We start from the raw sequence: 96,142 nt of genomic DNA on the forward strand, positions 1-96,142 counted from the left end.
CGATCAGCAGCTGCTTCATGCGTAGCGTTCCAGGGTGTCCTGCCGGTAGTACGCCCGCAGCAAGCCATACCATTCGGGCAGCGCCTGCTGCATGGGGATGGGGTCCACGAAGAAGTGCTCCGAGCTGACGGCGAAGAATTCCGCCTCGTCGGTGGCGGCGTACGGGTCCATCGGCAGTTGCCCATACCAGGCGTCCGCTTCCTCGCTTTCCGGGTCCACGTCGTGCGGGATGGCCGCCTCGACCGCGTCCAGCGCGGCGATGAAGCGGTCCAGGCTGTCGTCCAGCACCTGCCGCCAGACTTTCGGCTTCAGATCCGGGTGCGCCGCCAGCGACGGCATGCCGTCCGCAAAGCCCGAGCGCAGGTCCAGCTTGTGGGCGAATTCATGAATCACCACGTTGAAGCCGCCGTCGGACAACTGCGTGTCTTCCCAGGACAGCACCAGCGGGCCGCCTTCCCAGGCTTCGCCGGCTGCGTCCTCGATGTATTCGTGGACCACGCCGTCGTCGTCCTGGCGCGAACGGGGAATGCGGAAGCTGGCGGGGTACACGATGATCTCGTCCCAGCCCTCATACAGTTCGGGCGCCAGGTTCAGGATGGGCAGGCTGGCCTGCGCCGCGATGGACAGGCGCATGAAGTCCGAGACCTCCATGCCCTGCGCGCCATTGATGGTCTTGCTGGCCAGCAGCCAGGCCGACCGCGCCAGCAACTGGGCGGATTCGTCGGCGTTCAACGCCGCCAGGAAGGGGTGGGCATCCAGCACCTGCCGCCAGAGTTCGGGCGAGATCCGGGCCTGCATCTCGGCCACCTCTGAAGGGCGGGCGCCCCGGCCCTTGAGCCAGCGCAACATAAGCTTCGGTTCCTTCTACTTCTATATACCGGGAGACGGCGGGGCATTCAGTGTTAACAGACCCTAGTGCTAACAGGCCCTAGTGTAGAGTGTCGGGATATCAACCCGCTACGCACGACGCCCTTCATGTCCGCCCCGCCTGTTATCGACGCGCCTTCGCCTTTCGACGCTTCCTGGCGGCAGGAGGTAGGGGCGGGCCTGGACGCCGACGGCATGGCGCTGATTGACCAGGCGGTTGCCTGGGCCATCCCCCGTTTTGAAGGGCAACAGGCGCTGACGGGTGAACCGTTGGCCAGCCACGGCGCCGGCGTCGTCCGCATCCTGGCAGCCTTGCATACCGACGCCGCCACGCGCGCCGCAGCGCTGCTGGCCGCCTTGCCTACTGACTTGATGGCGCCCGCGCCGGCCTTGCGCAACGACCCCGTCGCCACGGCGTTCGGCGCCGAGGTCGCACGCCTGGTACAGGGTACCCGCGCGCTGCTGCGCCTGGGTGTGGTGGCCCGCCAGGCCAGCGATGCCGAGGCTGAAAGCGGCTCGCAAAAGGAAATGCAGCGCAAGATGCTGCTGGCGATGGCGGCCGACCTGCGCATCGTGCTGATGCGCCTGGCCTCCCGGCTGCGCACGCTACGCTGGCACGCCGAAAGCAAGGCTCCGTGCTCCATCGCCTTTGCGCGCGAAACGCTGGACCTGTACGCGCCGCTCGCCAACCGCTTGGGCATCTGGCAGATCAAATGGGAAATGGAAGACCTGGCCTTCCGCTTCCTGGAACCCGACCGCTACAAGCAGATCGCCCGCCTGCTGGAAGAAAAGCGCGTCGAGCGCGAGGCCTTCATCGCCGGCGCCATCGATCGCCTGCAGACCGCCTTGTCCAAATCCGGCATCGAGGCCGAGGTCAGCGGCCGGCCCAAGCACATCTACAGCATCTGGAACAAGATGCGCGTCAAGCGCCTGGACTTCGCCCAGATGTACGATCTGCGCGCCTTGCGCATCATCGTCGAGGACGTGCGCGCCTGCTATACGGCGCTGGGGCTGGTGCACGAGATGTGGACGCCGCTGTCCGACGAGTTCGACGATTACATTTCGCGGCCCAAGCCCAACGGCTATCGATCGCTGCATACGGTCGTGGCGGACGACGACGGCCGGCCGTTCGAAGTGCAGATCCGCACGCGTGAAATGCACCAGTTCGCCGAATACGGCATGGCTGCGCACTGGCGCTACAAGGAAGCCGGCGCCAAGGGCGGCCAAGTGGCGGCCTCCAGCGAATACGACCGGCAATTGGCGTGGATGCGCCAACTGCTGGCCTGGAACAGCGATGTCGAAGGCGGCGCCGAACCGGGCGCGGAAACCGCCAAGCCGGAAGCCGCCAAACCGGCCGCCGGCAAGTCCGGTCCGGGCAAGAACCGCAACGTGGTGACGGCGCCCGCGCATACCGATGAACGCATCTACGTGCTGACGCCGCAGGCGCGGGTGATCGAACTGCCCGCCGGCGCGACGCCGGTGGATTTCGCCTATCACCTGCACACCGACCTGGGCCACCGCTGCCGCGGCGCCCGTGTCGACGGCCAGATGGTGCCGCTGCAGACGCGGCTGTCCACGGGGCAGACCGTCGAGATCATTTCCGCCAAGTCGGGTGGACCGTCGCGTGACTGGCTCAACCCCCAGTTGGGGTTCCTGGCCAGCCCGCGGGCGCGCGCCAAGGTGCGCATGTGGTTTAACGCCATCGAGCTGCAGCAGCGCATCACCCAAGGGCAGGCGCTGGTCGAAAAGGAATTGCAGCGGCTGGGCAAGACGGCCGTCAACCTGGAGCAACTGGCGCAGAACCTGGGCTTTGCCCGCGCCGACGACCTGTACGTGGCGGCGGCCAAGGAAGAGTTCAGCCTGCGCCAGATCGACAGCGTATTCCAGCAACCGGGGCCGGCCGTCGAACCGCAACCGGCCGCGCTGCGCCACGCCAGTGCGGGCAGCGCCGAGAAAAGCGGCAAGAGCGGCGTGCTGGTGGTGGGAGTGGGGTCGCTGTTGACGCAGCTGGCGCGCTGCTGCCGCCCGGCGCCGCCGGACGCCATCGCCGGCTTCGTTACGCGGGGGCGCGGCGTGTCCATCCACCGCAGCGATTGCCACAGCTACCTGGCGCTGGCGGCGCGCGAACCCGAACGCGTGATCGAAGTGGCCTGGGGCGAGACCTCGGATACCTTCTATCCCGTGGACATCAGCGTGCGCGCGCACGACCGCTCGGGCCTGCTGCGCGACCTGTCCGAAGTCTTCGCGCGGCTGCGCTTGAATGTCGTGGGCGTGAATACGCAAAGCAAGCAGTCGCTGGCCCACATGGTGTTCACGGTGGAAGTGCGCGGGGGCGAATCGCTCGCCCGCGCGCTGGACGCCTTGGCCGAAGTGGCCGGCGTGTCCTCGGCGACGCGCCGTTAGGACGAAGCCCCCAGGGCCGGACGGCCGTGGGGGAGGTGGCCTTAGTGGTCCAGGTTCTCGTGCGCGCGTTCGCGCATGAAGAACGAGGCAATGAGACCCAGCGCTACGCCGAACATCACGTAGTAGGCGGGGGCCATCGGCGAACCCGTGGTCTTGATCAGCCAGGTCACGATGAACTGCGCGAAGCCGCCGAAGATCATCACCGCCACGTTATAGGCCAGCGACAGGCCCACGGAGCGCACGCGCGCCGGGAACAATTCCGCCATCACCGTGCTGAACACGCCGAAGAAGGCCGACACGAAGAAGCACACCACGATCTGCACCGTCAGCAGGCGGCCGATCGACGGCGCATCCGACAGCCAGTAGTACAACGGGTACAGCACGATCAGGTAACCGATCAGCGAACCGATCACCAGCGGACGGCGGCCGATGCGGTCCGACCAGGCGCCCATGAACGGGGTCATCAGCACCATCAGCGCCGCGCCGGCCATCTGCACCATGAATGTGTCTTTCATCGGCAGCTTCAGGATCTGCGTGGAGTACGTCACCAGATACGTGAAGGTAATGTAGATGGACACCGTCGCAGTCACGACCAGGCCCACGCCGATCATCGTTTCGCGCGTGTGGGTCTTGACCATCTGCACCAGGCTCAGGCGTTGCACTTCACCGCGCGCGGCGGCCTGGCGGTCTTCTTCCTGCATCTTCTTGAAGACTTCGGTTTCGTCGATGTTCTTGCGGATATAGATCGCGATGGGAACAATGACCAGGCCGAAGGCGAACGGAATGCGCCAAGCCCAGGCGGCGATCTGTTCCTGCGTGAAGAACTCGGTGATCAGCGTGCCGCAAGCCGCGCCGATCAAGAGCGCCAGCATCTGGCCGGCCATCTGCCACGATCCGTAGAAGCCGCGTTTGCCGTTGGGGGCCATTTCGATCAGCAGTGCGGTCGACGTGCCGAATTCACCGCCCGCCGAGAAGCCCTGCAAAAGGCGCGCGATCAGGATGAAGATCGGGGCCAGGATGCCGGCGGCGTGGTAAGTCGGGGCAACCGTGATCAGTGCGATCGACACGGCCATCAGCGAGGTCACCATCACCATCGCGGCCTTGCGGCCCTTCTTGTCGCCGTACATGCCCAGGATGATGCCGCCCACCGGGCGCATGAAGAAGCCGACGCCGAAGATCGCGGTCGTCATCAGGATGGCGTTCAGTTCGCTGCCGGGCAGGTTGGGGTCGGTCGGGAAGAACAGCTTGGCGATGATCGGCGTCATGAACGCGAACACCAGGAAGTCATACCATTCGAGGGCGTTGCCTATCACTGCGGCCACGATGTTGCGTGTGGGAACTGCTTTGTGCTGCACGGTTTCTCCTTGGGGGTATTTTCCAATCCGGGCGACATTCTAGGCGCTTAACCCGTGAGCGGTGGGTAAGGCCGTCCAAGACGCGGGCGCTTCCTGGCTTTACACTTGCCGTTTTCCCCCAAAAGAGAAGTGACATGAACGCGCGCACCTGGCTGGAAACGCTGGTGGGTTTCGATACCACCAGCCGCAATTCCAATCTTGCCCTGATCGAAACCGTCCGCGATTGGCTCCGCGGCCAGGGCGTCGATGCGTGGCTGGCGCACAATCCCGAGCGCACCAAGGCCAACCTGTTCGCCACTCTGCCTGCGCAGGACGGCAACCAGCAGGGCGGCATCGTCCTGTCGGGCCACACCGACGTGGTGCCCGTGGATGGCCAGGACTGGAGCACGGACCCGTTCAAACTCGTCGAGAAAGACGGGCTGCTCTATGGGCGCGGCAGCTGCGACATGAAGGGGTTCATTGCCGGTTCGCTGGCGCTGGTGCCGGAATTCCTGGCCATGCCGCGCAAGAAGCCGATTCACCTGGCGTTCTCCTATGACGAGGAAGTCGGCTGCGCCGGCGCGCCGTACATGCTGGCCGACCTGCTGGAACGCGGCATCCGCCCCGAGGGCTGCGTGGTGGGTGAACCCACCGGCATGCAGGTGGTCGTGGCCCACAAGGGCATCAATCTCTTCCGCTGCAAGGTGCACGGCAAGGCGGCGCACTCGTCCTTGACCCCGCGCGGCTGCAACGCCATCGAATACGCTGCCCGCCTGATCTGCCGCATCCGCGATCTGGCCGACAGCTTCAAGGCCAACGGCCCGTACGACCAGTTCTACGACGTGCCGTTCTCCACCATGACCACCAATCAGATCCGGGGCGGCATCGCGGTCAATACCATCCCCGAACTGTGCGAATTCACCTACGAATTCCGCAACCTGCCGGGCATGCAACCTGACGAGATCCAGGCCGAAGTCGAAAAATACGTGCGCGATGAGCTCTTGCCGCGCATGAAGGCTGAATTCGACGGCGCCAGCATCGAAATCGAAACCGGCGCGGCTGCCCCCGCCCTCGAAGCCTCGGAAGAAGCCGCCATCACCCAGCTGGTGCGCGCGCTGACCGAAGACCGCACCACCCGCAAGGTGGCCTACGGTACCGAAGCCGGCCTGTTCCAGGGCATCGGCATTCCCACGGTCGTCTGCGGCCCCGGCCACATCGAACAGGCCCACAAGCCCGACGAATACGTCGCCCTGGACCAGATGGCCTCGTGCGAGACGTTCCTGCGCCGCCTGGGCCAATCGCTCTAAGCGCCGTCGGGGTGCAGCCAGGGCAGGGGCTTCCCACCCTGGCCGCGCCCGGGTCAGGTAAAATGACGGGTTGCAAACCGGATTTGCGGCCGGCAGTGGTCTGCCGCGATACCGGGGGAGATGCTTGGTGAAACCTTACGACTTTCCGGATGCCAAGGGCCATTTCGGCCCTTATGGCGGTGTTTTCGTGGCGGAAACGCTGATGCACGCGCTCGACGAGCTGCGTGCCGCCTATGACCATTACCGTGTCGATCCCGCCTTCCTGGAAGAGTTCAACTACGAGCTCAAGCATTTCGTCGGCCGGCCCAGTCCGGTCTACCATGCCCGCCGCTGGTCGGACCTGTTGGGCGGCGCGCAGATCTGGTTCAAGCGCGAAGACCTGAACCACACCGGCGCGCACAAGGTGAACAACTGCATCGGCCAGGCGCTCCTGGCCAAGCGCATGGGCAAGCCGCGTGTCATCGCCGAAACCGGCGCCGGCCAGCACGGCGTGGCCACGGCCACGGTGGCGGCCCGCTACGGCATGGAATGCGTGGTGTACATGGGCAGCGAAGACATCCGCCGCCAGGCGTCGAACGTCTACCGCATGAAGCTGCTGGGCGCCACGGTGGTGCCGGTCACTTCCGGTTCGCGCACCCTGAAGGACGCGCTGAACGAAGCCATGCGCGACTGGGTCACCAACATCGAAAACACGTTCTACATCATCGGCACGGTAGCGGGTCCCGACCCCTATCCCCGCATGGTGCGCGACTTCCAGACCGTCATCGGCAACGAATGCCTGACACAGATGCCTGAAGCCATCGGCCGCCAGCCCGACTACGTCGTGGCGGCGGTGGGCGGCGGCTCGAACGCCATGGGTATCTTCCATCCCTACATCCCCTATGAAAACGTGCGCCTGATCGGCGTCGAAGCGGCGGGCGAGGGCATGGACAGCGGCAAGCACGCCGCATCGCTGGCCGCCGGCCAGGTGGGCGTGCTGCACGGCAACCGCACCTACGTCATGCAGAACGCCGATGGCCAGGTCCAGGAAACGCATTCCGTGTCCGCAGGTCTGGACTACCCCGGCGTCGGCCCCGAGCATGCCTGGCTGAAGGACACGGGCCGCGCGGAATATGCGGGGATCACCGACGATGAAGCCCTGAAGGCGTTCCACGACTGCTGCCGCATCGAAGGCATCATGCCTGCGCTGGAGTCGTCTCATGCCATCGCGCAAGCCGCGAAGATGGCCCCCACGCTGCCGCGCGACGCCGTCATCCTGGTCAACTTGTCGGGCCGTGGCGACAAAGACATGCATACCGTCGCCGAACGTGCCGGTATCGAGCTCTAACAAATGACAACTCGCACTGATCGCATCGCCGCCGCCTTTGCGCGCACCGCCGAATCCGGCCGTGCCGCGGCGCTGATTCCGTATATCGCGGCAGGCGACCCGTCGCCCGCCGCTACCGTTCCCCTGATGCACGCGCTGGTCGAGGCCGGCGCCGACGTGATCGAACTCGGCGTGCCGTTTTCGGATCCCATGGCCGACGGCCCGGTGATCCAGCGCGCCGCCGACCGCGCCATCGCGCAGGGCGTGGGCCTGACCCGCGTGCTGGAGCTGGTGGCTGAATTCCGCCAACGCGACACCACCACCCCCGTGGTGCTGATGGGTTACGCCAACCCGATCGAGCGCATGGGCCAGACGGCATTTGCCGTCAACGCCGAACGCGCGGGCGTGGACGGCGTGCTGGTCGTGGACTACCCGCCTGAAGAAGTCATCGAGTTCGCCGCGACCTTGGGTGAACATGGCATTGCCCCCATTTTCCTGCTGGCTCCCACCTCCACCGAGGCCCGGATCCAGGCCGTGGCGGAAGTGGCGCGCGGCTATGTGTATTACGTGTCGCTCAAGGGCGTCACGGGCTCGGGCTCGCTGAATACCGACGACGTCGCCGAACGTGTGGCCGTCATCCGCCGCCATGTGCGCAACATCCCGGTGGGTGTCGGCTTCGGCATCCGCGACGCGGAAAGCGCCCAACGCGTGGCGCGCGTGGCCGATGCGGTCGTCATCGGCAGCAAACTGATTGAAACGATGGAGCAGGCGGTGGCTGACGCCCCGGCTGCCCAGAAAACCGACGCTGCAGTCACCGCCGCCAGCGGCTGGCTGCGCACCATCCGGCTCGCGCTGGATCAAGTAAAACGAGAAAACGCGTCGGCCTGAACGGCGGGCGCGACCTCACACGGGATGAAATATCAATGAGCTGGATCGAAAAACTCCTGCCTCCTCGCATCAATAAGACCAGCGACAGCGGCGCCCGCCGCGTGCCCGAAGGCCTTTGGGTGAAATGCCCGTCGTGCGAATCGGTGCTGTACAGCGAAGACTTGGCGGCCAATCTGCATGTGTGCCCCAAGTGCGACCATCACATGCGCATCGGCGCCCGTGCCCGCATCGATTCGCTGCTGGACATGGAAGGCCGCGTCGAAATCGGCCAGACCACGCGTTCCGTGGACACGCTGAAGTTCAAGGACACCCGCAAGTACCCCGAGCGCCTGCAAGAGGCCGTCAAGCAAACCGGTGAAACCGATGCGCTGGTGGTCATGAGCGGCTCGATCCGCGGCGTGCCCGCGACGCTTGCCTGCTTTGAATTCGAATTCATGGGCGGGTCCATGGGCTCGGTGGTGGGCGAGCGCTTTGCGCGCGGCGCCCAGGCCGCCCTGGACAACAAGACGCCGTTCATCTGTGTGGCTGCCTCCGGCGGCGCGCGCATGCAGGAAAGCCTGCTGTCGCTGATGCAGATGGCCAAGACGAACGCCATGCTCACGCGCCTGTCGGCGGCGGGCCTGCCATTCATCAGCGTGCTTACCGACCCCACCATGGGCGGCGTGTCGGCCAGCTTCGCCTTCATGGGCGACGTGGTCATCGCCGAACCCAAGGCGCTGATCGGCTTTGCCGGCCCGCGCGTGATCGAACAGACCGTGCGCGAGAAGCTTCCTGAAGGCTTCCAGCGCGCCGAGTTCCTGCTGCAGAAGGGCGCCATCGACATGGTCATCGACCGCCGCCAGCTGCGCGAGGAAATCGCCCGCCTGCTGGCGCTGTTGACCAATCAGCCGGCGGACGTCGTCACCGCCGTCTAATCCGCCTTCGCCGCGTCAAAAAATGCCGTCGTCAGCCTGGTGCTGTCGGCGGCATTTTCGTTGTTGGCCAGCCGCATAATTGTTGTGCCGCAGGCCGGATCTTGTATCGGGTGTGACCACGTTTTTCGGAACAGTGTTTTCCACCTCGAATTGTTGCCATATTGCGACAATAGCCAAGCCATGCGGCCCGGATTTTGATATGTTGCCGGTTAGACCAGAATTCTACGGAGTTACCTATGCTGTCGACCAAGAAGAAAATGCTTACCTGCCTTATCGGTTTGGCGCTTGCCGGCGCCGCCACCGTGGCCAGCGCGCAATCGTCCGAGGGCACGCAAGGCGGGGTCAGTATGCATTACGGCATCGGCGACCACTATCAGCGCTTCACGCTGAACTACGAAACCCCTTCGGTCTGGACCTACCAGTTCGGTGGCAATTGGGGCCGTCTGGACCTGACGCCTGAACTTGGCGCGTCCTACTGGTGGGCGGACGGTTCGCGTTCGCCGGGCCATGTCTGGCAGTTGAACGCCATCCCGATGTTCCGGTGGTGGACAGGCGAACGCTTCTATCTGGAGGCTGGCATCGGCGCCACAGTGTTCTCCAGCACGCGCTTCGCCAATGAGAACATCAGTACCGCCTTCCAGTTCGGCGACCACGTCGGCATGGGCTTCCTCCTGACCCCGAACAACCGTATCGGCGTGCGCTATTCGCACTTCTCCAACGCCAGCATCAAGCGCCCGAACCCGGGGCTGGACATGGTCCAGCTGACGTATACCTACCAATTCTGAGCGCAGCTCAGCTGCAATCTTGAAGCCCTCGACCACGAGGGCTTTTTTTCGGCTTGTGGTCTTGCCGCTGCGGCTGGCACCGAGCGCGTCGGGGCGGCCTTAGGCAAAAAAAAGCCCCCATCATGCGATGGGGGCTTTTTGTCGCGCGAGCGGCTTAGTGGCGCGTTTCGACTTGAACCAGCGGTTCGTTCGAGACGGTCGCAACCGGCTTGCGCTCACGGCCCAGGCGGGTCGGCGTATGCGCGGCGGCGATGCGCAGCTGGGTCTGGGCGTGGCGGTCCGGATCGGTTTCCACCCACTTCAGGCCAGCGGCGTTCACCACGTCGTGCAAGGCTTGGGCCTTGGCCGTCGGGGCCGTTGCCGGCACCACGATCGGCTGTTGTGCGTCAGCCGGGGCGGCGGCCGGCGCGGCAGCGACCGGAGCGGCGGCTTCAACCACCGGCGCGGGGGCCGTCACGACGGGTTCCGCGGCAGCGGTTTCCACGGGGGCAACGACCTGCGCAGGTGCGGACACCTGGCTGGCGGGTTCCACGGCGACCGGCTGCGTCACTTCCGGGGCAGCCGTTTGCACGGGTTGGGCCACGGGAGCGGCTGCAGCTTGCACGGGTTCGGCCTTCGGGGTGTCTGCCTGTTGGGCTTCGACCACCTGGGCTTCGACCTGCGGGGCGGCCACTTGGGTTTGCACCGGTGCGGCTTCAACGACCTGGGCTTCCGTCACCTTGGTCTGGACGGCTTGCGTCTGAGCCGGGGTGGCCTGTTCGGCGGTCACCGGAGCGGCTTCTGCAACTTGGGCCGGGGCAGCCGGAGCAGCAGGAGCGGCTTGGGTCGCGACGCCTTCGGCTTGTTCGCCGGCGTCGTCATCCGAACCGTCTTCCAGTTGCTCGTCGCTGCCAGCCAAGCCTGCTTCGTCCGGGCTGCGGCGGCCACGGCGGCTGCGGCGGCGACGGCGCTTGCGTTCCGGATCGGCTGCGCCTTCGGCGCCTTCTGCCGTCGGGATGCCGTCAGCGGTCTGCTCGGCGGCGTCGGCCGCGTCCACAGTGGCTTCAGCAGCCGGCTTGGTGTCGGGCAGGGCGGTCGCGACGCTTTGCGCCAGCGCGGCCACCATGCTTTCCTGTTCGCTCATCGGCGCGTCGGACTGGCCTTCTTCACGGCGATTGCGGCCACGGCCACGGCGGCGGTTGCGGCCAGCGCCGGTGTCGTCGCCATTGGCCAGGTCAGCCTGGTCGGGGCGGTTGGAGGCCAGGGCTGCCTGTGCAGCCTGGTCGCCGCGCGGTTCGTTGCGGTTGCCGCGGTCGCCACGTTCCTGGCGCTCGCCGCGTTCGCCTTCGGGGCGACGGTTGCCACGCACGTGATGGCGGCCGCCTTCGCTGCCTTCAGCGCCTTCGGCACGCGATTCGCCGCGACGGTTGCGGTTGCGGTCCGAACCGTGGCGTTCGCCGCGGCGTTCCTGGCCGTCATGGCCGCTGCGGCCCTTGCCGCCACGGCCGGAGGCCGCGCGCTTGGCGCTGTCTTCCTGGGCGGCGGGGGCGGGCTTGGCGGTGTCGGCATTGCCGGTCAGCCAGCCGACCAGGCGCTTGAACAGGCCGCCGAGGCCACCTGCTGCGGCGGGCGCTGCGGGAGCGGCGACCGGGGCTGCGGGCGTCGAGACGGGAGCGGGCTGCGAGGGCGTGATGCCCTTGACCAGCGCTTCCGGACGGGCCTTGATCTCGCTTTCGCGCGGCTGCCAGGGCGCGTCCGTGGCCGGCGCTTCAACCAGCTCGAAGCTGGTCTTCAGTTCTTCCAGTCGCGGATCGTCGTGGCGCAGGCGCTCGATGTGGTGGTGCGGCGTTTCCAGATGCTTGTTGGGGATCAGCATCAGGTTGACCTTCAGGCGGGCTTCCATCTTGGTGATGTCGGCGCGCTTTTCGTTCAGAAGGTAGGTGGCAACGTCCACCGGCACCTGGGCGTGGACCGCCGCGGTGTTTTCCTTCATCGCTTCTTCTTGCAGCAGGCGCAGCACGTGCAGGGCGCTGGATTCGGCATCGCGGATCACGCCGGTGCCGTTGCAGCGCGGGCAGGTGATGTGCGAGCCTTCGTTCAGGGCCGGACGCAGGCGCTGGCGCGACAGTTCCATCAGGCCGAAGCGCGAGATCTTGCCCATTTGCACGCGGGCACGGTCGAAATGGAGGGCATCACGCAGGCGCTGTTCGACGGCGCGCTGGTTCTTGCTGTCTTCCATGTCGATGAAGTCGATGACGATCAGGCCGCCCAGGTCGCGCAAGCGCAACTGGCGGGCCACTTCGTCGGCCGCTTCGGAGTTCGTGCGCAGCGCGGTTTCCTCGATGTCGGCGCCGCGCGTGGAGCGGGCCGAGTTCACGTCGACGGAAACCAGCGCTTCGGTGTGGTCGATCACGATGGCGCCGCCCGAGGGCAGCGTCACGGTGCGCGAGTACGCCGTTTCGATCTGGTGTTCGATCTGGAAGCGCGAGAACAGCGGGATGTCGTCTCGGTAGCGTTTGACGCGCTGGACGTTGTCCGGCATCACCACGCTCATGAAGGCGGTGGCCTGGTCGGCGATCTCGTCGGTGTCGATCAGGATCTCGCCGATTTCGGGCGAGAAGTAATCGCGGATGGCCCGGATGACCAGGCTGGATTCCAGGTAGATCAGGATGGGCGCGGAGTTGTCGCGGGCAGCGCCGTCGATGGCGGTCCACAGCTGCAACAGGTAGGACAGGTCCCACTGGAGCTCTTCGACGTTGCGGCCGATGCCGGCCGTGCGGGCGATGATGCTCATGCCCTGGGGCAGCTCAAGCTGCTCCATCGTGTCGCGCAGTTCCTGACGGTCTTCGCCCTCGACGCGGCGCGAAACGCCACCGCCACGGGGGTTGTTGGGCATCAGCACCAGGTAGCGGCCAGCCAGCGAGATGAACGTGGTCAGGGCAGCGCCCTTGTTGCCGCGCTCTTCCTTTTCGACCTGAACGATCAGTTCCTGGCCTTCGCGCAGCGCATCCTGGATGCGGGCGCTACGAACATCTACACCTTCCTTGAAGAAGCTGCGGGCAACTTCCTTGAAGGGCAGAAAGCCGTGACGGTCTTCACCGTAGTTGACGAAGCAAGCTTCCAGGCCGGGTTCGATCCGGGTGATGACACCTTTGTAGATGTTGCCTTTGCGTTGTTCGCGGCCGGCAGTCTCGATGTCGAGGTCGATGAGTTTTTGCCCATCGACGATTGCGACGCGTAATTCTTCCTGATGCGTCGCATTGAACAGCATGCGCTTCATGAGAGGGTTTCTCCGTTGTCATGACGCGCCGATATCGGCGCGTGACCTCGGGTCACTCGGGCTGCGGCTGAAGCGGGCAAGAAATGCGGACCGTACCTGGGCGGCGCCCAGGCGTATCCGCCGCGGGTCAGGCGGGCACGTCGTGCCGTGGGGCACGGGGTTCTGTCAGCAGGAGGGTCAGCTTCACTGAATGTGGTTTGACGGAAAAATTGCTGTGAACGGCAGTTGCGGTCGGATTGGTTGCCTACACGCAGCTGGTGCTTTAAATATGCGACGATTCTTGCAGTGCTTCAGAGCCGCTTGCGGCATGCAACGGACCTGCTGGGACAGCGGGCAAAGTGAATGCCACACCACTATCCGGCAGGGCGCGGTTGCGCCGGCGACCAAGAGACCCAGGGGTTGAATGAGCAGGCAGTACAATGGCGGCCCGCGCGCTCGACGGAGTTGCGTATTTAAATTGCATCTCTACGCCAGGCGGCTAGTTCAGCCCCTTAAGGCTGTCCCGATTATATGTCGCTTTCCGCAATGCGCAAAGAAACTTCCTCCCCCATATCCCCCTCTAAAGCCCCCCCCGCCGTCCGAATGGTGGAGGTCGATGCCGAGCATGCCGGCCAGCGTCTGGATAACTACCTGATGCGCCTGTGCAAGGGCGTCCCCAAAACGCATATCTACAAAGCCATCCGCGGCGGCGAAGTGCGCGTAAATAAGGGACGCATTTCGGTCGACTATCGCATTGTCGAGGGCGATATTGTGCGCATCCCGCCCCTGCGCTTGCCGGATCCGGGCAAGCCCCGGCCGGTGCCCGGCGCGGAATTCCCGATCGTATTCGAGGACGACGCCTTGCTGGTCGTGGACAAGCCCGCCGGCGTGGCGGTGCACGGCGGCAGCGGCGTGTCGTTCGGCGTGATCGAACAATTGCGCGCCGCCCGGCCCGAGGCCAAGTTCCTGGAGCTGGTGCATCGGCTGGACCGCGAGACCTCGGGTCTGCTCATGGTGGCCAAGAAGCGCAGCGCGCTTTTGGCCCTGCATGCCATGCTGCGGGAAGGCAAGGGCGACAAGCACTATCTGGCCCTGGTCGAGGGAGATTGGGTCAACGATCGCCAGCACATCAAGCTGAGCTTGTCCAAGTGGACCACGCAATCGGGCGAGCGCCGGGTCAAGGTGGATCCCGACGGCCAGACGGCGCACACCATCATCACGCTCAAGCAGCGCTTTGGCGGCTACAGCCTGGTCGACGCCGAGCTGCGCACCGGGCGCACCCACCAGATCCGTGTGCACCTGGCCGCCAGCGGCTTTCCCATCGTGGGTGACGACAAATACGGCCATGACGACGTCCGGGCGGAATTCGCCCGCAACGGGTTCGGCCGGATGTTCCTGCACGCCCACCAGCTGACCCTGGCTCATCCGGTCACGGGCGAGCCCCTGACCCTTACCGCCGAACTGCCTCCCGCGTGCCGGCAAATACTGAAACAACTGGAGTCGGTCTGATTATGTCGTCGTATTCGCTGGTCGTGTTTGACTGGGATGGCACCTTGATGGATTCCACGCACAGCATCGTGGCGGCCATTCAGGGCGCTTGCCGCGATCTGGACCTGGCGGTGCCCTCGGCATCCGAAGCCAGCTGGGTGATTGGTCTGTCCCTGGAAAGCGCGCTGCGCCGCGCTGTGCCGGAACTGACGCAGGCGATGATGCCCCGGTTCCTGGAGCGCTATCGCACCCACTACCTGTTGCGCGACCCCGAGTTGCGTCTGTTTGACGGCATCCCGGAGCTGTTGGCCGAGTTGGCCGGGCAGAACGTGCGCCTGGCCGTCGCGACGGGCAAGAGCCGGGTCGGCCTGACCCGCGCGCTGGCCGCGACCGGCCTGGGCCCCTTGTTCGACGCCACCCGCACCGCGGACGAAACCTTCAGCAAGCCGCACCCGGCGATGCTGCACGAACTGATGCAGGAACTGGACGTCGAGCCGGGTCGAGTCGTGATGATCGGCGATACCTCGCACGACCTGCAGATGGCGGCCAACGCCGGCGTCCATGGCCTGGGCGTGACGTATGGCGCGCATACCCTAAAGGAACTGCAAGGTTGTGCGCCGCAGGCGGTGCTCGATAGCGTGCCGCTGGTGCGCGACTGGCTCTTGCCGCGGGTGTCCGCAAGCGCCTGATCCGGTGGCCGGCCGGGAACGTCCGGCCTCGGGGCGGGTCAATCTGGAAGTTCCCGTCCGCGGCGATGCTGCCGCGGAATATCATGGGATGGCGCAACGTCTATGGCATGCGCAGGGCGCGGCCATCACTGGCAGGCCCCAGACCGGAGAGACCACGATGCTGATACGCAAGCCCGCCGATATTGTTCCGTCCGAAATCACCGACGAGGCCGTCTGGCGCTCGCGGCGCGAATTGATGCTGCGCGCCGGGCTGACGGCCGCCGCCGTGGGTTTGCCGGGCTGGGCGACGCGCAGCGCCTTTGCCCAGGACGCCGGCGCCCTGACGGGCAAGCCCAATGCGTCGCTCAGCGTCATGGACAAGCAGACCTCGCTGGCCGATGTGACGTCCTACAACAACTACTACGAGTTCGGCGTCGATAAGGGCGATCCCGCCGCGAACGCCGGCAAGTTGCAGACGCGCCCCTGGACAGTCAGCGTCGAAGGCGAGGTCGCCCGCCCACGCACCTTCAGCATCGAGGAATTGCTCAAGCTCGCGCCGATGGAAGAGCGCGTCTATCGCCTGCGCTGCGTCGAGGGCTGGTCCATGGTGATCCCATGGGTGGGCTATTCGGTGTCTGAACTGCTGAAGCAGGTCGAGCCCACGGGCAACGCCAAATACGTGGAATTCGTGACGGCGGTGCAGCGCGAGAACATGCCGGGCGTGCGCGCCGCCATCCTCGACTGGCCCTACGTGGAAGGCCTGCGTATCGACGAGGCCATGAATCCGTTGGCGATGCTGGTGTTCGGCGTGTACGGCAAGGTCCTGCCCAACCAGAACGGAGCCCCACTGCGCCTGGCAGTGCCGTGGAAATATGGGTTCAAGTCGGCCAAGTCGATCGTCAAGATCCGGCTTGTGGAAAAGCTGCCGGTGTCGTCCTGGATCAAGGCGGCGCCCCAGGAGTACGGCTTCTATGCCAACGTGAACCCCAACGTCCCGCATCCGCGCTGGAGCCAGGCGACCGAACGCCGCATCGGCGAGGACGGCCTGTTCAGCCCCAAGCGCAAGACCTTGATGTTCAACGGCTATGGCGAACAGGTGGCATCGCTCTACCAGGGCATGGACCTGAAAGCCAACTACTGAGGCATCAATGCCTGAAGGCACTTCGCAACCCGCGGCTACCGCAGTCACGCGCAAGGCGTCCCTGTCCGCTCGGGCAGTCGGGCGGTTCAAGCCTGTCCTGTTCCTGCTGGGCCTGACGCCGTTCCTGCGGTGGATCTGGCTGGGGTTCAACAACGGCCTGACCGCGAACCCCGTGGAGTTCTTGACGCGCTCGTCCGGCACGTGGACGCTGGTTTGCCTGCTGATCACGCTGACGATCACGCCGCTGCGCCGCCTGACCGGGCAGCCCGCGCTGGTTCGCGTGCGCCGCATGTGCGGGCTGTTCGCATTTTTCTACGGGGCCATGCATTTCATGGCCTGGGTCTGGTGGGACCGCGGGCTGGATCCGGCGGCGATGCTGCAGGACATTGGTGAGCGCCCTTTCATCACGGTGGGGTTTGCCGCCTTTGTGCTGATGACGGCGCTGGCGGCCACCTCCACACAGTGGGCCATGCGCCGGCTGGGCAAGCGCTGGCAGCAACTGCACCGCGCCATCTACGCGATCGGACTGCTGGCAGTGCTGCACTATTGGTGGCACAAGGCCGGCAAGAACGACCTGGCGCAGCCGCTCCTGTATGCCTCGGTGCTGGCCCTGCTGCTGGGGTGGCGGATCGTGGCGTGGTGGCGCCGCCGCGCCTAGGGTTCGCCTAAGGCATTGCCAGCATGATCGCCGCGGTTTCCGCGTCCGGCTGGCCATCGTGCAGGGCGGGGCGATAGTGCATCTGGAAGGCCGCCAATGTGTTGATTGTTGCGCGGTCCAGGGCGCCATCCTGCGGGCAGGCATAGCCCAGCCGCAGCAATTGCTTCTGGAACCAGGCCACGTCCGGCACGCCCTCGGTTTGCAGGCGCGCCAGATGCTCGGTGGCGCCGGCCTCGTCGTACCAGCGGCCGATCCCCGCCGCAGCCAATGCTTTCCACGGGAAAAGCGGCCCAGGGTCCACTTTGCGCTGCGGGGCGATATCGCTGTGGCCCACCACGTTTTCGGGGGCGATCCCGTGGCGCTGGATGATGTCGCGCAGCAGGATCGTCAGCGCCCGCAGCTGGCGTTCGTTGTAGGGGTGCCAGAGCGGCTTGCCGTCCGGGCCGTCCGTCCAGCCGGGGTTGACGACTTCGATGCCGATGGACGTGCTGTTCATGGCGATGTTGCCGTACCAGGAACTGGCGCCGGCATGCCACGCGGCACGGTTTTCATCGACCAGGCGATAGGCGCGCCCGGCGTTGTTGATCAGATAGTGCGCGCTGACCTTGCCTTGGGACAGCAGCTTCATGGAGGTGGCGTCGTCGACCGAGGTGTAGTGCAGGACGACGCTGCGTACGCGGCTGGCCTGGCTGACGGCGGTGACGGAGGTGTCCAGGTCCAGTCCGGCGGGGCCGCGCGTGGCGCAGCCCGCCAGGACTGCCGTGGCCAGCAGTGTGGAGATCAAGCGGAACATGGGTCAGCGGGCCAGGTAGAGGAACAGCGTGGGCAGCTTGTCCAATTGGGGCGCCGGCAGCTTTTTCCAGTCGGTCACGGTGTGTGTCACGACCCATTCGTCGGCAGTCGTGACCGAGCGGGCCACGCACAGCTTGGTGTCGCCCTTCAGGCTGGCCAGCAAGGTGGCGAACATGGCGGCATTGCGGTACGGCGTTTCGATCAGCAACTGGGTCTGGTTGTGCTTGGCCGAATGCTGTTCCCAGGCGCGCAACTGCTTGGCGCGTTCGGCCGGGTCCACCGGCGCGTAGCCGTGGAAAGCGAAACGCTGCCCGTCCAGGCCGCTGGCCATCAGGCCCAGCAGGATGGAAGAAGGGCCCACCCAGGGTTTGACGGTGATGCCCAGGCGATGGGCGGCGTCCACGACCTTGGCGCCGGGGTCCGCAACGGCGGGGCAGCCCGCTTCGGAGACCAGCCCGATTTCCGCGCCTTTCCTGACCGGCTCCAGCCACGCCTTGATCTGACCGTCGTTGACCTTGTCGGTCAGCGTGTGGATGGTGATTTCCTGCAGCGGCCGGGTGGTGCCGATCAGCTTCAGGAAGGCGCGCGCTGTTTTGGCGTTCTCGGCGATGTAGGTGTCCAGCCGTCCAGCCAGCGCGCGCACGTCGGCGGGCAGCCAGCGCTCGGGCGGGGCCTCTCCCAGGCCGACGGGGATCAGGTGCAGGGCGCCGCCGCTCACGCGGAAGCTCCCGGCGCGTCCAGCGGATCCAGGCCGAACCGCGTCAGCATGCGCGTCAGCTCGATCAGCGGCAGCCCGATGATGGCGGTCGGGTCGTCGCTCTGGATGCTCTCCATCAGGGCGATGCCCAGGCTTTCCGCCTTGGCGCTGCCTGCGGTATCGTAGGGTTCCTCGGCACGCAGATAGGCCTCGATGGCGCGGTCCGACAGCTGGCGGAAATGGCAACGCGTGACGATGTCGGCTTTTTCCACCCGTTGGCCATCCGTCACCGCCAATGCGCTGTGGAATTCCACGATTTGCCCCGACAGGGCCCGCAATTGCGCCAGGGCGCGGGGGAAATCCCCCGGTTTGCCGATCGGCTGGCCGTCCACGGTGGCCACCTGATCCGACCCGATGACGAGGCTGCCGGGGTGCTTGTCCGCCACGGCCATGGCCTTGGCGACCGACAGGCGCAGGGCCAGCGCGGCAGGCGTTTCACCGGGGTGTGGCGTTTCGTCTACATCGGGGGAAATGGCCGTAAAGGGCAGGCGCAGGCGCGACAGCAGTTCTTTGCGGTAACGCGAGCTGGACGCGAGGATCAGGCTAGGCTTGGAAGGCATGCGATATTTGACGTTAAAGCGTAAGTCGCAGTATTATCTAACGTTTTGCGGGATTTTTGCAGTGAACGGGTACCCAAATTCGGGTCGCGTTCTGGTCACGGCATGCTGTTTGGTAAAGCCAGGTGGGTAAAGCCAGGTTGGCAAAGCCAGGTGGGCAACCCCAGGTTTGCAAACCCAAGGTGGCAAGTACGTGATCCATCGCAAAGACCCGCAGATGCAAAGGATTGATCATTAAGCGCATCGATGCATTCGCATTTGCCCATAGTGGCAAGGAAGCGCATGGCACCATACCTCTTGTGCGGTTTTCGCGCGCGGTTGAAGGGTTACCCGAACAACCGCTGGGCGATGCCGGGCTTGTGACTTGGTCCGTGCGCGGTGAGGTGGGCAAGTCTGGTCTGTTGCTTGGCCGGCCCCTCTTGCACGTTCACGTGCAGGCGAACCCGGTGCTGGTGTGCCAGCGGTGCAACGCGCCGTTCGTGTATCCGGTCGATAGCGAAGTCCTCTTGCAGCTGGTCAAGTCCGAAGCCGATCTCGACGATGGTTTTACCAACGGTGATTACACCGACGGTCATGCCGACGAGGACGATGAAGACGAAGAAGGAAATGGTTTTGTGTCCAACCAGCCTGAAAAGGTGGTCGGTTCACATCATTTTGATCTGCTGGCCCAGATCGAAGATGAGCTCATTCTGAGCGTTCCGTATGTGCCCAAGCATGAAGTATGCCCGGGCGCGCAGGCCAAAGTCAGCGAAGCTCTTGATGAGCCCGCTGTCAAGCGTCCGTCGCCGTTTGCGGTGCTGGAACAACTGAAGCACAAAGATTGAGATCAACATCGGGCCGCATCGCGTACAATGCGCCCCGTTTCTAGGAGTCATCATGGCCGTTCAACAAAACAAGAAGTCCCCCTCCAAGCGCGGTATGCACCGTTCGCATGATTTTCTGGTCAGCCCGTCGACGGCTATCGAACCGAACACCGGCGAAACGCACCTGCGTCACCACATCAGCCCCAACGGCTTTTACCGTGGCCGCAAGGTCCTGAAGACCAAGGCCGACGAATAAGGCCCCCGGGCCGAACTCGTACTCGGACCAATTCGGCTGAGCGCTGATACCTGGCACCCGTGATACGCATCGCCATAGACTGTATGGGCGGAGACTTCGGTCTGCCCGTCACGATTCCGGCTGCGATCGAGTTCGCCCGGCAATTTCCGGATACCCGGCTATTGCTGGTCGGGCTTCCCGACGCTATCGAAGCGGCGCTCTCCGAGCACCGCGGGGTAGCGCGCGATCGTATGGAAATCGTGGCGGCTTCTGAAGTCGTCACCATGGACGACCCGGTCGAGGTCGCCCTGCGCCGCAAAAAAGACTCCTCCATGCGCCTGGCCGCCCAGTCCGTCAAGGACGGGCGCGCTGACGCCTGCGTTTCCGCGGGCAACACCGGCGCGTGGATGGCCATTTCACGCTACGTGCTCAAAACGCTGGACGGTATCGACCGCCCCGCGATCGCCACGTCCATTCCGAACCAGACGGGCCGCGCCACCACGGTGCTGGACCTGGGTGCGAATGTGGACTGCTCGGCCGAGCACCTACTGCAATTCGCCATCATGGGCGCCGCGCTGTCGCAGGCGGTGGACCATCGTGAGAACCCCTCCGTGGGCTTGCTCAACATCGGCGAAGAAGTCATCAAGGGCAACGAAGTCGTCAAGGAAGCTGCAGAGCTCCTGCGCGGCAGCCCGTTGAATTTCTACGGCAACGTGGAAGGCAACGACATCTTCAAGGGCACGGTCGACGTCGTCGTCTGCGACGGTTTCGTCGGCAACGTCGTGCTCAAGTCCGTCGAGGGGCTGGCGAAGATGCTGTCCAGCATCATTCGCGAAGAGTTCAAACGCAACATCGTCACCCTGCTGGCCGGCGCCATCGCCAAGCCGGTGCTCAACCGTCTGCGCAATCGCGTCGACAACCGGCGCTATAACGGCGCCGCGTTGCTGGGCTTGCGTGGCGTGGTCATCAAGAGCCATGGTTCCGCGGATGTCTACGCCTACGGTTTTGCGTTGCAACGAGCTCGCGAAGCCGTAGTGAGTAAACTGCTGGAGCGCACCGCTCAGACGGTCGCTCAGATTACCAAGCGCGTTCAATCGGGCGAGGGCGCCGCAACGCCTTCGCGGAACGTGGCTGGGGACACCGCTTGATGGATACCGCAATGAAATATTCCGCAATCGCGGGCACCGGCAGCTTCCTGCCGGAACGCGTGGTTTCGAATGACGAATTGGCAGCGGAGCTGGCGACGCGCGATATCGCCACGTCCGATGAATGGATCGTTGAGCGCACGGGCATCCGTCAGCGCCATCTGGCCGAACGCGGCGTCACGACCAGCCAGCTGGCCACCGAGGCCTCGCGCCGCGCGCTGGCGGATGCCGGTGTCGACGCTTCCGAGATCGACCTGATCGTCGTGGCCACGTCCACGCCCGATTTCGTGTTTCCCAGCACGGCCTGCCTGGTGCAGGCGAACCTGGGCGCGAAGGGTTCGGCGGCGTTCGACGTGCAGGCCGTGTGCAGCGGCTTCGTCTACGCCCTGACCACCGCCGACAGCTTCATCCGCGCGGGCCGTGCTCGTTGCGCCCTGGTGATCGGTGCGGAAGTGTTTTCGCGCATCCTCGACTGGAACGACCGCAGCACCTGCGTGCTGTTCGGCGACGGTGCAGGCGCCGTGGTGTTGAAGGCGTCCGACGAGCCGGGCATCCTGGCTGCGCAACTGCATGCCGACGGCAGCCAGATGAAGATCCTGAGCGCTGCTGGCAACGTGGCCTACGGCGACGTGACGGGCGATCCGTTCCTGCGCATGGACGGCCAGGCTGTGTTCAAGCAGGCCGTGACCGTGCTGGACCGTTCGGCCCGCGACACCTGCGCCGAAGCCGGCGTGGCGCTCGCCGACGTCGATTGGCTGATCCCGCATCAGGCCAACGTGCGCATCCTGAACTTCCTGGCGCGCAAGCTTGCCGTGCCGGTCGAGAAAGTCGTCATTACCGTTGACAGCCACGCCAACACCTCCGCGGCCAGCGTGCCGCTGGCACTGGATGCCGCGCGCCGCGATGGCCGCGTCAAGCCGGGCCAGCTCATTCTGATGCAAGGTGTGGGCGGCGGATTCACCTGGGGCTCGGTACTCGCCCGCATGTAAGGGTGTGCCCGGGGCAGGGCGGCGCTTGCGCCGCCGCCGCCCGGAGAGCGCACCTGACATTCCACACAGACACTGAATCAATCCAACCGGTCAATCATGAAAATCGCATTTGTCTTCCCTGGCCAAGGTTCGCAAGCTGTCGGCATGCTGGATGCCTGGTCGGGCGTCGCTGCCGTCACGGATACCGTGGCGCAGGCCTCGCAAGCCCTGGGGCAGGATCTGGGCGCGCTGATCGCCCAAGGCCCGGTGGAACAACTCAACCTGACCACCAATACCCAACCGGCAATGCTGACTGCGGGCGTGGCGTTCTACGCCGCCTGGTGTGCCGCTGGCGGCCGCAAGCCCGACGTCGTGGCCGGCCACAGCCTGGGCGAATACGCCGCGCTGACCGCGGCCGGTTCGCTGGCGCTTGAAGACGCCGTGCGCCTGGTGCGCGTGCGCGCCGACGCCATGCAAGCTGCCGTGCCGGTGGGCACGGGCGCCATGGCCGCCATCCTGGGCCTGGACGACGATGCCGTGCGCGCCGCGTGTGCGCAAGCCGCCCAAGGCGACATCGTCGAAGCCGTGAATTTCAACGCGCCTGCGCAGGTCGTGATCGCGGGGCATAAGGCCGCCGTTGAGCGCGCCTGCGAACTGGCCAAGGCAGCGGGCGCCAAGCGCGCGCTGCTGCTGCCGGTGTCCGCGCCGTTCCACTCCAGCCTGCTCAAGCCTGCCGCTGACGTGCTGGCTGGCGCGCTGGCTGCTGTCACGGTCTCGGCGCCGCAGATCCCCGTGATCAACAACGTCGATGTGGCGTCGCCCACGGAACCCGGGGCAATCCGGGATGCGCTGGTGCGTCAGGCATGGCATCCTGTGCGTTGGGTGGAAACGCTGCGCGCGATGAAGGCGCAAGGCGTCACGCACATCATCGAGTGCGGCCCCGGCAAGGTGCTGGCGGGCCTCACCAAGCGTATCGACCCCGAACTTACCGGCCTGGCCATCACCGATCCCGCGTCGCTTGAAGCCGCGTTGGCCGCCGTTAACGGAAATTAAAGACATGGACAACTCGATCGAACTGCAGGGCAAGATCGCGCTGGTGACCGGCGCCACGCGCGGCATCGGCCGCGCCATCGCCCAGGAACTGGCTGCGCGAGGCGCAACCGTCGTGGGCACCGCCACGTCCGAATCGGGCGCAGCCGCCATCACCGAAGCCCTGGCGCCGTCTGGCGGCCGCGGCGTGGTGCTGAATGTGACCGACGCCGAAGCCTGCGATGCGTTGATCGACGCGTTGGGCAAGGAAGGCGGCGGTCCGCACATCCTCGTCAATAACGCCGGCATCACCCGCGATACGCTGGCCATGCGCATGAAGGACGACGACTGGTCCGCCGTGCTGGACACGAACCTGACGTCCGTGTTCCGCCTGTCGCGCGCGGTCCTGCGCAGCATGATGAAGGCCCGCTGGGGACGCATCATCAACGTCACGTCCGTCGTGGGTTCCAGCGGCAACGCCGGCCAGGCGAACTACGCGGCCGCCAAGGCGGGCGTGTCGGGCATGTCGCGCGCACTGGCCCGTGAGTTGGGCAGCCGCAACATCACCGTGAACTGCGTGGCGCCCGGCTTCATCGACACCGACATGACGCGCGCGCTGGCTGAAAGCCAGACCACGGCGCTGCTGCAGCAGATTCCGCTGGGCCGTTTGGGCTCGCCGGAAGACATCGCCCATGCGGTGGCCTTTTTGTCCGGGCCGCAAGCGGGTTACATTACCGGCACCACCCTGCACGTAAACGGCGGGATGTACATGCAATAAGTCACGAATTGCGCGCGGGCGGCCCAGGCCGCCGCGCCGCCGCCGGGCAACCAGCGAGGCTGCGCGCAGTTCATCCGGAAACGCCGCATACCGGTATTCCTGCGCCCCGATGGGCGACAGAACAAGTGCGCGGTGTTATTTTTGTCACGGCCAGGCGTTGCTTTCCTCTACGCTTGGCTATAATTCGCGGGATTTTTCCCAATTGGAGATCTGCATGGAAAGCATCGAACAGCGCGTCAAGAAGATCGTCGCTGAACAACTTGGCGTGAACGAAGCCGAGATCAAGAACGAATCCTCCTTCCTTGACGACCTCGGTGCCGATTCGCTCGACATGGTCGAACTGGTCATGGCGCTCGAAGACGAATTCGAGACCGAGATCCCCGACGAAGAGGCCGAAAAGATCACGACCGTGCAACAAGCGATTGACTACATCAATTCGCACGGTAAGCAGTAAGCTCAGCCTATATCCTTCCGGTTGCCCGACTTTCGGGGCCAACCGGGAAACGGGGCGGTTTCAGGAATTTGCCGTGTGGTCCGCGTGCGGGAAGGGCGTAGTAATGCCCGACCCGCTTTCGCGTGGGCCACACGCGCAGCGCATCCCGAAAACCGCCTTTCTTTTGTCTGTTTGAGGAGTCATCCGTGAAGCGACGTGTCGTCATCACCGGCCTTGGTATCGTTTCTCCCGTAGGGAACGACCTGACCACCGCTTGGGACAATATCGTCAACGGACGTTCTGGCATCAGCCGCATCACCCGTTTCGATCCCTCGGCCATCACCACGCACATTGCTGGCGAAGTCAAAGACTTCGACATCAGCACCTATGTCTCGTCCAAAGAAGCCCGCCAGATGGATACGTTTATCCATTACGGCCTGGCTGCCGGGATGCAGGCATGGCGCGATAGTGGCCTGGAAGTCACCGAAGCCAATGCCGAGCGCATCGGCGTGATCGTGGGCTCCGGTATCGGCGGTTTGCCGCGCATCGAGGAAACCCAGGTCGAATATCTGGCCAAGGGTCCGCGACGGATCTCGCCGTTCTTCGTGCCGGGTTCGCTGATCAACCTGATCTCCGGTCATTTGTCCATTGCCTACGGCATGAAGGGCCCCAGCTACGCCGTCGTCTCGGCCTGCACCACCGGCCTGCATTGCATCGGCGACGCAGCGCGCCTGATCGAATACGGCGATGCGGACGTCATGGTTGCCGGCGGCGCCGAATCGACGGTGTCCCCGCTGGGCATCGGCGGTTTTGCCGCCATGCGCGCCTTGTCGACCCGCAACGATGATCCTCAGACGGCTTCGCGTCCCTGGGACCGCGACCGCGACGGCTTCGTACTGGGCGAGGGCGCCGGCGTTCTCGTGCTGGAAGAATACGAGCATGCCAAGAAGCGCGGCGCGCGCATCTATGGCGAACTCGCAGGCTACGGCATGAGCTCGGACGCGCACCACATTACGGCCCCCGACAAGGACGGCCCGCGCCGCGGCGTGCTCAATGCGCTGCGCAACGGCGGCCTGAACGCGGATGACATCCAGTATGTCAACGCCCACGGTACGTCCACGCCCCTGGGCGACAAGAACGAAACCGATGCGCTGAAGCTGGCGTTCGGCGATCACGCCAAGAAGCTGGTGGTCAACTCGACCAAGTCCATGACCGGGCACTTGCTCGGCGCGGCCGGCGGCATCGAGGCCGTGTTCACCACCCTGGCCGTGTACAACCAGGTTTCGCCTCCCACGATCAACATCTTCAATCAAGATCCCGAATGTGATCTGGATTACTGCGCGAACGAAGCGCGGCAGATGAAGATCGAAGTGGGCCTGTCCAATTCGTTCGGCTTCGGCGGCACCAACGGCTCCATGGCCGTTCGCCGGGTCTGATTTGGAAGGCTCGGACGTAGGGCGCTGGTCGTTTCAGGTGCCTGCCGGGCAGCCGCCCGGCGTCCGCGCGCTTGGCGGCCTGGCGATCGCCGTGGCCGCGGCGTGCGCGCTGACGGCGGCGTCCTGGGGTGGCATGGCATGGGCGGCGGGCGCGGTGATCGCGCTGCTGCTTGTGCCGGCCGGGCTGTTACACTCGGCACGGAGCAGCCTGTCCCCGGTATCGGCAATACGTACGGCGACCGGGGCTGGCCGCTGGCAGGTATGCCGGCCGCAAGGCTGGCAAGACGCGATGCTGCTGAGCCAGCAACGCGGTCCCCGCTGGCTGACGCTCACTTTGCAGCCATTGCCCACCGGGAGTACGGCCTTCACCAATAGCACAATCACCCTCACCGTCTGGCAGCGGACGTTGCGACCTGAGTCCTGGCGGCGCCTGTGCCTGCTGACGGGCACGGCGCGGCGCGCACAGCCGGCGGCACGCCTGCAGGAGGCGTCATGAGCGAGCGCGAAGTCGACGCGGAGCTGGTCGCGCGCGTTCAACGGGGCGACAAGAAGGCCTTCGATCTGCTGGTGCTGAAGTACCAGCGCAAGATCCTGCGCCTGCTGGCCCGGATGATCCGCGACCCCTCGGAAATCGAGGACGTGGCTCAGGAGGCCTTCATCAAGGCCTACCGGGCCCTGCCTCAATTCCGGGGCGAGAGCGCGTTCTACACCTGGTTGTATCGTATCGCCATCAATACGGCGCGTAACTGGCTGGCCTCGCAGGGCCGCCGGCCCAGCGCGCCAAATGCGATAGAAACGGAAGACGGTGAAACTTTTAACGAAACCGACAACCTAACCGATATAAGCACGCCGGAGTCCATGGTTGCCAGCCGCGAAATCGCCGAGACGGTGAACGCGGCCATCGAGGAATTGCCCGAAGAGTTGCGCACCGCAATTGTCCTGCGTGAAATCGAAGGTATGAGTTACGAAGACATCGCCCAGAGCATGGATTGCCCGATCGGTACGGTGCGCTCCCGCATTTTTCGTGCGCGCGAGGCCATCGCGACCAAATTGCGTCCATTGCTTGGCACCGATGCCGAGCGTCGCTGGTAAGGAGTGGCAGTCATGCAAACCGCAGCCAAGTCCGTTGAAATCGCCGAATCCTCCTGGGAGGAATCGGTTTCCGCCTGGATGGACGGAGAAGATTCCGACGATATTCTTCCCAGTCTGTTGTCCAAGGAAGGACGTCAGACCTGGGACACCTATCATTTGATCGGTGATTCCCTCCGTAATGCCGATCTGGCATTGACGCCCAGCGCCGCCTTCCAGTCCCGACTGGCGCGCGCGCTGGACGCCGAACTGCCGATCGTGGCGGCGCCCCGGCGCCGTTCGCCGTTGCGCTACGGGCTGTCGGGCCTGGCCGTGGCCGCCGCCGTGGCGACCGTCGCCTGGGTGGCCCAGCCGTACCTGACGGGCACGCCGGCGACCGAAGTCCGCGTGCTGGCCGACGCCAGCGGCACGCCTGCCTCCGCCGATGATGCGGGCTTGCGCGACTACCTGGAGGCCCATCGCCAGATGGCCGGCCCCAGTGCGGTGCGCCAAGTCTCGTTCGACGTCGGAGCGGGGCGTTGATGGCACTGGTGTTACCGACACGTTGGCCGCGCGCTGCTTCCTGGCACGCGCATCGCACTGGCTGGTTCGCCGCCACGCTTCTGACCGCTTTCCTGGCCGCGCACGAACCCGCGCGTGCCGCAGACCCTGCGCCGGCAACGGACGACGTGGTCCAGTTGCTGTCGCGCATCCAGCAGGCCGCGCGCAAGCAGGACTACGCGGGCGTCTTCATGTATCAGCAGGGCGAGATGATCCAGTCTTCGCGCCTGGTGCACGTCCTGGACGGCACCGGCGAGCGCGAACGGCTGGAAATCCTTGATGGCCAGCCACGGGAATACCTGCGGCACAACGAAGACGTGCAGTGCCTGATCCCCGAGCGCAAGACCGTGCTGGTCGAGCGTCGCCGCGGCGACCGTTTCCCGGGCTTGCTGCTGGGCGATCCGGCGAATCTGGCCGAACACTACAAGATCAGCACCGAACCCGCGTTGCATCGGGTGGCGGGCCGCGAATGCCGGCTGATCACGATCGAACCCCTGGACAAGCTGCGTTACGGCTACCGCCTGTGCGCCGACGTGGAAACCAATCTGCTGCTGAAGGCCCAGACCTTGAACGCCGCCCGCGGCGTCGTCGAGCAGGTGTCGTTCACGTCGCTGCGGCTGGGCTCCGAAGTCGATCCTCAATTGCTGACGTCGCGCTGGAGCACGCGCGACTGGAAGGTGCTTGAGCCGACGATGGCGCCCGTGGATCTGTCGGCCCAGGGGTGGCGCATCCCGGCGCCCAAGGGCTTCAAGGTGATCATGCAGGTGGCGCGCTCGATGGGGCGCGGCGCAACGGTGAGCCAGATGGTGTTGTCCGACGGCCTGGCGGCCATCTCGGTCTTCATCGAGCCCTATGACAGCCAGCGCGGGCATCATCCCCCGCATGGCGCCGCGCAGCGCGGGTCGATTACCGTCTACGGAACGCGCATTGCGGACTTCTGGCTGACGGCCGTGGGCGAAGTGCCCGTGGCGACGCTGGAACAACTGGCGGAAGCGACAGAGTATGTGCCCGCCGCACCTGCGGCAGCAGCGCCGGCACCCGCGGCGGCCGGGTCCAAGTGATCCATGCCCCGGGGCGGCTAGCAGCAATTTCGGAGTAACTTATGAAAGCAATGACGGTGTCGAACGCTTATTTCCGGCGCTTTCTGACGGTTGTGGCGGCAAGCGTGATGATGTCCGCCGCGTATGTCCCCGCTTCGGCGGCGCAGACGCCCACCGTGGCGTTGCCCGACTTCACGGGCATTGTTGAAAAGGCTGACCCCGCGGTCGTGAACATCCGCACCACGGCCACCGTGCCGGTGCGTGGCCCCGGCCCTGGTGGCGGCGGCGGCGACCCCTACGAATTGTTCCGCTGGTTCTTCGGCCCCGACTTCCAGCCCCCGGGCCCGGGCGGCCAATCCCCGACCCCGCGTCAGCGCCCGCAGCCTTCGCAGCCCGAAGAGCGCACCGTGCCGCGTGGCGTGGGCTCGGGCTTCTTCATTTCGGAAGACGGCTTCATCCTGACCAACAACCACGTGGTGGTCGATGCGACGGACATCTACGTCACGTTGACCGACGGCCGCGAGTTCAAGGCCAAGGTCATCGGCACCGACGAGCGCACGGACGTGGCGCTGATCAAGATCGAAGCCAAGGAAATGATCCCGCTGGTCATCGGCGACCCCAAGAAGTTGAAGAAAGGGCAGTGGGTGCTGGCCATCGGTTCGCCGTTCGGCCTGGATTCCACCGTGACCTCCGGCATCGTCAGCGCGATTGGCCGCGATACGGGCGAATACCTGCCGTTCATCCAGACCGACGTGGCCGTGAACCCCGGCAACTCGGGCGGCCCGCTGATCAACCTGGACGGCGAAGTCGTGGGCATCAACTCCCAGATCATTTCCCGCAGCGGCGGCTTCATGGGCATTTCGCTGGCCATCCCGATCGATGAAGCGATGCGGGTGGTGGACCAGTTGCGCGCCACGGGCAAGGTGACCCGCGGCCGTGTCGGCGTGCAGATCGGCGAAGTGGGCAAGGACGTGGCCGAAGCCATCGGCCTGCCCAAGGCAGAAGGCGCGCTGGTCAGCAGCGTGGAAGCCGAAGGCCCTGCCGAGCAAGCGGGCGTGCAGCCGGGCGACGTGATCCTGAAGTTCAACAACGAGCCGATCAAGCGCTGGTCCGACCTGCCGCGCATCGTGGGCGAAACCAAGCCGGGCACGCGCGCCGACATGGAAGTGTGGCGCAAGGGCAAGAGCCTGACGCTGTCGGTCAAGGTCGGTGAAATCCCGACCGAGAAGGCCGCGGCGGCGGGCAAGAAGCCGGCTCCGGCGCCTGAAGTCACCAACGCGCTGGGCCTGGGCGTGGTGGATGTGCCCGCCGACGTGCAGAAAAAGCTGCGCATCAAGGGCGGCGTCCAGGTGAAGGTCGCCGAAGGCGCGGCCGCCAAGGCGGGCCTGCAGGAAGGCGACATTGTGTTGGCCTTGAACGACACTGACGTCACCGGCGCCAAGCAATTCGCCGAACTGGTGGGCAAGCTGGACAAGGCCCGTGCCGCAGGTTTGCTGGTCCGCCGCGGCGATCAGACGCAGTGGGTGGCGGTTCCGGCCTCGAAGTAAAGCCCTGAGTGGGGTGCTTTTTGCCCCGGGGTGGCCCGGCGGCAGAAAAAAAACCCCAAGACCAGCTAAAATGGCTGGTTGCCGCAAGAGGGGGCGCCTGGCGCCCCCTCGTTTTTGCCCGGGTTATTGGCCGACCAGCAGCCTACCAGCAGCCAACCAGCAGCCCACCGGCGGCCCGCAGCACCCCTCACGTCAGCCGTGCGTACTCCGGCGGCGGTGTCTTCCGGCCATGTGCCGAGTGTTCCGTCCCTTATAATTTCAAGCATGCAGCATATTCGCAACTTCTCCATCATTGCCCACATCGATCATGGCAAATCGACCCTGGCCGATCGCCTGATCCAGCGCTGCGGTGGATTGGCGGATCGCGAAATGTCGGCGCAGGTGCTCGATTCCATGGAAATCGAACGCGAGCGCGGCATCACCATCAAGGCCCAGACCGCTGCCCTGCATTACAAGGCGAAGGATGGAAAGACCTACAACCTGAACCTGATCGACACCCCGGGGCACGTGGACTTCTCGTATGAAGTCAGCCGCTCGCTGTCGGCATGCGAAGGCGCGCTGCTGGTGGTGGATGCCTCCCAGGGCGTGGAAGCGCAGACGGTCGCCAACTGCTACACCGCCATCGAGCTGGGCGTGGAAGTGGTGCCGGTGCTGAACAAGATGGACCTGCCGCAGGCCGATCCGGACGGCGCGCGCCAGGAAGTCGAAGACGTGATCGGCATCGACGCCTCCGAGGCCGTGCTGGCCAGCGCCAAGACGGGCATGGGCATCGACGAGATCCTGGAAACCATCGTGGCCCGCGTGCCGGCGCCCAAGGGCGATCCCGACGCGCCGCTGCAAGCGCTGGTCATCGACTCGTGGTTCGACAACTACGTGGGCGTCGTCATGCTGGTGCGCATCATCAATGGCGTGCTCAAGCCCAAGGACAAGATCCTGCTGATGGCCTCCGGCGCCACCCACTTGTGCGAGCAGACCGGCGTGTTCACGCCGAAGTCGCAGCAGCGTCCGCATCTGTCGGCGGGCGAGGTGGGCTTCATCATCGCTGGCATCAAGCAGCTGGAAGACGCCAAGGTGGGCGATACGGTCACGCTGGCCAACAAGCCTGCCGCCAGCGCGCTGCCCGGCTTCAAGGAAGTCAAGCCGCAGGTGTTCGCCGGCCTGTATCCGGTGGAAAGCTCCGAATACGACCAGCTGCGCGATTCGCTCGACAAGTTGAAGCTGAACGACGCGGCGCTGATGTTCGAACCGGAAGTCTCGCAGGCGCTGGGCTTCGGCTTCCGCTGCGGCTTCCTGGGTCTCTTGCACATGGAAATCGTGCAGGAACGCCTGGAGCGCGAATTCGACATGGACATCATCACCACCGCGCCGTCGGTGGTGTATGAAGTCGAGCAGCGCGATGGCTCCGTGATCACCGTGGAAAGCCCGTCGCGCATGCCCGAAGTGGGCAAGATCCAGGACATCCGCGAGCCCATCGTGAAGGTCACGCTGTTCATGCCGCAGGACTACGTCGGTCCGGTCATGACGCTGTGCAACAACAAGCGCGGCTCGCAGGTCAACATGAGCTATCACGGCCGCCAGGTCCACCTGGTGTACGAGATCCCGCTGGCCGAGATCGTGCTGGACTTCTTCGACAAGCTGAAGTCGGTGTCGCGCGGCTATGCCTCGATGGACTACGAGTTCCTGGAATACCGCTCGGCCGACGTGGTGCGCGTGGACCTGCTGATCAACAACGACCGCGTGGACGCGCTGGCCGTGATTGTCCACCGCAGCAATGCGCGCCATCGCGCCCGCGACGTCGTGACCCGCATGCGCGGACTGATCCCGCGCCAGATGTTCGACGTGGTCATCCAGGCTGCCATCGGCGCGGAAATCATCGCGCGTGAAAACGTGAAGGCATTGCGCAAGAACGTGCTGGCCAAGTGCTACGGCGGCGACATCTCGCGCAAGAAGAAGCTGCTGGAAAAGCAGAAGGCCGGCAAGAAGCGCATGAAGCAGGTGGGTAGCGTGGAAATTCCGCAGGAGGCGTTCCTGGCCATCCTGCAAGTGGAAGACAAGTAGAACCAAAAGAAGGCGGTTAGCTGATGAGTTGGAACTTTGCCCTGATCCTGTTTGTTCTGCTGGTCCTGACCGGCATTATCTGGGTGCTTGATCTGGCGGTGCTGCGACGGGGTCGCGAAGCCCGCGCGCAAGCGGCAATGGCGCAGTACGACGCGGCCCTGGTCGGAGACGCTCAGGAAGCCGAACGCCTGCGCCGCGAAGCCGGTGATGCCGCGCGGCGCGTGCCGTGGTGGATCGAGTACGCCGTCAGCTTCTTTCCCGTCATCCTGTTCGTCTTCATGCTGCGTTCGTTCGTGGTGGAGCCGTTCCGGATCCCGTCGGGTTCGATGCTGCCCACGCTGCAGTCCGGCGACCTGATCCTGGTGAACAAGTTCAGCTACGGCTTGCGCCTGCCCGTGATCGACAAAAAGGTCGTCGAGGTCGGCAAGCCGCAGCGCGGCGACGTTTTCGTGTTCCGCTACCCGGTGGATCCGGACGTGGACTACATCAAGCGCGTGGTCGGCCTGCCGGGCGACGAGATCGCCTACTTGGACAAAAAACTGTACGTGAACGGCGAATTGGTGCCGCATGTACGCGACGGCGACTATTTTGAGCCGGACCGTGTCTCGTATATCGCACAATATAAAGAGAAGTTGGGCGACGTTGAGCACAAAATCCTGCTTGATGAGAACAAGCCGCAGGATTATTCGCCGATGTGGCAATTTCCCAACCGGGAAAACTGCCAATACAGCCGCAATGGGGTACGCTGCAAAGTACCTGAAGGCAGTTATTTCGCCATGGGCGATAATCGGGACAACAGCGCAGACAGCCGATACTGGGGCTTCGTACCTGAATCCAATATCGTCGGACGCGCGTTCTTCATCTGGATGAATTTCAGCGATCTCAGCCGCATTGGCCGGTTCAACTGATTATGTCGCTAGCCACGCTAGAAAACCGCCTGGATCACCACTTCGGTGATCCAGCCTTGCTTGAACAGGCACTGACGCATCGCAGTCATGGTGCGCGCCATAACGAGCGATTGGAATTCCTTGGGGATTCCGTGCTGAACTTCGTCGTTGCGGCCATGCTGTTCGAGCGGTATTCCAAAATCGATGAAGGCGATCTGTCGCGGCTGCGGGCCAATCTGGTCAAGCAGGCCTCGCTGGCGGATATCGCGCAGCGCCTGGAACTGTCGCAATACCTGCGCCTGGGCGAAGGTGAATTGAAGAGCGGCGGATTCCGCCGGCCATCCATTCTTGCGGACACGGTCGAGGCGCTGTTCGGCGCCGTCTTCCTGGACGCGGGATTTGATGCCGCCCGTCGCGTGATCGTGCGCCAGTACCAGCCGGTACTGGCCTCGGTCGACCCCAAAACGCTGGGCAAGGACGCCAAGACCTTGCTGCAGGAATTCCTGCAAGGCCGCAAGCTGGCGCTGCCGTTGTACACGGTGGTGGCCACGCATGGCGCGGCCCACAGCCAGCAGTTCGAAGTCGAGTGTGCCATCCCGGCGCTCGAGATCAAGGTTATGGCGCCCGGCGCCAGCCGCCGCGCCGCCGAGCAATCGGCGGCCAAGCTGGCGTTGGAGGCCGCGTTGGCCATCAGCCCGGCGACCAAGGCTGCCCGCAAGTCGGGCAAGGCGCGCAAAACCGCGCAATTGTCGCTGCCCGTGGCAGTGGCTCAAGAGACTAAATGAGCGATACCCCTTTTCGTACCGGCTTCGTTGCCATCGTTGGCCGCCCCAATGTGGGCAAGTCCACGCTGACGAACGCCCTGATCGGTTCCAAGATCTCCATCGTGTCGCGCAAGGCGCAGACCACGCGCCATCGCATCCATGGCGTACTGACGCGCGAGCACGAGCAGTTCGTGTTTGTCGATACCCCGGGTTTCCAGACGCGCCATGGCGGCGCGATGAACCGCATGATGAACCGCGTCGTGACGCAGGCGCTGGCCGACGTCGACGTGGTGGTGCATGTGGTGGAAGCCGGTAAATGGTCGGAAGGCGACGCCAAGCTGCTGCCGCTGTTGCCGAACCCCGAGCGCACCATCCTCGTCGTCTCCAAGATCGACGCGCTGAAGAACCGCGACGACCTGTTCGCCTTCGTGGCCAAGATCATGGCGCTGCATCCGTTCGGCGCCGTGGTGCCCGTCAGCGCCACCAAGAACCAGCAGCTGGATCAGCTGCTGCAAGAGATCGCGACCCGCCTGCCGGAAGGCGAGGCGATGTTCGAAGAAGACACGCTGACCGACCGCCCCATGCGCTTCATCGCCGCCGAACTGGTGCGCGAGAAGATCTTCCGCCTGGTGGGCGACGAACTGCCCTACGGCTGTACCGTCGTCATCGAGCAATGGGAAGAGACCAGCAAGGGCGCCAGCATCAATGCCTGCGTCGTGGTCGAACGCGACAGCCACAAGCCCATCTTGCTGGGCACGGGCGGCATGCACATGAAGCGTATTGCCACGGAGGCGCGGCAGGACATCGCCAAGCTGCTGGACAAGCCCGTGCACCTTGAGGTCTACATCAAGGTGCGCAAGGGCTGGTCCGACCGCGAGAGTGCGCTCCGCGATCTGGGCTATGAGTAGACGGGCGCCTCGCGTCCAGGATCGCCCGGGGTTTATGCTGCACGCCACCGCGTGGCGTGAGACTTCCCTTATTGTTCAGACGTTCTCCCGCGATCATGGCTGTGTGGCCATGGTCGCCAAGGGCGCCAAGCGCCCGTATTCCGTTTTGCGTCCCGTGTTGTCGGCCTTTCAGCCCCTGCTGCTGTCCTGGACCGGCAATGGCGAGGTCAAGACCCTGACCCGCGCCGAGATTGCCGGCATCCGTCCGCTGACGGGCACCGCCTTGATGTCGGCCTGGTACATGAACGAACTGCTCCTGCGTTTGCTTCCGCGCGAGGACGCCCACCCCCTGCTTTTCGATGCCTACGACATGGCCTTGCAGCAGCTATCCAACGGAACCCGTGCCGCAGGCGCCCTGCGCCGGTTCGAATGGACCTTGCTGCGCGAAACCGGTTATGGCGTGGATGAAGACGCGCCCGACTTCGAAGACCCTGTGATCGAGCCCGCGCTGCGCCGCGACTTGCGCGAGCGCCTGGCCGAAATCCTGGCTGGCCGTCCGCTGTCCACCCGCCGCGTGCTGATGGATCTGCAACGCATCTGAGCGCGCGGCGCCCCGACCATGACCTTCACGCTAAAGCAGGTCGAAACCTTTCGCACCGTCTACGAGACGGAAAGCGTCACTGCCGCTGCCCGGCGGCTGGACGTGTCGCCCGCGACGGTCAGCGCCACCTTGGCGGCGCTTGAAGCCAGCATCGAGCTGCGACTGTTCGAGCGGGTGCGCCAGCGCATGCAGCGCACGCCGGAAGCCACGCTGCTGTACGAGGAAATTCGCCGCTTGAACGTCGGCCTGGAAAGCCTCGGACGCAAGATCCGCGCGATCCGCGGGGCGGCCCAGCCCAGGCTGCGCATCGGTTGCATCCATGCCTACAGCGGCGCGGTCGTCAGCGACGCGATCTCGCGTTTCCGCACGCGCTACCCCGATACGCCCTTGTATCTGCAGATCCGCGATTCCAATACCTTGCGTGACATGGTGGTGTCGGGCGAGCTCGACCTGGCCGTGGTGGCCGACGAGTCGGAGCTGGAAGGGCTGCGCGGCCACCGGCTGGCCAGCTTGCGGGCGGTCGCCGTCTTTCCGGCGGCGAATGGGCTGGCGCGCCTGGAGCAGGTGGATTTTCCGCATCTGATTGATCTGGACATGATCGTCCTGAATGCGGAGGACGGCTCACGCAAGCGGCTGGATTCCCTGCTGCGCGAGGCGGGGCTGAGCTTGCGAGTGGCGATTGAAACCCCGTACTCCACTACGGTCTGCCAACTGGCGCTGGCAGGGCATGGCGTGGGCATCGCCAACCCCGCGACGGCAGTGGGCATGGAGGCCGCAGGCTTGTGTTATCGCCCGCTGACGGCCCCCGTGCATTTCGAATGCCACATGATCCTGCATGGCAGCCGGCCCTTGTCCGAGGCCGGCAAATTCTGGGCGACCTGCCTGCGCGGCGCGCTGGCCCCGCTGGTGGACCGCTTCGGCGTTTAGGGCACAGGCCGGGCCAAACCAGACTTCGCGCGGGCTCAGCCGCGGCGTCCGTCGGACGTCACCATCAGCACCACCGATGATTCCGCATCCAGCACGCCCGAACGCCTGAGCCGGGACACGGCTGCCAGCGCGGCGGCCGAAGACAGTTCCGTGCTGAGCCCTCGGCGCTCAAGCCGTTGCTGCGCCTGGGCAGCGGCGGCGTCGGAGACCTCGATCGGCGTACCACCGGAGCGGGACAGGGCCTCCAGCGATTGCAGCGTGCATGTGCCGCCTGCGATGGAGTACTGGTCCGTTATGCCTTCCCACAGGCCGCGCGCATCGCCTGCGGCGCGGGCGCGCGACAGGCGGGCGTAGGGTTCGACCGCGTGCAGGCGCGGCAGGCGCGCGATACGTCCGCTGTCCAGCAGGTGCTGCCAGCCCAGGAAGATTCCCCACAACAAGTCGCCACGTGCCGTGGGCACGATGATGTCGGTGGGCGCGCCGCAGGCGTCCAGGATCTCCTGGGCGATCGGCTTGTAGCCTTCCACGCCGTAGGGGTGCGTGCCGACCGGGGGATTCAGGTAGTTGGTGCCCGCGAATGCGCCGTGGTTGCGGCACAGGTCCGACACGTACGGCCAGCGGGCCAGGCTGTCCTCGAAGGCGCTGAGCTTGGCGCCGAAGCGCTGCATGGCCTCGCGCTGCAGGGGCGGGCAGTTGCGGGTGATGGCGATATCGGCCTGCAATCCGGCCGCCGCGCAATAGGCGGCCAGCGAAACGCCGGCGTTGCCGCTGGAAGCTGCCGCCACGCGGGTTGCGCCCGCCAGGCGTGCGCGTGACACCAATTGGGCCGCCATACGGTCCTTGTGGCTGCCGGTGGGATTGGCGCTTTCGCATTTGAGCCAAAGCTGCCCGACGCCTTCCGCACGCGCCAGGTCCATGGCTTCCAGGGTCGGCGTGCCGCCTTCACCCAACGTGATGGGCGCCAGCACGGGCAAGGGAATGGCGCTGTTCTCGTCAGCGGGGTCGTAGCAACACTCCAGGGTCGCGGGATGGCCCGTCGCCAGGCAGCTTGGGCAGCCTTCGGGATAGTCGTCGGGCGACCACAGGCTCGCGCAGCGGATGCAACGCAGGGCGGACAATCTCGGGTTCATCAGCATGGGTCAATACTTCGAGGCAAGGGAGTCCAGGGGGAGGGCGGGCGCGACTTGCAGGAGGCAGTCGCCGTCGTCGCTGCGGGCGATGGCGCGCAGGCAGACGATCGTGCCCGCCTGGGGGCTGAGCAAGGGGCGCAGGGGCGTATCGGGGCGAGCCGGTTCGATCAGGCGTCCGATTCGCTGGCCGGCTGTGACCGATTGCCCCAATTCAACGCCGGGCACGAACACGCCGGGTTCGCCCGCGCGTAGCGTGGCGGCGGGCGCATCCAGGTCATAGAGCCGGATGTTCGGATGACGTGGCAGGGGAAGGTCCGACAGCAAGCCCAGTTCACCCAGACAACCCAGCAGGCCATCGCGGCACCGGTCGGCCAGGTTGCTACTGGTTTCCCTGCCGCCGCCGATCTCGGCGCTCAGGCGCAAGACGCCATGGCGGCTGGCCGCGGCGGGCAGGGAGCCCGCTTCGTTGCCGCGGAAGAACACGCAATGCGGCAGGCCGAAGGCGCGCGCCAGGGCGGGCAGGCGTTCGTCGTAGGCGTCGTCGCCGTAGCGCGTGATGACCGATGACGGCAGGTAGCGCAGCGATGCGCCGCCGCTGTGCACGTCCACCATGGCCTGCACGCGAGGCAGCAGCCGGGCTTCCAGCGCGGCCGCCACGCTTTCGGTGTAGCCGCGCGCCGGCGCGCCCAAAAAGGCGCGGTTCAGGTTGCCGCCGTCGGCGGGCGACAGCCGCGTGCCGGCCAGCGAGGCCTCGGCATTGACGGCGGGCAGCAGGTAGACCGTACCGCGTTGCAGAACGACCGGCAGGTGGTGCCACAAGTCCAGGATGGCCGCCTGGCCTTCCCATTCATCGCCATGCACGCCGGCGATCAGCGCAACGGCGGGCCCGGGACCCGCCTCGATCCGCAACATGGGGATCGTGATGCGGCGATAGGCCGATTCGTTGGTGGCGGCGGCGACGGAGAAATCCTCTCGGCTCACGCTGACCATGCGGCGGCTCCAGTATCTGTGTTCATCGAGGTCAATCCAGCGTGGCGGCCTTGATGATGCTTTCCCATTTGGGCAGTTCCTTGCGAATCTGGGTCTGGACGTCCTGGGGCGTGCCGCCCAGCGGTTCCTGGGAACGGCTGCGCAATTCCTTCTCGACGTTCTCCGAGCGCAGCGCCTGGTTCAGCGCGGCATTCAGGCGGGCAACGGCGGCGGGCGGGGTGCCGGCGGGCGCGATCAGCGCGCTCCAGGCGGACTGCTCGTAATCGGGATAGCCCTGTTCGGCCACCGTGGGCACGTCGGGGTTGGAGGCCGCGCGGGCTTTGGTCGTGACGGCGAGTGCGCGCAGGCGCCCGTCCTTCAGGTTGCCGATCAAGGGCGGCAGGTTCTCCATCATGGCGTCGACGTGGCCGCCCAGCAGGTCCGACAGTTGTGCGGCCGTCGCCTTGTAGGGAATCTGGCGAACGGCGGCGCCGGTCTGGGCAATGAAAAGTTTCACGCCCACTTCGCTGGTCGTGCCGGGATCCGCCGATGTCATGGTCAGGCGGTCGGGCTGGGCGCGGCTGGCGTCGATGAAGCTCTTGAGGTCGCGATAGGGCGAGGCGGCATTCACCACGATCACGTTCGGGGTTTCGGCCACCAGGCCGATGGGCGTCACGTCGCGGTCCAGGTTGTAGAGCTGTTGCTTGAACAGGAACCGGTGCAGCACCAGCGTGCCGACGTGGGCATAGCCGATGGTGTAGCCGTCGGCCGGGGCGCGCACTACGGCCTGGGTGCCGATGCGGCCGCCTGCGCCGACGCGGTTTTCCACCACCACGGGCTGGCCAAGCTGGCGGCTCATTTCCTGGCCGATCAGGCGAGCGGTGATGTCCGCGTTGCCCCCGGCGGCGGCCGGCACGATCAGTGTGATCGCGCGCTCGGGATAGTCGGCTTGCGCGGAAGGGGCGGCAAGGCAAAGCAACAGGGCGGCAAGGCAGGCAGTGCGTTTCATGACGATTCCCGAGGCGTTGAGAGCTGCGCCATTGTGGGGGCGCCGCCGGGAGAATCCGTTTGCCTTGATCAGATGGATGTTCAGTAAAAACTAATGGTCGTCGGGCTTGCGCGCGTCGGCCTGCTTACCCAGGCCGTAGCCCACGGCGGCCGCGCCCAGGGCGACCGCCGCACCCAGCAGCGCGATCAGCGCCGCGCCATAGCCCAGCATGTCGACGCCCGCCTTGACCCACCCGCTGGCCGCGTCTCCGCCGCGGTAGACCACGGTGTCGATGACGCTCTTGGTCTTGTACTTGTCTTCGGGGGGCACCGCCGTGAACAGCATTTCGCGCCCGGGCCGGATCAGGGCGTATTCCCCGGCGCGGCGCAGGATCATCGCGGCCGCCAGCACCCCGAACACAGGAAACGCGGCCAGCGCCAGGAACGACAGGCCCACGGCCAGGGGCACCGCCGTCAACAGGAAGCGTAGGCCGAGGCGGGCGGCGACCCGGCCCGTGATGAAGACCTGCGACAACAGCGCCAGCGTCTGGACGGTGAAATCCAGCGCGCTGAAGACGCGGATGCGTTGGGCCGTGTCGGCAAACGTGTCGGCCACCAGCCGCGCCTGCTCCATGTACAAAAACGTATTGAGGGTGGCCAGCAGCACGACCAGCAAGGAAATGCCCAGCAGGTAGCGCGAGCGGAAAATGCGCGAAATGCCGGCCAGGACGGTGCCTTCGATGGGATGCCGCATGTCCTCCAGGCCGGTTTCAGTGCGCGTGGCGGCGCGCCAGCGCAGCAGCCATTGTTTGAGCGGCAGCGTGGCCGTTAGCAATAGCGCCGACAAGAGGAGCAGTCCGGCCGGCCCCAGGCTGCCCGCCAGCAAGGCGCCCAGCAACGGGCCGCACAGCCCGCCCGCGCTGGCGCCCGCGGCGATCAACGCGAACAGGCGTTTGGCCGATTCCATGCGGAACACGTCGGCCATCAGGCTCCAGGCGATAGAGACCACGAACAGGTTGAACACGGACAGCCAGACGTAGAACGCGCGTGCCGCCCAGATGCTGTCTGGCCGCAGATGAAGCAGGGCGGCGAAGCCCGCCATGGTCAGGGCGAAGACGCTGTAGACCCAGGTCAGCAGGGTGGCGCGCGGCACGCGTGCCGAGAGCCAGCCGAACAGCGGCACCACGGCCAGCGTGGCGACGAAGGTGGCGGTGAATAGCCATTGCAGCTGGTTCACGCCCGCCTGGATGCCCATGGTCTCGCGGATCGGCCGCAGCATGAAATAGCCGCAGAACAGGAAGAAGAAAAAGGCGAAACCGCAGGCGGCAGGCGCGATTTCCTCGCCGTGGATGCCCAGCGCCCGCGCCGCGCGTTCGCGCAGGGAGGAGGGGGCGGCGGCAGCCATGGCGCTAGACCAGCAAGGCGGCGATGCGTTCGCGCAGGGCGGCGTCCGGCAGGCGCCCGAACCCGGCCCGCGCGTTGTCGACCATGTTGGCGGGTTTTGACGTGGCGGGGATGACGGCCGTGACGGCCGGATGGCCGATGACGAATTTCAGGAAAATCTGCGCCCAGCTCGTGCAGTCGATCTCGGCGGCGAGTGCCGGCAGGGCGCGGCCCTTGACCTGCCGGAACAGCGCGCCGTCCTGGAACGGGCGGTTGATCAGCACCGCGACGCCGTTGGCCTGGCAGGCGGGCAGCAGGCGCTTTTCAGCATTGCGCGCGCCCACCGACAGATTGACCTGAAGGAAGTCGGGCTTTTCGCGTTCGACCAGTTCGGTCAGTTCGTCGTGCGCGGAGTCGGTGTAGTGCGTGATCCCGATGTGGCGGGTGACGCCTTGCTGCTTGAGTTCGCGCAGCAGCGCCAGTTGGTTGCGGGTGTCGATCAGGTTGTGCACCTGGATCAGATCGAGTTTGTCGCTGCCCAGTTGCTTTTGCGACTGCCGCACCTGGTTCATGGCGGATTCGCGGCCCTGGGCCCCGATCTTGGTCGCCAGGAAATACCGGTCACGCATGCCACCGTGCCGGGCCAGCAGCGAGCCGACAACCGCTTCGGCCTGCCCATAGCTGGGGGCGGTATCGATGAGGAAGCCCCCTTCCTGGGTGAAGATGTCCAGCACTTGCGCCAGCGGCTCCATCGCCGCCGTGTCGCCGGGCGAAACGTTGAAGGTGTCTGCCGTACCCAGGCCGATGACGGGGATCAGGTCGCCCGAGGCGGGGATGGCGCGGCTTAGCATGGACTGTTTGACGCTGAGCGCGCGGGCCGTGCCGGCGGATCCCAGCAAGGCGGCGCAGGCGGCGGTCTGAAGAAATCGGCGGCGGTCGTGCATGACGAGGGGCGCTCCAAAGAAAAAAGGCCTACACGCGAATGTAGGCCTTTTGCAGGGGTCTTTCGACCGGTGCTTACTCGCGGTTGCCGCCGAAGATGCCCAGCAGCATCAGCAGGTTCGAGAAGACGTTGTAGACGTCCAGGTAGATGGCCAGCGTGGCGGACACGTAGTTGGTTTCGCCGCCGTTGACTACGCGTTGCAGGTCAACCAGCATGAAGGCCGAGAAGACCAGGATGGCCATGACCGAGATGGTCAGCATCAGCGCGGGCAGTTGCAGGAAGATGTTCGCCAGCGCGGCGATCAGGATGACCACGGCGCCGATGAACAGGAACTTCTGCATCCCGGACAGATCGCGCTTGATGGTCGTGGCCAGCGTGGCCATCGTGCCGAACACGATTGCCGTGCCGCCGAAGGCCGTCATGACCAGTTGCGAGCCGTTGCTGAAGCCCATCACGAAGCCGAGCAGGCGCGACAGCATGACGCCCATGAAGAACGTGAAGGCCAGCAGCAGCACCACGCCCATCGAGTTGTTCTTGTTCTTCTCGATGGCGAACATCAAGCCGAACGCGCCCACCAGGAACACGATGGCGGACAGGCCGGGGCTTGCGCCCATGACGCGGTTGATGCCGGTGTAGAGGCCGACAGCGGCGCCCAGGACCGTGGGGATCAGCGACAGCGCCAAGAGCCAGTAGGTGTTGCGCAGGACCTGGTTGCGAGCGACCTCGCCCGGCGCGCCGGCAACTGCACCGGAACGGTTAAAAGGGGACGGACGATATTCGTTCATGGAGAACTCCTGTGTACGGCAAAAATAGTGATTGCCTAGAAGGCTTAGATGGGAAGGATACCTTACAGTTCCCTGAAGAATCCAGTTTTTGGAAGATTTAGACCGGTTGCCGGACGCCCGCCGCCAGCCGGTTCAACCCGGCCTGACATCTTTCAGCACACGGGCAACGATACCCGGTAATTCGGCATCCATGCGGCTTTGAATCTGCTCGATGGCTTGCGCCAGCGCCTGGCGCATCAATTGCTCGACCTCGGCCTGCAGGCGGGCCGTCAGGACGGTGGGATCGGGCAGGGCAGCCACAGCTGCCTCGGCTTGCGCCTGGGCGTCGGCTTCGGCCTCCTGCTCGTGGGCAACCTCGGTCAAGAGGGGAAACGCATCGTCGTCGAACGCAGGATCGGCGTCATCGGCCAATTCCGTGAGCAAGGGCGCGTCCGCCTCGTCGCCCGGCAGGGGGTAGAGCGTCGGCTCGGCTCGCTGGGTCAGGGTGGGGATGCCGGGATCGTTGGGGCGAGTAGGCATGGGGGCTTTCCGAATATCGATGGGCGGGGCGGCAGGGCCCGCCAGGGCGGGCAGGGCGTTCAGTCGCCGGACGGCTGGCGGCTGAGGTCGTGGCTTTGCGGCGTATGGCCGGCGTTCAGGTAGACGCGCCAGCGTTGGCGCGCCGCCTGCTTGTCGTCAGGGTCATCCGACACGATTTCAAGCAGGCGCTCGAAGGCGTCAAAGCTCGGCGGGCACTCGTTGTCCAGATTCAGCAACCAGGGCAAGGGCTGGTCGCCGCCATCCGCCGGCCGCGCCGCCTGCGCGGCTTGCTGCGGGTCGCCTGCCGTCAGCACCACCGGCGTTTCAGGCGCCAGCGGGTCATTGGCCAGCACGTGCGGCACGAACGACGTATCGTCGAACGCCCACAGCATGCGGTCAAAAGCAGCTAGGCGGGAACCGTCTCTACAGTACACCACCAGCCGTTGGCCGGCCAGGACGCGCTTGCGCACGACCTGGCAAGCCGTGCGCAGGCGGTCGGGCGCGCCGAAGGCGAAATCGATCCGCGTCATGCCCGGTTCCGTTGCAAGCGCTTCAAACCTGGTCCAGCAGGTATTGCATCAGCAGGGGCACGGGGCGGCCAGTGGCGCCCTTGTCCTTGCCGCCGCGCCAGGCAGTGCCGGCGATGTCCAGGTGGGCCCAGCGGTAGGCCTTGGCGAAGCGCGACAGGAAGCAAGCCGCGGTGACCGCGCCGGCCGGGGGGCCGCCGATGTTGGCCAGGTCGGCGAAGTTGGACTTCAGCTGTTCCTGGTAGGCGTCGTCCATCGGCATGCGCCAGGCGGTGTCCAACGACTGGCGGCCGGCGGCGGTCAGCGCGTCAGCCAGGGCGTCGTCCTTGGAGAACAGGCCGCTGTTGACGTTGCCCAGCGCCACGACGCAAGCGCCGGTCAGCGTGGCGATGTCGATGACGGCGGACGGCTTGAAGCGTTCGGCGTAGGTCAGGGCGTCGCACAGGACCAGGCGGCCCTCGGCGTCGGTGTTCAGGATTTCGATGGTCAGGCCCGCCATGCTGGTGACGACGTCGCCAGGCTTGTTGGCCGTGCCGCTGGGCAGGTTCTCGCAAGCCGGGATCAGGCCGACGACATCCAGCGGCAGTTCCAGTTCGGCCAGGGCGCGGAACGAGCCCAGCACGCTGGCGGCGCCGCACATGTCGTACTTCATTTCGTCCATGGTGGCAGCGGGCTTGAGCGAGATGCCGCCCGCATCGAACGTGATGCCCTTGCCGACCAGCACGATCGGGCCCTGGGCGGCGCGCGCGCCCTTCTTGGCGGCGGCCTTGGCGCCGGCGTGGCGCAGCACGATGAAGCGCAGCGGTTCAGCGGAGCCGCGCGCGACGGACAGGAACGAGCCCATGCCCAGCGCTTCGACCTGCTTCTTGTCCAGCACTTCCACCTTCAGCGACTTGAATTCGCGGGCCAGGCGCTTGGCCGTGTCGCCCAGGTAGGTGGGGGTGCAGAGGTTGCCGGGCAGGTTGCCCAGCGTGCGGGTCAGTTCCATGCCGTTGGCGATGGCGCTGCCTTCGCGCAGGCCCTTCTGGACCTGGGCGGCTTCGGCGCGCTCGACGATCTGGACGATCTTCTTCAACTTGGGGCGCGCGTCGCGGTCGGGTTTGCCGAAGCTGGCGTCGTAGTGGTAAGTGGCGTTGCCGGCCGCGATGGCGGCGCTGCGGGCGCGGGCGATGACGGCCACGTCCGTGACGGGGTTGGCCACCAGCGTGGACACGCCTTCAGTCAGTTGGGCGGCGACGCAGACCGAGGCGAAAGCCTGTTCGGCCGACGCGTGGGCGCGTGCCGAGTATTCGTCCTGCTTGCCCAGGCCCACCAGCACCACGCGCTGCGCGGTCACGCCGGGCAGCGCGCGCAAGGTCAGGGTGGAACCGGCGCGGCCGCGGAACTCGGCCTTGACCACCGCCCGCACGGCGCCGTTGGAGGCGCGGTCGATGATGTCGGCGGCGGGGCTCAACACGCCATCCGCGTATACGCCGACAGCCAGGGCGGCGGTTTTGACTTGGTGCAGGGAAGCAGTGGTCTGTGTGCTAAATTCCATGAGGGTTTCCCGTGTGCGTCTGTGTATGATGCGGTCGATTATCCCGCATATTCTCCCATGTCTCTATTTAAACGCTCTGTCGTCAGCGAGATCACCAGTCACGCTGGCGTTGTCTTTTCCACGTTGCTCGTCGTGTGGCTCAGCGTGCTTCTTGTGCGCCTGCTCGGTGAAGCCGCGGGCGGCAACATCGGAGCCGACGTCGTGCTGGTGCTGGCCGCGCTGTCGACCATCACCGCCTTGCCGACCATTCTGGCCGTCTCCGTGTTCATCGCGGTGCTGACGACGGTCACGCGCAACTACCGCGAATCCGAAATGGTGGTGTGGTTCGCCAGCGGCCTGTCGCTGGCCGACTGGTTAAGGCCCGTGCTGCGGGTGGCCATCCCCATCGCCTTGGCGGTGGCCGGGTTGACGCTGGTGGCCGCGCCCTGGGCATACCGCCAGATCGGCGAATACCACGAACGCTTCGAGCAACGCTCGGACCTGTCCAAGGTCACGGCGGGACAGTTCGCGGAATCTTCCGGCGGCAACCGCGTGTTCTTCTCGGAAGACCCCGCCACGCCGTCCGACGAACTGGGCAACGTGTTCGCGCGCGAGATCGGGCCGGAATGGCTGAGCGTGCTGACCGCAAGCAGCGCGCACAGCGAAACCTTGCCCAACGGCGACCGCTTCCTGGTGCTGGGCGAAGGCCATCGCTATGACCTGAAACCGGGCACACCCGAAATCCGGCTGGTCCACTTCGACAAGTACGGCCTGCGCCTGGAAAGCAAGGCCGGCGGCGATCCCATCGCTGAAGCTCGTGCCGCCGCCGAGCGTTCGGCCAAGGCCCGCACCACGATGCAGTTGATGGCGGACAACACCGACAGCAGCTGGTCGCAAGTGATGTGGCGGGTGTCGCTGCCGCTGGCCGCGCTGAACCTGGCGCTGCTGGCCATTCCGCTGGGGGCGGTGAACCCGCGCCTGGGCCGTTCGGGCGACCTGCTGATCGCGGGCCTGGTCGGGTTGCTCTATATGAACCTGATCAACCTGTCGCGCGCCTGGATTTCCAACGGCAAGCTCAGCTTCGGCGTCGGGGTGTGGGCCATCCACGGGGTGGTGGCCTTGCTGACCGTGTTCCTGCTCATGCGCCGCCTGCGGGTGAAGGCGCCCAAGAACAGCGCGCCGGCATAGCGGAGACGGGGCCCTGGCCCCGCTTTACTCCGTGCCCGTGCCACCCGTTACGGCAGGTATTTCATCATGCCGCGCTTGCCGGCCAGAAGGTCGGCATTCTTCAATACCGATTTGCGGATGAACTCCCAGAGGACCGTCACGCGCTTGAGCTTGCGCAGGTCTTCGTGGCAGTACATCCAGAACGAACGCGTGATCTCCACCTCGTTCTCCAGCACGGGTTTCAGCCGCGGATCCTGCGCGGCGATGAAGCAAGGCAGGATCGCCAGCGACTGGCCCTGCAAGGCGGCGTGGTATTGCGCCACCACGCTCGTGCTGCGTAGCACCACCTTGCTGGCCGGCAGCAAGTCCTCCAGATAGCGCAGGCGTTCACTGAACAGCAGTTCGTCCACGTAGCCGATGAAGGTATGGTCGGCCAGGTCCGCGCGGCTTGTGATCGGCGGGTGGCGCGCCAGATAGCCCGGCGTGCCATAAAGCCGCAAGGTGTAGTCGCACAGCTTGCTGCAGACGTAGGGGCCGCGCTGCGGGCGTTCGATGGTGATGGCCAGGTCCGCCTCGCGCTTGGACAGGCTGACAAAGCGCGGCACCGGCAGGATGTCCAGCGTGATATGCGGATAGCGCCGCTGGAAATCGGCCGCCAGCGGCGTCAGCACATAGCTGCCGAACCCTTCAGTTGCGCCGATGCGCAGGTGGCCCGACAGGGCCTGGCCGATGCCCGACAGGTTCTCGCGGGCGGTGTGCACCGTGCTTTCCATCTGTTCGGCGTGCACGAACAGGCGTTGGCCGTCGTCAGTCAGTACAAATCCCGCGCTGCGGGATTTCTCGAACAGCAGGGTGTCGAGCTCGGTTTCCAGTGCCCGGATGCGTCGCGACACCGTGGTGTGTTCGACCCCGAGCTTGCGTGCCGCCGCGCTGACCCGCTGGGTGCGGGCCACTTCCAGGAAATATCGCAGGCTGTCCCAATCAAGCACGTTCCGGCTCTCCAGGCGCCTCGCGCCAACCGGCGGGAGGCACAAATATTGATTGTGCATGAATGCACAAGGAATGTGCATTTCTAGTGTTGCTTGTTGATTTTCACACATCTACACTGGGTCGGCAGGCCTCGGGGCATTGCCCTGGGGTCGCAGGCCGCACAGACGGCGCATAACGCTAAAAATCAGCGCATAACACTCAGGAGACAAATCCATGAAATTGCACGCACGCGGGCTGGCCGCAGGCTTGTGTCTGGGCGCATTGTTGGTGAGCCAAGCGCAAGCGGCGGATAAGCCGCCAGTGAAGATCGGCATTCTGACGGATATGTCCGGCACCTACGCCGGCATGGGGGGCGCGGGTTCCGTGGCGGCGGCGCAGTTGGCCATCGACGACTGCCTGGCGGCGGAATGCAAGGGCATGAAGATCGAACTGGTGTCCGCCGACAATCAGAACAAGGCGGACGTGGGGGCGGCGAAAGCGCGCGAATGGTTCGACCGCGACGGCGTGACCGCGATCGCCGACCTGACCAATTCCGCGGTGGCGCTGGCAGTGCAAGGCATTGCGCGCGAGAAGAACAAGGTCGTGATGTTCTCTGGCCCGGCCACGACGGCGCTGACCAACAAGGAATGCTCGCCTGTTGGTTTCCACTGGATGTTCGACACCTATTCGCAGTCCGCGGGCGGCGCCAAGGCCACCGTGCGGGCGGGCGGCAAGTCCTGGTACTTCATCACCGTCGACTACGCCTTCGGCCATTCGCTGGAAGCGGACACGGCCAAGGCGGTGCAGGCGCTGGGCGGGACGGTTGCCGGCAGCGTGCGCCACCCGTTGAACGCGCCTGATTTCGCGTCCTACCTGCTGCAGGCGCAAAGCTCCAAGGCGCAGGTCGTGGCGCTGGCGAACGGCGGCCAGGACACGGTCAATGCGGTCAAGCAGGCGCGCGAATTCGGCATCGTGGCCGGCGGGCAGCGCCTGGTGTCGCTCTTGATCTTCCTGTCGGACCTGCGTGCGCTCGGCCTGGAAAGTGCCCAAGGCCTGTCCTATGTGGACGGCTTCTATTGGGATTACGACGATGCGTCGCGCCAATGGTCGTCGCGTTTCGAGAAGGCCTTCCGCGGCCTGAAGCCCACGATGACGCAGGCCGGCGTGTATTCCAGCGTGCTGCACTACCTGCGTTCGGCGGCGGCAGCCGGCAGCACCGACGGCAAGGTGGTGGCGGACAAGATGCGCGAGCTGCCCATCAAGGACCCGATCATGCGCAATGCGTCGATCCGTCCCGACGGCCGCGTCATCCATGACATGTACCTGTACGAAGTGAAGAAGCCCGCGGAATCCAAGGGCGGCTGGGACTATTCCAAGCTGGTGGCCACCATCCCGGCCGCCGAAGCGTTCCAGCCCCTGGCCGATTCGACCTGCTCGCTGGTGAAGAAATAACCCCTTGCGCGCCGGCCGGGCCCTTGCCCGGCGGCGCGCCGCAAGATTCATGAACGCGGATTCCATCCGCATCGACTACGCAGTGTGAGGAGCATCAAATGAGTGAAGTCCCCCGCGTTCCGCTATTGATCGGCGGCAAGCTTGTGCAGTCCAAATCCACCGAATGGCGAGACGTGATCAACCCCGCCACCCAGGAGGTCGTGGCCAAGGTGCCCTTCGCGACGCGCGAAGAACTGGACCTGGCCGTCTCCAACGCCAAGGAAGCTTTCAAGACCTGGCGCAACAGCGGGCAGGGCACGCGGATGCGCGTCATGCTGAAGTTCCAGGAACTGCTGCGCGCCAACACCGGCAAGCTGGCCGAGATGATCACCCGCGAACACGGCAAGACTCTGCCGGATGCCGAGGGCGAGATCGGGCGCGGCCTGGAAGTGGTCGAGCACGCATGCTCGATCGCCAACCTGCAGTTGGGCGAGTACGCCGAGAATGCCGCTTCAGGCATCGACGTCTACACCCTGATCCAGCCGCTGGGCGTGTGCGCGGGCATCACCGCATTCAACTTCCCGGTGATGTTGCCGTGCTTCATGTTCCCGATTGCTGTCGCCTGCGGCAACAGCTTCGTGCTCAAGCCCTCTGAACAGGATCCGACTGCGTCGCTGTTCCTGGCCCAGCTGGCGCTGGAAGCCGGCCTGCCGCCGGGCGTGCTGAACGTGGTGCATGGCGGCCCGGATACCGCCAACGGCCTGTGCGAACACCCCGACATCAAGGCGGTGTCGTTCATCGGTTCGACCCGCGTGGGCACCGAGATCTACAACCGCGCTTCGGCGGCCGGCAAGCGCTGCCAGTCGATGATGGGCGCCAAGAACCACTGCGTGATCCTGCCGGACGCCGATCCGGAAGTCGCGCTGAACCAGTTGGTCGGCGCCGCATTCGGCGCGGCGGGCCAGCGTTGCATGGCCTCGTCCGTGGCCGTGCTGGTGGGCGACGCCCGCAACTGGCTGCCCGACTTCGTCGAGCGCTCGAAGAAGCTGAAAGTGAATTCCGGCACCGACCGCGAAGCCGACCTGGGCCCGCTGGTTTCGCCCAACGCCAAGAAACGCGTCGAAAGCCTGATCCAGAAGGGCGTGGACGAAGGCGCCAAGCTGCTGCTGGACGGCCGCAATCTGAAGGTGTCGGGCTTTGAGCAAGGCAACTTCGTGGGCCCCACGATTTTCGACGGCGTGGACGAAAACATGACCATCTACACCGAAGAAATCTTCGGGCCGGTCCTGTGCTGCGTGGGCGTGGAAACGCTGGAAGACGCGGTGGCGTTCATCAACCGCAACCCCAACGGCAACGGCGTGGCGCTGTTCACCCAGGACGGCGGCGCGGCGCGCTACTTCCAGAACAACATCGACGTCGGCCAGGTAGGCATCAACGTGCCGATTCCCGTGCCGGTGGCGTGGTTCAGCTTCACGGGTTCGCGCGGCTCCAAGCTGGGCGACCTGGGCCCCAACGGCAAGCAGGCAGTCCAGTTCTGGACGCAGACCAAGACGGTCACCGCCCGCTGGTCGGCTCACGCCAAGACCGTGAACACCACGATCTCGATGCGCTGAAACAGGGACGCCTTGCTCCTAAGCTTATATAAATAAGTCATATAACAAGGCGTCCTTATTACTTATAATTGGCCCATCTATTAGGGGCCAATTAATGAACCTCCAGCAATTTCGTTTTGTGCGTGAAACCATCCGGCGCGACTTCAACCTGACTGAAGCCGCCCGGATGCTCTATACCTCGCAGCCTGGAGTCTCCAAGGCCATCATCGAGTTCGAAGACGAACTCGGCATCAAGATCTTCGAACGCCACGGGAAGCGTATCAAGGGCTTGACCAAGCCCGGCCTGGCGGTCTCGCAGGTGATCGACCGCATCATGCGCGAAGTCGACAACCTGAAGAAGGTCAGCGACGAGTTCGCGCGCCGCGACGAAGGCGGCCTGGTGATCGCGTGCACGCACACCCAGGCGCGTTACCTGCTGCCGCGTGTGATCCCGGCATTCCGCAAGCAATTCCCGAAGGTGCATCTGTCGCTGGCTGAAGGCAGCCCCGCGCAATTGGCCGAGATGGTGCTGCACGAGCAGGCCGACCTGGCGCTGGCGACCGAATCCCTTGCGCTGACGCCGGGCCTGGCGACGTTGCCGGTGTATGCCTGGGAGCACACCGTCGTGGTGCGCCCCGACCATCCGCTGGCGGAACTGACTTCCAGCGCCGCCAAGCGCCTGTCGCTGACGCAACTGGCGGAATACCCCATCGTCACCTACGACCGCGCGTTCACGGGCCGCAGCACGATCGACGAAGTCTTCGCCAACCAGGGCATCCATCCGGACATCGTGCTGGAAGCCATCGACGCCGACGTGATCAAGACCTACGTGGACGTCGGCCTGGGCATCGGCATCATCGCCGGCGTGGCTTATGACCCGCGCCGCGACTCCAACCTGGTGGGTCTGCCGGTGGGGCACTTGTTCGGCACGCACACGACCCGCGTGGGCGTGAAATCGGGCGTATTCCTGCGTGATTACGTCTACACGTTCCTGGAAATGCTGGCGCCGTCGCTGACCCGGGCGGTGGTGACCGAAGCCGTGCAGGGCGCGCCGAAGTAGGGCGGCCAGGACGGTCTCGGCCTATAGCAAAAAAAGCGCGGCATTCCTGGAATGCCGCGCTTTTTCTTTTGGGCCCGGCGGCGCTGACTCGCCGGAAAGCCGCGAGTTCCCTGGCTGATAGCAAATCTCGCTATCCCCTTCGTGAAGCTCATTAATATTATTAAATAAGAACCGATCTCATTTGAGTTGACTAAAAAATAGGAATCATTATCATTACATCCAGGCTCAACGACCAGTGAGGTTCATCATGACGGCAGGACTCAGTGCAGTAGTGGTTGGCGCAGATCGACTGGGCAACATCCCGGATCTGCTGAAAGGACACAATATTTCGATCACGCACCACATCAGTGGCCGCGATCCTTCGCATCAGAAGAAAACGCTTCAACTTCCGTCGGGCACGCAGCTGGTCATCCTGCTGACCGACTTCCTGGGGCACAACGTCATGAAGACCTTCCGCAACGCCGCGCAGCGCGGCGGCATCCGGGTCGTGGCTTGTCGCCGTTCGGTATGCAGCATGCAGCAGGCCCTGCAGCAATGCGGCCTGTGCCCGCGCGCAGGCACCGTGCACTGATTTCCGGTTGCCGCTGGAACACAAGAACTGGGGAGGCCGAAACGGCCTGCGGCTTGGCACATGAATCCCCAAGCCGCGAAGAGCAAGAAAAAACGCCGTCAGACTGAAGTCTGACGGCGTTTTGCTTTTGGGGGATGGCGCCGGGCAACCTGCTTATGCGAGGATGCCGGAAACCGAATTCAATTCGCGGCGCGGGCGGACGCCATCAGGCTGTTGTCCAGGCGGCGGGCGCCGTTGTAGCGCTTGGTCCAGTAGGCCATCGTCATGCTTTCGACGCGGACGACGCCACCGGCGCTGGGCGAGTGCACGAAGCGGTCGTCGCCCAGGTAGATGCCCACGTGCGAATAGCGGCGGCCCATCGTGTTGAAGAAGACCAGATCGCCGGCCTTGAGTTCGTTCTTGGCGACGGAGACGCCTTGCTGGGCGATTTCGGCGGCGTTGCGGGGCAGCTTCAGGCCCAGCGAGCGCTCGGCGGAATAGGCGACCAGGCCGCTGCAATCGAATCCGGTATCGGGGGAACTGCCGCCGAAGCGGTAGCGGATGCCCAGGTAGTTGAGGGCTTCGCTGACCATGGCGTTGTCGCTGTTGGTGCCAGTGTGGTTCTGCTGGCGGTCGCGCTTGAATTTGTGCGTGACCAGCATGCCGATGGGGTCATCGGCGGTGGCGACCCACTCCATTTCGTACGGATCAATCTCGGACGTATGGGCGGTTGACTTCTGGCCAGTGCCGGCACAACCTGCCAAACCCGCCACACATGCCATTAACGCGAGCGTACGCAGACCGCGGTACGCTTGGCCAGTGGATGAATTGAATCGCGCGAGTATGGAGTGTCGATGCATTCGCCTGGGATGACTTGCCGAGATGACAGCAAAAACCACGGGATTAGCCGTGGATCGAGCCGAGATGTCAGCAAAATCAACAATTATCTACAACTTCGCGGGCATTCTACCAAACTTTCAAGACCGGTCAGTGACAGATCGGCTATTTATCCATGACGCGTGGATATTTGGTGGAACATTTTGACTTGTGGCAAGCCTCGTGCAAGGTTCGCCTACCAGAATGACCAAATGATTCGAAAGAAATCAATCAGCCTTAAGGCGTATGAACAATACCAGGAGACACAAATGCAAAAAACCCGGGATTTCCATTACAGATCATTGCATGACCGCGATGGCTTCTGGCGCGAAGAGGCTGGCCGCATCCACTGGGAGACGCCCTTCGAGTCTGTCCTGGACTTCTCGCGGCCGCCATTCGCCAAGTGGTTTGTAGGCGGCAAGACCAATCTTTGCTACAACGCGGTCGACCGGTGGCTGCCCACGCAGGCTGACCAGCCGGCCCTGATCTGGGTGTCCACCGAAGTCGACCGGGAACAGGTCTACACCCGGCAGGACGTCTATGAAGAGGTCAACGCGGCCGCCGCCATGCTCAAGGAGCTGGGGGTGGGGCGCGGCGATCGGGTGCTGCTGTATATGCCGATGGTGCCGGAAGCGGTGTTCACGATGCTGGCCTGCGCCCGGATCGGCGCGGTCCACTCGGTGGTGTTCGGCGGATTCGCGTCGGTCAATCTGGCGCAGCGCATCGACGACGCCGCGCCCAAGGTGGTGGTTTGCACGGACGGCGGGTCGCGCGGGGGCAAGGTCGTGCCCTATAAGCCGTTGCTGGATCGTGCGCTCGCCCTGGCCAAGACGCCGCCGGCTGCCGTCGTGGTGTTCGACCGCGGCCTGGCGCCGTTCGAACCCGTGGCCGGGCGTGACCTGGACTACGCCACCCTGCGCGAGCGCCACCGCGGCGCGCGCGTGCCGGTGCAATGGCTGGAATCGTCCGAACCCAGCTACATCCTCTATACGTCCGGTACGACCGGCAAGCCCAAGGGCGTGCAGCGCGACACCGGCGGCTATGCCGTGGCGCTGGCTTCGTCGATGGAATACCTGTTCAACGGGCGCGCCGGCGACACTTTCTTCTGCACCAGCGACATCGGCTGGGTGGTCGGACATTCCTACATCATCTACGGCCCCTTGATCGGCGGGCAGGCGACGGTGCTCTACGAGGGCACGCCCGTGCGCCCGGACGGGGCCATCCTGTGGAAGCTGGTCGAGCAGTACGGCGTGAATACGCTGTTTTCGGCGCCGACGGCGGTGCGCGTCCTGAAGCGCCAGGACCCCGCGCTGCTGAAGCGCCATGACCTGTCCAGCCTGCGCGCCGTCTACCTGGCGGGCGAGCCGCTGGACGAACCGACCGCCCACTGGATATCGGAAGGCCTGGGCAAGCCCATCATCGACAACTACTGGCAGACCGAATCCGGCTGGCCCATCCTGTCGGCCCAGCCGGGGGTGGAGCGCGTGCCGACCCGATTCGGCAGCCCGTCCTTTCCGGTGTACGGGTTCGACGCGCGCATCGTCAGCGAATCCACGGGCGAAGACCTGGGGCCGGACGAGAAGGGCGTGGTGGCGATTGTGCCGCCGCTGCCGCCGGGTGCCATGTCCACCATCTGGGGCGACGACGCGCGTTTCGTGCAGACCTACTTCACGTCGATTCCCGGACGCCAGGTGTATTCGACCTTCGACTGGGGGCGGGTGGATGCCGACGGCTACTGGTTCATACTTGGCCGCACGGATGACGTGATCAACGTGGCGGGCCATCGCCTGGGCACGCGCGAGATCGAGGAGTCGGTCAACAGCCACAGCGGAATCGCGGAATGCGCGGTGGTCGGCGTGGCCGATGCGCTCAAGGGGCAAGTGGCCATGGCGTTTGCCGTGCTGAAGAATCCTGCCAGCGCCGACACGGAGCAAGGGGCAAAGCAGCTGGAAGGCGATATCATGCGGCTAGTGGAAGATCAGCTGGGAGCGGTGGCCAGGCCCGCCCGGATCCGGTTCGTGGGTGCATTGCCCAAGACCCGGTCCGGCAAGGTGCTGCGCCGTGCGATCGTCGCGGTATGCGAAGGACGCGATCCCGGAGACCTGACGACCATTGAAGATCCTAACGCCCTGGAACAGATCAAGGAGTCGCTGCAATGAATACCAAACCCGTGCTGAGCGCCGAAGACGTCAAGAAGATCCTCGCCGCGGCCGAAGCACACGCCGTGCAGAACAAATGGGCCGTGACCATTTCGGTGGTCGATGACGGTGGCCATCTGCTGGGCATGCTGCGCCTGGACGGCGCAGCCCCGATCTCGGCGCACATTTCGCCCTCGAAGGCCAAGACGGCCGCGCTGGGCCGCCGTGAATCGCGCATCTACGAAGAGATGATCAACACCGGCCGCGTGTCCTTCCTGTCCGCGCCGCTGATCGACGGCCTGCTGGAAGGCGGCGTGCCGATCACCGTCGACGGCCACGTGGTGGGCGCGGTTGGCGTGTCGGGCGTGAAGTCGACCGAAGACGTGCTGATCGCACAAGCTGGCATCGCCGCGCTGGGCCTGTGAGCCAAGCGCAGCAACCGGAGCCGTCTGCCGACGGTTCCGCGCCGAACGCCGGAGCAGGGGACGCAAGCCCCCTGAATCCCGGCGTGGCCAAACGCGAAGTCTGGGCCTGGGCCATGTACGACTTCGCGAATTCCGGCTACACCACCGTGATCCTCACGGCGGTGTTCAGCACGTATTTTGTTGGCGTGGTCGGCGGGCGTGCCCCGTGGGCCACGCTGGCCTGGACCGCGGCGCTGTCGCTGTCCTATCTGCTCATCATGTTGACGATGCCCACGCTGGGCGCCCGCGCTGATGCGAACGGCAGCAAGCGCCGGCTGCTCTATACCAGCACGATCGGCTGCGTGGCCGCGACCCTCGTGCTGACCCAGGCGGGGCCGGGCGATGTCTGGCTGGCGCTGGCCGCCATCGTCGTATCCAACTATTGCTACTGCGTGGGCGAGTCCGTGGTGGCGGCATTCCTGCCCGAACTGGCCAGGCCTGCGGCGCTGGGGCGCGTGTCGGGCTGGGGCTGGAGCTTCGGCTATTGCGGCGGGATGCTCACGCTGGGCCTGTCGCTCGTCGTGGTCACGTTGGCCGAGGGGCGCGGCATGACGGCGGAACACTTCGTGCCTTGGGTCATTGTCGTCACCTGCGCGGTGTTCGCGCTGGCGGCGCTGCCGTCCTTCTTCCTCTTGAAAGAGCGCACGCGCCCGCAAGCGGACAAGCCCGAAGCGCTGCACATGCTCAAGCGCCTGGCCTACGCCTGGCGCGAGACGGGCCAGCACTTTCCCGAATTCCGCCGGCTGCTGATGTGCATCGCCTGCTATCAGGCGGGCATTTCGGTCGTCATCACGCTGGCGGCCGTGTACGCGTCCGAAGTCATGGGCTTCACGACGCCGCAGATCATGCTGCTGGTGTTCACCGTGAACATCGGTGCGGCGCTGGGCGCGTTTTCGTTCGGCTATGTGCAGGACCGCATCGGCCACAAACCGGCTCTGGCCATTACGCTGTGTGGCTGGATCGTGATGGTGCTGGTCGCGTATGCCGCAACGACGGCGCCCGTGTTCTGGGTGGCCGCCACGCTTGCCGGCCTGTGCATGGGCACGACCCAAAGCGCGGGCCGCGCCATGACGGGTGCGCTGGCGCCCGCCGGCCGCCTGGCCGAGTTCTTCTCGCTGTGGACCTTCGCCGTGCAATTGGCCGCGGTGATCGGCCCGCTGACCTACGGTCTGGTGACCTGGGGCACGCACGGCGACCACCGCCTGGCCATCCTCGTGACCGGCCTGTTCTTCGTGGGCGGCCTGGCCCTGCTGTCGCGCGTGGACATGAAGCGCGGCCTGGCCCGCCGCCCCGCCGTCTGATAGAACGCCGCGCCACCGCCTGCCGCGGCTGCGGCCGGGCTGCTATCCTTATGAACTGCCTTTGATGCGTCGCGTGCCACGCGACGCATCAAGCGGATTGCTTTGCACTGCTATGCAGGTGCGTTGTCAGCTTGTGCGTGCCGCTGGGGTCGACGCCGTTCCGGTGTTTCCCGCCCTGAGCCGGCGCTGTCAGGTCTCTGCGTTCCCATGCGTATGCGGGCTCCGGCCCGCATTTTGCGTAAGGTGCCCGTAAGAGCGCGGCGATACGGTGGCGGGTGGGTAATAAAACAGCAGCACAAACAAACAGAATCACCGATTGGAGACAAGATCATGTCGAATGCCATTGAGTCCGTACTGGTAGAAACCCGCGTCTTCCCGCCGCCCGAGCGTGCGGCGCAGGGCGCGGCGATTCCCAGCATGGACGCCTATAACGCGTTGTGTGCCCAGGTCGAAAATGATTTCGACGGCTTCTGGGCCGGCCAGGCCCGCGACAACCTGACGTGGACCAAGCCGTTCACGCAGGTGCTGGACGAAACCGACGCCCCGTTCTACCGCTGGTTCGGCGACGGCGAACTGAACGTCTCGGCCAACTGCCTGGACGTGCACCTGACCAACGGCAACGCCGACAAGACCGCCATCATCTTCGAAGGCGACGACGGCACGGTGAACAAGGTCAGCTACCGCGAACTGCTGGCGCGCGTGTGCCGCTTCGCCAACGGCTTGACCGCGCTGGGCTACAAGAAGGGCGACCGCGCCATCATCTACATGCCCATGTCGATCGAAGCCGTGGTGGCCATGCAGGCCTGCGCGCGCCTGGGCGTGACGCATTCGGTGGTGTTCGGCGGCTTCTCGGCCAAGAGCCTGCAAGAGCGCATCGTGGACGTGGGCGCATCGCTCGTCATCACCGCCGACGAGCAAGTACGCGGCGGCAAGACGATCCCGCTGAAAGTCGCGGTGGAAGACGCCATCGCGATGGGCGGCTGCGAAGCCATTTCCAAGGTCATCGTGTACCGCCGCACCGGCGGCAAGGTCCAATGGACCGAAGGCCGCGACCTGTGGATGCACGAGGTCGAGGCCGGCCAGCCCGACACCTGCGAGCCCGTGCCGGTCAACGCCGAGCATCCGCTCTTCATCCTCTATACGTCGGGCTCCACCGGCAAGCCCAAGGGCGTGCAGCATTCGTCGGCAGGCTACCTGCTGTGGGCGCTGCTGACCGTGAAGTGGACGTTCGACGCCCGCAAGGACGACGTCTACTGGTGCACGGCCGACGTGGGTTGGGTCACCGGCCACACCTACATCACCTACGGCCCGCTGGCCGCCGGCCTGACGCAGGTCGTGTTCGAAGGCGTGCCGACCTACCCGAACGCCGGCCGCTTCTGGGACATGATCGCGCGCCACAAGGTCACGACGTTCTACACGGCGCCCACCGCCATCCGTTCGCTGATCAAGGCGTCCGAAGCGACGCCCGACGCCCATCCGAAAAACTACGATCTGGACAGCCTGCGCATCATCGGCACGGTGGGCGAGCCCATCAACCCCGAAGCCTGGATCTGGTATCACAAGAACGTCGGCCGCGAACGTTGCCCGATCGTGGACACGTGGTGGCAGACCGAAACCGGCGGCCACATGATCACCCCGCTGCCGGGCGCCACGCCGACCAAGCCGGGTTCGTGCACGTTGCCGCTGCCGGGTATCGCCGCGGCCATCGTGGATGAGACCGGCGGCGACGTCGACAAGGGCAATGGCGGGTTCCTCGTCATCAAGCGTCCGTGGCCCGCGATGATCCGCAACATCTGGGGCGATCCGGAACGCTTCAAGAAGAGCTACTTCCCGCCGGAACTGCGCGGTTACTACCTGGCCGGCGACGGCGCGCAGCGCGACGCGGACGGCTACTTCTGGATCATGGGCCGCATCGACGACGTGCTGAACGTGTCGGGCCACCGCCTGGGCACGATGGAAGTCGAATCGGCGCTGGTGGCGCACGAGCTGGTGGCGGAAGCCGCCGTGGTGGGCCGCCCCGATGACACGACCGGCGAAGCCGTGGTGGCGTTCGTGGTGTTGAAGCAGGCACGTCCGGAAGGCGAAGAGGCGCAGGCCATTGCCAAGCTGTTGCGCGACTGGGTGGCCAAGGAGATCGGCCCCATCGCCAAGCCCAAGGACATCCGCTTCGGCGACAACCTGCCCAAGACGCGTTCGGGCAAGATCATGCGCCGCCTGCTGCGCGTGGTAGCCAAGGGCGAGGAAGTCACGCAGGACGTGTCCACGCTGGAGAATCCCGCCATCCTGGAACAGCTGGCCAAGCCCCTGTAAGTGCCTCCGGCCGTGACGGGCCGGAGCCTTGCAGCGCGAGGGGAGCATAATGTCAGACGCCCGCACCGGTAATTGCCGGTCCGGGCGTCTTGTCTTTTTGCACCCCTTACTTGAATGGAGCCACGGACGTGAGCCGCAGCAGTTTTGATCGCGCCGGATTAGCGCTGATGCTCAGCACCATTGTGGTCTGGGCAGGCAGTTGGATCGCGATGAAACTGATCGTGCCCTACATCGGCCCGTTCGACTTCGTGGCGCTGCGCTATGTGACGGGCAGCGTCGTGCTGTTCGCGCTGGCGATCGCCACGCGCCGGCCGCTGGCGATGCCGCCGTGGAAGCTGACGCTGCTGATCGGATTGACGCAGACGGCAGGGTTCCAGGGGTTCGTGCAAACGGCGCTGGTGTCGGGCGGCGTGGGCAAGGTGTCGCTGATGGCGTACACCATGCCGTTCTGGGTGGTGCTGTTCGCCTGGTGGCTGCTGGGTGAACGCCCGTCGATCCGGCATGGCCTGGGCATCGGCCTGGCAGCAGTCGGGCTGGTCTGTTTCGTGGAGCCCTGGAATGGCCTGGGCGACATCCGTCCCGTGCTGCTGGGGCTGGGCAGCGGCCTGTGCTGGGGCGTGGGCACCGTGTTGTCCAAGCGAATGTTCGAACGCCATGCACCCGACGTGATGACGTTCACCGCCTGGCAGATGCTGTTCGGCGGTCTGGTGATGGTGCCTGTGGCCTATCTCGTGCCGCAGATGACCGCGCAATGGGGCTGGCCGCTCTGGACCGGCATGACCTACATCGTGCTGATCGCCACGGCGGCTGGCTGGTTGCTGTGGCTGCAGGTGGTGCGCCGCGTGCCCGCGTCGATCGCCGGGCTGTCCAGCCTGGGCGTGCCGGTGGTCGCCATGCTGCTGGCCTGGGCGATCCTGTCCGAGCGCCCCTCGTGGGGCGAAGTGGGCGGCATGGTCCTGATCCTGGCCGGCATCTTCATCGTCAGCCGGGCGGCGCCGGCGGTACGTGCTTCGTGACCCGGCTTGCCGGCAAGCGCTCCCGATACTCATCCCCCAAACTCCATTCCCTATCCAAGGATTTCCCATGATCGATCTGCGTAGCGACACAGTCACACGGCCTTCGGCTGCCATGTTGCAGGCGATGGTTTCCGCCCCGTTGGGTGACGACGTGATGGGCGACGATCCCACCGTGATCCAGCTGCAGGCGGCCGTGGCCGAGCGCGCGGGCAAGGCGGCGGGTCTGTTCTTTCCGTCCGGCACGCAAAGCAACCTGGCCGCGTTGATGGCGCATTGCGATCGGGGCGACGAATACCTGGTGGGGCAACAGGCCCACACCTATAAGTACGAAGGCGGTGGCGCGGCGGTGCTGGGCAGTATCCAGCCGCAACCCATCGAGCACGCCGAAGACGGTTCGCTGCCGCTGGAAAAGCTGGCTGCGGCGGTCAAACCGTTGGGCGACGCGCATTTCGCCCGCACCCGCTTGCTGGCGTTGGAAAACACGTTCCACGGCAAGCTGATCCCGGCCGCCTATATTCAGGCGGCGACGGCATGGGCGCGGGAACAGGGCCTGGGCACCCACCTGGACGGCGCGCGCGTGTTCAACGCAGCCGTCGCCAGCGGCAAACCGCTAGTCGACATGTGCCAGCCGTTCGACTCGGTGTCGATCTGCTTTTCAAAGGGCTTGGGCGCGCCCGTCGGTTCGGTGCTGGTGGGCAGCGACGAGCTGATCGCCCGCGCGCGCCGCTGGCGCAAGATGCTGGGCGGCGGGCTGCGGCAGTCGGGCGTGCTGGCGGCCGCTTGCCTGTACGCGTTGGAGCACAACGTCGAGCGGCTGGCGGATGACCACGAGAACGCCCGTGCGCTGGCCGAAGGCTTGCGCGGCATTGCCGGTGTCAAGGTCTTGAGCCAGGACACCAATATGCTGTTCGTGGAATTCGAGCCGGCACGCTGCGAGGCGTTGACGGCCGCGCTGGCCAAGGAAGATATCCAGATGCGCGCCGTGTACGGCGGGCCGACGCGGCTGGTGACGCACCTGGACGTGTCCGCCGACGACGTGCGCCGGGTCGTCCAGGCCGTGGCGCGCCATCTGGCCTGAGCGGATCAGGCGCTGGCGCGCAGTACGTCCGCCAGCACCGTGAACAGCTCGTCGATCTGGGCGCGTTCGATGATGAGCGGGGGCGACAGCAGCATCGTGTCGCCCGCCGAACGGATCAGGCAACCTCGTTCCAGGCAGGCGTTATGCACCGCATAAGCGCGCTGGCCGGGCTGGCCTTCCAGCGGCGCCAGCTCGATTGCGGCCAGCAGGCCGATGTTGCGGATGTCGATCACATGCGGCAGCCCCTTCAGGCTGTGCGCCGCATCTTCCCAGTAGCGTGACAGTTCCTGGCTGCGTTGGAACAGGCCTTCGCGGCGGCAGAGGTCCAGCGTCGCCAGGCCCGCGGCGCACGCGACGGGATGGCCTGAATAGGTGTAGCCGTGCGCAAGCTCGATGGCGCTTTCGGGCCCTTGCATGAACGCGTCGTACACGTGCTGCTGCACCAGCGTCGCGCCCATCGGGATGGCGCCGTTGGTCAGGCCCTTGGCGCTGGTGATGATGTCCGGCTTGACGCCGAAGAAGGACGACGCGAAGGCGCCGTCGATGCGCCCGAACGCGCAGATCACCTCATCGAAAATCAGCAGGATGCCGTGCGCGTCGCAGATCTCGCGCAGCCGCTGCAGATAGCCGCGGGGCGGCACGATCACGCCGGTGGAGCCGGCCACCGGCTCGACGATGACCGCGGCAATGGTCGAGGCGTCATGCAGCGCCACGATGCGGTCCAGCGTATCGGCCAAGTGGGCGCCCCAGTCCGGCTGGCCGCGCGTATAGGCCATCTGCTGGCGGTCATAGGTATGCGGCAGGTGGTCCACATAGGGCAGCAGATTGCCGAAGGGCTTGCGGTGGCCGCCGATGCCCGACACCGACAATCCCCCAAAACCCACCCCGTGGTAAGAGCGTTCGCGTCCGATCAGCCGCACGCGCTGGCCCTGGCCACGCGCCCGGTGGTAGCCCAGCGCGATCTTCAGCGCGGTGTCGACCGCTTCCGAGCCCGAGTTTGAAAAGAACACGTTGGAAAAGCCCGCGGGCGCTTCGGCGCACAGCGCGTCGGCCAGCTCGAAAGCCAGCGGGTGGCTCATCTGGAAGGAGGGCGCGTAATCCAGTTCGTAGGCCGTGCGTGCGATGGCTTCGACGATTTCGGGCCGGCGGTGGCCCGCGTTCACGCACCACAGGCCGGCAATGCCATCCAGCACGCGGCGGCCGTCGGGCCGGATGTAGTGCATGCCTTCTGCAGCGGTGAACAGCACCGGATCCCGCTTGACGCGCCGGTTGGCGGTAAAGGGCATCCAGAAGGCATCGGAATGGGGGGCGGAGGGGGGAAGCGGCATGGGCGATCCTGCAGGAGTCAGTTCAGGGTACGCTTATTTTGTATTAAACAAATGATAAATACAATACTACCGAAAGCGAAGCGGCGTGCGCCGGCCTGCCGGGAAACGCGGCGCGAAAAGCGGGGGGTGTGACGGGTCAGGAGGCTTGCAGCGAGGCCTTCAGGTGGCGGCGCATCAATTGCGCGGCCCATTCCTGGTCGCCCGATTCCAGGGCTTCGATGATCTGCAGGTGTTCGCTGCTGGAATTGACGAAGCGGGCGTCGCGATAGAACGCGGCGTGCTCTTCCAGACGGCGCAACTGGTTCTGCTGCTGCACCGCCTGCAGGATGTAGCGGTTGCCGGAGAAGCGGGCCAGCAATTCGTGGAAGGATGCGTTCAGTCCGAAGAAATCGGTGGCTGAAATGTCGGCGTCGGCGCGCTGGATCAGCGCTTCGTGCGCCGCGCGCATGCGCGCAAGCGCCGGCTTGTCCACACGGAACGTGGGTTCAAGCAAACCGGCGCATTCGATGGTCATGCGAAAGCGATAGCTCTCGCTAAGCGCTTCGGCGCTTTCCAGCGAGGGGGCGAATTGCCACCCATGCCCTTTGCGTTTTTCGATCAGGCCGTCGGCGGACAGCTGCAGAAGCGTCTTGGCCAGCACGCTGCGCGGCGCGCCATAGCGTTGGAGCAGTTCGCGTTCGGTGAAGGTCTCGGGCAGGCCGCGCGAGGCGCGGTCGTCGATCAGCCGGCGATACAACTCGTTTTGCGTCGGGCCCGCGCCTTCGAACAGGGCGGCGCCCGCGCCTGCGTTTTCCGCCACGGTATAGCCGCTGTTGGGGCGGTGTTTGATCAGGCCCTGGGCGGCCAGCAGGCGCAACGCGCCGCGCACCGGGGTGCGCGACACCTTGTAGGCCGCGGCCAGGGTCTCTTCGGAAAGATGTTCACCCGGCGAGTAGCGCCCAACCACGAGGTCTTCCGCGATATGGCGCGCCAGATCGACTTGCAGCGGCGTGGGGCGGGCGGGGGCGGCGGTGGACATGGCGCGTTGACGAAGCGGAAAAGGCGGCGGAGCGGCAATGGTACCGGACACCCGCAGGCCGTTGCAGTGGTGGATGGCTCCGTAATATGAACTTTAATGGAAATTAATACAACGTGATTTGGTCTGGTTCGGATCAGCCGTGACGGATGCGGCTGTCGGACGGCGCTTCGTCGCGCTCGGTCATGCCGTAATCGCGCAGCACCTGCGCCACCCGCAACCGATAGTTCTGGAACACGCCACCGCGTCCTGCTTCCTGCGCGCGGCGGTGCGATTCCAGCGATCGCCAGCGCTTGACCGCGTCTTCATCCCGCCAGAACGACAGCGACAGCAGCTTGCCCGCATGGGTCAGGCTCTGGAAGCGTTCGACGGAGATGAATCCATCAATGGCCTTCAGCTCGTCGATCAGGCTTGCGGCGATGTGCAGGTAGGGATCGGGGTTGCCGTTGGCGGGCTCGACTTCGAATATCACGGCGATCATGGCGTGGGTTCCTTTGAAAACGCAAACTGCGGGACGCGGGCATTGGGCAGCGGCCGATAACGGAAATGGGAGGCCAGGGCGGCAGCGTCGACCCCGGCTTGCAGCAGATGCACCAGCGCGTCCGCGGCGTGGCGCCGCGCCAGGCCTTGGCCAGGGCAGGCGTGGCCGGGCGCCTCTGAGCCGGGCGCCCCTGAGCCGGGCGCCCCTCCGCCGGGCGCCCCTCTACCGGGCGCCCCGAACGTCCAGCCGGCATCAGGGTGGACCGTTGCGGCGGCAGCCAGCACCAGCAGCACGGTCTGCCCGGCATCGATCCGCTGGCCGTTGATCGTGATCGAGTCAGCCAGGAATCGCCGCGTGTTGTGCAAGGGCGGGTCGTGGCGGATGACGTGATCGATGATCGTCTGGGCATCGGCGCAGGCCGCGTCGGCGGACAGGCCCTGCCGGCCGATATGGACCAAGGCATTGCCCAGCAACCCGGCGCCGGCCTCGCAGGACTGGAACAGCAGGCCGACAAGGTTCGCTGCCAGCACGGCAGCCGGAATCTGCGCACGCGCGCCGTCCTCGCGCAGCGTGCGTAACGCAGGGGTGGCGTCGCCGGCAGACAGCAAGGATTCCAGGCGGGATTGCAACGCCTGGGCCGCGGCATGAGCGGCGGCAATCGCGTCGGCGTCAGCCGGGGCGGGCAGGGCGGCCAGGAAGGCGGCGATCTGCGCCGCGCTGTCGGCCTGTAAAGCGGGGCTCAGCCCCAGGAAGGCCGCTTGCGCATGCACGGGCGCGGCGGTCAGGTAGCGGTCCACGGTGGCCGCATCCCCGGCCGGCATCTCGGGCCAGCGCGGCGTACAGGGCTGCGTGCCTTGTTCGCGGAGGAATGCCGTCAGCAAGGCCTTGACCCGCGTGTGCAAGACGCTGTCGTTCATGCGCACGAAGCGGCCAAACAGCTCGCCAGCAGGGCCTGGGCACAAGCCCCGAGGCACGGGTTCCGACGGAGGGCGCACACGGGCGGCCGAGTCACGCATGACGGCCAGGATCGTGTCTGGATGGCTGGCGACCCAAAGGCCTAGCGCCTCATCCCGATACAGCGGCCTCTCGCGCGCCAGGGCGGCGTAGTAGGGGTAAGGGTCGGCGTGCGTGACGGCAAGCAGGGGATGAGCGGGAAGCATGGCGTGGCCGGCGGTGGATCTGGCTGCCAGTATCCACCGCCCGGACAATCAACGATTCGGCGCCGGACGAACTATGCCTGCGCTGCGCCGGCGTCGGCCAGCAGGGCCGCGTATCCCACCCGTGAATCCGGCCACTGCAGCGTGAACCCGCTTGCCCGTAGACGGGCATTGCTGAGCTTCTTGCTGCCCACGTTCGCCGGGGCAGGCGCGATGCGTGGGGCAGGCGCGCCGGCCATCGCCGCCAGCTCGGCGTACAGCGCATGCAGCGGCAGCGGCGTGTCGTCGCAGCCGATGTAGACGGGATCGACGTCCGGCAGCAACGCCAGATGCACGACCGCGGCCGCTGCATCGTCGATATGGATGCGGTTGGCCCAATGCTCGGGTTGCACGGGCGCGCCCGCCGCCCCGCTACGCAGCCGCTCGATCAATTGCAGACGGCCCGGCCCGTACAGGCCGGCCAGCCGCAGCGAGGTGGACGACAGGCCGCGTGCCGCCAGCGCCGCTTCGGCCTCCAGCAGCACCTGGCCGTTGAACCCTTGCGGGGCGGGCGGCGTGTCTTCGTTCACCCAGCCGCCCTCATGTTTGCCATAGACGGCGCTGGACGACACGAACACAACGCGCTTGAGCCGCGACGCATCCAGTACGTCCAGCACCGCTTGCAGGCCGTCGATGAAGACGCCCCGGTAGACCGCGGCGTCGCGCGAACCGGGGGCGGGCAGGTGGATCAGGCGGGTCACGGCCGCGGGCAGGGCGGGCAGGCTGGCGGGCTGCGTGATGTCGCCTTGCAGCCACCGGATGCCGCTGTCGTCGTCCTTGGGCGGATGGCGGCGCAGCGCATGGACCTCGTCGCCGCGCGCCAGGAAGCGCCGGGCGACGCGCTGGCCCAGGTCGCCGCAGCCAATGAGAAGTACGCGTTCGGTCATGGAAGTCACCTGAAAAATGAAAAAGCGCCCCAAGGGGCGCCTTGTGGCGGGGCGGGCCCCGGCCGGATCACATGCCGCTGTACACCGGCCCTTCGCCGCCTTGCGGCGCCACCCAGACGATGTTCTGGGTCGGGTCCTTGATGTCGCAGGTTTTGCAGTGCACGCAGTTCTGCGCGTTGATCTGCAAGCGGTCGTCGCCGTGGTCGTCCTTGATGAACTCGTACACGCCGGCCGGGCAGTAGCGCGATTCCGGGCCGCCGTACTTGGCCAGGTTGACGCTGACCGGCACCGACGGATCCTTCAAGGTCAGGTGGATGGGCTCGTTTTCCTCATGGTTGGTGTTCGAGATGAACACCGAGCTGAGCTTGTCGAAAGTGAGCTTGCCGTCGGGCTTGGGATAGTCGATGCGGGCGCATTCCGATGCCGGTTGCAGACAGGCGTGGTCGGGCTTGCTGTGGCGCAGGGTCCAGGGCATCTTGCCCTTGAGCAGCAGTTGTTCGACGCCGGTCATCACGGTAGCGATGGTGCGGCCCTTCTTGAACCACTGCTTGAAGTTGCGCGCCTTGTTCAGTTCGGCGTGCAGCCAGGAGGCCTCGAACGCCTTCGGATAGGCGGTCAGCTCGTCCTGGCGGCGGTCGGCCACCAGGGCGTCGAACGCGGCTTCGGCGGCCAGCTTGCCGGACTTGATGGCGGCGTGGCTGCCCTTGATGCGGGACGCGTTCAGGAAGCCGGCTTCGCAGCCGACCAGCGCGCCGCCCGGGAAGGTCAGCTTGGGCAACGACAGCAGGCCGCCGGCCGTGATGGCGCGGGCGCCGTAGGCGATGCGCTTGCCGCCTTCGAACGTGCCGCGGATGGCCGGGTGCGTCTTGTAGCGCTGGAATTCATCGAACGGCGAGAGCCACGGGTTGGCGTAGTCCAGGCCGACGATCATGCCCACTGCGACCAGGTTGTTGTCCAGGTGGTACAGGAACGAGCCGCCGTAGGTGTCGGAATCCAGCGGCCAGCCGGCCGTATGGATGACGAGTCCGGGCTTGGATTGCGCCGGATCGACTTCCCACATTTCCTTGATGCCGATGCCGTAGGCCTGCGGATCGCGGCCGTCGTCGAGCTTGAAGCGTTCGATCAGCTGGCGGCCCAGTTGGCCGCGTGCGCCTTCGCCGAACACCGTGTAGCGGGCATGCAGTTCCATGCCGGGCTGGTAGTGGTCGGTATGCGAGCCGTCGCGGGCGACGCCCATGTCGCCAGTGACCACGCCGCGCACGGCGCCGTTTTCGTCGTACAGCACTTCAACGGCAGCGAAACCGGGGAAAATGTCCACGCCCAGCGCTTCGGCCTGTTCGCCCATCCACTTGACGACGTCGCCCAGACGGACGATGTAGTTGCCTTCGTTGTGGAAACAGGGCGGCAGCAGCCAGTTGGGCGTGGCGCGCGCGCCCGTCTGGGACAGGAACAGGAACTTGTCCTGCGTGACGGGCACGTTCAGCGGCGCGCCTTTTTCCTTCCAGTCGGGGATGAGCTCGGTCAGTGCCAGCGGGTCCATGACGGCGCCGGACAGGATGTGTGCACCCAGTTCCGCGCCTTTCTCAAGGACGCAGACGCCGATCTCCTGATTCTTTTCAGCGGCCAGCTGCTTTAGACGGATTGCGGTGGCCAGGCCGGCGGGTCCACCGCCAACCACGACCACGTCATATTCCATCGACTCGCGTTCAGACATTTGCAAAGCTCCCCGTATGTATTCCATATATGGCTGGAAGTATTATCGGCGATTGTATTGCAGGCGGAGGCCATGTATGCCTTCGTATTTCTTTTAGCCTTCAGGAGTAATTGGTGAACCCGGACAATCTGTCTGCGCGGATTCTGGCGGTGGGCGATACCCATCAGGTGGAATTGCCTTTGCGGTGGGGCGACTCAGACGCCTTGAATCATCTGAACAACACGCTGTATTTCCGCCTGATGGAAGAGGCGCGTATGCAGATCCTGTACGACGCGGGCTTCGAGCTGCCTGCCGACAACGGCGCCATCCTGGCCCATGCTTCGTGCGATTTCCTGCGCCCGCTGACGTATCCGGCGACCGTGCGCGTCACGCACAAAGTGACCCGCATCGGCCGTTCCAGCGCGGAATTCGAGCTGCTGCTGGAGAAGGTGGGCGACGATGCCGGCCCCTATGCGCGCGGGCGCAACGTGCTAGTCTGGATGGACTACGTGGCCAATACGTCCGCACCGTGGCCGCAGGAAGTGCTGGCGCAGATGGCGACGCAGTTCAAGGCAGCCGCCTGAGGGCGGGCAATCCCGCAGGGGCGATCCTCCGAAAGCCCGCGCGGAATTGGCCGTCATGCCGTTAAAATCAAGCGCAAAACCAGAATAGAAATAAAGGGGCGCGCCACCCTCGGCGCCGCGACCCAGAGACATCGGGCAATGTCGCGATGCCGTCTGGGGCCGACGCCGGCAGCCGCGCTCCAAGGAAAAACAGGGCCCTCCCCGAATTTCTTGATCCCCAGGCGGGACGGCCGCGCAAGCGGCGGGGCGGGCACTCTTGAGTTCGACCTTAACTAGGAGTTGGAGCGATGGACAAGGTTTTTGCAAGCGCCCAGGAGGCGCTGGCAGGCATCGTCAAGGACGGTCAGATGATCGCCGTGGGCGGTTTCGGCCTGTGCGGTATTCCCGAGGCCCTGATCGCCGCGCTGCGCGATTCGGGCGTGAAGGATTTGACGTGCATCAGCAACAATGCGGGCGTCGACGGTTTCGGCTTGGGCCAGTTGCTCAATACGCGCCAGGTCCGCAAGATGATCGCGTCCTACGTGGGCGAGAACAAGGAATTCGAACGCCAGTTCCTGTCGGGCGAACTCGAGCTTGAGTTCACCCCGCAAGGCACGCTGGCCGAGAAGCTGCGCGCCGGCGGCGCGGGCATCCCCGCGTTCTTCACGCGCACCGGCGTGGGCACCATCGTGGCCGACGGCAAGGAAATCCGCGAGTTCGACGGCCAGCAATACGTGATGGAGCGTTCGCTGGTGCCGGACGTGTCGCTGGTCAAGGCGCACATCGCCGACCGCAGCGGCAACCTGGTGTTCCGCAAGACGGCCCGCAACTTCAACCCGAACGTCGCCATGGCCGGCAAGTTCACGGTGGTCGAGGTCGAAGAGATCGTTGACACCGGCAGCCTGGATCCCGATCAGATCCACCTGCCCGGCATCTATGTGCAACGGATCGTGCTGAACACGACGCCGGAAAAGCGCATCGAACAACGCACCACTCGCCCGGCCTAAGGAGAAGACGACATGGCATGGTCCCGCGATGAAATGGCGGCGCGCGCCGCGCGCGAGCTGCAAGACGGTTTTTATGTGAACCTGGGTATCGGCTTGCCGACCCTGGTGGCCAACCACGTGCCCAAGGGCGTGGAAGTGTGGCTGCAATCCGAGAACGGCCTGCTGGGCATCGGCCCGTTCCCCACCGATGACGAAGTCGACGCTGACCTGATCAACGCAGGCAAGCAGACGGTGACGACGTTGCCGGGCTCGTCGATCTTCTCGTCTGCGGACTCGTTCGCGATGATCCGCGGCGGCAAGATCAACCTGGCCATCCTGGGCGCGATGCAGGTGTCCGAAAAGGGCGATCTGGCCAACTGGATGATTCCGGGCAAGATGGTCAAGGGCATGGGCGGCGCAATGGACCTGGTGGCCGGCGTCGGCCGCGTCGTGGTCCTGATGGAGCACGTGGCCAAGAAGAAGGACGGCACTGAAGACATCAAGCTGCTGCCCGAATGCAATCTGCCGCTGACCGGCGTGGGCGTGGTCGATCTGATCATCACCGACCTGGGCGTGATGGAAGTCACCGAAGGCGGCCTGAAGCTGCTCGAAACAGCGCCTGGCGTGACCGTGGACGAAATCCAGTCCAAGACGCTGGCCAAACTGGACGTGTCGGCCGTCAAATAAACCGGCTGCTCCCGTTTACGCAAAACGCCCCGCAAGGGGCGTTTTTCATTGGGCGCTAGGCGGTTTCGTCCAGCCGCATTCCCACGTGCGGGATGCCATCCTCGATGTATTCCTCGGTGACCTGCACAAAGCCGTGCCCGCCGTAGTAGTTGCGCAAGCGGGCCTGGGCGCCCAGGTACATGGCGCGGCCGGGCCAGCGCTGGCGCACTTCCTGCATCGCATGGCGGATCAGCTCGTGGCCCAGCCCCTGGCCGCGTGTCCAGGGCGCGGTGATGACGCGTCCGATCTCGATCTGCCCATCTTTCTGCGACGGGTCCAGCATGCGGCAATAGGCGGCCAATTGGCCGTCCTGCCATGCCATCAGATGGCACGTCTGGCCGATCAGGTCCTTGCCGTCGATGTCCTGGAAGATGCACTGTTGTTCTATGACGAAAACTTCCGTGCGCAGGCGCAGGATCGCGTAGATCTCCGGCACGGTCAGGTCCTGGTGGGGCTTGCAGATCCAATCGGGCATTGCGTCAATCCAAGGCTTCAGGGGGTGAAAAACAGGGCGCCGTTAGCGTACCTCAAACCGGCCCCGTTTCTTTTGATGCACTGTTACATAAATTCACGGGTATACCCTTACTATGAAAATGAATTTTCTTATCTAAAATTTGTGTGTAAACAGATTTACACAAACCTCAGCTAAGACCCATCCCCCCACCGATGAACAAGGCCGCACTTACGATCGCTGATCGGATCGCCCGGGCTCAGCCCGCGTTGAGCCGGACGCAGCACAAGATGGCCGAGTACGTGCTGGCGCACCAGTTCCGCGCCGCCACGATGACCATCGACGAGTTCGCGGCAGCGGTAGGGGTATCGGTGGCCACGGCCAACCGCTTTGCGCGCGCCCTGGACCTGCCGGGCTATCCGCAATTCCGCGCCGAACTGGCGCGCGGATTCGAAGCCGCGCTGGAACCCGTCGAAAAGCTGCGTACCGAACTGGCGCATTCCGCCAGCGCCGTGCAGATCTTCGCTGCCACGCTGGAAGAAGACATCCGCAACGCGCAGCGCAACCTGCAATCGCTGGATTCGGCCGCCTGTGAGCAGGCGGTGGAGGCCATCCTGGCCGCCGACCGCGTGTTCATCATCGGTTTCGGCGCGAGCGGCTTTCTGGCCGGCCTGCTGCAACGCGGCCTGTGCATGAGCCTGCATTCCGTCGAATCGTTGGCCGGTCCCGGCGGCGTGTCGCACGCGGCGCGCCAGATGTCGCGCATGACCGCCAAGGACCTGGTGATCGCTATCGGTTTCCCGCGCTATCTGGCCGACACCGTGACGCTGGCCGCCGCCGCCAAGCAGGCTGGCGTGCCCGTTCTGGTGCTGACCGACAAACCCACATCTCCGCTGGCGCCCACGGCATCCGTCGTGCTCTACGCGTTTTCCGCGCGCCAGCTGATTCCCAATTCCGAAACCGCTGCGCTGGGGCTGATCGAAGCCCTGTCCGCCGCGGTGGCCTATCGGGCCAAGAATTCCGTCGCGGCCGCTGCTGGGGTGACCCAGTCCGTGATGCCGTGGCTTATCCATGGAGTAGGTAAACGATGATTCAACCCGTGATTGCCATTCACGGTGGCGCCGGCGCGATGTCCCGCGCGGCCATGTCGCCCGAGAAAGAACAGGAATACCTGGCCGCCCTGGAGTCCATCCTGACCGCCGGCCAAGCCGTGCTGGCCCGTGGCGGCAGCGCTCTGGACGCCGTCACCGAAGCCGTGCGCCTGCTGGAAGATTGCCCGCTGTTCAACGCCGGCCATGGCGCGGTGTTCACCAGCGCCGGCACCCACGAACTGGACGCCGCCATCATGGATGGCGCCACGCTGCGTTCAGGCGCCATCGCCAACGTGAACTGCGTGCGCAACCCTATCTTTGCCGCGCGCAAGGTCATGGAAACCAGCAAGCACGTGTTTTTCGTGGGCGAGGGCGCTGAAACCTTCGCACGCGACGCGGGCCTGGAAATCGTCGATCCGTCGTATTTCTCGACCGAAGCCCGCCGCGAACAACTGCTGCGCGTGCAGCGCGAAACGCCGGAAGCCGCCGTGCTGGATCACGACGGCCAGGCCATGGTCGCGCGCGGCCAGCCCGCACCGGCCGATCCGCTGGATGCCGACAAGAAGTTCGGCACGGTCGGCGCGGTGGCCGTTGACGCCCAGGGCAACCTGGCGGCTGCCACCTCCACCGGCGGCATCACCAACAAGCAGGTCGGCCGCGTCGGCGATGCGCCGCTGATCGGCGCCGGCACCTACGCCAGCAACAAGACTTGCGCCGTCTCCACGACGGGCACCGGCGAGATGTTCATCCGCATGGTCTCGGCTTACGACGTGGCGGCACAGATGGAATATTGCGGTGCGTCGCTGGAAGCGGCGGCGGATCGCGTCGTGATGGAAAAACTGCCCACCATCGGCGGCAAGGGCGGCCTGGTGGCCGTCGACGCCCAGGGCAATGTGGCGTTGCCTTTCAACACGGAAGGCATGTATCGGGGTTACGCCCGCGTGGGCGAAAAGCCGGTTACCGCGATCTATCGTTAAGCGGCGACGGGTTCGTTTTTTCAGTATTTGGGGATATTAAAGAGATGGTTGATCGCGCAAACAGCCTGGCGCTGCCGGAAAACCGCGTGGTCCAGGTCGACGACCTGACGGTGCGCTTCGTAGGTTCGGAGCGCACGGTCGAAGCCGTGCGCAACCTGTCGTTCCATGTGGACCGGGGTGAAACCCTGGCCATCGTGGGCGAATCGGGTTCGGGCAAGTCGGTGACGTCCCTGGCACTCATGCGTCTGGTGGAACATGGCGGCGGCCGCATCGCCCAGGGCAGCATGGCCCTGCGTCGGCGCAACGGCTCCGTGATCGACCTGGTCGGTTCCAGCCAACGCGTGATGCGCAATGTGCGTGGCGCGGACATGGCCATGATCTTCCAGGAGCCGATGACCTCCTTGAACCCGGTGTTCACGGCAGGCGACCAGATCGCCGAATCGATCCGCCAGCACCAGGGCAAGGACGCTGCGGCCGCGCGCGCCGAGGCGCTGCGCATGCTGGAACAGGTGCGCATTCCGGAAGCCAAATCGGTGCTGGACCGCTATCCGCACCAGTTGTCGGGCGGCATGCGCCAGCGCGTGATGATCGCGATGGCGCTGGCCTGCAAGCCGGCGCTGCTGATCGCCGACGAACCCACCACCGCGCTGGACGTCACCATCCAGGCGCAGATCCTGCAACTGATCCGTCAGCTGCAGGAAGAAATGCATATGGGCGTGGTGTTCATCACCCACGACATGGGCGTGGTCGCGGAAGTGGCCGACCGCGTGCTGGTCATGTATCGCGGTGACAAGGTCGAGGAAGGCCCGTCGGAACAGGTCTTCTCCGCACCCAAGCATTCCTACACCAAGGCGCTGCTGTCGGCGGTGCCGAAGCTGGGCGCCATGGAAGGCACCGATCTGCCCGCGCGCTTCCCCCTGCTGCAGGTGGAAGGCCAGGCGCAGCCCGTGGCCGAACCCGGCGTCACCAGCACGCAGGAAGTGCCGGCCGCCAAGCGCGAGCCGATCCTGAGCGTGCGCAACCTGGTGACGCGCTTCGATCTGCGCGGCGGCATCCTGAGCCGCGTGCAGCGTCGCGTGCACGCCGTGGAACAGGTCAGCTTCGACCTGTACCCGGGCGAAACGCTGTCGCTGGTGGGCGAATCCGGCTGCGGCAAGTCCACGACCGGCCGTTCGCTGCTGCGTCTGGTGGACAGCCAGGGCGGCGAGATCAAGTTCGGCGGGCGCGACATCGTGCGCCTGAAGAACAGCGAACTGCAATCCCTGCGCCGCGACATCCAGTTCGTGTTCCAGGACCCGTTCGCGTCGCTGGATCCGCGCGTCACGGTCGGGTTCTCCATCATGGAGCCGCTGTTGGTGCACGGCGTGGCCAAGGGCCGCGACGCCGAGCGCCGCGTGTCTGAATTGCTGGAGCGCGTGGGCATGCCGCCGGAAATGGCGCAGCGCTATCCGCATGAATTCTCGGGCGGTCAGCGTCAGCGCATCTGCATCGCGCGCGCGCTTGCCCTGAACCCGAAGGTCGTGATCGCGGACGAATCGGTGTCGGCGCTGGACGTGTCGATCCAGGCCCAGATCGTGAACCTGCTGATCGACCTGCAGCGCGACATGGGCATTTCGTTCTTGTTCATCTCGCACGACATGGCCGTGGTGGAGCGTGTCAGCCATCGCGTGGCCGTGATGTACCTGGGCCAGATCGTCGAGATCGGCCCGCGCCGCGCCATTTTCGAGAATCCGCAGCACCCGTACACCAAGAAGCTGATGTCGGCCGTGCCGATCGCCGATCCGGCGCGCCGCCATCTGAAGCGCACCTTGCTGTCCGATGAAATCCCCAGCCCGATCCGCAAGCTCGGCGACGAGCCGGTGGTGCAGCCGCTGGTGCAGGTTGGAACCGATCACTTCGTTGCCCGCCATCCGGTCGGCGGCGCGTATTGATTCCGTTGTCGTACTTGTTTTTCTTCCACCAAACCCCCTAATTCCATTTTGGAACCAGGAGTTGCAATGATGAAAGTTCTGCGCCCCACCAAGCTGATGGCCGCCGCTGCGGTGGCCTTCGGTGTGCTCACTTCGCCGTTGGCGTTTGCCGCCAAGGACGTGACGTTTGCCGTCTCCATCGCACTGGAAACGCTTGACCCGTACAACACCAACAGCACCCTGAACCAGGCGGCCGGCAAGGCCTACTACGAAGGCCTGTTCGAATTCGACAAGGACCTGAAGGTCCAGAAGGTCCTGGCGACCGACTACACCGTCAGCGAAGACGGCCTGGTCTACACGTTCAAGCTGCGTCCCGACGTGAAGTTCCACGACGGCACCGACTTCAACGCCGAAGCGGTCAAGATCAACTTCGATCGTCCGGCCAACCCGGAAAACCGCCTGTCGCGCTACATCCAGTTCAGCGTCATCGAAAAGATCGACGTGGTGGATCCGCTGACCGTCAAGATCACGCTGAAGAAGCCGTTCTCGGCCTTCATCAACGCGCTGGCCCACCCGGCCGCCATGATGATCTCGCCGGCCGCCCTGGCCAAGTACGGCAAGGAAATCGGTTTCCACCCGGTGGGCACCGGCCCGTTCGAATTCGTCGAATGGAAGCCGGCTGAATACCTGAAGGTCAAGAAGTTCGACGGCTACTGGAAGAAGGGCTACCCGAAGGTCGACACGCTGACCTTCCGTACCGTGACCGACAACAACACCCGCGCCGCCGTGGTGCAGACGGGCGAAGCGCAGTTCGCTTTCCCGGTGCCGTTCGAACAGGCCGCCGTGCTGTCGAAGAACGACAAGCTGGACGTGGTCGATCACAAGAACTCGATCATGGCCCGCTACCTGTCGATGAACACGCAGCAAAAGCCGTTCGACAACGTCAAGGTGCGTGAGGCGATCAACTACGCCATCAACAAGGAAGCCCTGGCCAAGGTCGCTTTCTCGGGCTACGCCACCATCGTCGACGGCGTCGTGCCCACCGGCGTGGACTTCGCGCACAAGACCGGCCCGTGGCCGTACGACATCAAGAAGGCCAAGGCCCTGCTGGCTGAAGCCGGCTACCCCAACGGCTTCGAAAGCCAACTGTGGTCCGCCTATAACGACGGCACCTCGGTGAAGGTGGTCCAGTTCCTGCAGCAGCAACTGGCGCAAGTCGGCATCAAGGTGTCGGTGGAAGTGCTGGAATCGGGTCAGCGCGTGCAGCGCGTCCAACAGGTGCAGAAGCCTGAAGACGCCAAGGTCCGCATGTACTACGCCGGCTGGTCGTCCTCGACCGGTGAAGCCGACTGGGGCCTGCGTCCGCTCCTGACCACCGCCGCGTTCCCGCCGGTGCTGAACAACGTGTCGTACTACTCGAACAAGTCGGTGGACGACGGCATTCAGCTGGCGCTGGCCACGACCGATCGCGCCAAGAAGACGGAAATCTACAAGAACGTTCAGGAAACCATCTGGAAGGACGCCCCGTGGGCCTTCCTGGTGACCCAGAACAACCTGTACGTGAAGTCGAAGAACCTGTCGGGCGTGTACGTGGAGCCGGACACCTCGTTCTGGTTCGGCGACATCGAACTGAAGCAGTAAACCTAGCAGTCACTCTCGGGGCCTTCGGGCCCTTGTAAGGCCACATACGGCGGGGGCGCGGTGTCCCCGCCGATGTTGCAGGAATTTCAATGCTGACCTACATCGTCAAACGTCTTTTGGGCATGATCCCCACGCTGCTGCTGGTAGCCGTGGTCGTGTTCCTGTTTGTGCACATGCTTCCGGGCGACCCGGCGCGACTGGCCGCGGGCCAGGAGGCCGACCAGCAAACGGTTGAGCTGGTGCGCAAGGAACTTGGGCTGGATCTGCCCCTGCCGCAGCAGTTCGTGCGCTATTTCAGCCATATGCTGCAAGGCGACCTGGGTACCTCGCTGCGTACCAAGCGCCCCGTCTCGACCGAGATTTCCGACCGCTTCATGCCCACCCTGTGGCTGACGATGGCCAGCATGGCGTGGTCAGTGACCTTCGGCATGATCATCGGGATCGTGTCGGCCGTCTGGCGTAACCGTTGGCCCGACCGCCTTGGCATGACGCTGGCGGTGTCAGGCATCTCTTTCCCCGCGTTCGCGCTGGGCATGATGCTGATGCAGGTGTTCTCCGTGAACCTGGGCTGGTTGCCGACCGTCGGCGCCTCTAGCTGGAAACACTACATCCTTCCGTCCATCACGCTGGGCGCCGCGGTGGCCGCCGTGATGGCGCGCTTCACGCGAGCCTCGTTCGTGGAAGTCATCCAGGAAGACTTCGTGCGGACCGCCCGCGCCAAGGGCCTGACCGAACGCCGCGTCGTGATCAAGCACGCGCTGCGCAACGCGCTGATTCCCGTCGTGACCATGATGGGCTTGCAGTTCGGCTTCCTGCTGGGCGGCTCGATCGTGGTCGAGACGGTGTTCAACTGGCCCGGCCTTGGCCGTCTGCTGGTCGACGCCGTGACCCAGCGCGACTATCCGGTGATCCAGGGCCTGGTGCTGCTGTTCTCGCTGGAATTCATCCTGATCAACCTGATTGTCGACGTGCTCTATGGCGTCATCAATCCCAGCATCCGTTACAAGTGAGGCGGCCATGAGCAATACGACACCCGCCACGACCATCGCCGCTGTTCCCAAGAACGACGTGCGCACGCCCGCCACCGAGTTCTGGCGCAAATTCAAGAAACAGAAGCTGGGCGTGGGCGCCGGCATCTTCGTCCTGCTGCTGGTCGTGGTCGCGGTCTTCGCGCCGTGGATCGTGCCGTTCGACGCCGAGAACTTCTTCGACTACGACGCGCTGAACGCCGGCCCGTCGCTGACCCACTGGCTGGGCGTGGATTCGCTGGGCCGCGACATCTTCAGCCGCATCGTCATGGGCGCGCGGATCTCGTTGGCGGCGGGCTTTTTGTCCGTTGCCATGGGCGCCATCGTCGGCACCTTCATGGGCCTGATGGCCGGTTACTACGAAGGCTGGTGGGAACGCATCACGATGCGCATCTCGGACGTGCTGCTGGCCTTCCCCGGCATGCTGCTGGCCATCGGCGTGGTCGCCATCCTGGGCTCCAGCATGGTCAACGTGATCGTGGCCGTGGCCGTGTTCAGCGTGCCGGCGTTCGCCCGCCTGGTACGCGGCAATACGCTGTCGATCAAGCAGATGACCTATGTTGAAGCGGTCAAGAGCGTGGGCGCGTCCGACTGGACCATCATCATGCGCCACATCCTGCCCGGCACGATCTCGCCGATCGTGGTGTACGGCACGATGCGTATCGGCACGTCGATCATCACCGCGGCCAGCCTGTCCTTCCTGGGCATGGGCGCATCGCCTCCCACGCCGGAGTGGGGCGCGATGCTGAACGAGGCGCGCGCCGACATGGTGATCGCCCCGCACGTGGCGATCTTCCCGGCGCTGGCGATTTTCCTGACGGTGCTGGCCTTCAACCTGCTGGGCGACGGCCTGCGCGACGCGCTCGACCCCAAGATCGACCGCAAGTAAATGAGTGCCCCGCCGCGCCGCGCCGCCCCTTTTCGGGGGGCAGCTATCCCAAAAGGGGGCGGCGTCAGGCGGCAGGCTCTTCTCGCCGCCGTCCTCGTTTGGATCATGCGCCCCATTGGGGGCGCGTGAGTCGAACGAAGGGCGGCGGCGTTTTGCATTAAGGAGCGTGGCGACACGCGGCAACCATGGATAAACAAGCGCACGAATTTCCCCGCATCGGCGTGCTGCCGTCGGGCCCGCTGGATACGATCTGCGACGTGGGCGATGTCACGGTCGGGCACTGCACGCTGGCCGATGGCCCCCTGCAGACCGGCGTGACCGTGGTGCGCCCGCACGGCGGCGACCCCTATCTGGACAAGGTGCCCGCCGCCGCGACCATCCTGAACGGCTTCGGCAAAAGTACGGGCCTGGTCCAGGTGCAGGAACTGGGCGTGCTGGAAACGCCCATCGCGTTGACCAACACCTTTGGCGTGGGCACCGTCGCCAACGCGCAGATCCGCCAGGCGGTGGCGGCCAACCCCGGCATTGGCCGTGGCATGGCGACCGTGAACCCGCTGGTCTTCGAATGCAATGACGGCTATTTGAATGACATCCAGGCGCTGGCGGTGCAGGAATCGCACTATGCCGAGGCTTGCGCCCACGCTGCCAAGCCGTTCGCGCAAGGCGCCGTCGGCGCGGGGCGTGGCATGTCGTGCTTTTCCTTCAAGGGAGGCATCGGCTCGGCGTCCCGCGTGGCCGCCATCCAGCCCGGCCTGCGCTACACCGTGGGGGCCCTTGTGCTGTCCAACTTCGGCCGCTTGCCCAACCTGACCGTGGCGGGCAGGCCGTTCGGCCGCCGGCTGGCGGACCAGCTGGACTGCGGCCTGGCGCAGCAAGGCGAGAACGCGGTGATCGTGCCCGAGAAGGGCTCCATCATCTTGCTGCTGGCCACCGACGCGCCGCTGGATGCGCGCCAACTGCGCCGGCTGTCCTTGCGTGCGGGCGCCGGCCTGGCGCGCACCGGCTCGGTGTTCGGCCATGGCAGCGGCGACATCGCGCTGGCGTTTTCCACCGCCTATACGATCCCGCAACTGGCCGAGCAGCCGATGCCGGCCGTCGCGATGCTGCATGAAACCCGCATCGACCCCTTGTTCGAAGCGGCCGCCGAGGCCTGCGAACAAGCCATCATTTCCGCGCTCTGGCATGCCGACGGCGTGACCGGGCGCGACGGCCATCACCGCGCCGCCATCCGCGACGCGGCGCCCCAATGGCGCCAGTGGCTGTCCGACACCGCATTCTGAATCCCCTGAGGGCTGATCCCATGAAGATCCTGATTTCCACCGATATCGAAGGCGTCGCCGGCGTCTTCCATGCTGAACAAGTCCGCGCCGGCAACGGCGAATACGAGCGCGCCCGCGCCTGGATGACCGCCGAGGCCAATGCGGCCGTGCAAGGCGCGATCGCCGGCGGCGCCGAAGAGATCCTGGTCAACGATTCGCACGGGGGCTTTCGCAACCTGCTGCCCGACGGCCTGGACGAACGCGCCCGCCTGGTGCTGGGCAAGCCGCGCTACCTGGGCATGATGGGCGGCCTGGAAGAAGGCTGCGATGCCGTTTTCATGATCGGCTACCACTCGCGCTCGCAAGGCCGTGGCATTCTGGCCCACACGATCAACAGCTTCGCGTTCTCGCGCGTGTTCATCAACGGCATGGAACTGGGCGAAGCCGGCCTGTACGGCGCGCTGGCCGGCGAGATGGGCGTCCCCGTCATCCTGGGGACGGGCGACGACGTCTTCATTTCGGAAACCCGCGACACCTTCCCCGGCGCCGAATGGGTGCAGACCAAGGTGGCGCACGGGCAGGGCAGCGGCATCACCCTGTCCCCCGCGGCTTCCCGCCGCGCCATCGCGGCCGCAGCCGAAACCGCCGTGCGCAACCTGAAGAAGCAGGCCCCCGTTCCTTTCCGCATTCCCGCCCCTATAGAATGCCGGTTGCAGACGCAGAGCGCGGCGCTCGCCGACCTGTTCTGCATGTGGCCCACGCTGGAACGCGTGGACGGCGTCACCTTGCGATTCACCACGGATAGCATGCAGGCCGCCGTCCGTACGCTGAACAGCCTGGCCGCCATGTCTTTCATGTTGCGCTAAGGATCCCATCCCCCATGTCTAGCACCGACGCCCGTATCGCCCAATTGCGGCAGGCCATGAGCCGCCGCGGCCTGTCCGCCTATATCGTCCCGTCTTCGGACCCGCACCTGTCCGAGTACCTGCCGGCGCGCTGGCAAGGGCGGCGCTGGCTGTCGGGCTTTACGGGGTCGGTGGGCACCCTCGTCGTCACGGCAGATTTCGCCGGTCTGTGGGTGGACAGCCGCTACTGGGTGCAGGCCGAGGCGCAACTGGCCGGCACGGGCGTGCAGCTGATGAAGATCGCCCTGGCCTCGACCCCCGGGCATGTGGACTGGCTGGCCGCCAACACGCGGGCGGGCGACGTCATCGGCGTGGACGGCCAGGTGCTGGGCCTGGGCGCCTTCCGCGCCCTGTCGGTGGCCGCGGCCACCTCCGGCGCCACGCTGGAGATCCGTGCGGACCTGTTGGACGAGGTCTGGACGGACCGCGCCGGCCTGCCGGACGCCAAGATCTATGAGCACGTGGCGCCCGAGGCCTGCGTAAGCCGTGCCGACAAACTGGCGCAGGTGCGCGACGGCATGCGCGCGCAGGGCGCCGACGTGCACTTCATCTGTACCGTGGACGATATCGCCTGGCTGCTGAATCTGCGCGGCGCCGATGTGGACTACAACCCCGTGTTCGTCGGCCACGCGCTGATCGGCCTGGACCACGCCACGCTGTTCGTGGCCGACGGCAAGGTCGACGACGCGTTGCGCGCCACGCTGGCTGCCGACGGCGTCGAAGTGGCGGGCTATGCCCAGGCCGCCGACGCCTTGGCCTCGCTGGAACTGGACCAGAAGCTGCTGATCGATCCGGCTCGCGTGACCTGCGGCGTGTTCCACGCCATGGATCCGGCCGTGCCGCGCATCGAAGCGATCAATCCGTCTACGTTGCTGAAGTCCCGCAAGACCGACGCCGAGCTGGCCCATGTGCGCCAGGCGATGGCGCAGGACGGCGCGGCGCTCTGCGAATTCTTCGCCTGGTTCGAAGGCGCGCTGGGCAAGGAAACCATCACCGAACTGACGATCGACGAGCAGATCACCGCTGCCCGCGCGCGCCGGCCGGCCTATGTCTGCCCCAGCTTTGCCACCATCGCCGGCTTCAACGCCAATGGCGCCATGCCGCATTACCGCGCCACGCCGGAATCGCACGCCACCATCGAAGGCGACGGCCTGTTGCTGATCGATTCGGGCGGCCAGTACCTGGGCGGCACCACCGACATCACCCGCGTGGTCGCGGTGGGCACGCCCAGCGCCGACCAGAAGGTGGACTTCACGCTGGTGCTCAAGGGCATGATCGCGCTGTCGCGCGCTTCGTTCCCGCGCGGCACCCCGTCGCCCATGCTGGACGCCATCGCGCGCGCGCCGATCTGGCAAGGCGGTGCGGAGTACGGCCACGGCACCGGCCACGGCGTGGGCTACTTCCTGAACGTGCATGAAGGCCCGCAGGTCATTTCGTACCGCGCCATGCCGGGCCCGCACACGGCGATGGAGCCGGGCATGATCACGTCGAACGAACCGGGCATCTATCGCCCGGGCCGTTGGGGCGTGCGCATCGAGAACCTGGTGGCCAACCGCAGTTGGCTGACGTCCGAACTGGGCGAATTCCTGTGCTTTGAAACGCTGACCCTGTGCCCGATCGACACCCGCTGCATCGAGCCGTCGCTGATGCGCGCCGACGAGACCGCCTGGCTGAACGACTATCACAAGACGGTGTTTGAACGCCTGTCGCCCTTGGTCGAAGGCGAAGCGCTGGCCTGGCTGACGCGCCGTACCGCGGCGATCTGACCGTCAAGGTCAAGCACATGAAAAAGGCCGCGGGCGTCATGCCTGCGGCCTTTTTGCTTGTGGGGGCGGTTAGCGCTGGCGGGCGTCAGCCTTCCGACGGGGCTGTTGCCCGGGGGTAGAAAAGAAGCCTGCCGATCAGGCAGCCCAAGGCCAGCAGCGCGGCGTAGATCAGGAGCGCCACGACGGGCGCCATCGGCGATAGCGCCGCGCGGATCAATTGATCCCAGGTCATCGTCCGGACGATCAGGAATCCGACCCCGACGCCCAGCGCCTGGGCCAGCCAGAACGCGAGCGTGCCGTGGGCCACCGCCCGGCCCAGCCGCGCCGCGCCGATGGCGCGCGGCAGGAGGTTCCGGCAGAGCAACGCGCACAGCGCCAGCAGGATCACCGGCAGCGCCAGGTAGCCCAGCAAGTATTCCATCCAGCCCGCGCTCAGGGACTGCATCTGCAGGAAGCCGCCCAGCGAGATCGAGACGCTCAGTTGCCAGATCAGCACGGTCAACCCGGTGATCCAGGCAGCGTGGCGCCGGTCGTAGGCGGGGCCGCCGGCCGGGCCGGCAGGCTGCACGGTCCAGGCGGCGATGCGCACGACGATGCACAGGCCGATGATCTCCAGCACGATGGTCACGACCCGCACGATGAGGCCCAGCGCCATGAACTGGCCGACGACGCCGACGCCCGACCACGCTTCCAGCATGTCGCGGTTGTTCATGACGAACAGCATCAGCGCGTTGTGCAGGAAGGCCATCGCGGCGGCCACGGCCAGCGTATAGACCAGCATCAGGGCGATGAAGGTGCCGAACAGCTTGCGGGGCTCGTCGACCGCCGTCGTGTTGTTGCGCGCCAGCCAGCGGCGCATGGCGCCCCACGTGGTCAGCCCGGCGATCGCCGCCGCCGCGGCGATGTGCGCCAGGAGCGGGGCCAGGAACTGCGGCTCGGTCTGCATCTCCTGCATTTGCAGGGACTGCGGCAGGCCGAACATCGTGTAGGCCTGGACAATGGCGGCATATGCCAGGCGCAGCAAGACGGCGGTCAGCGCCAGTCGCCACGCGAGCGAGGTGGGGGATCGGGCGGGATCGGTCATGGGCAAGGGCGCGAAGTGTTGAGAAAAAACAGCAGTCGAAAAATTAGGGATCGAACATAGCACGACGCTACGCCGCGCCATGCAACGCGCTGGCCGTCGGCGCGTTTCGAGTGCTGCTAAATGTTACGCGTGATCGCTAGGGGAAAACCCAAATAACCTTCGCCTCCCGGCTATAATCCAAATTTCCCGCACGCGCCCGCTCGTCCCGGGTGCTCATTACGATGACCAAATACGTATTTGTCACCGGCGGAGTGGTGTCTTCCCTGGGCAAGGGCATCGCCGCTGCGTCGCTCGCCGCCATCCTCGAGTCGCGTGGTCTGCAGGTCACCATGCTGAAGCTCGACCCGTACATCAACGTCGATCCGGGCACGATGAGCCCCTTCCAGCACGGTGAAGTGTTCGTCACGGAAGACGGCGCCGAAACCGATCTGGACCTGGGCCACTACGAGCGCTTCATCTCCGCCCGCATGCACAAGGTGAACAACTTCACCACGGGCCAGATCTACGAATCGGTACTGCGCAAAGAGCGCCGTGGCGACTACCTGGGCAAGACTGTCCAGGTGATTCCGCATATCACCAACGAAATCCAGGACTTCATCGCCCGTGGCGCCGAAGCCGGCTGGAACGGCAACACGGACGTCGCCATCGTCGAGATCGGCGGCACCGTGGGCGACATCGAGTCCCTGCCTTTCCTGGAAGCCGCTCGCCAGATGAGCCTGCGCATGGGCCGCAACAATGCCGCCTTCGTGCATCTGACGCTGGTGCCCTTCATCGCCTCCGCCGGCGAACTGAAGACCAAGCCCACGCAGCACTCGGTGCAGAAGCTGCGCGAAATCGGCATCTACCCGAACGCGCTGCTGTGCCGCGCCGACCGTCCCATCCCGGACGACGAGCGCGCCAAGATCTCGATGTTCTCGAACGTGCCCCTGGACGCGGTGATTTCCGTCTGGGACGCCGATTCCATCTACAAGATCCCGGCCATGCTGCACAAGCAAGGCGTGGACAACATCGTCTGCGAAGCGCTGGGCCTGACCCCGCCGCCGGCCGATCTGTCCATGTGGGACAACCTCGTTGAAGCGCTGGAGCATCCGCAGCACCAGCTGACGATCGGCATGGTCGGCAAGTACGTCGACCTGACCGAATCGTACAAGTCGCTGACGGAAGCGCTGGTCCACGCCGGCATCCACACGCGCTCGAAGATCAACATCGAGTACATCGACTCGGAAGACATCGAAACCCGGGGCACCGACCAACTCAAGCACCTGGACGCCATTCTGGTTCCGGGCGGCTTCGGCAAGCGCGGCACCGAAGGCAAGATCGCCGCCATCCGCTACGCCCGTGAAAACGGCGTGCCGTACCTGGGCATCTGCTTGGGGATGCAGCTGGCCGTCATCGAGTTCGCGCGCCACGTCGCCGGCCTGGGCGGCGCCAACAGCACGGAATTCGATCCGTCGGCGCCCCATCCCGTGGTGGCCCTCATCACCGAATGGATGGACCGCGAAGGCAAGGTCGAAAAGCGCGACAACACGTCCGACCTGGGCGGCACCATGCGCAAGGGCGCACAACGCGTGCCGATCAAGGCCGGCACCCGCGCGCAGACCATCTATGGCGACGAAGTGAACGAGCGTCACCGCCACCGCTACGAGGTCAACAACGTCTACGTGCCGCGCCTGGAAGAGGCCGGCATGGTGATCAGCGCCCGCACGCCGTCGGAAAACCTGCCGGAAATGATGGAATTGCCCGACCACCCGTGGTTCGTGGGCGTGCAGTTCCACCCGGAGTTCACTTCCACGCCGCGTGACGGCCACCCGCTGTTCTCCAGCTATATCCGCGCCGCCATCGAGCAGAAGGCTCGCCGCGGCCAGGGGGCCTGATGCGCGTCCGCGGTCTCGAGTTCCGCATGCGGATCCTCGGGGCCGCGGGCCCGTCCCCCAGCGTCGGCCTGTACGGCGGCGCTGCTTTCGGATACAACCAATTAGCATCGGATATGCGTCGCCGTGCCGCTTTCAGCGACACTGGCGGCGTTGCCGTATCTGGCGTCAGCTATCCGCTGTAGATACCTACCAACGCAACTGCCCTGAAGGAACCCCATGAGTGCTTACCTCATCGCCGACGTCACGGTGACCAAGCCCGCGCAATACGAGGATTACAAGCGTCTGTCCACGCTCGCCATGCGCGCGTACGATGCGAAGATCCTGGTGCGCGGCGGAGAGTCCAAGCACCTTGAGGGCCGTGAGCCTGGCCGCACCGTCGTCATGGAATTCCCGTCCATGGCCGCCGCCCAGGCCTTCTACGACTCCTGGCAGTACCGCCGTGCCCGCAACGCCCGTGAGGGCGCGGCCGTCATGAATATGTTTATCGTTCAGGGAATGTAAAGTCATGAGTGCAATCGTCGATATCATCGGCCGCGAGATTCTGGATTCGCGCGGCAACCCCACCGTGGAATGTGATGTACTGCTGGAATCCGGCGCCATGGGCCGCGCGGCCGTGCCGTCCGGCGCCTCCACGGGCGCCCGCGAAGCCATCGAGCTGCGCGATGGCGACAAGAGCCGTTATCTGGGCAAGGGCGTGCTGCGCGCCGTTGAAAACCTGAATACGGAAATCTCCGAAGCCCTGATGGGCCTGGACGCCCAGGAACAGACCTTCGTCGATCGCACGCTGATCGAGCTGGACGGCACCGAGTCCAAGGAACGCCTGGGCGCCAACGCGATCCTGGCCGCCAGCATGGCCGTGGCCCGCGCCGCCGCCGACGAATCGGGTCTGTCCCTGTACCGCTATTTCGGCGGCAGCGGCCCCATGAGCATGCCCGTGCCGATGATGAACGTCATCAACGGCGGCGCGCACGCCAACAACACGCTGGATCTGCAAGAACTGATGATCCTGCCGGTCGGCGCAGGCAGCTTCCGCGAAGCCCTGCGTTGGGGCGCTGAAGTCTTCCACATGCTGAAGAAGCTGATCCACGGCCAGGGCATGTCCACGGCCGTCGGCGACGAGGGCGGTTTCGCGCCCAACGTGCCCAGCCACGAAGCCGCCATCCAGCTGATCCTGAAGGCCATCACCGAAGCCGGCTACGAGCCGGGCACGCAGATCGCCCTGGGCCTGGATTGCGCCAGCTCGGAGTTCTACCGCGACGGCAAGTACACGCTGGCCGGCGAAGGCGGCATCTCGCTGTCCTCGCAGGAGTTCACCAACCTGCTGGCCACCTGGTGCGACAAGTACCCGATCATCTCCATCGAAGACGGCATGGCCGAAAACGATTGGGACGGCTGGAAGCTCCTGACCGACCAGTTGGGCAAGAAGGTGCAACTGGTGGGCGACGACCTGTTCGTCACCAACACCAAGATCCTGCGCGAAGGCATCCAGAAGGGTGTCGCCAACTCGATCCTGATCAAGATCAACCAGATCGGCACGCTGACCGAAACCTTCGCCGCCATCGAAATGGCCAAGCGCGCCGGCTACACCGCCGTCGTGTCGCACCGTTCGGGCGAAACCGAAGATTCGACCATTGCCGATATCGCCGTGGCAACCAACGCGATGCAGATCAAGACGGGTTCGCTGTCCCGTTCGGATCGCATGGCCAAGTACAACCAGCTCCTGCGTATCGAGGAAGAGCTGGCTGAAGTGGCGTCGTATCCTGGCCTGGAAGCTTTCTACAACCTGCGTTGATGGGAAGCGCGGCAGCGGCGCCTGGCGCCGCCGCCGCATCCGCGCCACGACTGCTCTGAGGGTTCTCGCGTATGCGCCTGTTGTTCCTGGTGCTGTTCGTGCTGGTAGGCTTGATCCAATACCCGCTGTGGCTGGGTAAGGGCGGCTGGTTCAAGGTCTGGGATCTGCAACGCCAAGTGGCGGAGCAGCGCGAGACCAATGAAGGCCTGCGCGCGCGCAATGCCGCGCTGGAAGCCGAAGTGCGGGATCTTGAAGGCGGCTCTGGCGCCATCGAAGAGCGCGCCCGCGGCGAGCTCGGCATGATGCGTGATGGCGAAGTGTTCGTGCACATTCTGCCGCAGAACACGCAGCCTCCCGCTGCCGGCGCGTCGCTGGCGACAGACCCCGCAGCCAAACCGCCCACCGCCACGCGCGCCAGCGCGCCGGCTGCCAAGCCGCCTGCCAATCGGGCGGCCAGCCCTGCCGCCAACCCGGCGGCGCCCAAACCGGCCACGCCGGCAAACAACGCCACGACCCGCCACTGAGGCTTTTCCTCAGGGGCAGCGGACGTCGCGGCAGGCGCCGGCCACCATTCCTTCCGGTTGAGGCATCTTGCCCGACCAATCAACCGGATGCGAGTGCATCTCCATCTCAAGTTCTACCCGAATCGGCAGCAGGCCGTGCGCACGCGCCACGCCTGCATAGCTGGCGTCGTCGCGTCCCAAGGCCGCCAGCAGCATGCGCAAGGGCGGCAGCAAGGGCCGGTGCAGATAGGTCAGGCGCAGTTTCAGCGTGTTCGCATCGAAGATGCTCAAGCCCCCGGGCGGGGGAGGCCGGCGCGCGTGCTGCAGGTCCTGGTAGTCGTTATCGATGGCGCGCAAGCCCGGCGCCGCCGCCACCGTGAGCCCAGCGCGGCCGTGCTGGCGGAAGGCGCGGGCGTCTGGCTGCAGGATTTCAATGCGCCACGGGGTCAGGCCGGTCAGCGCGGCAATACCTGCCTGGGCGCGTTCCAGCCGGCGCCGCGCGTCGGCCTTGCCCGCCGTGCCTTCCCCGCCGGCATGCAGCGGCAGCAACGCCTGTTGAAAGGCGTGCCGCATGCGGGCGGGTTCGCCATGGGCGGTGGCGCCTGCGCGGGCGGCTTCGATCAGCGCCAGGTGCGTCATCTGGCGTACGGCCTGCCAGCGGGCGGCTTCGATTGCCAGCAGGCCCAGCAGCAGCACCACGGTGCCAGCCACGGCGAATTCGATGGCGGCGGCGCCCCGTTGCCGCGAACAGGCAAAGAAAAAGGCGGTCATGGCTGCGCAGTGTGGCGCGGGCATGACCGCCCGTCGATACGGACAATCCGAAGGGGTGAAAACGTCCCGCCAGGCGGGACGCGGGGAATCAGTGCACGGTGGGGGGCGCGTCGTCGGCCGGGGGCTGGTTCGGCGCAAACAGGGTGGCGCAGTCGACCGCGTCGAACTTGTAGGGCTTGCCGCAGAAGTCGCACGACACGTCCACCTGGCCGCGCTCGGCCAGGACGCTGTTGACTTCCTCTTCGCCCAGCGAACGCAGCATGCTTGCCACGCGCTCGCGGGTGCAGGGGCAATGCCAGCTTACCGTCACCGGATCGAACGCCAGCAGGGTGTCTTCCCAGAACAGGCGGTGGATCAGCGTGTCGATCTCGGCTTCCAGCAGTTCGTCGCGCTTGAGGGTGCTGGCCAGTGCATTGGTGCGGTCCCAGGTTTCCGCCGCGGCCTGCTCGGTCAACAGCGGCGCATCCGTGCCGCCATGGAAAGGCAGGCGCTGGATCAGCATGCCGGCGGCATGGTCGGCGTCCGCCGCCAGCCACAGGCGCGTGTCTAGCTGTTCGGACGCCTTCATGTAGTGTTGCAGGGCCTCGGCCACGGTCTCGCCTTCCAGCGGCACGATGCCCTGGTAGGCCTGCTGGCCCGGCAGCTTGCGCTGCGGGTCCAGCACCACGATGAAGCGGCCGGCGCCGCCGGGGTTCAGCAGGCTTTGCATCGTGCCGTCGGCGGGCACGTCATGGCCTTCGCGCACTTTAACGGTGGCGCGCAGGCTCAGGTCGGAGCGGCATTCCACCACCAGCAGGGCGATGGGGCCGTCGCCCTGGATCTGGAGCACCAGCGAGCCCTCGAACTTGATGTTGGCGGCAAGCAGGGTGGACGCGGCCACCAGTTCGCCCAGCAGGTGGGTGATGGCGGGCGGGTAGTCGTGGTTGGCCTGGACGGCCTTCCAGGTCGCCTCAAGGCGCACGGCCTGGACGCGGACGCTGCGGTCTTCGGTAAGGTATTTTTTGAGCTGATCGGTCATAGCGGAATGTTAGCCGATCAGGGGCGCGATTCCCCCTGCTGGCAGCAGGGGGTTCAACGGCGCCCTGGGGCGTTCAGGCCAGCCGTTTCAGGGCTGTCTTGTAGTGTTGGCCCCGCGCCACGTAATGGGCGGTGTTTTTGTGCAGATTGGCGATTTCCTCGTCCGAGAGCTCGCGGACGATCTTGCCGATGCCGATCACCAGCGAATTGTCGGGGATGATCCGGTCTTCCGGGATGATCGCGCCGGCGCCGATCAGGCAGTTGCGGCCGATGACCGCATTGTTCAAGACGATGGCCTGCATGCCCACCAGGGCGCCTTCGTGGATGGTACAGCCGTGCAGCATGGCCTGGTGGCCCACCGTCACGTTGGGGCCGATCGTCATGGGACAGCCGCTGTCCACGTGCAGGACGCTGGATTCCTGGATATTGGTGCCGTGGCGGATCAGGATGGCGTCGTTGTCGCCGCGGATCGATACGTTGGACCAGATGCTGACGCCCGCTTCCAGCGTGACGTTGCCGATGATGTCGGCACTGTCGGCCACGTAGGCGGCGGGGTCGATGCGGGGAATCAGGTCGTCAAGCTGGTAAATGGGCATTGCCTCAGGTCTCCGGTTGCTTCTCGGGGCCGCCGTGGGCCGTGTCGACGGTGACGGTCGCGGTCGTGGTCGCGACAGGTGCCGTCGCGACGGGGCCTGCCGCGGCGACGGGCGCCGGGGCGGCGGCGCGGGCGCGCTCTTCTTCGCGCAGGCGCAAGACACGGCGCTGGATCTTACCGGTGGTGGTCATCGGCAATTCGTCGACGAATTCGATCTCTTTCGGGTATTCGTAGGGCGCCAGCCGCTCGCGCACATGTTCCTGCAGGTTTTCGATGACGTCGGCGCGGTCACGATGGGCGAACTCCGGCGTCAGCACGACATAGGCCTTGACCAGGGCGCCGCGCTCGGCGTCCGGCTTGGGCACGACGGCGGCGTTGGCCACGGCGGGATGCCCGATCAGGCAGCTTTCGATTTCACCCGGGCCGATCCGGTAGCCGGACGACTTGAACACGTCGTCGGCGCGGCCGGCATACCAGAGGTAGCCGTCGGCATCGAGGGTGGCGAGATCACCCGTCAGGCACCAATCGCCCTTGAATTTGGCCTGCGTCGCCGCTTCGTTGCGCCAGTAGCCCAGGAACATCACCGGGTCGGGATAGCCGTGGATGTCCAGCCGGTTGACGGCGATTTCGCCGGTTTCGCCGGCAGCCACGGGCTGGCCGTCATCGTTTAAGACCGCGACCTGATGGCCCGGGTAGGGCCGGCCCATGCTGCCGGGCCGGGCGGGCCAGCGCTTCTGGCTGTTGCCCACCACGTAGTTCATCTCGGTCTGGCCGAACATTTCGTTGGGCGTCACGCCCAGCGCCGACTGGCACCATTCAAAGACAGTTTCGCCCACGCTTTCCCCCGCGCTCATGATGGAGCGCAGGGCCAGCTGGTAGCGGTTGCGGGGTTCCGGCACCGCCTTCATCATCATCTTCAGGGCGGTGGGGAAGAGGAAGGTGTTGGTGACCTGATAGCGTTCCAGCAGCTCGAACGCGCGCTCGACGGAAAAGCGCCCGCGCGTGCCCACGATGGGGTGCCCGAAATACAGAGTGGGCAGCAGCGCGTCCATCATGCCGCCCGTCCAGGCCCAGTCGGCCGGCGACCAGAACACGTCGGCCGGCTTGGGGAACCAGTCCTGCGAGGCCACGAAGCCCGGCAGGTTGCCGATCAGCACGCTGTGCGGCAGCAGGGCGCCCTTGGGCGCACCCGTGGTGCCCGAGGTATAGAGCAGGATGGCGGGGTCGGACGACCGCGTCGGGATGGCCTTGAATTCGCTGGGCTGGCGGGCCAGCAGGCTGCGCCAGGGCAGCACGCGCTCGTCGGCGAAGCCGATGCCGATGATCTGCTGCAGGTTGGGGCAGTTGTCGCTGACGGCCAGCAGATTCGCGCTGGAGGCGTGGTCCACGATGGCGACGCGGGTTTCGGAGTCGCGCAGGCGGGTTTCCAGGGCCTCGGGGCCGAACAGGGTCGATAGCGGCAGCACGACGCCGCCCACCGTGTAGATGGCCATGTGGGCGACGACGGTTTCAGGGCGTTGCCCCAAAACGACACCGACCCGATCGCCGCGGCCCACGCCCATTTTCACCAGGCCGTTGGCCAATTGGTTGACGGCCTCGGCCAGTCGGGCATAGGTCCAGACCTCGCGGTTGCCGGACTCATCTTCGTAGTAGATGGCAATGCGCCGCGCATCCGGACTACTGGATGCCCAGCGGTGGCAGCACGCATCCGCAATGTTGAACTGGGTGGGTACCAGCCAGCGGAATGATTGGTAGAGCGCCTGATATTGGTCGTTCATGGCCCTATGTTGTAAGCATGTTGCAGCTGCGTGAACGGGCCAACTCGCCCGTTGCCTCAGATGCAAGCATGACCTAGAGGGCCGTGAACTGCAATATCCCCGTTGCGTAATGGGGACGCATACGGGTTATCACGGGTGTTTGCTTTGGCGGCGTAGTGCGGAGGGCAGGGCGGGCAGGGACAGCGAACGGGGCGGGCGGGCGACCGGTTCCGCCTGCCGTTCGGCCTGGATGGCGGCCCAGTCCAGCAGCTGCAGCTGGCCGTCGTGGGTTTCGGCCAGGGCGGACAGGCTTTCCACCCAGTCTCCGTCATTGCAGTACAGGATGCCGCCCACATCGCGCAGTTCGGCCTTGTGGATGTGCCCGCAGACCACGCCGTCCAGGCCGCGGCGGCGCGCCTCGCCGGCCAGCGCTTCCTCGAAATCCGTGATGAAGGAGACGGCGTTCTTGACCTTGTGCTTGAGATATTGCGACAGGGACCAGTAGTGCAGCCCCAGGCGGTGGCGCAGCCGGTTGAAATGGTGGTTGATCCACAGCGCCAGCTGGTAGAGGCCGTCGCCCAGGTGGGCAAGCCAGCGGCTGTGCTGGATCACGCCGTCGAACTGGTCGCCGTGCAGCACCAGCAGGCGCAGGCCCTTGGCGGTCACGTGGACGTCTTCGTCCAGGATCTCGATGTCACCGAACGCGTAGCCGGCGAATTCGCGCGCGAATTCGTCATGGTTGCCGGGGATGAACACCACGCGCGTGCCGTTGCGAGCCTTTCGCAGTATGCGCTGGATGACGTCGTTGTGCGCCCGTGGCCAGTGCCAATGCTTGCGCAACTGCCAGCCGTCCACGATATCGCCCACCAGGTAAAGGGTGTCCGAATCGTTGTGGTCCAGGAAATCGAGCAGGAATTCCGCCTTGCACCCGGCAGTACCCAGGTGAATATCGGAAATCCAGAGAGCACGCCAGTGCGCAGGTCGGATTTCGTTCACGGTCGCTTCCATGTGGGCTGTCGTCATGCCTCAGGATGAAATCATCCGGCGATGACGGGCGTATGAAGAAACCGTGACGCTGTTGTGACGGCGGCGCGGCGCCGGGCGCCGCCACCGTCACAGGCAATGCTCAGGGCTGCTGCGTGTCGGCCTTCTTGCCGCGCAGACGCTTCCACAGTCCGCCGCCGAGTGCGGCCGCGGCCAGGATGCCGACCTTGGCGAACTTGGCCAGGAAGGCGGCGATCACGGCGAACAGGCCCAGCTTCTTGGCGGCCACGCCAGCCACCAGCGCGGCCAGGCCGTATTCCGCGACCTTGTCGGTCGAGGAATCGAAGTCGGCGTAGCGCTTGCCGTCCACGTAGTTCAGGTTGTCCAGCAGCGCCAGCACGGCGGTCTTGTCCTTGGGCACCAGGCTTTGCTGGGTGATGAGATCCAGCGTGATGTAGCCGTCGCGGCCCAGCGCGTAGGTGTTGTAGTTCACCGTGGGGTCTTCCCCGGCTTCGGCGCCCTTGTGCTTGGCCGCGACCGACCAGACCAGCCGCTGCGTGTTGCTGTCGTACTTGGGCGCTTCGACCCAGCCGTCCACCGTCAGTTCGGGGAAGCCGCGCTTCTTGCGCTCTTCGTTGGACTGTTCGGTGCCTTCCCGCAGGCTGTCCAGCAGTTCGCTGACGTTCCAGTTGCGCGCGTCGTCGTCCTTGATGTAGCCGGCCTTGTCGAAGTTGACGGTGACGACCCAGTCGTCATCGTCGCTCTTGGGCATCACCACACCCAACAGCGACGGATCCTTGCCGTTGCCGTAGGCCTGCATCAGGCGCTCGGCCTGGAAGCGCGGGACGAAGAACATGTTCTGCGGCAGGTGCACCACCGCCTGATCGCCCAGCTTCACATCCGCGGGCCCTTGCTGGGCGGCGGCGAACGCGGCTTTCATGGCGGATTCGATTTCCTGCTGGGCCGATGCATTCTGGGCCGAGGCCCCGGACGGCAGGATGAGCAGCACGCTGGCGGCGGCCAGCGACAGGCGGGAAATGAAAGCGCGCATGGGAGTCTTGAGGCGTCTGTTTAAAGGGGCCTCATTGTCTTTGCGGGCGACTTTCAACTTTCTGAAAGCAGGCGGCCAAATGGCCGCATGATTTTGCCGTTTGTAATAGTTTGTGTGGGCGCGGTCGGCTTACCGGCTTTTCTGTCGCTGCGGCGCGTTGCGCAGGCGCGTGCCCAGGATGCGGTCGTGCAGGAACTGCCCGTCGGGATCAAGCCAGGACCAGATGAAGATCGTGAAGGGCGCGGCCACGATGAACATGTCCACCGAGGCCCAGCCCGTGAGATTGGCGGCGCCCCAGACGACGGCGGCGCCCGCCAGCACCAGCGGCCAGACCAGCACGTAGCGCAAGATCAGGCGGCCCGTGCTGGGCGTGTTGCCGTCCCGGTCGACGAGCCGGATGTTCCAGGTCTTCATGGGCAGCGTCTGGCCGCGGCGGCGCCAGCACAGCACGAAGTAGGCGCCGATGGCGGTAAACAGCCAGGCCTGCCGCGCCCCGCGAAGCTCCAGCGCATTCTTGCTCTGCGTCAAGGTATCCAGCAGGTAACCCGCCAGGAACACCACGCCAAACAGCAGCACGGCTTCGTACATCATGCAGGCGAATCGGCGCAGCCGATTGGGAGTCTGGTCAAGGAGGGCGTCGGTCGTCATGGACCGGCATTATAGAAGAATGGATGTGGGCCCCCACGCTTCGCACACTTCGTGCGCTCTCTGCCCCCCGAGGGGGCTTTCCTCCCTTGGGGCGGCCCGGCGGGAGGAAGGTGGCCCCCACGCTTCGCGCACTCCGTGCGCTCTCTGCCCCCCAAGGGGGCTTTACTCCCTTGGGGCGGCCCGGCGGGAGGAAGGCGGCCCCCACGCTTCGCGCACTTCGTGCGCTCTCTGCCCCCCGAGGGGGCTTTCCTCCCTTGGGGCGGCCCGGCGGGAGGAAGGTGGCCCCCACGCTTCGCGCACTTGGTGCGCTCTCTGCCCCCCGAGGGGGCTGCCTCCCTTGGGGGCGGCCCGGCGGGGAGGCGTTCCCCACGCTTCGCACAAGGGGAGGACGAAAAAAAACCCGCCGGTAAGGGCGGGTCTATAAAAGGGGCTATGCAGCCCCCAAGGGGAAAATCTTTCGGGCCTTAGCGCTTAAGGCCCAGGCCTGTCTTTAGGCTGCGGAGTGCGCGTTCTTGGCGCTCGTCTTGCCAGCCAGGGCCTTCACGCCGTGGGCCAGCTTACGCAGGCCTGCGGCCAACGCCCGCATCGGGTGCGGACGGAATTGTTCTTCAATAGCCTGGAGCATCAGTTGGCGCTCGAGTTCGTCGGTCAGGCGGATGGTGTTGTTCGGGTTGATCACGTTAGCCTCCACGGGCTTGCACAGTTGTTTGCTACTAGGGATAACCCGAATTATAGGGTTTACCCTGAAACTGTGCAAGAGGGAGGTGCAAGTATGTGCAACTTGGCAACACCTTGGTGCTGATAATGCCCCAAAACCGAGCGGCGGGGCACCATAAGCAAAGATACGCGCACCATGTTGCGGCGCTTTTACAACGCGTGGGATCCGGCGGGAAAGCGGCCGGCGCCCGGGGCGGAGAGTCGCCCCGGGCGCTGCGCGATCAGGCGTCGCGGTAGCCGGCGGCGACCAGTTCGAAACCGAACAGGCGGCAGTCCAGCGCGCCGTTATGCAGCGGCACGCGGCGCTTGGGCTTCAAGCGCATCTGGTTGGGCAGGGTCAGGTCGCTGGTGATGACGTGCAACTGCCAGCCCGCGAAATTGCGCTTCAGGCAGCTGGCCCAATCGCGCCACAGATCCGCGTCCTGCTCGGTCAGCATGCGTTCGCCGTAGGGCGGGTTGGTGACGATCCAGCCGTGGTCGGCGGGCGCGGTGATCTCGCGGGCGTCGCCCACTTCAAAGCGGATGGAATCGGCGGTCAGCCAGGCGCGCTCGGCGTTGTTCTGGGCGAATTCAATGGCTTGCGGGTCCAGGTCGTAGCCGACCAGCGGCGCGTCCAGCTGCGGCAGGATGCGCGAGCGGGCGTCGTCCTTCAGGTCGCGCCAGCGGTAGGCGTCATGGTCGCGCAGGCGTTCGAAACCGAACGGGCGCGAGATGCCCGGGGGCACGCCCAGGGCGATCCAGGCCGCCTCGATCAGAATGGTCCCCGACCCGCAGAACGGGTCCAGCAACGGCGCCGCCGGGTCCCAGCCTGCCAGGGCCAGCATGCCGGCCGCCAGGTTTTCGCGCAGCGGGGCTTCGCCCTTGTCCAGGCGCCAGCCGCGCTTGAACAGGGATTCGCCGGAGGTATCCAGGTACAGGGTGGCCGTGTGGCCCGTCAGGAACAGGTGGACGCGGGCGTCCGGGCGCACCGTGTCGATGCTGGGGCGTTCGCCTTCCAGTTCGCGCAAGCGGTCGCAAATGCCGTCCTTGGCACGCAGATTGCAGTACTGCAGGCTTTGCACCGGGCTCTTGATGGCCGAGGTGTCCACGCGCAGCGTCTGTTCGGCGCCGAACCAGCGTTCCCACGGGGTGTCGCGGGCCAGGTCCAGGATGTCGTCTTCGTGCGAGATTTCGGCGTGTGCCACCTGCACCAGGATGCGGGTGGCCAGACGCGAATACAGGTTGGCGCGCTGCACACCGGCCCAATCGGCCGTGAACGAGCAGCCGGCGCGGCCGGCCTTGGCATCTTCATAGCCCAGCGCCTGCATCTCTGCCGTCAGGGCCTCTTCCAGGCCTTGCGGGCAGGGGGCGAACACCGTGAACACTTCTGCCGGGCGCGGTTGGCGCGGGGCGCGGCTGCGGGTCTCGATGATCGGGGCGCGCTCGCGGTTATCGTCGCGCGCGTCGGCGAATTCCGGCTGGGCGTCCTGGCCGTGATCCGGCACGTCGTCGTGATCGGGTTCGGCGGCGAATTCGGGCGCGGGGCCGTCATCCTCGAACGGGTCGTAGAAGCGTCCCGCCGGCGTGGCGGGGGCGA

The 96,142-nt window shown here is 65.5% G+C and carries 89 protein-coding genes; 55 read left to right on the top strand and 34 right to left on the bottom strand.

The genetic code is table 11. The features are described from left to right. Window positions 1-15 precede the first annotated feature (15 nt). Window positions 16-849 (bottom strand): M90 family metallopeptidase, encoded by an 834-nt coding sequence (locus AC27VE_RS15450; RefSeq protein WP_488704367.1) that lies wholly within the window; start codon window positions 847-849, stop codon window positions 16-18. A gap of 126 nt (window positions 850-975) precedes the next feature. Between AC27VE_RS15450 and AC27VE_RS15455 the strand changes: the two genes are divergently transcribed. Continuing rightward, window positions 976-3,270: a RelA/SpoT family protein gene (locus AC27VE_RS15455; protein ID WP_006223806.1), complete on the top strand. Its 2,295-nt coding sequence runs from the start codon at window positions 976-978 to the stop codon at window positions 3,268-3,270. A 41-nt stretch (window positions 3,271-3,311) separates the two neighbouring features. Here the strand turns inward: AC27VE_RS15455 and AC27VE_RS15460 are convergent, their stop codons facing one another. Then, window positions 3,312-4,625, bottom strand: coding sequence for an MFS transporter (locus AC27VE_RS15460; RefSeq protein WP_488704368.1), 1,314 nt, complete (start codon window positions 4,623-4,625; stop codon window positions 3,312-3,314). A 134-nt stretch (window positions 4,626-4,759) separates the two neighbouring features. Between AC27VE_RS15460 and argE the strand changes: the two genes are divergently transcribed. The 5 genes from argE (at window position 4,760) to AC27VE_RS15485 (ending at window position 9,804) form a co-directional block, all read left to right on the top strand. After that, window positions 4,760-5,911, top strand: coding sequence for an acetylornithine deacetylase (argE, locus tag AC27VE_RS15465; protein WP_006223808.1), 1,152 nt, complete (start codon window positions 4,760-4,762; stop codon window positions 5,909-5,911). 127 nt (window positions 5,912-6,038) lie between these two features. Next, complete coding sequence (trpB, locus tag AC27VE_RS15470; RefSeq protein ID WP_006223809.1) at window positions 6,039-7,238, top strand: tryptophan synthase subunit beta; 1,200 nt, start codon at window positions 6,039-6,041, stop codon at window positions 7,236-7,238. 3 nt (window positions 7,239-7,241) lie between these two features. Continuing rightward, window positions 7,242-8,105 carry a tryptophan synthase subunit alpha gene (trpA, locus tag AC27VE_RS15475; protein ID WP_427957245.1) on the top strand — a complete coding sequence of 288 codons (864 nt, stop codon included), beginning with the start codon at window positions 7,242-7,244 and terminating at the stop codon, window positions 8,103-8,105. A 35-nt stretch (window positions 8,106-8,140) separates the two neighbouring features. Next, on the top strand, window positions 8,141-9,019 hold the full coding sequence (accD, locus tag AC27VE_RS15480; protein ID WP_088587972.1) for an acetyl-CoA carboxylase, carboxyltransferase subunit beta: 879 nt from the start codon (window positions 8,141-8,143) through the stop codon (window positions 9,017-9,019). A 236-nt stretch (window positions 9,020-9,255) separates the two neighbouring features. Next, complete coding sequence (locus AC27VE_RS15485) at window positions 9,256-9,804, top strand: acyloxyacyl hydrolase (protein WP_488704369.1); 549 nt, start codon at window positions 9,256-9,258, stop codon at window positions 9,802-9,804. A 154-nt stretch (window positions 9,805-9,958) separates the two neighbouring features. On the opposite strand, the gene AC27VE_RS15490 is transcribed toward AC27VE_RS15485, so the two are convergent. Then, window positions 9,959-13,063, bottom strand: a complete 3,105-nt coding sequence (locus AC27VE_RS15490) for an Rne/Rng family ribonuclease (protein WP_488704370.1) — start codon at window positions 13,061-13,063, stop codon at window positions 9,959-9,961. A gap of 525 nt (window positions 13,064-13,588) precedes the next feature. Between AC27VE_RS15490 and AC27VE_RS15495 the strand changes: the two genes are divergently transcribed. The 4 genes from AC27VE_RS15495 (at window position 13,589) to msrQ (ending at window position 16,997) form a co-directional block, all read left to right on the top strand. Continuing rightward, complete coding sequence (locus tag AC27VE_RS15495) at window positions 13,589-14,551, top strand: RluA family pseudouridine synthase (RefSeq protein WP_175216750.1); 963 nt, start codon at window positions 13,589-13,591, stop codon at window positions 14,549-14,551. 2 nt (window positions 14,552-14,553) lie between these two features. Beyond that, complete coding sequence (locus AC27VE_RS15500) at window positions 14,554-15,219, top strand: HAD family hydrolase (protein ID WP_006223815.1); 666 nt, start codon at window positions 14,554-14,556, stop codon at window positions 15,217-15,219. A 157-nt stretch (window positions 15,220-15,376) separates the two neighbouring features. Then, window positions 15,377-16,339 carry a protein-methionine-sulfoxide reductase catalytic subunit MsrP gene (gene msrP, locus AC27VE_RS15505; RefSeq protein ID WP_280025918.1) on the top strand — a complete coding sequence of 321 codons (963 nt, stop codon included), beginning with the start codon at window positions 15,377-15,379 and terminating at the stop codon, window positions 16,337-16,339. 7 nt (window positions 16,340-16,346) lie between these two features. After that, the gene (gene msrQ / locus AC27VE_RS15510) at window positions 16,347-16,997 is read left to right on the top strand and encodes a protein-methionine-sulfoxide reductase heme-binding subunit MsrQ (protein ID WP_488704371.1); all 651 of its coding nucleotides are present in this window, start codon (window positions 16,347-16,349) and stop codon (window positions 16,995-16,997) included. Window positions 16,998-17,004: 7 nt separating this feature from the next. Here the strand turns inward: msrQ and AC27VE_RS15515 are convergent, their stop codons facing one another. The 3 genes from AC27VE_RS15515 to AC27VE_RS15525 are packed head-to-tail and all read right to left on the bottom strand — an operon-like array spanning window position 17,005 to window position 19,106. Further along, window positions 17,005-17,790, bottom strand: coding sequence for an N-acetylmuramoyl-L-alanine amidase (locus tag AC27VE_RS15515; protein ID WP_488704372.1), 786 nt, complete (start codon window positions 17,788-17,790; stop codon window positions 17,005-17,007). 3 nt (window positions 17,791-17,793) lie between these two features. Further along, on the bottom strand, window positions 17,794-18,507 hold the full coding sequence (locus AC27VE_RS15520; protein ID WP_488704373.1) for an SAM-dependent methyltransferase: 714 nt from the start codon (window positions 18,505-18,507) through the stop codon (window positions 17,794-17,796). Then, the gene (locus tag AC27VE_RS15525; RefSeq protein WP_280025598.1) at window positions 18,504-19,106 is read right to left on the bottom strand and encodes a Maf-like protein; all 603 of its coding nucleotides are present in this window, start codon (window positions 19,104-19,106) and stop codon (window positions 18,504-18,506) included. Before AC27VE_RS15525 ends, AC27VE_RS15520 begins: the two co-directional genes overlap by 4 nt. Before the next feature lie 224 nt (window positions 19,107-19,330). Here AC27VE_RS15525 and AC27VE_RS15530 point away from each other — a divergent pair, with 224 nt between their 5' ends. The 18 genes from AC27VE_RS15530 (at window position 19,331) to AC27VE_RS15615 (ending at window position 36,270) form a co-directional block, all read left to right on the top strand. Beyond that, window positions 19,331-19,927, top strand: coding sequence for a YceD family protein (locus AC27VE_RS15530; protein ID WP_488704374.1), 597 nt, complete (start codon window positions 19,331-19,333; stop codon window positions 19,925-19,927). 52 nt (window positions 19,928-19,979) lie between these two features. Continuing rightward, window positions 19,980-20,162 (top strand): 50S ribosomal protein L32, encoded by a 183-nt coding sequence (gene rpmF / locus AC27VE_RS15535; RefSeq protein WP_006223822.1) that lies wholly within the window; start codon window positions 19,980-19,982, stop codon window positions 20,160-20,162. Between the two features lie 59 nt (window positions 20,163-20,221). Next, on the top strand, window positions 20,222-21,289 hold the full coding sequence (gene plsX, locus AC27VE_RS15540; RefSeq protein WP_035212788.1) for a phosphate acyltransferase PlsX: 1,068 nt from the start codon (window positions 20,222-20,224) through the stop codon (window positions 21,287-21,289). Then, window positions 21,289-22,275: a beta-ketoacyl-ACP synthase III gene (locus tag AC27VE_RS15545; protein ID WP_006223824.1), complete on the top strand. Its 987-nt coding sequence runs from the start codon at window positions 21,289-21,291 to the stop codon at window positions 22,273-22,275. The genes plsX and AC27VE_RS15545 overlap by 1 nt, the downstream gene beginning before the upstream one ends. A gap of 96 nt (window positions 22,276-22,371) precedes the next feature. Further along, the gene (gene fabD, locus AC27VE_RS15550) at window positions 22,372-23,307 is read left to right on the top strand and encodes an ACP S-malonyltransferase (RefSeq protein WP_006223825.1); all 936 of its coding nucleotides are present in this window, start codon (window positions 22,372-22,374) and stop codon (window positions 23,305-23,307) included. Between the two features lie 4 nt (window positions 23,308-23,311). Then, a complete protein-coding gene (gene fabG / locus AC27VE_RS15555; protein ID WP_006223826.1) occupies window positions 23,312-24,061 on the top strand; it encodes a 3-oxoacyl-ACP reductase FabG in 750 nt (249 codons plus the stop codon). Between the two features lie 214 nt (window positions 24,062-24,275). Beyond that, the gene (gene acpP, locus AC27VE_RS15560) at window positions 24,276-24,515 is read left to right on the top strand and encodes an acyl carrier protein (protein WP_003813816.1); all 240 of its coding nucleotides are present in this window, start codon (window positions 24,276-24,278) and stop codon (window positions 24,513-24,515) included. 185 nt (window positions 24,516-24,700) lie between these two features. After that, window positions 24,701-25,930: a beta-ketoacyl-ACP synthase II gene (gene fabF / locus AC27VE_RS15565; protein ID WP_006223827.1), complete on the top strand. Its 1,230-nt coding sequence runs from the start codon at window positions 24,701-24,703 to the stop codon at window positions 25,928-25,930. Window positions 25,931-26,422: 492 nt separating this feature from the next. Further along, on the top strand, window positions 26,423-27,022 hold the full coding sequence (gene rpoE, locus AC27VE_RS15570) for an RNA polymerase sigma factor RpoE (RefSeq protein ID WP_006223829.1): 600 nt from the start codon (window positions 26,423-26,425) through the stop codon (window positions 27,020-27,022). 12 nt (window positions 27,023-27,034) lie between these two features. Next, window positions 27,035-27,541 (top strand): sigma-E factor negative regulatory protein, encoded by a 507-nt coding sequence (locus AC27VE_RS15575; protein ID WP_280025587.1) that lies wholly within the window; start codon window positions 27,035-27,037, stop codon window positions 27,539-27,541. Then, the gene (locus AC27VE_RS15580) at window positions 27,541-28,620 is read left to right on the top strand and encodes a MucB/RseB C-terminal domain-containing protein (RefSeq protein WP_488704375.1); all 1,080 of its coding nucleotides are present in this window, start codon (window positions 27,541-27,543) and stop codon (window positions 28,618-28,620) included. The genes AC27VE_RS15575 and AC27VE_RS15580 overlap by 1 nt, the downstream gene beginning before the upstream one ends. 107 nt (window positions 28,621-28,727) lie before the next feature. Continuing rightward, on the top strand, window positions 28,728-30,146 hold the full coding sequence (locus AC27VE_RS15585) for a DegQ family serine endoprotease (RefSeq protein WP_488704396.1): 1,419 nt from the start codon (window positions 28,728-28,730) through the stop codon (window positions 30,144-30,146). A gap of 264 nt (window positions 30,147-30,410) precedes the next feature. After that, window positions 30,411-32,204, top strand: a complete 1,794-nt coding sequence (gene lepA, locus AC27VE_RS15590) for a translation elongation factor 4 (protein WP_315132366.1) — start codon at window positions 30,411-30,413, stop codon at window positions 32,202-32,204. A 23-nt stretch (window positions 32,205-32,227) separates the two neighbouring features. Continuing rightward, window positions 32,228-33,112: a signal peptidase I gene (lepB, locus tag AC27VE_RS15595; protein ID WP_315132364.1), complete on the top strand. Its 885-nt coding sequence runs from the start codon at window positions 32,228-32,230 to the stop codon at window positions 33,110-33,112. A 2-nt stretch (window positions 33,113-33,114) separates the two neighbouring features. Further along, a complete protein-coding gene (rnc, locus tag AC27VE_RS15600; RefSeq protein WP_035212790.1) occupies window positions 33,115-33,876 on the top strand; it encodes a ribonuclease III in 762 nt (253 codons plus the stop codon). Further along, window positions 33,873-34,763 carry a GTPase Era gene (era, locus tag AC27VE_RS15605; RefSeq protein ID WP_315132361.1) on the top strand — a complete coding sequence of 297 codons (891 nt, stop codon included), beginning with the start codon at window positions 33,873-33,875 and terminating at the stop codon, window positions 34,761-34,763. The genes rnc and era overlap by 4 nt, the downstream gene beginning before the upstream one ends. Continuing rightward, window positions 34,756-35,343, top strand: a complete 588-nt coding sequence (gene recO, locus AC27VE_RS15610) for a DNA repair protein RecO (protein WP_310032924.1) — start codon at window positions 34,756-34,758, stop codon at window positions 35,341-35,343. Before era ends, recO begins: the two co-directional genes overlap by 8 nt. Before the next feature lie 18 nt (window positions 35,344-35,361). After that, window positions 35,362-36,270: a LysR family transcriptional regulator gene (locus AC27VE_RS15615; RefSeq protein ID WP_488704376.1), complete on the top strand. Its 909-nt coding sequence runs from the start codon at window positions 35,362-35,364 to the stop codon at window positions 36,268-36,270. 35 nt (window positions 36,271-36,305) lie between these two features. On the opposite strand, the gene AC27VE_RS15620 is transcribed toward AC27VE_RS15615, so the two are convergent. The 9 genes from AC27VE_RS15620 to AC27VE_RS15660 all read right to left on the bottom strand — a co-directional run bounded on the left by AC27VE_RS15620 (window position 36,306) and on the right by AC27VE_RS15660 (window position 45,050). Continuing rightward, window positions 36,306-37,406 (bottom strand): pyridoxal-phosphate dependent enzyme, encoded by a 1,101-nt coding sequence (locus tag AC27VE_RS15620; RefSeq protein ID WP_488704377.1) that lies wholly within the window; start codon window positions 37,404-37,406, stop codon window positions 36,306-36,308. Window positions 37,407-37,409: 3 nt separating this feature from the next. After that, complete coding sequence (locus AC27VE_RS15625; RefSeq protein ID WP_488704378.1) at window positions 37,410-38,390, bottom strand: M14 family metallopeptidase; 981 nt, start codon at window positions 38,388-38,390, stop codon at window positions 37,410-37,412. Between the two features lie 31 nt (window positions 38,391-38,421). Then, window positions 38,422-39,378, bottom strand: a complete 957-nt coding sequence (locus tag AC27VE_RS15630) for a Bug family tripartite tricarboxylate transporter substrate binding protein (protein ID WP_427957231.1) — start codon at window positions 39,376-39,378, stop codon at window positions 38,422-38,424. 90 nt (window positions 39,379-39,468) lie between these two features. Beyond that, on the bottom strand, window positions 39,469-40,761 hold the full coding sequence (locus AC27VE_RS15635) for an NTP/NDP exchange transporter (RefSeq protein WP_488704379.1): 1,293 nt from the start codon (window positions 40,759-40,761) through the stop codon (window positions 39,469-39,471). Window positions 40,762-40,765: 4 nt separating this feature from the next. Then, window positions 40,766-41,683, bottom strand: a complete 918-nt coding sequence (locus tag AC27VE_RS15640) for an aldo/keto reductase (RefSeq protein WP_488704380.1) — start codon at window positions 41,681-41,683, stop codon at window positions 40,766-40,768. 73 nt (window positions 41,684-41,756) lie between these two features. Then, window positions 41,757-42,467: a Bax inhibitor-1/YccA family protein gene (locus AC27VE_RS15645; protein WP_006223844.1), complete on the bottom strand. Its 711-nt coding sequence runs from the start codon at window positions 42,465-42,467 to the stop codon at window positions 41,757-41,759. A gap of 132 nt (window positions 42,468-42,599) precedes the next feature. Continuing rightward, a complete protein-coding gene (locus AC27VE_RS15650) occupies window positions 42,600-42,986 on the bottom strand; it encodes a hypothetical protein (RefSeq protein ID WP_488704381.1) in 387 nt (128 codons plus the stop codon). A gap of 59 nt (window positions 42,987-43,045) precedes the next feature. Beyond that, entirely contained in the window at window positions 43,046-43,516 is a 471-nt protein-coding gene (locus tag AC27VE_RS15655) for a DNA polymerase III subunit chi (protein WP_488704382.1), read from the bottom strand. Window positions 43,517-43,538: 22 nt separating this feature from the next. Beyond that, a complete protein-coding gene (locus AC27VE_RS15660; protein ID WP_488704383.1) occupies window positions 43,539-45,050 on the bottom strand; it encodes a leucyl aminopeptidase in 1,512 nt (503 codons plus the stop codon). 57 nt (window positions 45,051-45,107) lie between these two features. Between AC27VE_RS15660 and lptF the strand changes: the two genes are divergently transcribed. Then, window positions 45,108-46,217: an LPS export ABC transporter permease LptF gene (lptF, locus tag AC27VE_RS15665; RefSeq protein ID WP_088587995.1), complete on the top strand. Its 1,110-nt coding sequence runs from the start codon at window positions 45,108-45,110 to the stop codon at window positions 46,215-46,217. Window positions 46,218-46,264: 47 nt separating this feature from the next. Here the strand turns inward: lptF and AC27VE_RS15670 are convergent, their stop codons facing one another. Next, window positions 46,265-47,185, bottom strand: a complete 921-nt coding sequence (locus AC27VE_RS15670) for a LysR family transcriptional regulator (RefSeq protein WP_488704384.1) — start codon at window positions 47,183-47,185, stop codon at window positions 46,265-46,267. Window positions 47,186-47,399: 214 nt separating this feature from the next. On the opposite strand from AC27VE_RS15670, the gene AC27VE_RS15675 reads away from it, so the two are divergent. The 4 genes from AC27VE_RS15675 (at window position 47,400) to AC27VE_RS15690 (ending at window position 51,819) form a co-directional block, all read left to right on the top strand. Continuing rightward, a complete protein-coding gene (locus tag AC27VE_RS15675; RefSeq protein WP_006223850.1) occupies window positions 47,400-48,617 on the top strand; it encodes an ABC transporter substrate-binding protein in 1,218 nt (405 codons plus the stop codon). Window positions 48,618-48,715: 98 nt separating this feature from the next. After that, window positions 48,716-50,209, top strand: coding sequence for a CoA-acylating methylmalonate-semialdehyde dehydrogenase (locus AC27VE_RS15680; RefSeq protein ID WP_006223851.1), 1,494 nt, complete (start codon window positions 48,716-48,718; stop codon window positions 50,207-50,209). A gap of 94 nt (window positions 50,210-50,303) precedes the next feature. Continuing rightward, window positions 50,304-51,248: a CysB family HTH-type transcriptional regulator gene (locus AC27VE_RS15685; RefSeq protein WP_006223852.1), complete on the top strand. Its 945-nt coding sequence runs from the start codon at window positions 50,304-50,306 to the stop codon at window positions 51,246-51,248. 247 nt (window positions 51,249-51,495) lie between these two features. Beyond that, window positions 51,496-51,819: a DUF2325 domain-containing protein gene (locus tag AC27VE_RS15690; RefSeq protein ID WP_035212827.1), complete on the top strand. Its 324-nt coding sequence runs from the start codon at window positions 51,496-51,498 to the stop codon at window positions 51,817-51,819. A gap of 179 nt (window positions 51,820-51,998) precedes the next feature. Here the strand turns inward: AC27VE_RS15690 and AC27VE_RS15695 are convergent, their stop codons facing one another. Beyond that, window positions 51,999-52,658 (bottom strand): C40 family peptidase, encoded by a 660-nt coding sequence (locus AC27VE_RS15695; RefSeq protein ID WP_035212792.1) that lies wholly within the window; start codon window positions 52,656-52,658, stop codon window positions 51,999-52,001. 228 nt (window positions 52,659-52,886) lie between these two features. Here AC27VE_RS15695 and AC27VE_RS15700 point away from each other — a divergent pair, with 228 nt between their 5' ends. From AC27VE_RS15700 to ltaE, 6 genes are all read left to right on the top strand, one after another. Then, on the top strand, window positions 52,887-54,833 hold the full coding sequence (locus tag AC27VE_RS15700; RefSeq protein WP_081534089.1) for a propionate--CoA ligase: 1,947 nt from the start codon (window positions 52,887-52,889) through the stop codon (window positions 54,831-54,833). Next, window positions 54,830-55,237: a GlcG/HbpS family heme-binding protein gene (locus AC27VE_RS15705; protein WP_006223856.1), complete on the top strand. Its 408-nt coding sequence runs from the start codon at window positions 54,830-54,832 to the stop codon at window positions 55,235-55,237. The genes AC27VE_RS15700 and AC27VE_RS15705 overlap by 4 nt, the downstream gene beginning before the upstream one ends. Before the next feature lie 113 nt (window positions 55,238-55,350). Beyond that, on the top strand, window positions 55,351-56,577 hold the full coding sequence (locus AC27VE_RS15710) for an MFS transporter (RefSeq protein ID WP_035212829.1): 1,227 nt from the start codon (window positions 55,351-55,353) through the stop codon (window positions 56,575-56,577). A gap of 330 nt (window positions 56,578-56,907) precedes the next feature. Next, window positions 56,908-58,887, top strand: a complete 1,980-nt coding sequence (gene acs, locus AC27VE_RS15715; RefSeq protein ID WP_280025557.1) for an acetate--CoA ligase — start codon at window positions 56,908-56,910, stop codon at window positions 58,885-58,887. A gap of 128 nt (window positions 58,888-59,015) precedes the next feature. After that, window positions 59,016-59,903 carry a DMT family transporter gene (locus AC27VE_RS15720; protein ID WP_488704385.1) on the top strand — a complete coding sequence of 296 codons (888 nt, stop codon included), beginning with the start codon at window positions 59,016-59,018 and terminating at the stop codon, window positions 59,901-59,903. A gap of 67 nt (window positions 59,904-59,970) precedes the next feature. Next, window positions 59,971-60,981, top strand: coding sequence for a low-specificity L-threonine aldolase (ltaE, locus tag AC27VE_RS15725; protein ID WP_488704386.1), 1,011 nt, complete (start codon window positions 59,971-59,973; stop codon window positions 60,979-60,981). Window positions 60,982-60,986: 5 nt separating this feature from the next. On the opposite strand, the gene aptA is transcribed toward ltaE, so the two are convergent. The 6 genes from aptA to AC27VE_RS15755 form a co-directional block, all read right to left on the bottom strand. After that, a complete protein-coding gene (gene aptA, locus AC27VE_RS15730; RefSeq protein ID WP_488704387.1) occupies window positions 60,987-62,309 on the bottom strand; it encodes an omega-aminotransferase AptA in 1,323 nt (440 codons plus the stop codon). A 136-nt stretch (window positions 62,310-62,445) separates the two neighbouring features. Beyond that, a complete protein-coding gene (locus tag AC27VE_RS15735) occupies window positions 62,446-63,327 on the bottom strand; it encodes a GntR family transcriptional regulator (RefSeq protein ID WP_006223862.1) in 882 nt (293 codons plus the stop codon). A gap of 133 nt (window positions 63,328-63,460) precedes the next feature. After that, window positions 63,461-63,805: an antibiotic biosynthesis monooxygenase family protein gene (locus AC27VE_RS15740; RefSeq protein ID WP_315132302.1), complete on the bottom strand. Its 345-nt coding sequence runs from the start codon at window positions 63,803-63,805 to the stop codon at window positions 63,461-63,463. After that, a complete protein-coding gene (locus AC27VE_RS15745; RefSeq protein ID WP_488704388.1) occupies window positions 63,802-64,965 on the bottom strand; it encodes a cytochrome P450 family protein in 1,164 nt (387 codons plus the stop codon). The genes AC27VE_RS15740 and AC27VE_RS15745 overlap by 4 nt, the downstream gene beginning before the upstream one ends. 71 nt (window positions 64,966-65,036) lie before the next feature. Further along, complete coding sequence (locus tag AC27VE_RS15750) at window positions 65,037-65,888, bottom strand: NAD-dependent epimerase/dehydratase family protein (protein ID WP_488704389.1); 852 nt, start codon at window positions 65,886-65,888, stop codon at window positions 65,037-65,039. Window positions 65,889-65,955: 67 nt separating this feature from the next. After that, window positions 65,956-67,602 carry an electron transfer flavoprotein-ubiquinone oxidoreductase gene (locus tag AC27VE_RS15755; RefSeq protein ID WP_427956913.1) on the bottom strand — a complete coding sequence of 549 codons (1,647 nt, stop codon included), beginning with the start codon at window positions 67,600-67,602 and terminating at the stop codon, window positions 65,956-65,958. 113 nt (window positions 67,603-67,715) lie between these two features. Here AC27VE_RS15755 and AC27VE_RS15760 point away from each other — a divergent pair, with 113 nt between their 5' ends. From AC27VE_RS15760 to AC27VE_RS15770, 3 genes are all read left to right on the top strand, one after another. After that, entirely contained in the window at window positions 67,716-68,165 is a 450-nt protein-coding gene (locus AC27VE_RS15760) for an acyl-CoA thioesterase (protein WP_035212832.1), read from the top strand. A gap of 287 nt (window positions 68,166-68,452) precedes the next feature. Beyond that, window positions 68,453-69,151 carry a CoA transferase subunit A gene (locus AC27VE_RS15765; protein WP_054423951.1) on the top strand — a complete coding sequence of 233 codons (699 nt, stop codon included), beginning with the start codon at window positions 68,453-68,455 and terminating at the stop codon, window positions 69,149-69,151. A gap of 12 nt (window positions 69,152-69,163) precedes the next feature. After that, a complete protein-coding gene (locus AC27VE_RS15770) occupies window positions 69,164-69,817 on the top strand; it encodes a CoA transferase subunit B (RefSeq protein ID WP_006223869.1) in 654 nt (217 codons plus the stop codon). A 55-nt stretch (window positions 69,818-69,872) separates the two neighbouring features. On the opposite strand, the gene AC27VE_RS15775 is transcribed toward AC27VE_RS15770, so the two are convergent. Continuing rightward, complete coding sequence (locus tag AC27VE_RS15775; RefSeq protein ID WP_427956910.1) at window positions 69,873-70,331, bottom strand: GNAT family N-acetyltransferase; 459 nt, start codon at window positions 70,329-70,331, stop codon at window positions 69,873-69,875. Window positions 70,332-70,522: 191 nt separating this feature from the next. On the opposite strand from AC27VE_RS15775, the gene AC27VE_RS15780 reads away from it, so the two are divergent. The 9 genes from AC27VE_RS15780 to AC27VE_RS15820 all read left to right on the top strand — a co-directional run bounded on the left by AC27VE_RS15780 (window position 70,523) and on the right by AC27VE_RS15820 (window position 81,773). Next, entirely contained in the window at window positions 70,523-71,398 is an 876-nt protein-coding gene (locus AC27VE_RS15780; RefSeq protein WP_006223876.1) for a MurR/RpiR family transcriptional regulator, read from the top strand. Next, complete coding sequence (locus AC27VE_RS15785; RefSeq protein WP_006223877.1) at window positions 71,395-72,375, top strand: isoaspartyl peptidase/L-asparaginase family protein; 981 nt, start codon at window positions 71,395-71,397, stop codon at window positions 72,373-72,375. The genes AC27VE_RS15780 and AC27VE_RS15785 overlap by 4 nt, the downstream gene beginning before the upstream one ends. A 44-nt stretch (window positions 72,376-72,419) precedes the next feature. Beyond that, window positions 72,420-74,306, top strand: coding sequence for a dipeptide ABC transporter ATP-binding protein (locus tag AC27VE_RS15790; RefSeq protein WP_006223878.1), 1,887 nt, complete (start codon window positions 72,420-72,422; stop codon window positions 74,304-74,306). Window positions 74,307-74,372: 66 nt separating this feature from the next. Further along, window positions 74,373-75,926: a glutathione ABC transporter substrate-binding protein GsiB gene (gsiB, locus tag AC27VE_RS15795; RefSeq protein ID WP_006223879.1), complete on the top strand. Its 1,554-nt coding sequence runs from the start codon at window positions 74,373-74,375 to the stop codon at window positions 75,924-75,926. Window positions 75,927-76,015: 89 nt separating this feature from the next. Next, window positions 76,016-76,936, top strand: coding sequence for a glutathione ABC transporter permease GsiC (gsiC, locus tag AC27VE_RS15800; protein WP_315132272.1), 921 nt, complete (start codon window positions 76,016-76,018; stop codon window positions 76,934-76,936). Window positions 76,937-76,943: 7 nt separating this feature from the next. Further along, on the top strand, window positions 76,944-77,843 hold the full coding sequence (gsiD, locus tag AC27VE_RS15805) for a glutathione ABC transporter permease GsiD (RefSeq protein ID WP_006223881.1): 900 nt from the start codon (window positions 76,944-76,946) through the stop codon (window positions 77,841-77,843). A 185-nt stretch (window positions 77,844-78,028) separates the two neighbouring features. Then, window positions 78,029-79,123, top strand: a complete 1,095-nt coding sequence (locus tag AC27VE_RS15810; RefSeq protein WP_488704390.1) for a DmpA family aminopeptidase — start codon at window positions 78,029-78,031, stop codon at window positions 79,121-79,123. A gap of 20 nt (window positions 79,124-79,143) precedes the next feature. Beyond that, window positions 79,144-79,968, top strand: coding sequence for a M55 family metallopeptidase (locus tag AC27VE_RS15815; RefSeq protein ID WP_006223883.1), 825 nt, complete (start codon window positions 79,144-79,146; stop codon window positions 79,966-79,968). A 14-nt stretch (window positions 79,969-79,982) separates the two neighbouring features. Next, window positions 79,983-81,773, top strand: a complete 1,791-nt coding sequence (locus tag AC27VE_RS15820; RefSeq protein ID WP_488704391.1) for an aminopeptidase P family protein — start codon at window positions 79,983-79,985, stop codon at window positions 81,771-81,773. 85 nt (window positions 81,774-81,858) lie between these two features. On the opposite strand, the gene AC27VE_RS15825 is transcribed toward AC27VE_RS15820, so the two are convergent. After that, window positions 81,859-82,857, bottom strand: coding sequence for a hypothetical protein (locus tag AC27VE_RS15825; RefSeq protein ID WP_488704392.1), 999 nt, complete (start codon window positions 82,855-82,857; stop codon window positions 81,859-81,861). A 221-nt stretch (window positions 82,858-83,078) separates the two neighbouring features. Between AC27VE_RS15825 and pyrG the strand changes: the two genes are divergently transcribed. From pyrG to ftsB, 4 genes are all read left to right on the top strand, one after another. Next, complete coding sequence (pyrG, locus tag AC27VE_RS15830; RefSeq protein WP_006223886.1) at window positions 83,079-84,731, top strand: CTP synthase; 1,653 nt, start codon at window positions 83,079-83,081, stop codon at window positions 84,729-84,731. Between the two features lie 216 nt (window positions 84,732-84,947). After that, entirely contained in the window at window positions 84,948-85,232 is a 285-nt protein-coding gene (locus AC27VE_RS15835) for a DUF1330 domain-containing protein (RefSeq protein WP_006223888.1), read from the top strand. 4 nt (window positions 85,233-85,236) lie between these two features. Further along, complete coding sequence (eno, locus tag AC27VE_RS15840; RefSeq protein WP_006218107.1) at window positions 85,237-86,523, top strand: phosphopyruvate hydratase; 1,287 nt, start codon at window positions 85,237-85,239, stop codon at window positions 86,521-86,523. Between the two features lie 71 nt (window positions 86,524-86,594). Next, window positions 86,595-87,047: a cell division protein FtsB gene (gene ftsB, locus AC27VE_RS15845; protein WP_427956894.1), complete on the top strand. Its 453-nt coding sequence runs from the start codon at window positions 86,595-86,597 to the stop codon at window positions 87,045-87,047. Between the two features lie 9 nt (window positions 87,048-87,056). Here the strand turns inward: ftsB and AC27VE_RS15850 are convergent, their stop codons facing one another. The 9 genes from AC27VE_RS15850 to AC27VE_RS15890 form a co-directional block, all read right to left on the bottom strand. Next, window positions 87,057-87,797 (bottom strand): TadE/TadG family type IV pilus assembly protein, encoded by a 741-nt coding sequence (locus tag AC27VE_RS15850; protein WP_488704393.1) that lies wholly within the window; start codon window positions 87,795-87,797, stop codon window positions 87,057-87,059. An 88-nt stretch (window positions 87,798-87,885) separates the two neighbouring features. Next, a complete protein-coding gene (gene hslO / locus AC27VE_RS15855; RefSeq protein ID WP_006223891.1) occupies window positions 87,886-88,815 on the bottom strand; it encodes an Hsp33 family molecular chaperone HslO in 930 nt (309 codons plus the stop codon). Window positions 88,816-88,888: 73 nt separating this feature from the next. Then, window positions 88,889-89,410: a gamma carbonic anhydrase family protein gene (locus AC27VE_RS15860; RefSeq protein ID WP_006223892.1), complete on the bottom strand. Its 522-nt coding sequence runs from the start codon at window positions 89,408-89,410 to the stop codon at window positions 88,889-88,891. Between the two features lie 4 nt (window positions 89,411-89,414). Next, window positions 89,415-91,187: an acetate--CoA ligase gene (locus tag AC27VE_RS15865; protein ID WP_006223893.1), complete on the bottom strand. Its 1,773-nt coding sequence runs from the start codon at window positions 91,185-91,187 to the stop codon at window positions 89,415-89,417. Window positions 91,188-91,316: 129 nt separating this feature from the next. Beyond that, window positions 91,317-92,189, bottom strand: coding sequence for a UDP-2,3-diacylglucosamine diphosphatase (locus tag AC27VE_RS15870; protein WP_085946902.1), 873 nt, complete (start codon window positions 92,187-92,189; stop codon window positions 91,317-91,319). 103 nt (window positions 92,190-92,292) lie between these two features. Then, window positions 92,293-93,201 carry a DUF2167 domain-containing protein gene (locus AC27VE_RS15875; protein WP_488704394.1) on the bottom strand — a complete coding sequence of 303 codons (909 nt, stop codon included), beginning with the start codon at window positions 93,199-93,201 and terminating at the stop codon, window positions 92,293-92,295. 129 nt (window positions 93,202-93,330) lie between these two features. Beyond that, window positions 93,331-93,849 (bottom strand): RDD family protein, encoded by a 519-nt coding sequence (locus AC27VE_RS15880; RefSeq protein ID WP_035212794.1) that lies wholly within the window; start codon window positions 93,847-93,849, stop codon window positions 93,331-93,333. 490 nt (window positions 93,850-94,339) lie between these two features. Then, on the bottom strand, window positions 94,340-94,528 hold the full coding sequence (locus tag AC27VE_RS15885) for a hypothetical protein (protein WP_035212795.1): 189 nt from the start codon (window positions 94,526-94,528) through the stop codon (window positions 94,340-94,342). A 259-nt stretch (window positions 94,529-94,787) separates the two neighbouring features. Next, on the bottom strand, window positions 94,788-96,142 hold a 1,355-nt coding region (locus tag AC27VE_RS15890; protein ID WP_488704395.1), incomplete at its 5' end, for a THUMP domain-containing class I SAM-dependent RNA methyltransferase.

Source organism: Achromobacter sp. 18P8.1.1 (assembly GCF_057799415.1).

Coding starts and splice junctions, on each gene's coding strand:
- AC27VE_RS15880 (WP_035212794.1), bottom strand. CDS start 93,849: ATGACGACCGACGCCCTCCTTGACCAGACTCCCAATCGGCTGCGCCGA.
- lptF (WP_088587995.1), top strand. CDS start 45,108: ATGTCTCTATTTAAACGCTCTGTCGTCAGCGAGATCACCAGTCACGCT.
- lepA (WP_315132366.1), top strand. CDS start 30,411: ATGCAGCATATTCGCAACTTCTCCATCATTGCCCACATCGATCATGGC.
- gsiC (WP_315132272.1), top strand. CDS start 76,016: ATGCTGACCTACATCGTCAAACGTCTTTTGGGCATGATCCCCACGCTG.
- AC27VE_RS15620 (WP_488704377.1), bottom strand. CDS start 37,406: ATGCTGATGAACCCGAGATTGTCCGCCCTGCGTTGCATCCGCTGCGCG.
- gsiB (WP_006223879.1), top strand. CDS start 74,373: ATGATGAAAGTTCTGCGCCCCACCAAGCTGATGGCCGCCGCTGCGGTG.
- accD (WP_088587972.1), top strand. CDS start 8,141: ATGAGCTGGATCGAAAAACTCCTGCCTCCTCGCATCAATAAGACCAGC.
- AC27VE_RS15745 (WP_488704388.1), bottom strand. CDS start 64,965: ATGCTTCCCGCTCATCCCCTGCTTGCCGTCACGCACGCCGACCCTTAC.
- AC27VE_RS15710 (WP_035212829.1), top strand. CDS start 55,351: ATGTACGACTTCGCGAATTCCGGCTACACCACCGTGATCCTCACGGCG.
- recO (WP_310032924.1), top strand. CDS start 34,756: ATGAGTAGACGGGCGCCTCGCGTCCAGGATCGCCCGGGGTTTATGCTG.
- AC27VE_RS15640 (WP_488704380.1), bottom strand. CDS start 41,683: ATGCACGACCGCCGCCGATTTCTTCAGACCGCCGCCTGCGCCGCCTTG.
- AC27VE_RS15820 (WP_488704391.1), top strand. CDS start 79,983: ATGTCTAGCACCGACGCCCGTATCGCCCAATTGCGGCAGGCCATGAGC.
- AC27VE_RS15755 (WP_427956913.1), bottom strand. CDS start 67,602: ATGTCTGAACGCGAGTCGATGGAATATGACGTGGTCGTGGTTGGCGGT.
- AC27VE_RS15680 (WP_006223851.1), top strand. CDS start 48,716: ATGAGTGAAGTCCCCCGCGTTCCGCTATTGATCGGCGGCAAGCTTGTG.
- msrQ (WP_488704371.1), top strand. CDS start 16,347: ATGCCTGAAGGCACTTCGCAACCCGCGGCTACCGCAGTCACGCGCAAG.
- AC27VE_RS15515 (WP_488704372.1), bottom strand. CDS start 17,790: ATGTTCCGCTTGATCTCCACACTGCTGGCCACGGCAGTCCTGGCGGGC.
- lepB (WP_315132364.1), top strand. CDS start 32,228: ATGAGTTGGAACTTTGCCCTGATCCTGTTTGTTCTGCTGGTCCTGACC.
- trpA (WP_427957245.1), top strand. CDS start 7,242: ATGACAACTCGCACTGATCGCATCGCCGCCGCCTTTGCGCGCACCGCC.
- acpP (WP_003813816.1), top strand. CDS start 24,276: ATGGAAAGCATCGAACAGCGCGTCAAGAAGATCGTCGCTGAACAACTT.
- eno (WP_006218107.1), top strand. CDS start 85,237: ATGAGTGCAATCGTCGATATCATCGGCCGCGAGATTCTGGATTCGCGC.
- AC27VE_RS15705 (WP_006223856.1), top strand. CDS start 54,830: ATGAATACCAAACCCGTGCTGAGCGCCGAAGACGTCAAGAAGATCCTC.
- gsiD (WP_006223881.1), top strand. CDS start 76,944: ATGAGCAATACGACACCCGCCACGACCATCGCCGCTGTTCCCAAGAAC.
- AC27VE_RS15860 (WP_006223892.1), bottom strand. CDS start 89,410: ATGCCCATTTACCAGCTTGACGACCTGATTCCCCGCATCGACCCCGCC.
- AC27VE_RS15695 (WP_035212792.1), bottom strand. CDS start 52,658: ATGCATCGACACTCCATACTCGCGCGATTCAATTCATCCACTGGCCAA.
- AC27VE_RS15635 (WP_488704379.1), bottom strand. CDS start 40,761: ATGGCTGCCGCCGCCCCCTCCTCCCTGCGCGAACGCGCGGCGCGGGCG.
- AC27VE_RS15850 (WP_488704393.1), bottom strand. CDS start 87,797: ATGACCGCCTTTTTCTTTGCCTGTTCGCGGCAACGGGGCGCCGCCGCC.
- AC27VE_RS15490 (WP_488704370.1), bottom strand. CDS start 13,063: ATGAAGCGCATGCTGTTCAATGCGACGCATCAGGAAGAATTACGCGTC.
- AC27VE_RS15615 (WP_488704376.1), top strand. CDS start 35,362: ATGACCTTCACGCTAAAGCAGGTCGAAACCTTTCGCACCGTCTACGAG.
- AC27VE_RS15485 (WP_488704369.1), top strand. CDS start 9,256: ATGCTGTCGACCAAGAAGAAAATGCTTACCTGCCTTATCGGTTTGGCG.
- AC27VE_RS15780 (WP_006223876.1), top strand. CDS start 70,523: ATGAACAAGGCCGCACTTACGATCGCTGATCGGATCGCCCGGGCTCAG.
- AC27VE_RS15630 (WP_427957231.1), bottom strand. CDS start 39,378: ATGAAACGCACTGCCTGCCTTGCCGCCCTGTTGCTTTGCCTTGCCGCC.
- rpoE (WP_006223829.1), top strand. CDS start 26,423: ATGAGCGAGCGCGAAGTCGACGCGGAGCTGGTCGCGCGCGTTCAACGG.
- aptA (WP_488704387.1), bottom strand. CDS start 62,309: ATGCCGCTTCCCCCCTCCGCCCCCCATTCCGATGCCTTCTGGATGCCC.
- AC27VE_RS15585 (WP_488704396.1), top strand. CDS start 28,728: ATGATGTCCGCCGCGTATGTCCCCGCTTCGGCGGCGCAGACGCCCACC.
- AC27VE_RS15750 (WP_488704389.1), bottom strand. CDS start 65,888: ATGACCGAACGCGTACTTCTCATTGGCTGCGGCGACCTGGGCCAGCGC.
- AC27VE_RS15575 (WP_280025587.1), top strand. CDS start 27,035: ATGCAAACCGCAGCCAAGTCCGTTGAAATCGCCGAATCCTCCTGGGAG.
- AC27VE_RS15450 (WP_488704367.1), bottom strand. CDS start 849: ATGTTGCGCTGGCTCAAGGGCCGGGGCGCCCGCCCTTCAGAGGTGGCC.
- AC27VE_RS15790 (WP_006223878.1), top strand. CDS start 72,420: ATGGTTGATCGCGCAAACAGCCTGGCGCTGCCGGAAAACCGCGTGGTC.
- AC27VE_RS15675 (WP_006223850.1), top strand. CDS start 47,400: ATGAAATTGCACGCACGCGGGCTGGCCGCAGGCTTGTGTCTGGGCGCA.
- AC27VE_RS15765 (WP_054423951.1), top strand. CDS start 68,453: ATGGACAAGGTTTTTGCAAGCGCCCAGGAGGCGCTGGCAGGCATCGTC.
- AC27VE_RS15875 (WP_488704394.1), bottom strand. CDS start 93,201: ATGCGCGCTTTCATTTCCCGCCTGTCGCTGGCCGCCGCCAGCGTGCTG.
- msrP (WP_280025918.1), top strand. CDS start 15,377: ATGCTGATACGCAAGCCCGCCGATATTGTTCCGTCCGAAATCACCGAC.
- rpmF (WP_006223822.1), top strand. CDS start 19,980: ATGGCCGTTCAACAAAACAAGAAGTCCCCCTCCAAGCGCGGTATGCAC.
- argE (WP_006223808.1), top strand. CDS start 4,760: ATGAACGCGCGCACCTGGCTGGAAACGCTGGTGGGTTTCGATACCACC.
- AC27VE_RS15545 (WP_006223824.1), top strand. CDS start 21,289: ATGGATACCGCAATGAAATATTCCGCAATCGCGGGCACCGGCAGCTTC.
- rnc (WP_035212790.1), top strand. CDS start 33,115: ATGTCGCTAGCCACGCTAGAAAACCGCCTGGATCACCACTTCGGTGAT.
- ltaE (WP_488704386.1), top strand. CDS start 59,971: ATGATCGATCTGCGTAGCGACACAGTCACACGGCCTTCGGCTGCCATG.
- AC27VE_RS15735 (WP_006223862.1), bottom strand. CDS start 63,327: ATGTCCACCGCCGCCCCCGCCCGCCCCACGCCGCTGCAAGTCGATCTG.
- AC27VE_RS15645 (WP_006223844.1), bottom strand. CDS start 42,467: ATGAACGAATATCGTCCGTCCCCTTTTAACCGTTCCGGTGCAGTTGCC.
- AC27VE_RS15690 (WP_035212827.1), top strand. CDS start 51,496: ATGACGGCAGGACTCAGTGCAGTAGTGGTTGGCGCAGATCGACTGGGC.
- era (WP_315132361.1), top strand. CDS start 33,873: ATGAGCGATACCCCTTTTCGTACCGGCTTCGTTGCCATCGTTGGCCGC.
- AC27VE_RS15785 (WP_006223877.1), top strand. CDS start 71,395: ATGATTCAACCCGTGATTGCCATTCACGGTGGCGCCGGCGCGATGTCC.
- AC27VE_RS15655 (WP_488704382.1), bottom strand. CDS start 43,516: ATGACGCGGATCGATTTCGCCTTCGGCGCGCCCGACCGCCTGCGCACG.
- AC27VE_RS15700 (WP_081534089.1), top strand. CDS start 52,887: ATGATTCGAAAGAAATCAATCAGCCTTAAGGCGTATGAACAATACCAG.
- AC27VE_RS15865 (WP_006223893.1), bottom strand. CDS start 91,187: ATGAACGACCAATATCAGGCGCTCTACCAATCATTCCGCTGGCTGGTA.
- pyrG (WP_006223886.1), top strand. CDS start 83,079: ATGACCAAATACGTATTTGTCACCGGCGGAGTGGTGTCTTCCCTGGGC.
- AC27VE_RS15580 (WP_488704375.1), top strand. CDS start 27,541: ATGGCACTGGTGTTACCGACACGTTGGCCGCGCGCTGCTTCCTGGCAC.
- hslO (WP_006223891.1), bottom strand. CDS start 88,815: ATGACCGATCAGCTCAAAAAATACCTTACCGAAGACCGCAGCGTCCGC.
- AC27VE_RS15685 (WP_006223852.1), top strand. CDS start 50,304: ATGAACCTCCAGCAATTTCGTTTTGTGCGTGAAACCATCCGGCGCGAC.
- AC27VE_RS15660 (WP_488704383.1), bottom strand. CDS start 45,050: ATGGAATTTAGCACACAGACCACTGCTTCCCTGCACCAAGTCAAAACC.
- ftsB (WP_427956894.1), top strand. CDS start 86,595: ATGCGCCTGTTGTTCCTGGTGCTGTTCGTGCTGGTAGGCTTGATCCAA.
- AC27VE_RS15650 (WP_488704381.1), bottom strand. CDS start 42,986: ATGCCTACTCGCCCCAACGATCCCGGCATCCCCACCCTGACCCAGCGA.
- AC27VE_RS15495 (WP_175216750.1), top strand. CDS start 13,589: ATGCGCAAAGAAACTTCCTCCCCCATATCCCCCTCTAAAGCCCCCCCC.
- AC27VE_RS15815 (WP_006223883.1), top strand. CDS start 79,144: ATGAAGATCCTGATTTCCACCGATATCGAAGGCGTCGCCGGCGTCTTC.
- AC27VE_RS15770 (WP_006223869.1), top strand. CDS start 69,164: ATGGCATGGTCCCGCGATGAAATGGCGGCGCGCGCCGCGCGCGAGCTG.
- AC27VE_RS15625 (WP_488704378.1), bottom strand. CDS start 38,390: ATGGTCAGCGTGAGCCGAGAGGATTTCTCCGTCGCCGCCGCCACCAAC.
- fabD (WP_006223825.1), top strand. CDS start 22,372: ATGAAAATCGCATTTGTCTTCCCTGGCCAAGGTTCGCAAGCTGTCGGC.
- AC27VE_RS15775 (WP_427956910.1), bottom strand. CDS start 70,331: ATGCCCGATTGGATCTGCAAGCCCCACCAGGACCTGACCGTGCCGGAG.
- AC27VE_RS15455 (WP_006223806.1), top strand. CDS start 976: ATGTCCGCCCCGCCTGTTATCGACGCGCCTTCGCCTTTCGACGCTTCC.
- AC27VE_RS15825 (WP_488704392.1), bottom strand. CDS start 82,857: ATGACCGATCCCGCCCGATCCCCCACCTCGCTCGCGTGGCGACTGGCG.
- AC27VE_RS15870 (WP_085946902.1), bottom strand. CDS start 92,189: ATGACGACAGCCCACATGGAAGCGACCGTGAACGAAATCCGACCTGCG.
- AC27VE_RS15525 (WP_280025598.1), bottom strand. CDS start 19,106: ATGCCTTCCAAGCCTAGCCTGATCCTCGCGTCCAGCTCGCGTTACCGC.
- AC27VE_RS15835 (WP_006223888.1), top strand. CDS start 84,948: ATGAGTGCTTACCTCATCGCCGACGTCACGGTGACCAAGCCCGCGCAA.
- AC27VE_RS15810 (WP_488704390.1), top strand. CDS start 78,029: ATGGATAAACAAGCGCACGAATTTCCCCGCATCGGCGTGCTGCCGTCG.
- acs (WP_280025557.1), top strand. CDS start 56,908: ATGTCGAATGCCATTGAGTCCGTACTGGTAGAAACCCGCGTCTTCCCG.
- fabG (WP_006223826.1), top strand. CDS start 23,312: ATGGACAACTCGATCGAACTGCAGGGCAAGATCGCGCTGGTGACCGGC.
- AC27VE_RS15500 (WP_006223815.1), top strand. CDS start 14,554: ATGTCGTCGTATTCGCTGGTCGTGTTTGACTGGGATGGCACCTTGATG.
- AC27VE_RS15740 (WP_315132302.1), bottom strand. CDS start 63,805: ATGATCGCCGTGATATTCGAAGTCGAGCCCGCCAACGGCAACCCCGAT.